Below are 115,343 nucleotides of genomic sequence, written 5' to 3' on the forward strand. Positions count from 1 at the left end.
TTTAGAAATTAATTTATAGCACTAAATAACTTATGGGTTATCAGGGTAGCTTCTATCTTTTTAAACGATAGCGTTTGTCACTCAGGCTTAGCAAACTCCCCAAAGCCATGACAATTGCACCAATCCACAGCCAACTTATCATTGGTTTAACATATATACGCACTGCCCAGTTACTGTTTGGATCGTTATCATTAATCGGTTCTCCTAGTGCCACATAGAGATCACGAAAGAAGGTTGTATTAATACCCGCTTCTGTCATTGGCATTTGACTAACCACATAATTACGCTTTTGTGGATACAAAGTCGTCACTAGTGTATCGTTTTTAGTTACTTTTATTTCAGCCTGAACAGCGTCATAATTTTGCCCCCGCACCTCATCAAATGCTGACAAGGTAAATTCGTAACCACCAACTGTTTTAGTATCACCCACATTCATTGCCACATCAGTCTCAATGCTCATAGTACTGGTAACACCAATTCCTAACGCAACAATTAGAACACCCAAATGCGCCACTTGCATGCCCCAATAGCTTGGTTTGAGGCGTCTCAATCCCATGCGTAAATTTGGCACATTGCGGGTTTTATCTTTTACATCAAAAGTCATCCAAGCCAACACCCATAAGCACAAGAAACCAGTGATAATGATTTGGACTTCCGCGCTTTTTGTAACCAAATAGGTAATGATCCCAGCCAACAATAGGCAACTCACAAACAGCCCAGTTGCAATACCCAAAAAAGGGCGCTTATCTCGTTTCCAACGTATATTAGAACCCATCCCCATGACCAACAATAACAACCATGTCAAAGGGACAAATAAAGCATTGAAATATGGAGGACCTACGGACACCTGACCTAAATTAAAAGAGTCAGCAATAATAGGGTAAAGCGTACCTAACAATACTACGAGTGTGGCGACTAAAATCACGATGTTATTAATTATCAAAAGGGTTTCTCGTGATTTAAGTTCATAGTGGCTCTCAACAGTCAGACGCCACCCTCTTAGAGCAAAGGCAATTAATCCCGTACCGATTACTATACCTAAAATAGCAAGAATGGCTAAGCCTCGGGTCGGATCCGCAGCGAATGAATGAACGGAGGTTATTACGCCAGAACGAACCAAAAAAGTACCTAGCAAACTCAGTGCAAAGGCAAATATTGCGAGCATTATCGTCCATGCTTTAAAAACACCCCGTTTTTCGGTCACTGCCATAGAGTGAATCAAAGCCGTACAGGCCAACCAAGGCATCAGTGAAGCGTTTTCAACAGGATCCCAAAACCACCAGCCGCCCCAACCTAATTCGTAATATGCCCACCATGAGCCTAATGCAATACCTAACGTTAAAAACGCCCAAGCAGCGAGAGCCCAAGGGCGTGACCATCTGGTCCAAACGGCATCTAAACGCCCCGCCCATAGTGCCGCCATACAAAAAGCAAAAGGTACTGCCATACCAACATAACCCATATATAGCATAGGCGGATGGAAAATCAATCCAGGGTCTTGCAATAATGGATTTAAATCAGCGCCATCGACTGGCATATTAGGTAAGGTGCGGTCAAACGGCGACGAGGTAAAAATAAGCATGGTCAGCATCATAAACTGAATGGCGCCTAAGACCACTAAAACACGCGCTCGCATATCTAATGGCAATCCACGGCTAAACCAAGCGACTAAAGCTGACCAGCCTGCCAAGATAGTAACCCATAGTAATAGCGACCCTTCGTGACCGCCCCATGTTGCAGAGAGTTTATAGTACCAAGGCAATAAAGAGTTTGAATGTTTAGCAACATAAATAAGACTAAAATCGTTGAAATAAAAGCCTGCCATCAACGCAATAAATGAGAAGAGTAAAGCTATAAAATATGCCCATGAAAGACTTGGCGCTAGACGCTGTAGATGAATTTCATTTTTATTTATGCCAACCGTTGGTAGAACGATTTGCAATAAGGCCAATACCAACGCTGCAATTAATGCAAAATATCCTAGCTCAGTGATAACCATACTTGCTTGCCCTTTAGCTACTTCTAGCCACTTTGCTTAAATTGTTATTAATATCGAAACAAACTGATTCATATAAGTGTTGAACAATTATTCAATTCAGTTAAGGATAAAATACGATAATTAAGTGCAACCAACCCGCTAGAAAGCCAGTTACCCCCCCTAGAATGATCAGGGTGGTTTCATCCTCTTGAAAAGCGGGTCGTAATAAATTTTGAAACTCTCGTGATGATAAGGCTTTGATTCGATCTCTAAATAAGACAAAAACTTTGCTGGCTCGGCTTTCATTTAATTGAGGGTCGCGAATTGGAATCATGGTCGCGTCTATAGATTTATCAATAATAGTATTTCTGAGCTGTCCGAACTCTCGACGACCAAGCCCTACCCTAAGCGTCGTCTTGACCAATGGCGACTCCAGCACGTCATACAAATGCTGCTTCATTAAATCCCTAGTTTGAGCTGCCTTAGGGCCGTACATCATTTCATGCATGATGTTTTCAAGCGTTACCAAGTCTTTAACCACAATCTCAGCAAAGACTTCTGATACTTCAGGTTGGCGCTTCATAAAGCCACCTTGCCATTGATACGTATCTATTCTAGGTAGCACAGGTACTATATATGGGAAACTTTGAAGACGCTTAAAAATTTTAAGATACTTTACGGGCTTTGGATCTACTGGATTAAATACCATCCAGATAGCAATCCAATTGGTCAAAAAACCCCAAATCGCTGCAAAGAAAGGAACCGTCCAATGTTGCGGTACGATTAAGTATATAAACATCTGAATAATGCCAAAAATAAATCCGATAAGCGCACTAATATGCCAAATGTAATCAATCTCTTTTTGACCAACTTTTAAAAACATATTAACCATCAGTCGACGGTCGCTCTCCATCGTACGCACAATCATCTGGCGCATATCAACCAAACTTTCAACATTGTTGGTTAACTCAATGACCAATGACTTCATGATACTTGGCATCTCTTCATGCGCATGGGCATAGATACGACGTTTTACCGCATAAGGTAAGTTGGTCCATAATACAGCAGAACGCTCATTCATTATTTCATCAATCAATAACTCAAGATTGGAGTCAACAGTCTTTGTAATGAAGTCTGCCATTTCTTCAGGTTCCATCGCCTGAAAAAACTCGTCAAGTGAACCAAGCTTTGATAAGGTTTGATCAACAATAACACCTGATATCTTACCTGCTTTAGCAGGTACAATTCCTTGCCAACCTAAGCCTTGGATATTAAAAGGCAAGCTAGGAATTCTTATACCCCAAAAGGATATAGGATAAAATAACATCTTTAAGGCCATCCACACATGGGCCCACGTGACAAATGCGGTAACAAATGGAATTGTCAGCATTGCCAGAAACTCAGGGTGATCGCTAAGGACTTGCCATAAATTGGACAGCATTATTATTATATCGCCTATAAATCACTTACGCATTTATACATTTATGATAGGCACATACGCCTATATTATAATAGGCACATATGCTTGATCCGTATGTATACCTGTGTGGCTACTTTCTATGTACATTTGAAAGCAGGATTTTACCACATTCATGGATATTTTACTTAGTGATGTATTATTAATGAGTCATATGACTAACTACCATATCTAGTTAAAAAGAAGCGGTTATTTAGTGACATTAAGCCAATAGTAAATATAATTTCTTGTTATATATCCCTCTTCTTATATAAAGCTGTTATATAAAATTGATATGATATAATTCTACAATTAGTGATGGAAAATTAAAGATGGCTAAAGTTGTACTAGATAAGAAGTAAAGCACTACATCTATTACTAAATAACCAGCTACCTCATTAGTTCTAACTATCTTATTAAAGGATCAGATACCTCACTAAAGAAAATGCGGTTTGTTATGCCATTTTCGCCTTTTTTGCCATAGTGACTTAAACATCTGTCTCTTTATTGCAGTAACCCTTTCTTTTGCCTGCTAAGTAATTTTTAATGAAACAACCTATTTCTAAAGACATCCGCCAGGAAAACAGGATATTTGGCAATCGAATCTTATTTGCTGCCATATTTATTTTTTTAGGTCTAGGGGTGTTACTTGCCCGATACTGGTTTTTGCAAGTGTACTCGCATGATCAATATACCATGCAGTCTGATAACAATCGTATCAAGCTCATCTCTGACCCACCTTCGCGCGGTTATATTTATGACCGTAACGGGTATTTATTGGCAGATAATAAATCTGTCTTTACCGCTATGTTGAGCCCAGATGATGTCAAAGATCCTGAACGTACTCTAAAGCTACTCGCGCCTATTTTTAAGTTAACAAATGAGGAGATTACTGATATTTTGGCGCGTATCGATAAAAACAAAAATGATCCTGTTACCATAAAAATTGATTTGGATGAGGAGCAGGTAGCACAATTTAGTGAGCGTAAACCCTTTTTTAAAGGCGTCAGTATCCAGAGTAAATTTACCCGTTTTTACCCTTATGATGAACTTTTTGCCCATGCTATTGGCTACGTTGGACGGATTAACGATAAAGAATCTAAACAGATTAATAAAGATTTATATGCGGGTACAGATATCATTGGAAAAATTGGCATCGAGAAGCAGTATGAAAATATATTGTTGGGTAAGCCAGGTTATAAGGCGGTTGAAACCAATGTGCATGGCGATGTTTTAAGAGAGCTTGAAAGTTCTCCACCAATTCCTGGTAATGATATCTATTTAAGCTTAGATTACGGATTGCAAAAAGTAGCTCAGGAGCAATTAGATGGTCGCCGTGGTGCTATCATTGCCATAGATCCTCAAAATGGCGATGTATTAGCTTTTGTCAGCAATCCAAGTTTTGATCCAAACCCATTTATCTCTGGTATATCCTTCAAAGATTATGGCAACTTAAGAGATGATCCAGATCAACCGCTCTATAACCGTGCATTGCAAGGTATGTATCCTCCCGCGTCTACTATCAAACCCTTCGAAGGTCTAGCTGGTATTCATTATGGCGTCATGAATTGGAACGATACCATCTATGATCCTGGTTACTTTACCTTACCAGGAGACAATCACCGCTTCAGAGATTGGAAACGCGGTGGACACGGCACAGTGAACCTGACCAAATCTATAGTAATGTCTGTAGATACCTACTACTATAAATTGTCTTATCAATTGGGTATTCAGCGCCTGCATGATTGGATGGTACGGTTTGGTTTTGGCAGCAAGACAGGTATTGACTTACCCAGTGAGAAAACTGGCGTCATGCCCTCACCCCAATGGAAAAAAGAAACGTATGATAAAAACTGGCTACCAGGAGATACTATTTCAGTCAGCATTGGTCAAGGATACTTTTTAGCAACACCATTACAAGTCGCTAATGCCACGGCCATAACGGCCAGTCTCGGTCAAAAAATAACCCCACACCTGCTTAAAAGCTCTGAAGGGGCAGCCTTTGTGCAACCAATAGATAAACCAACTGGTCACATTGAATTTAATGGTGATCGTTCTGATTGGTTGAAGATGACAAGTGCAATGGAACAAACTGTGAAACGAGGAACCGCCCGAGGCATTTATACCCCAACTTATCGAATTGCAGGCAAAACTGGTACAGCACAGGTTAAGTCTATTGCTCAGGGCAAAAGCTACAATAAAAGCCAACTCGATAAACGCCACTGGGATCATGCTTGGTTTACAGGGTTTGCACCAGTTGACAACCCACAGATTGCACTGGCCATATTGGTTGAGAATGGCGGTGGCGGCAGTAAAACAGCAGCGCCAATTGGTCGTGCTTTATTTGATTATTGGGTACTACGCCGCCCTAAAAACCCTTTATTACCCCCTACCCCTGAAGAACTTGAAGCAATCAGAGCAGAGAAGGCCGCTCAAAAGGCCGCATTAGATACTTTAGAGGAAGCGGATATAGATACAGAACAGTCGCTTAATTGAAGAACAAAAATTCAAAACAAACACTTAAACTATAAGCATAATTGATGATAGGGTCTTATGAGTCGCCATAGCCAGTACTTAACAACCAAAAAAACTTCTGGTAACAGCTCTGCACGCTTAAAAAAAGAGCCCTCTCTCAGCCGTGTACGCATTATTGGTGGACGCTATAAACGCCAGCTTGTGCCTTTTATAGATGCTGATGGACTTCGCCCCACACCTGACAGACTTAGAGAGACGCTATTTAACTGGATACAATTCGAACTTTTTGACGCTAATGTCTTAGATCTTTGTGCGGGTAGCGGTGTTTTAGGACTTGAAGCATTATCTCGCGGTGCGGCTCATGCCACCTTTATTGAATTACAACCAAGTCAAGCCGCTTTAATTAGCCAGACAGCAGAAAAGTTTAAGCTAAATAAACATCAAGCCACTGTTTATAATGCTAACGCCATGAATATCATACCTACTTTAACAGGGAGGTTAAGCACTAGCTTGACAACTAAAAAAGTAGATCCAAATGATAACGTTTGTAGCAATCAAAACATTGAGCAGAAAAACCCTGAACCTCTCCACTATCATATTGTATTTGTCGATCCGCCTTACGACCTAAATCTCTGGGTACCAATGATTGAGGGGTTAATCAGCGAGCAAATAGTGAATGAAAAGACTTTTTTTTATATAGAAGACAAACGACCCATTACTCAAACTTTGCAGCAACTATCATACTCATACAGTGTGATTAAACAGTGCAAAATAGGGCAAGTATTTGCAACTTTACTAAAAATTGATTTAAGCAAAAAAGCCCAAAGCTAAATAGATTTAACCTAGGGTAAAGCGCCAATAAATATCTGCTTCTATTTATAATAGCCTATTGCTTTTTTCGTCAGGAATGCATACAATGTGCGTCTGTTTTTTGAGAGCCCCGTTTCCCCTAACACTCTCAACAAAAGTGAAACAGACGTGATCAGTATCTTTCATAATATCAATGACGGCTGTTTCACTCGATAACTTAAGGTTTAATCATGAAAACACAAAGTGCAAAGCCCGCTGAGGTTACTCACGACTGGTATATCGTAGATGCTGAAGGTAAAACTTTAGGTCGTCTTGCCACTCAAATTGCTTCTCGCCTCCGTGGTAAGCATAAGCCTTCTTTTACTCCTCATGTTGATACAGGCGATTATATCGTAGTTATCAATGCTGATAAGGTTACTGTAACCGGTAAAAAAGCGCAGGATAAAAAATACTATCGTCATAGTGGTTATCCTGGCGGTATTAAAGAGACTAACTTTACTAAGTTAATTGCTCATAAGCCAGAAGAAGTTCTTTTAAAAGCTGTCAAAGGGATGTTACCTAAAGGCCCTCTTGGTTATGCTACTATCAAGAAATTGAAGCTATACGCTGGTACAGAGCATCCACACGCCGCCCAGCAGCCTCAAGAACTAGACATCTAATCGCATAATCAGGAGTAAGTTATGGAACGCAATTACGGAACTGGTCGTCGTAAAACATCTACTGCCCGAGTATTTTTATCAAAAGGTACAGGCAATATCGTTGTAAACGGCAAGCCCCTTGAAGAGTACTTTGGTCGCGAAACATCACGTATGGTTGTTCGTCAACCATTTGAGCTTCTAGAAGCTGGCGAGAGCTATGATGTGTACGCTACTGTTAAAGGTGGTGGTATTAATGGTCAAGCGGGTGCTATCCGTCACGGTATTACTCGTGCTCTAATTGAGTCTGACGAAACTTTAAAGCCTGCTCTTAAAGAAGCTGGTTTTGTTACTCGTGACTCACGACAAGTTGAACGTAAGAAATTGGGTCTACGCAAAGCACGTAAGCGTCCTCAGTTCTCTAAACGTTAATAATTTTGTACGACTAGCATAGTCGTGACTATCAGATACAAAAAAAAACCCTTGTTTACGCAGGGGTTTTTTGTTTTTTGCATATTTGAATTTATTTTATAGCTAAAATAGCTTAGAATAGACACAATTAGAAATAAATAGGCAAAGCCAATGTAACCTAATAAGCTTGGTAAAGAGGTTTTAATGTCTCTTAAGTTTAATTGGGTAATACATACCAGTTTGAAACGACACTAGTTATTTCTTGACTAGTGGTAGTTGTTTCATGACTATTATCTGGAGGAAGTTTTTAATGAGCCATGCCGAAGGCGTCAACATAAAACGTCGTAGAGTACTGATTGCTACATCTGCTGCAATAGGTGCAGTTGGGGTTGCTGCAGTCGCAACACCGTTTGTCCGCTCTTGGTATCCAAGTGCGAAAGCTGAAGCTGCTGGTGCTGCCGTTACACAAGACATTAGTGCTATCGAAGATGGCCAAATGATTGTGGTTAAATATCGTGGTAAACCCATATTTGTTGTTAAACGTACCGACGAAATGGTAGCCCTGTTAGAAGATGTCACACCAATGCTTAGTGATCCTGAATCAGAAGCATCCATTCAACCTGAATATGCCAAAAACCAAACCCGCTCACGTGATCCGAGTATTTTAGTCGTTGAAGGGGTTTGTACTCATTTAGGTTGTGCGCCTAACTACCGTCCAGATGTTGGCGCGGCTGATTTAGGTGGTGATAACTGGTATGGTGGCTTCTTCTGTCCATGTCACGGTTCACTATATGATTTATCTGGGCGTGTATATAAGGGCGTTCCTGCCCCACTTAATTTACCCATTCCTGAGTACAGTGTAGATGGGCCTATCTTAACTGTCGGGGAGGTTTCATTATGAGTATTGGTAAAAATTTGATGAACTGGGTTGACGCTCGATTCCCCGCAACTGAGACATATGAATACCATATGTCAAAGTATTATGCCCCAAAAAACTTTAACTTTTGGTACTTCTTCGGCGTACTATCAATGATTGTATTAGTCAACCAGCTTGTTACTGGTATATGGTTGACGATGATGTTTAACCCTAGTGCTGAAGGTGCTTTTGCATCTGTCGAATACATCATGCGTGATGTTAAAGGTGGCTGGTTAATTCGTTACATGCACTCAACTGGTGCATCAGCATTCTTTGTTGTCGTTTATCTGCATATGTTTAGGGGTATGCTATATGGTTCATACAAAAAACCTCGTGAGCTTATTTGGCTCATCGGTATGGGTATTTATCTGTGCTTAATGGCTGAAGGCTTCTTTGGCTACTTGCTACCTTGGGGTAATATGTCATTCTGGGGTGCTCAAGTTATTCTTAATCTACCTGCGGCTATTCCAGTCATTGGAGATGGTCTTGCAGAGTGGGTACGTGGAGACTATTTAATATCGGGCATTACCCTTAACCGTTTCTTCGCCTTGCACGTGGTTGCCATTCCTTTAGTGCTTGTTGGATTAGTGTTTATTCATTTGGTTGCCTTACACCATGTGGGTTCTAATAACCCTGATGGCGTTGACATCAAGAAGCTTAAAGACAAAAACGGTATTCCGTTAGATGGCGTTCCATTCCATCCCTACTATACCGTGCATGACATGGTCGGTATCGTGGTATTCTTTATTGTATTTTTTGCAGTAGTATTTTTCTTCCCTGAAGGTGGCGGTTTCTTCTTAGAAAAGCCAAATTTTGAAGTCGCTAACTCGCTTAAAACACCTGAACATATCGCACCAGTTTGGTATTACACTCCATTTTATGCCATTCTACGTGCTGTTCCTGATAAGCTTGGCGGGGTTATCGCAATGGGCGGTGCTATTGCTATGTTATTCTTGTTACCATGGTTAGATCGTTCACCTGTTAAATCAATACGTTATAAAGGTATACTATCGAAGATTGCCCTTACTATCTTTGTCATTAGTTTTGTTTTCTTAGGCTATTTGGGTGTTGCTCCCTCTACCCCACTCAACACTATCTTAGGTCGTATATTTACAGTATTGTACTTCTTATTCTTTTTCTTGATGCCAATATACACGTCAATTGAAAAATGTAAGCAGCCACCCGAACGCGTTACTGGAGGTCACTAATGAGTGCGATTAAAAAATCATTTGCTGGCTTCGGATTTGGTGTTGCCATTGCCTTAGCTGCTAGCACTGCCCAAGCATCTGGCGGTGGTGGATGTGGTACCTTTACCAATGCTGAAGGTCATGAAGAAAGCTTAACCTGTAGTACAGCCCCTATTGATTTCAATAATAAGGGCTCGCTACAACGTGGGGCTACCATGTTCATGAACTATTGCGCAGGGTGTCACTCTGCGAAATATGTTCGCCACTCACGTATTGCTCAAGATTTGGATATCCCACCTGAATTGGTTGAAAAATACCTTCTAGTGACTGCTGATGGTATTGGTGATCATATTGATGCCCAGATTGATCCAGAAGTACAAGCATCATGGTTTGGTGCTGCCCCTCCAGATTTATCTCTAGAGAGCAGACTGCGTGGAGATGACTGGGTATACACCTATCTATTAAGTTTTTATGAAGATCCCAGTCGCCCTTGGGGAGCTAATAACCTAGTACTCAAAAACGCAGCGATGCCTCATGTTTTACTTAATCTTCAAAATGAATTAGGTGAGCAAGAGTATCGTGATCGTGTGGGTGATTTAGTTAACTTTATGGCATGGATGGCTGAACCTGTTCGTGAAGACCGCCAACGCTATGGGTTCTATGTACTTTTATTTTTACTGGTATTATTAATACCGGTCTATCTACTTAATAAAGAGTTCTGGAAAGATATTAAATAAACGACTCTTCATTTAAAAAAGACGATATTAATTATCGTCTTTTTTTATTCTAAAGCTAGTCCAGAATATTCAAATAACACAATTAATATTGTTTAAATTGATATAATTCATGAACGGTAAGTAAACTGATATATCTTCTAAACAGAAAAGTGAGGTTTGTGAAAATTAATGCTGCTCTATAAATCATATGGTTAAATCTTTATTAAGTTTTGGAAATAGGTTTATACTATTCTATTGATAAACTTAAATAGTTTAGTTACGATGCTAGTCAACTTATTGGCACCCTGAGTATATGATAAACCCAAATGACATACCTGATAGCCAGCTAATTTTATATGCCGATGATGGTTATGATAGTCATGTTGTAAAATTCATTCTGGCTGAGAAAAAATTAAAGTACTATCTGTCGTTACTAGATAGTGAACGTCCTGAAGATTTACGCCAATTAAACCCTTACAATAGTCTACCTGTTCTCATGCATCGTGACTTTAGCTTATATGAATTAAATGTTATCTTTGAGTATTTAGAAGATCGGTATCATGGCAATAAGCTGCTACCAGATACACCAAAAATGAAAGCGATTCAACGTCAATTGGCGTGGCGTATTCAGAATGACTGGTTAAAACTTGGCAGAGTTTTACTGACTCATAAAGACAGCTTTAATGCAAAACAAGCGGATTTAGCTCGGCGTAAACTTTCAGATGCCCTAGTGACTTTGTCGCCCATTTTTGGACAGTCCGCATATTTCATGTCAGATGACTTTGGTTGGTGTGATATTTTATTAGGGGTAATGCTATACCGTTTAGATGATATGCAAATAGAGCTACCAACCCATTTATGTCGTCCTCTTTTTGAATATCAAAAACGTATTTTTGAAAGAGAAAGCTTTACAAATACACTGACAAAATAGAGTTAATGTCACTATTGAATTCCTATATTTATTGAATCAATATAAATGATATATATACTTTATTTTAAGCGTTTAAGAGGTTGATATGTCCGTGCAAGATTTAAATTTAACCCCTAGCCGCCCTTATATGGTTCGAGCAATGTATGAGTGGCTAGAAGATAATATGTTAACGCCCTATCTCTTAATAGATGCGACTCAAGATAACTTGATTATTCCAACTGAATACGTTCAGGACGGTCAAATTGTTTTAAATATCGCCAGTCAGGCTACAGGTAGTTTGACTATTGACAATGATTTTATTAGCTTTAGCGCTCGTTTTGGCGGTGTTTCACGTGATTTGTGGGTGCCTATGCATGCGGTAATGGGCATTTACTCTAAAGAAAATTCCCAAGGTATGTTTTTTGATCCAAGTGAGTATGAAAATTATACACCAAATGAAAACAACAAATCGACAACTGAAACAGGTTCTAAATCTAATAAGCCAAAGCGTGAAAACAAAGCAGGACTTAAAGTCTTGAAGTAACCCGTTTAATAACGTTTACTAGATGTCAGGTAAGTAGCTGTTGTAAAATGGCTGTTATATGCGACCTTGTAATGACTTTAATACAATATCGTGTATTATTGTTTGGTTTAGATAACTTAGATAACAATGAAAAACGTAGAATCAGCCTTAAAATCAACAGTGAAGGTAGGATATATATCTACTTTAAGATACATTCCTAAGTAGCTATATCGAGAAGCGTTACCAATTTAGAAGATTAAGCTTAGAAGATAAAGCAATTTTAGGGAAAGGTCTCTTGATTCAAGAGGCCTTTTCATTTGTGTATACACATTCAAACTTAAGTCAAGCAAGACAAACAATACTAAGTTAAAAAGTTATCCCTCATTAATTTAACAACAGTGCACATATATGCCAGAACATTTGATAAGTCCAGAGAATTTAATTTATATCTTTGACATGATTGGTGTCATAGCTTGTGCTATTGCTGGCACCTTGTTGGCACAGCATAAAGGATTCGACATTACTGGATGTATTTTAGTCTCTATGGTCAATGCGATTGGCGGCGGTACTATTCGTGATTTATTACTTGATCGCCACCCTTTGTTTTGGATGATAGATTTAAGCTATGTCATTGTGATTAGCCTGACCTCTTTGATATTACAGGTTTTTTTTCATCTATATCACAAGATTGATAATGCTTTAAAGTTATTTGACGCAGTGGGTCTTGCTGCATTTAGTGTGATTGGGTTGAAAGTTGCCCTAACCCATGATACCTCGCCAATAATTGCAATTCTAATGGCTGTGTGTACGGCTATTGTAGGGGGAATGATTCGCGACGTCATATGCAATGAGATACCTTTGGTATTGCAAAGAGAGATCTATATTACGGCAAGCTTGATTGGCTCGTGTGTTTACTTATCATTGGAGTATTTAGGAGTGCATACAGGTTTAAATGACTTTATTATGCTTGGCGTCATATTTGTAGTGCGCCTTTTGGCTTTAAAGTTTGACTGGCATCTGCCTTCAATCAGGCTGGTACATTAATTTCAACTCAGTATATAGGTAAAATAGTGGATACAACCTTTGACCCTACCTCCCTTATTTTTGCCTTTGATATGATAGGAATTATTGCCTGTAGCATATCCGGAACAATATTGGCCAAGCACAAACAGTTTGATGTTTTTGGCTGTCTATTAGTGTCGATTGTTACTGCAATTGGCGGCGGTACCGTACGAGATGTCATATTAGATCGACACCCCCTTTTTTGGATGGTCGATATGAGTTACTTAACCGTCATTACAGTAACCTCACTCGCCTTCCAAGTTTTTTTCCATCCTAACTCACGACATGTCGACAAACTGCTAAAACTTTTCGACACTATTGGCCTATCTGCTTTTACCCTTATTGGTATCAAGGTTGCCGTAAGCATGGGAGCAAATATTGCCGTTTCATTATTGTTTGGTGTTATCACTATCATTGTAGGTGGTATTATTCGAGATATGATTTGTAATGAAATCCCACTGGTGCTACAGCATGAAATATACATAACTCCAGCATTACTAGGGGGTAGCCTATATTTCATACTACCAACGTTTGGTATTAGTCAATGGATAGTTGAAATAACGACCATGCTGACAATTTTCATCATTCGCTCACTTGCTATCCGATACGAATGGAAATTTCCAGATATTGAACTTTACAGCAAATAGACTTAAATTTCGGTGAATCAGCAACTTATTAGACCTACAACTTTTAGAATAAGCTATGATGGTTTAATCAATGACAAATCTTTAATCATCAACTGGATATTTTGATTGCCATTCCACTCATTGATATCTAACTCAAACAATACATGTACTTGCTCAGCCTTGTAATCCCAAACTTGGGGGTCAAAATTAAACCAAATTGCATCAATTGGGTACTGAACCCCTGGATATTTAAGCGATAGTTTTAAATGCTTATCTTTTAAAACCTTAAATTGAACAACCTCAAATATCCCATCAAACTGTGGTGGCACAAACCCGTGACCCCAAATATTTGTATTATTAAGAGCCTCTACAAATTGCAAGCTAAAATCATTAGCTAAAAGCTGACCATCCGTGAAGCTCTCCTCTTCAAATACTGTCTCATCGATTGTATCCATTAAATGGCAAAACGCTTGCATAAAGGGTTTGTAGTTACCTTTTTTTAGGGTTAATCCAGCTGCCATAGCATGCCCACCAAAGTGACTAATTAACTCAGGCTTATTTTCAGCAATCGCTTCAATCGCATCACGAATGTGAATGCCAGGTATAGACCGTGCAGAGCCTTTAATTAAATCCTCATCACCTAGCTTATTGCTGTCCGCTGGCGCAAACACAATAGAAGGCCGGTAGTAAGTTTCTTTCAACCGACCTGCGACAATACCTATCACGCCTTGATGCCAGTCATCCTGATATAGCACAATGCCACGAGAGCTGACCTTATCTTGCTCTATTTTAGGAAAAACACCGCTATCTTGGACCTCACTATCCATCACCGTGTCTGTCAGTTGTAACTGATTCAGTATGTCATCTGCTTGCTCACGCATCGTACTTTCTACACGGCGACGCTCTTTATTTAGATGGTCTAATTCATAAGCTAAGCGTTGAGCATCCGCCCAATCCTCAGCCATTAAACACTCGATACCGATACGCATATTATCCATGCGACCCGCAGCATTAATACGTGGACCAATTACAAAGCCGAAGTCTTGCACTGTCATTTTCTTATGATCACGGCCTGCTAACTCTAATATGGCTAAAATACCTAATGAGCATTGCCCAGACCTAATCGCTTTTAGGCCATGGTGTACTAAAGTACGGTTGTTATGATCAAGCACACCAACATCAGCAATCGTACCAAGTGCCACTAAGTCTAAGTATTGGCTCACTTGCACTGATAATTTATCATTATCACGGCGATGTTTTGACAAGCGTCCAAGCAGATAAAAAGCTACACCAACACCTACTAAAGCCTTACTATCAAAGTTACAAGTTAATTGATTTGGATTAACGACAGCATCAGCTTCTGGTGTTGGTTTAGTGGTTAAATGATGGTCTGTAATGATAACCGTTATGCCATTTTCTTTGGCTTTGTTAACCCCTTCATGACTAGAAATGCCATTATCGACGGTAACGATGACGTCTGGTTGATAGGTATCAATACCAAGCTGGACAATTTCAGGTGTCAATCCGTAGCCATACTTAAATCTATCTGGCACAATATACTGCACATTTGCTCCCGTGTCGCCCAACACTTTCATCATCAAGGCTGTGCTAGTTGCCCCATCGCAATCAAAGTCGCCAACTATTAATATGCGCTTATTGGTATCAATGGCCTCATCGAGTAATAACATGGCCTTGTCAATATCATATAGGTCACTGGCAGATAGCAATGTAGACAATGAATAATTAAGCTCGTTGGCTGTGCGGATACCACGGGCAATAAACAGCCGAGTCAATGTTGCTGACTGCTCATATAGAGGTAATAAGGTAGGGGGTAGGTCTTCAGGCAATTTACCTGTGAATCGGGGGGTTAAATTTAGCATCATACTATTGTACTTAGCTTAAGTGGAATTTGAAAGTTTTGAATACTATAAACTGAGGCAAGGCTATATTTGTAGGACTGAGTGTTGTCTTTCATTATGATAAAACTAATATCAGTTACCAGACTACTATTACCAGACTAATAGATGAACAGATCTTAGGTTAAAATACTTTAGAGATAAAAAGGTTAGCTTAGAATCCATTCAATAAATACGTTTTTGCAAAGATAACCTTATTCACTAATCATCTTTCTCTCCGAAATTGTATATCTTTAACTCATAAACTCATGCAAAAAAATAACCTATGCGTATTTTAGAATAAATTAAAATGGATAATCTTGAATATCTTAGCACTTGTGTAATTTGTTTAAGCCTTTTGTTTAATCATAATGTTAATATATATGCCTTTAATACGTTTTTTGGTCAAAATTAATACAAACCACCTATTGAGCATTATTCCCCTAGTATTAAAATAGAGCTATATAACATAAATTAAGCAAGTTAATTAATGAGTATCTTATTAATTTAATTAATAATACCAATTGTATGTAGTTAAGCTTATGATTTAAAAATTTGAGTTATGAGTTAACATTGTTGAGCAAGTTACTCAATTAAATAGACGTAGTTAATGATTGCACTTATGTAATGATTGCACTTATGTAATGATTGCACTTAAGTATAGCCACTCTACTATAATAAGTAATAAGTCAGTTAAACCCCTATAAACCTACCCTATAAGGATATGTATGAAAACAACTCCAGATATACAAAAACTACCTGAAACTATTGATCCAGATCTGAACCTTGAGAAAATTAAAAAAGAGTGTGAGGCACTTGTAAAAAAACGTGCAAAGTTGTCCGCTGGTGTGGCCATTGTCCCTGTTCCTTTTTTTGATGTTGCAGTTGATGCAGGCATGTTAACTCAACTTTTACCTCAGATTAGTGAGCGTTTTGGATTGATTTCTGAACGAAATACTGCCATTGATTTAGAGTCAAAAGATGTTCATTGGAGTGAAGTTAAAGATCGGGCTATTGATTTTGCAGGATTAATGGCAACTCGTGGTGTAGTCAAAAAGACCGTACAAAACTTCGGTGGTCGTATAGTGGCAAAACAAGTGACTAAGTTTATCCCCTTAGGCGGTCAGATGGTTGCGGCAACCATGGGCTATATGATATTCAAAAAAATAGCCACAGATCACATTAACGAGTGTTATCGATTGGCTAAAAAGATTCAGCAAAACCAGCATGGTCGCAATGTGTAAAACTTACATTTTGGATGCCTCTTAGGTATTTTAGACAAAAATCCCGCATTTTCATGCGGGATTTTTTTTAACTGAATATTTTATGCTTAGCTTCTTAAACCAAACACTTTATACTTAAAAGACTTGGATCAAAATTAGATAACTTATCATAGACATTGCTGCTGCCGCTGGTAGCGTAATAATCCATGCGAGCCCAATTGGCTTCATCAGTGCCCAGTTTGTATCTTTATTGACAATACCAATGCCTAATACCGCACCCACTAACACATGAGTGCTTGATACCGGAAGACCAAGCATAGACGCTCCCATAACCACAGCAGCTGCAGATAGTTCTGCCGAAAACCCAGAAGCGGGATGCATCTTAGCGAGGTTTGTACCAACCGTTTGAATGACCTCTTTACCAATAAACCATAAACCGACGATCAACGCCACGCCGAAGGTAATCATAACGGCACTAGGAACAGCAGCTTCACTTGAGATAGTATTGGTACGGATAACATCCATAATAGCGGCAAATGGACCTACAGCATTCGCAATATCGTTAGCACCATGGCTAAATGCAAACCCTGCTGCAGTGAAAACTTGCATCCAACTAAATAGTACAAAAGTTGCGCGGGTTAAGTCTTGTTTTTGTTTACCTTTAATACTCTTGGCATAAATGAAAATGGTTAACCAAATTAATGCGCCAACCATAATAATAATCAAAAAGCTATGCAATGTTGATAAAGACATATCGACATTCTTGAGCCCTTTGAAGACTACCATTGCAGTCATAACCATGCCACCAAGTGCGGCAACTAAAGGCACCCAGTTACGCAGAGCTTTCAGCATATCCAGTTCTTTGCGTTCATTTTCAATAATAAAAAGATCTTGGTAGTAGTCAGTTTCTAAATCTTCTTTTTCTGTATCTTCATCTTTATAAATCTCTTGATCACGAACCATAGCAGATGTATATGAAAGCTGTAGAGATTCAGACAACTGACTGACAAACTCCTTATGACGCTTCTTAAGAGCTTTCTTGGCGGTTTTAAGCTCTTTTAATCGCTGTTCTGCACGATCGTTGTAAGCCAAAATATTTAATTTTATTTGACCATACAATACATAGGCTAATAGCCCACCAAGTACAGGAGATAACACCCATGATATGGCTATATGCCCCACTGCTTCCCATTGAACCGTTGACAGTGCCACTTCCGTGCCACCAATTTGAATCCCCATAATGATTGAACTACCGACAACACCGCCAATAATAGAATGGGTAGTAGAAACAGGTAGACCTTTTTTTGAGGCAAATAATAGCCAGAATGCAGCTGCTATCAATGCTGATAACATGACATAAATAAATTGGTTTGCGGAAACAGGAAGACCATCAAGATTTACAATGCCTTTACGGATAGTATCCGTGACTTCGCCGCCGGCAATGATAGCCCCAGATACCTCAAATATTGCAGCAACAGCCAAGGCTTGTGGGATAGTTAATGTACCTGCTCCGACGGAGGTGCCAAATGAGTTGGCAACATCATTTCCGCCTATATTAAACGCCATGAATATACCAAAGAGGGTGGCCACCAGAAAAAGGGTTGTTTGATGATGGTTGGTATAGGTTACACCCCACTTTAGAAAATAAGCAGTTACGGCTATGAGTAATAAACCAAAAAACCAATTGGCTCTTACTGAACCTTTAAAACTGGGCGCTTTTGGGTTAGATGACTTTGGAAGCATAATAGTCTGTTAGCCAAATCAGTGTGAATAAAATAAAACCCCGTACTTTATATAAGCCACGGGGTTCCAGCAAACTTGGGAAATTCCTTTTAGTTTGGTCAATAAGCGAATCAACAGCTTTATTCTTCTTTTTAGAATATTATATATGGCTGCGATTTACATTTTGACTAAGAGTGACATCCTTTGTCATAGTTATGTCATAATTATACTACCCTCTGATATAACTTGAAACAATATTTTTAGATTTATGTATTAACCACCCTCTCTAACTGCTTTATGGCATGATCTAGCACGGCCAAACGGGCAGTACGTTTGTCATTGGTCGCCACGACATGCCAAGGCGCATATTTGGTGTTGGTCAATGCCAACATATCCGCTGCGGCTTGTACGTAATCATGCCATTTATCGCGATTTCGCCAATCATCATCAGTGAGCTTGAACTGTTTATGTGGTGTCTCTTTTCTTTCTTCAAAGCGCTCGAGTTGCTCTTGTTTATCTATAGCTAACCAATATTTGATAATAATGGTGCCTTTATCGGCAAGGTCTCGCTCCATACGGTTAATTTCTTCATAAGCCCTTTGCCATGCAGCTTCACTGGCAAAACCTTCAATCCGCTCTACAAGTACTCTACCGTACCAAGTTCTATCAAATATCGCCACGCGACTTAAACGCTCCTCTTTCATGGATGGTTGAAACTGAGGTAATCTATTCCAAAACCGCCATAAAAAAGGATATTGCAGTTCAATTTGTGTCGGTGCTGAAATGTTATAAATTTGATATTCTCGTGGATCTAGTGGTGATACTAAACGTTTAATAGACCCACCTTTACCTGCAGCATCCATGCCTTCGAAAGCAAAAATAACGTGATGATTATTACCCGTATTTTTACAACTTTTACCTTCCTTATTATTTTGTGAATTGCGGGCACGCAACAGCTCAGCAATACGCGCTTGTTTCTTTGCAAGCGCTTGATGATAGTCCGATTTATCCATATCAGGATCATCTATATCTGTTAGTTTGTCTGGTACATCTTTCCATGAAAAAGCGGCGTTAATATTTCTCACAACCCCTTGCCCTAATGCATGGAGGCTATCTTTTTGCTGGCTACTCACTAACGCTGCTTGTGTCGCATGTAGCACTTCATGACAAAACTGAACGCTCGCTTCATGGTTATGTGCCTTATGGTGCTTTTTGTTTTTAGATTTTTCATCACTTCGGTCATTACTACCGTCAATAATTAGCCAATCGGACTGTTGACTGAGTATAATCTTGGCAATATCATTAAAACGCTTTACCATCTTTTTATCTTGCCAATCCATATGGTAAAGCCAAGTTGGGTCTTTTAAGTTATCTTTCAGTCGTTGTTGCAAGGTTTCTTCATCAATATGAAACCAACATTTTAAAATCTTTGTATGATTGGCTTTTAAGTCTGCTTCAAACTCCGCCAGTACTTGTAACTGTTCTTTTAAAAAGTATTCCCAGCTCTCTTCGCCGTTTTCTGTTTTATTTTTATCATGTTTCATGCATGTCAAAGCACCTGTTATCAAATCCGCATACCAATTGCCAAAGTATGCGGTAATGTTCCCATGTCTTGGTAACTTAGAAACATGGGCCTGCCAAACTGGCTCATACAATGCAGGTTTTAAGCCAATCGTTGCCTCCACATTAAACAATCTTGGATCAACCCATTGTCTAAGCTGAGTAACCGCTGCGCCTTTCCCAGAAAGCTCCATACCGTTTATTAGTACTAATAAACCTGTCGCTTGGCCAACTTGTCTTGTTTCTCGGAGCGCATACTGGGCTTTAACAAGCTCAAACCTTAGCTCATCTTCACTCATGTGAAACTGACTTAACGGATCAGCATCTATCTCAATTGACTTATGCTCTTCCTGATTTGTTTTAGACATCCTATTTTCCTTTTTTAGGTTTTATTATTATTTTAAGTGATTAGACTATAGAAGATATTCATAAGATTAGCGTTCTTAACATCATATCGGAAATTACGCTTCGAGACCGCTTAATCTACCGCTGAAACTAAATGTCAGCATATAAGATAGATTGGACATGTCATTTAATGTATTGTGCAAATAGTAGACATGCTTATTTTTAGCAATACCAGTGTTTAAATAATTCGTAAAGTATTATTAAAGCGTCAAATAGCCTGTCTTACCTCAATGTTTATGCAAATCATCATGCCATAAAAAGATAACAAACAAATCATTTATACATGAATAAAAATCAAATTTACACAAATAAAACGACAGAGGTGTTATGTCTGCTTTATCTAATTTAAGTACTTATATAGAAGAATACAAACAATTGCCCCATCATAGCAACCCTGAACTTGCTATAAAACTTGAACAGGTTCAATCATGGCAAAAAGATCGCATCCGTAAAACCCATGCTAAGCTTTTTTCAGAGCGAAAGAATCAACCGATGGCAGATTACTTTTTAGAGCATCTATATGGCGGTGATACGCTGAAAGAGCTAACTGAGCAACTTGAGCGCATTGTGCCCAAAGCGCAAAAACTTGAAAAGTATGCACCATCATCAGCACTTGAAACGGGTGTTTTGGGAATTAGAACGGCAATAACGTCAACTAAGCTTGACCTGAATATTGCTAAATGGCTTTTAGACAACAATCTTGAAGTCAATGAACAGAACATGCTGACAGCATATCAAACAGTTGACGAACCACAAGCAAGACGTGAACAAATCCGAGACTTAAAAGATGTCTGCTATCGCACAGATAAATACCTCAGTTCATTTGTACTGCAACAAGCCTTTAAACTGACCAAAAAGAAAGCCTATCAATATAATTTGCATAGCCTATATGATTTTATTGCAGCAGGATTTGCAGCGATGAAACCGCTCAAAAGTGTGGGGCATTTTATTGAACCATTTTGTGAGCGTGAACTTGAGATAATAGATGAGGTTCATTAAACTAGCACTACTAAGCGCAAACTTTAAAATAGATTGCCAAAAAAGGGCCCTTCTATATTTAATGCCCATGATCGTTTGACACTATACAATCTTTTGACACTATACAAATAGTCGCTTTTTTTAATTATTTGTTAGAATGTTGTTATTCATTACCCATTAATACAATAACACCAAATCAATCGATTTGGTGTATCATAGTATCTATCATAAAAGCCAACAACATAAGCCAAGTGATACCGTCTCGCTTTCGCTAAGATCATTAAAAATCTAAACAAACTTAGCAACATCCTCATTTAGACTTTGAGAGTAAAATCTGAGGGTGGAAAAGATAAATGATCGTCAAACTCTCATGATTTCGCAGAAAATAGTGGCATATTAGCTAGAAATCAGATACCGGTTGGCAGAGATTTAGTCATTTTCAACTCATAAAATGTAAAAGCTGTCAGACCTTAAACTAAACAAGTTATCTACAATAAAACGTTGCAGCTTCAAACCATGTCGTTAAAATATTATTAATGCAAGATCATTAAATAATCAATACATTAAACAAGTAATAGCCTTTAACTTTTGAACTTAAACTTATATTCAACAAATTATCTCTGGATTGGCAATGAGTCAAATTGATAAGCAGGTCTCTACCCCCTCGCACGACAAGGGCATAAACACACAAATTGAAAATCAACATCAAAGTTCATATCAAAGGACAGATGAATCCTCAGCTTCACTGAATATTTTGGTCGAGGATTCTATTGCACATACAAATATTTTAAATGCTAAAGTTATGCAGGTACTGCAACAAAGCTCAAGTTCACTGCCTCCTGATGTGAACACCAGTGACTCAGCCGAAACCAGCGCCCAAAAAAATGTTAGCCAGTCTATTCAAGTAAGTCCATCTATTCAAGAAAATCATTCCCTTTCAGACAGTCACTCTACTCAAAAAACAGAAAGCCACTATATGACAGATAATCATACAAAAAATAAATCAGCTATACTAAACGATGAATTTAGTGATGTTGCCGACTTACCTGAAGGCAAACCTCAAGGGCAACAAGCAACTCGCCCCTTTTCAACTACCCATTCACAATCAGCTCGTGGTAACTCTATGACAACAGATGGTTTAAGCGCAGACACCGGACAACATAACATTCCTAAATTCAACCCAAAAGATGACATAAACAACCCTCATACGCCTGATAAAGATGGGCTTGAAGAAACACATTTCGGCTATAAAAAAGTCAAAAAAGCTGAGAAACAAGCCAAGGTTGCTGATGTATTTACCTCTGTTGCTAAAAAATATGACATCATGAATGATTTGATGTCTTTTGGTATTCATCGCCTATGGAAACGATATGCCATCAGCTTATCTGGGGTACGTGCTGGTCAACAAGTTTTAGATATTGCAGGCGGCACTGGCGACTTAGCAAAAGCGTTCAGCAAAGAAGTTGGACGCACTGGTAGGGTCGTGTTATCAGATATTAATGCAGCTATGTTAGACGTTGGCCGTGAACGCCTAATTAACGCAGGTTGTAATAATGTTGATTTTATACTGGCAAATGCCGAAACATTAGCACCCTTTGAAGATGAAAGCTTCGATTTATTAACCATTAGCTTTGGCTTACGCAACGTGACAGATAAAGATGCGGCACTGCGCTCAATGTATCGGGTACTTAAGCCGGGCGGACGTCTGCTAATCTTAGAGTTTTCAAAGCCTATTTTTGAACCGCTTTCAAAAGCTTATGATATTTATTCGTTTACTGCCCTGCCGCTTATGGGCAAAATTGTGGCAAATGATTCAGAAAGCTATCGATACTTAGCGGAGTCAATACGTATGCATCCCGATCAAACCACATTAAAAAACATGATGGAAAATGCTGGATTTGTAAATTGTGACTATCATAATTTAACCGCTGGTATTGTTGCTGTGCATCGCGGCTTCAAAAAATAATTATTTTTACACTAAACAACCTCAAGACTCAACTCTAGGCATTTTTATGATAACCGTATTAATTTTAGCAGGTGTCGAAAAGCTTATTAACCTTGCCATACGTAGTGATCACATTACACAATCGGGCTTAAACCCTTTGTCTGGCAAAGTTCTGCGTTTAGATATCCATACTCCAAAGTTTAGCCTTGATGTGTTGTTTAATGACGATCACATAAGACTTGAGCCTGTGAGTACCGTTAAAAAAAGTGTGTTTGAACCCCAAGGTTCTGCCCCATACAGCCCGCCTCAGAATAATGAGCGTGCTGAAGCATGGCACAATCAAGCAGATGTGGGACACATTCAACCTGACTGCACTATTAAAGTCGCTAATGTTGCTGAGCTTTTAAATTTGATACGTGGCCCAGAGGGAAATTTGCCTATCGAAGGCGACTACAAAATATTAATGCATGTAAAACAGTTAATATCAGGGTTTGATCCTGATATTGCCAGTCAACTTGAACCAATTATAGGGATTTCGTTAGCAAGTCAAATTGGTTTGTTAATTCATCATTTAAAAGGTAATGTCGCTCAAACTGCTAAGCACACGCTCAATGACGTGGCAGATTGGGCTAATGATGTAGCTGGAAATACCAGTGCAGACCCTGAAATGCAAGCTGAAGCAAATGATTTAAAGCAACAAATTTTACAACTTCGTGCCGATGTAGAACGTGAAGAAGCCCGACTTGCCTTAATAAAAGCTGAGCAGGCAAAATTCAATAATAACCGTCAATAAATCAGGTGCTATCCTAATCATATGTTTGAAGTAGCCACCTCTAAATCGAGGTGGCTTTTTATTTTATTATCCCATTTTAGGTGGCACAAACTGGCTGTGACGTTAAGCAGTCGTCTTAACCCATTCTTAAATCCGTATACCCGTGCTATCATATTTCTTTTTATATTGGTAATGACTCACATAGGGCGTTTGACCAAACCCAAACATAACATTAGCGTTGTTAACGCCTATCAGCTTACTGGCTAAGTTGTTATCTTAAGTTACAATACCGCCTTGTAATGTTCAGTTTTTCTTGGTTACTTGATTACATTGCTATTGGGTATGGTATTAAATAAGGCTATTTCAAATGCTGAAACAACGACCTTCTATATTCCATTAGTCAGATAATTTATTCGTTACTCCAATACGGGCCACTTCGACATGCTTTTATCTCATCAAAAACGCCTTCGGGAACTATGGCGCATTGCTGCTAAACATCGCCTTGATACTCATTTACCTGTCGAGGACAACCCACAACTACAATCGGTGGTTAATCTCATTAAGACACACCCATCGGCGTGGGGTAAAAAACACCATCCCAACGGCGTTAAGCTTGCGCTTGAAGAAATGGGTACCTTATTTTTAAAGTTAGGACAGCTGCTTTCTACACGGCGCGATTTGGTACCACCTGCTATCATTGCTCAGCTTGTGCAACTACAAGACCGTGTAAAACCATTTGATGTTGAAATTGCTATTGCCCAGATTGAAGACCCCAAATACGGCCTTGGTCAGCGCATAGACACTCTATTTTCACGCTTTGATGTTAAGCCTTTGGCAGCGGCATCAATCGCCCAAGTGCACACGGCTGCAATGCACGATGGTCGTGAAGTGATAGTAAAGGTAGTACGTCCAACAATACGTGAGCAAATTATTGCAGACTTTGAATTGCTTCGCGAACTGGCACAGTGGGCATCTGCTCGTATTGAAGCGGCTCGGGCAGTAAGGATTATAGATATTGTCGAAGATTATCGACAGATAATGCTTAACGAGCTGGATTTAACCTTTGAGGCATCCAATACGACCAAAATGCGCAATAATTTTTTGGGTTCAAGCATGATGTACGTACCAGAGGTTTATGACGACTCTAAAAATGTAATGATAATGGAACGCATCGTTGGAGTCCCTATCTCTCAGACCCATGTATTCGATGAGTTAAAATACGACCGAGCCGCCTTAGCTGAAAAAGGGCTTACCATATTTTTTACTCAGGTTTTTAGAGATAATTTTTTCCACGCTGATATGCATCCTGGTAATGTTTTTGTAGAAACCTTGCCAGCCGATACACATGAACCTTATTGTTATCATCCTCGTTATATTGGTCTAGACTGTGCCATTATGGGAGAACTATCGCCAGACGATCAAATGATTGTGGCTCGAATGTTGCTTGCCGTAATGAACAATAACTTCTCTACCCTAGTTGATATTGTTAGCCGCGCAGGATGGATTCCTCCTAACACTGACAAATACGCTCTGACACGCGACATGCGCCGGACTGTCGGCCCTATGGTTTTAAAACCCATCAATGAGATTGATTTTGCAGGTGTATTGATGCAAATTCTTGACATTGCACGTCGGCACCATATGAGCATACCACCGCAGCTGATGCTACTACTCAAAACTCTTGTACATGTTGAAGGGCTTGGCCGAGATTTGTACCCAGATTTGGACATTTGGTCACTTGCAAAGCCTATTTTGACCAGTTGGGTTAAAGAACAACTCGACCCTGCCCGTAAAATGCAAGAATTCCGACAGCAACTACCTGAGCTTCTGCTATCAACAACCCAGCTACCCAAACTTATTGATCAAAGTTTGCAAAGCATGGCGGCCTCAGGCTCACGTCAAGATGCGCAGCTGCGTGAAATCCAGCAGATCCGAGCGGATATGTTAAATGATAGACGTCGGGATTGGTTCGCTCTGGCGGGGTTTATTATAAATACGGCTATTGCGACGCAGGTCGTAGGCTGGTTATCACCACTGTTTTATATTATTGCCGTAATGTTTGTCGTTTGGCGCATGGTGGGATAAAGGTTTTACCTTGGCCTTCAAGTTATTTTATTTCATTCCATCTAAGTGAACCACGTTTTGAGATGTCTTTTAGTGAGTGTTTTCCATGCGTAGAGCTACCATAGATATTAATCAGTCCGCACTTACTCATAACTTACAGCAAGTCAAACACAGGGCGCCACAATCAAAGATATTGGCAATGGTTAAGGCCAATGCCTACGGTCATGGTATTGAAAATATTTTGCCCGCGCTTGATAAAGCCGATGCGCTTGGGGTCGCCTGTTTTGAAGAGGCCAGACAACTACGCCGTTTAGGATGCCGAAAGTCATTAGTTATTATTGAAGGCGTATTTAGTGAAGCTGAATGGCATGACTCATTAAATAATGACTGCCAAAATCTAATTCATCATTTGCCACAAGTTAGCTGGGCGATTGACCACTTGCCGCACATAAACTCACCTAGCCGTACCTTATGGTTAAAGCTGAATTCCGGTATGAATCGATTAGGTTTTGAGCCACATACCATAATTGCTGTGGCAAAAAGACTGCATGATGCCGGCTATAGACTGATATTAACATCGCACTTCGCCAATGCCGATGATGCCAACCACCCGTTAAATGCTGAGCAAATCGGCACGTTTAATAGTGTTTTAAAGCAACTACATCGTGACGTGTCGCCTAGTATAAAAGCCTCATTATGCAATTCGGCAGCTATTTTTAATTTCCCCGAATGCCATTATGATTGGGTACGTCCGGGAATTATGCTATATGGTAGCTCGCCTCTTAAAAACAAAACTGCAAAACACTTAAACTTAAAAGCAGTCATGCGCCTTAGGGCAACATTGATGGCTATTCATCACATTCCCGCTGGCACTAGCATCGGCTATGGTAGCCTTTATGTTACCGATAAACCAACTAGGAAAGGCATTGTGTCCGTTGGTTATGGCGATGGTTATCCCCGCGTCGTTAATGAAAGTGCATGGGTCAGTGTTGAGCTAGACACAAAAAAAGTCAAATGCCCAATTATAGGGCGTGTGGCTATGGATATGATAGCGATTGATCTTAGTCAGGTACCTGAAGCTCAAATAAATAGCCGTATTACTTTATGGGGAGAGATTGAGGATAGTGAGCCAGCTGTCGATGAGATTGCAGCATCCGCAAATACCATTGGTTATGAGCTAATGTGTAGAATGACGCCTCGTGCGTTACGACAGATCAGCTGACTTTTAACATTTAGCCCGTCATATATTAGGGCACGTGCTGTTTTGCAGTAATTCACATTTCATGGATTAAAATGGTTATATTTCTAACACGCTTTCTCTGATATCTAACTGAGAACCTGTATTTACAACCTATAGTCAGCGAACTACTAAACGGTTACGGCGTTAACCTCGTTAAGCCTACTACAGTAGTACTTGCACTCGGTTGCCATGTAACCATTTTAGACTTCTTTGACTATATCATTGGCTATTTTCGTCTAAAACAAGCCACTACTTCGTTAAAATTAGGATTAAATATAATGATGACTATTCAACCCAATTTTGCCTTGCCTTGTATTGTCTCATTTTTATCCTCACAATTTAAATCAGGACATGCCCTAGGGTAAAATTTACACCTACCCTTTTTACATAGCCAAAAAGTTCGCTATACTGTAAGTTTAGATGTTTAAATAGTTTAAATAACAACTTTTAATGAAACGAGACCATCATGAGTGTGCGTCATTTTTTAACTTTACTTGATTTAACCCCTGCCGAGCTTGAGGGCATTATCAAACGTGCTTGCGAGCTGCGTAAAATGCAGCACGCTGGGGAGATTTATCAGCCCTTTGTTGGACGCACTCTGGGTATGATTTTTGAAAAATCATCAACCCGTACTCGTATTTCATTTGAGACTGGTATAGGCCAGTTCGGTGGTCAGGCTATTTTTCTCTCGCCTAAAGATACACAACTTGGCCGTGGCGAGCCTATCGAAGATTCTGCCCGTGTGATATCAAGTATGGTGGATATTATTATGATTCGCACCTTTGGTCATGATATCGTCGAGAAATTTGCTGAATACTCCTCAGTGCCTATAATTAATGCGTTAACAGATGACTTCCATCCCTGCCAACTTTTAGCAGATATGCAGACGTTCTATGAGCATCGTGGTAGCATCAAAGATAAAACCGTTACTTGGGTAGGTGATGGGAACAACATGTGCTCATCCTTTATCACCGCCGCACATCAGTTTGGTTTTGAGCTGCGAGTTGCGGCACCCTATGGTTTTGAGCCTAATCAAGCGCTCCTTGATAAGTTTAAGCACTGTGTCACGCTTGTTGAAGATGTACAGGATGCAGCAAAGGATGCTCACTTGATAGTAACCGACGTCTGGGCAAGTATGGGACAGGAAAATGAACAAAGCACCCGTGCACGTCGCTTTGCGCCTTATCAAGTAACACCCTCGTTAATGGACAAAGCAGATCCTGACGTTTTATTTATGCACTGCTTACCAGCACATCGCGGTGAAGAGATATCACATGATATGCTTGACGATCCCCGTTCAGTGGTTTGGGATGAAGCCGAAAACAGATTGCATGCGCAAAAAGCGCTCATGGAGTTTTTATTACAAGATAAAATCAAACTTAGCGAATCAGAACGGAGCGATAAAAGCCTTTATTATACGACAAACAGCGCCGAGTGAAAGCTAAGCTATCAGTCAGTTTCTCTATAGTCTATTGATTAACGTAACGACATGGAGAGCCAAATTCAGTATGCTGCGCCCCCCATAGGCGGTAACCTTGGGTGTCAAGATGGATAGAACCAGTCGCATACATACCCAAACCTAAATTGTAGGACTCGCCTTGAGTTGCCCAAAATTGACAAAGCCTGTCTTTCATAGGGTTTATGTACCAAGGCTCATCATTATACTCTGGTACCCAAACATCAATCGCACCATTGGTCATATGCTTGCTTGAACCCGCTCCCCCTGCACAAGCATTTAGACCTGGCGAACGATACACAGACCGTATCTCAGTACTTGCTGGCAATATGCCTTGAGACTTAAGCTCATTAAACACTCTAAGAGTCAAAACTATATTGGTCCAAAGCTCGCGCGGGGGTACTTGATAAGGTTCATACCCACAGTCTGCCCAACTGCGTGCCGTAGATAAAAGTTGCTCCATTGGAGGAACATTTCTGCTCCCGACAAACCCGCTTAAAAAGTTTTTGTATTCTTTGACTTGATTTGCTCGGTAAGAAGAGGCATTTAACCACTGAGAAAAATCTAAACGGTCTATAATTTGATTCTGTTTACCATCATATTGCTGAGAATTATTAAAGGGTTTGATCCGGGTACGTTGTTCAATGTTAAGGGATTTATCATAACGTGTTGCTTCAGCCTTTCTGATAAGCTGACCAATACTATCTTCGTTACTGTCAAAATCCTTGCCACTAACACGGTCATACCCACTATCGATATTCATTAATCTGACTGGATTACTGCTGTTTGCTACGGCAGGATTATTTGAAGTCGCATATACGGGTGTTATTTGTCTACTTTCTTCGATATTAGCTTTTGGCAGCTGTGAATAAGTGATCTCTGCCGTCGCTTCCTGAACACTGCATATAGCAGTAACTAAGCCAACTAATGTTATTGATGCATATTTGACCTGCTGGGAATGACAACTGCTTTGTATTTTTTCAAAATTTGACTCTATAAGTGAAATCAATGTCATAAGTTTGGTTTTCCAATTTCAATGTTGTACGCTGTTTACTAAATTGACCACTTTGGCGACATATCTCAACAACAAATATGTCCAGCCATCTAATTAAAAATTTCTCAATATGTCTTACTAATATCTCTTAATGATATCTTAGAATTAAGTGTATACAATAGGCACATCCATCAGATTAACTAATACCCCTCTTAACTACTTGATACTATCAAATTTACTAAAGTCACGTTAAACTATATCGTTCAACTTATTACTAAAACATTGCTGGTGTTTAGTCAAATTGAAGCCAAATAGTGAGTAGTTTTAGTTCCACTTTTTATTGCTAGGTCTAAATCAACCTATGTCAAAGCAACAACAATACCGTTTTTCTCGACAAACCCACCATTTTGGCAGAGATGATACCCCTAGCATATGGGAACGAATTCATATAGATCCATGGTTAATGCTAATTTTACTAACTATATGCTTTATCGGATTGGCCATTTTATATAGTGCTTCTACACAAAACACCAGCATGGTAACTAGGCAAATGGTCAGTTACGGTATTGCTATTATCGTTATGATTACTATGGCCCAGATACCCCCTGCTGTCTATCGAAACTTTACCCCAGTCTTTTACATTGCAGGTATGTTTCTACTGATACTGGTAGAGGTCATAGGCGAAGTACGCATGGGTGCCCAACGTTGGATTCGGATTCCTGGTTTCGGCAGCGTGCAGCCCTCAGAGTTTATGAAGCTTGGCATGCCAATGATGTGCGCTTGGTATCTATCTAGACGTGAGCTACCTCCCAATATTATATCAGTGATGGGTACGTTAGCGCTGATACTGCTACCCGTCATTCTAATAGCTAAAGAACCCGATTTGGGTACCTCGTTACTCGTAGCTGCCAGTGGCATATTTGTCTTGTTTTTGGCAGGGTTGCCTTGGTGGATGATAGGTTCTGCTATTGGTATGATGATTCCATTGGTATGGATTGGCTGGAGCTTTTTGATGCACGACTATCAAAAGCAAAGGGTGTTAACGTTAATCAACCCCGATGTTGATAAGCTTGGTGCGGGATGGAATATCACACAATCTAAAACAGCCATTGGTTCAGGGGGGTTAACAGGTAAAGGGTATTTGGAAGGTACCCAGTCTCACCTACATTTTTTACCTGAAGGCCATACTGACTTTATCATCGCCGCTTTTTCTGAAGAGTTCGGTCTTGCCGGCGTTAGTGTGCTCATGTTTCTTTATGCCTGTTTATTAGCAAGATCTTTATTTATCGCTTATGTGCACATAAATACTTACGGCAGATTGCTTGCGGGAGCAATTGCTTTGTCATTCTTTGTATATGTTTTTGTTAATGTGGGTATGGTTGGTGGCATTTTGCCTGTGGTGGGTGTCCCTCTTCCACTTATAAGTTATGGTGGGACAGCAGTTATCACACTCATGGCAGGCTTTGGACTTTTAATGTCCATTTATACCCACAATACAAAGTAGTCTTATATCAAATACATCACATTTAAACCATTAGCTTAGAACATTAGACAAAACACATCAGCAGTAAAAATTTTAACGACACTAGTTGTCGTTTATTACTGAACATCTTATCTTTAACACTCATTTTTTATCTTTTTTTTGCTATGATAAATTTAATAAAACAGTTTATTATAGGCGAATATGACTTCAGTCAATTATGACAGACTTCAAGGTAAACTTAATATCTTAGCAGATGCAGCCAAATATGATGTATCTTGTTCCTCTTCGGGTGGAAATCGAAAAAATCAAGGGGGTGGACTAGGTGATGCCTCTAAAACTGGCATATGCCACAGCTATACCGAAGATGGACGCTGCGTTAGTTTACTTAAAATACTGTTAACCAATCATTGCATTTATGACTGTGCTTACTGTACCTCTCGCAAAAGTAATGACACTCCGCGAGCGGCTTTTACTGTTGAAGAAGTCGTCGAGTTAACCATGCAGTTTTATCGCCGAAATTATATCGAAGGTTTATTTTTAAGCTCAGGTATTTTCAAAAATGGCGACTATACTATGGAGCGCTTGGTCGAGGTTGCCAAGCTATTAAGAACACGTGAACGCTTCAATGGGTATATTCATTTAAAAACCATCCCTGGTGCAAGTAAAGAATTGTTGTATCAAGCCGGTCTATATGCTGATCGCTTAAGTGCTAATATTGAAATCCCCACAAAGTCTGGTCTTGCCTTATTAGCGCCTGAAAAGAGTCATGCGGCCCTCCAAGCACCCCTACAAACTGTGAAAGATGAAATTATTACCATCAAAGAAAGTCGAAAAAAGCATAAAAAAACACCTAAGTTTGTGTCAGCAGGGCAAACAAGCCAAATGATTGTAGGGGCTAGTAACGAAACCGACTTACAAGTGATTCAACTCTCTGACCACTTTTATAAAAAGTATGAACTCAAGCGTGTTTATTATTCAGGCTATGTACCGATGTTATCTGATAGTCGTTTACCCGCAATAGGTACACCTGTGCCTATGGTTCGAGAAAACCGTCTATATCAAGCCGACTGGTTAATGCGTTTCTATGGTTTTGCTGCTCATGAAATTCTTGAACCTGATGAGCCATTCTTAGATTTAGAATGCGATCCTAAGCTAGCCTGGGCTATCCGCCATCGTGAACACTTCCCTGTAAACGTACAAACTGCCTCTTATGAAGCCATTGTTCGAATACCTGGCATTGGCATTAAGACGGCTAAGAAAATCATCAAAGCACGCAAATTTAATCAAATTACCTTAGAGCATTTAAAAAAAATGGGTGCTGCTGTTAATCGTGCTAAATACTTTATAGCAACAACAGGTAAAAATGAGCATCTTGCCCACTTAACTCGCGATAACTTTCGTCAATATGTGCTAGCACAAACTCAAACAAAGTTTAAAGATGAGCGTAGTGGCCAACTGGCTCTATTTTGACCCTATACGGATTTATGATGCTGAATAGCTAAAGCGTATTCTCATTTTTATTACCATAATATAAATAATTACTTATCCATTAAATCAGCTGCTATATATTAACCAATATAAGCATACGCTTTAAATTAACCCAAATGATGACGCTTCATACTGTGACGAATTACTTAATAAATAATAATGAGCAATCACCCTCTCAGGATAACTCTGTACTTGTCGTTTACGAATCAAGCTTTGAGGGGTGGTTAAGTGCTGTATTTTACGTCTATGAGCATAGTTTACAACATATCCCTGTATTAAGACTTGTTGATCATAGGTGTTATAAGCCTTCGTTGATTGACGACGCCTTTACGGTGCCAGTTGATGTGATAAAAGCGCAGCGAGTATTCGTCAAACTAGAAGCTCTGCTTGGTCGCAGTGGCATGCGACAATTATTATGGGGATTTTTAGCCGAAAAAGACAATATAGGCACTACCCTGTTTCACATCGTCAAATACGCTATCGACTACCCCAATCGAAATATTTTGCAAGACTTGGGAAACATGGACGTTCTAGAGCTTTCCCAAACCGTAAAATCTGTGGGGCGTGAAAAGCATCGTATGGAAGCTTTTGTTCGGTTTGAACATACAAAAGACGATATCTATTTCGCGCGTGTTGAGCCTGATTTCAATGTACTTCCGTTAATTGGTGAACACTTCCGCCAGCGTTATCAGGATCAAAACTGGGCTATCTATGATATCAATAGACACTACGGTATCTATTTTGATATGAGTGAATCGATGCCTAACCGTCCTGCCCCTCTTCAGACCATTAGTGATATTGACGATAGCGTACTACGTAACCCATCAAGCATTCATAGTGAAGATGAAATGCGGTATCAGCGATTTTGGCAGGGCTATTTTGCTAATGTTAACATTAAAGAACGTAAAAACCCCCGCTTACACAAGCAATACTTACCCCAACGCTATTGGAAGTACTTAAGCGAAAAGCAAGTACTGCCAACGGCTACCCATCTTCAAAAAAAACGTAATATCTGATAGCTTCTTCTCATAAACAAATATAAACGCCAACCCACTGCTCTGCTAGAGTAATTAAGCTTTTTAAACGGTAGAGCTATGATTGACTCAGTTAATAACTGAAGCTATTTTATTATCTCTGCTTTGATGGCATATATGCCCGCTTGTTTTTTGCTCTATTTTATCTGACAATGGGCGTGATTAATTATCCTACATATTCCACCGTATTTGTATAAGCAAAATACCTTATGAAAGTTATGCGTTTATTATCTTCTTTAAAGCACGATGAATCCGAGCGTGGTATTTATCATCTTGGTCGTGCTCTAGTGAAGCAGAAACATACTTCAATTATTATAGCGTCCGCTGATGAGGATGAAGAGTTAGTTAAGCGTCTTAAACGTGACGGAAACATCTACCACAAACTTGAAATTACTAAAAAGTCATGGGTATCATTGCGTCAGGTTATTCCCCTTCGCGCTCTCATTGAAAAATATAATCCTGACATTATACATGTACATTCACGAACCCCAGCTTGGGTTTTATACTGGGCTTTAAAAAGTATCCGGCTAAAAAATAAACCTAAGCTCATCTCAACGATGTATGGGTTTTATCCCTTTAATAACTATGGCAAAGCCATATTTAAAGTTGACCGTATTATCACAGTTTCAGACAGTGTGACAGAATATTTGGTTAAAAGTCTGGCTGAGGTTCAAGCACCACCTAAAAAAATAACCCGCATATATCGCGGTGTTGACACCCGTAGTTACCCCTATAGACATAATCCCTCGGTCTACTGGTTGATGCGCACATTTAGTGAATATCCAGAGCTTGAAAACAAGAAGTGGCTTTTGTTTCCAACTATTGTTGGTCACGAGTATGGTCAAGAGTGGCTTGTAGATATTATAGGAAACTTAGGTGAACAGTATCCTAACCTTCATATTATCGTTATGGATGATGATGACGCGCGTCATAGTGTGGTTTTTGAGGAGTTTCACCAAAGAATATGGGCGCTCGAGCTAATGGATAAATTTACATTCATAGGGTCTAAACGTAATGATTTACGAGAATGGCTAGCGGCATCAAATATTGTTTTGGCACTGGCCAATCAGCCCGAATCAATAGGTATGAATGTACTTAAAGCGATTCATCTTGGCACCCCAGTCGTTGGCTGGGATAAAGGGGCTTTTAGTGAGATTTTAGAGCCACTCTATCCACAAGGTTTGGTTAGAGATTACAATGCAAATACCCTATGTAAAGTAATTAAAGGACATCTTGAAAATGTCATAAGACCATCTATAACTGATAAATTTACTATGCGGCAAATGATCAGTGAAACCATGCAGGTTTACGACGAATTGTATAAAGAAAAGTTAGCAGAAGAAGCCTTCTAATTAGAAATTATATAATAGAGTATATTGTACAATATATATAGCCGCATAAAAGAAAACCCAAGCCTAGGGCAAAGACTTGGGTTTTGTGCGGTACTTGTAGTTATTATGCTTTTCCGTTTTTACTCATCCTGAGTAAGTATATTACAAACATCAAAGTAAAGACTCATATTCCACAGGGCAATGGCATATATCTTTGATGAAAACTAGATATAGGGCAGTACTAGTTTATTGCAATATAATCAACACCTTCATCCTTGTCATCCTTGTGTTGATGAGCTTATTTTAAGCCGATTACTCATCGTTGCCTAGCGGTTAAAAACCCAAATTAATGTAAGCATTTGCTTACAACGTCTCTGCTAGATTTGCATTTGATTTATTCTCTCTTGATATAGCCCTTCCTTCCTCAAGTCCTTCTTCAATTTTCTCTTTTGTTTCTTCTTCGTCCACCTCCAGCGCAACTGGCGCATTACCCGCTTGTTCCTCTTTAACACTTGGCTCATATTGTAACGTGGTTAATACAGGGAAATGATCCGAGCCAATTGATGGCAAACGTTTAATGTCAACTAGAGTAAAGCATGGACTATGAAAAATATGGTCTAATGCCCAACGTAAGAAAGGGTAATTGACGTGAAATGTGTTAATAAAAAAACGGCCTATGCGAGGGTCCAATAACTGAGAGACACGTTGGAACATTCTTGTCGTTTTTGACCACGCCACATCATTTAAATCACCTGCTAAAATTGCCATTTGATTATTTTCTTTGATATGCTTACCTACCATTAATAATTCTGCATCTCTAGTAGTAGATTTATCCGCTTCTGTAGGGCTCGGTGGCATAGGATGTAAGCAATACAACCAAACTATCTTACCATTGCTAAGCCTAATACGAGTATGAATGGAAGGAATATCATTAATAACAAGGTATTTAACTTCAGGATTAATGAGCTCACATTTTGAATATAAATGCATGCCATATAGGTTATCTAATGGTACTTTTACACTATAAGGATAATCTTTTTCGATAACGCTTAGCGCATCTTGCCACTTTTGATCTGATTCCAAAGTAATCAGTACGTCTGGGTTATAGGTAAGAACTAGATTTATTAAAGCTTGAGTATTGTTGTTGGGCGTCAATACATTTGATACCATGATTTTTAGTTGGGTGGCATTCGCTATAGACTTTGCCATTCTGACTTCTTTTTTCCAAATACGTGTATACGGTAGAACCCTTCGAAGCTGATATAATATTGCCAGCAATAAACTAACATACATTATCCAATCTAAGCGCTGCCAACTGCCATAATAAAAGCTCATCCCTATTAAACTAACTACGCCTAAAACTAAAAATTGAATTCGAGGAAAATCTGTAGCTCTGACCCACCAATGGTCTAAAGGTAACAACCCCCATGCTGTCAAAAATATAACGAGTCCAGCCAGTATTTGAAAAAACAGATGCATAATGTCAACCATAATAAGCCCATATGGTTATCATGACAGGTTTGTATATCAGCATAATATTCCGCTCTAATTTTTTATATATTCATTACAAAGAAATACTCAAATTACACCAAACTCTGAGTCTAGACAATAGGGAAAGCAAGATTAACGCTTCAACTATTAGAATTATCTAATTGAATGACGTTGATATCTTAGAAAAGATATAAGTACACTTTTATATTTTATTGCGCAATAAAAATGTGAGTGATTTAATAGTATTGCCTTTTAGAGTTTATAGAACCATTACTATGTGAAATATAGGTGTAATGGACAATATTCATGCTATTTGAGAGACTTTGACGTTCGAAAGTCTTTAATAAACCGTAACTTACGTCTCTCATTTAGTCCATGATGACTGTGTAATTTCCATTTAAGCTCACTAAACAAACCTTCAAGAGTATTGGTTGTATTTGCTATATCTAAATGCTCATATTCTTGATAAGTAAATAACCAATCACTATTAACTCGTAGGCTACGATAAGCACTTCTAAGACGCTTATGAGTGTACCAAGTTTTACCCGTATCTTCATTCACACTACGCGCATTTAATTAGGTTTCATGAGTCAAATACCAGTCATCCAAGGCAGTGACAAACGACTTACTATCGAGCTTTGTAAGCTTTAGAGCAAGCTGTCTGAGCTCAATACTCGCTATATTTTTAGGTCGACGAGTCAGGTAGCGAGTCACTATTTGTATTTGATGAAACTGGCATATTTGACAAGGTATATCATTAAATAACGCTCTTAATCCTCGTCTTCCATCACAGGTAATGCTTTGTATCTCAACGCCTGAGGCTTTTAAATGGTCTATGGCTTGTTTGTAGTCTTGGTTGGTTTCATGACCAACTATGCCGTAATGTAAAACAGCTTGGGTGGTATTGTCCATAAAAACCATAAGACCAAACTTGCGTCCAAAGTACGTGGTATCCATAATGATATTAGCTTGATTTGGTCGCTTGATACAATAATTAATATCGACTTTGTCTAAATGTCTTTGAATGGTTTTTATGCTACAGCCATATTTGTTTGCTAATTGTTTATAGGTTTGCTTACCTTGGGTATATTCTGTCCATAACGTTTGATTATTGAGTCGTCTGCCCTCTAAAAACTGCCTGCCACAGCTTAAACATTGGTACTGTTGTTTACCTTTTTGTGACCGTTCTTTTTGACGTGTTTTTCATGACAAAAAGGGCAGTTTTTTGATTCATAATTTTCCATCCTTGCAAATACAGGTAGTATATAGCTTTAGATAGGGTGTCAGCATGAATTTTGTCCATTACACCATAAAATTTTACTATTTGTCATTTAAACTAAACCAATCTAATATGAAGAGATGAACAACTATAACAATAATTAATACTGATAATTTAATTGTAATAAGCCCACATTAATCCCGGTTTCAATCGTTATTTTTGAATCACTTTATCCAAAATAATCTTTGAATTAATACTCATAATCCCACTAACTTTGTTTAGTTTATTGATGACAAAATTTGAAAACGATTTTAAATCTTCTGTCATGATATATAAAATATAGTTAGATTCGCCGGTAACAATATAAGCATTAATCACTTCTTCAAACATCTTAATTTGCTCAAGCATATGTAGATGATCAGTTTCAGTGAGTTGCGACAGTTTAATTTCTACAATAGCAAAAAAATTCATTCCTAATTTTTCGTAGTTAATCTTAGCCTGATACCCTTCAATCACCCCACTCTTTTCCAAAATCTTGACCCGCCGATGGCAAGCTGAAGAGGATAAATTCACTAGCTCCGCCAACTCTTGATTACTTAATCGTGCATTTTTCTTTAAATGCTTCAAAATCTTATGGTCTATCACATCGATGGTCATTATTGAATATCATCCTAATCTATAAAATATATTTAGAATACTATCCTAATTTTAATGAATTTAATACAGGATAATAGGAAGATTGACGAATTATTTAATGCTAGTATTAATTTATACACTTTTTTATCAACAGGAGTTAAGAAATATGATTACTCAGGAACAATGCCGTGAATGGGATAAAGAAGACCCTCTTGCGAAATTTAAAGACGAATTTGTATTGCCTTCTGGTGTCATCTATCTAGATGGTAATTCATTGGGGGCAAAGCCTAAAACCGCCCTTGCAAAAGCCGAGCAAGTCATTTCTAAAGAATGGGGAATAGATCTTATCAATAGCTGGAATAAAGCGGACTGGTGGGGTTTAGCGACTCGGCTTGGAGATAAGATTGCTCAGTTAATGGGTGCCAACCCCAACGAGACGGTGGTTTCAGATTCAACCAGTGTCAATTTATTTAAGGTATTGGCAGCGGCTATTAAAAACCAAGCCGAAGTCGCTCCTGATCATAAAGCTATTATTGTTGAAAGAGATGTATTTCCAACCGATCTTTATATTGTTCAAGGGTTTATCGACTATTTTAATCAAGGTTATGAGATAGTACTGCTTGAGGATCCTGACGATTTGGATAAGGTATTGACTAACCATAAAGTAGCAGTGACGGTGTTGTCGCAAGTAAATTACCGCAACGGTTATCTATACGATATGGAACAATGCAATCAGCTCATCCATAAGCATGGGTCAATGGTAATTTGGGATTTATCTCATTCGATTGGGGCGGTGCCAATAGACTTGAATAAGACAAATAGCGACTTTGCTATTGGCTGTACTTATAAATATCTAAATGGTGGTCCTGGCTCCCCTGCCTTTGCATGGGTAAATGCAAAGCATCAAAATAAATTTTGGCAACCGCTTTCTGGTTGGTGGAGTCATAAGCAACCCTTTGCGATGGAAGATAGTTATGAGCCCGCAGAAGGGATACGGCGCTTTTTATGTGGCACTCAAAGTATTGTGTCTATGAGCTTGATTGAATGCGGCTTGGATATTTTCTTGGCTACCAATATGCAGGAGCTGCGTAAAAAGTCGCTTAAATTAACCGATTTATTTATGGATTTAGTCGCGCAAGAATGTGGCGAATTTGACTTAGAATTGATTACCCCTAAAGACCACCATTTCCGTGGTAGTCATGTTAGTTTTGCGCATAAAGAGGGCTATGCCATTATTCAAGCACTGATTGCCCGTGGTGTCATTGGGGATTATCGTGAACCTGAAGTCCTAAGATTCGGTATTACTCCTTTATACCTAAGTTACGAAGATATTTGGACGGCGGTACAAGAACTTAAGCAGGTCATGCAAAACGAAGAATGGAGAAATGAGAAATTTAAGGTTCGTGCTGCGGTGACTTAATGCAATATTGTCGTCAGTAGCCAATAGCTATTTGCTTGCTCTATTTAGCGGATTTATTATAAAAATCGGCGTCTTTAAAGAACATATAAAGATCGAAGGTTTTGACTAAAGTGAGGTTTATACATTGGTAATTGCCTGACATTAAATTGTGGGTGAAATATAAACCAGTGATAGCACACAGCCTACAGAATTTGGTATTGCTAGTTTCACTGCTTATTACAGGAAGTTTTTATTTTTAAGGAATAAATTATGTCAACCGTTGTATCTAGCCGTTTACCTGATGGTCCTAATTCAAAAAAAATCGTTACTGCGGCCGTAATCGGCAGTGCTTTAGAGTTTTATGATTTTGTACTCTATGCGTTTTTTGCGGTTTATATTGGTAAAGCTTTTTTCCCCTCTGACGATCCCTTTATTAGCTTATTGCTGTCTTTGGCAGTATTTGGTATTGGATTCGTCACTCGTCCACTTGGTAGCATTGTCTTAGGTATCGTGGCTGACCGCAAAGGTCGTAAAATTGCCCTGTTGCTTACCATTCTTTTTATCACTGTAGGTACTATAGGATTGGCTTTGACACCTACATATGCCAGTATTGGTGTTGCTGCTCCAATTATTGTTTTAACGTGTCGTTTGTTACAAGGGTTTGGGTTAGGGGGTGAAGTAGGCCCCTCCTCGGCCTTTTTAATCGAAAGCGCACCCTCGCATAAACGTGGGTTGTATGGAAGCTGGCAACTGGCTTGTCAGGGTTTTGCAGCCATTATGGCAGGTGGTTTTGGGATAATAATGATATTATCTTTGAGTACTGAAGATATGTTTGCTTGGGGTTGGCGAGTACCTTTTTTCTTGACACTTTTACTGATTCCGATTGCCTTATATTTACGTAATAATATGGCTGAGACTTTGCATGAAAATGATGTAAATACCATGCCTTCGCCTACTAATACCCTCAATTCGTCTACCAATGTTCATACGTCTACTCATAAAACTGACTCAATAAAGATCAAAAAATCCTACGTTCCTTCGGTTGTTAAAACGAGTGAATTTTGGCGTAAGATTTTTATAGCGTTTTGGGCAATTGCTGGTATCACAGTGCCCCTGTATGTCTCTATCTATATGAATACTTATGCGACAACCACCTTAAAGCTTAGTCCTGCCATTTCTATGTCAGCCACACTGGTTTCTGGTATCGCCATTTTAATGTTTGCAGTATTAGGAGGTTGGCTTAGCGATAAATTTGGCAGAAAAAATCTAATGTTTTGGCCACGGGTTGTATTAGTCCTTATATCCTTGCCCCTTTTTAATTACTTGGTGAATAATATTGGATTGTCATCCCTAATGATAACCACCTTTGTTCTGACTGGATTCACGGCATTAAGTGGCGGCGCTTGTTTGGTAGCGGTTCCTGAATTATTTGATAGAAAAATTCGTGCCACAGGGCTTTCAGTCGCCTATGCAGGAGTGGCTATTTTATTTGGTAGCACTACCCAGCCCGCTATAGCTTGGCTTATTGAATCGACAGGCAACCCTGTTGCGCCAGCGTGGTATATGATGTTTATCGTTTTATTATCTATCATTGCGGTTTGGTTTATGGAAGAAACTGGTGATAAGGCTTTGAAATAAGTAACTTTTGAAATAAGTAACTTTTGAAATAAGTAACTTTTGAAATAAGTAACTATTTAAAAGTATTAGATTAAAATTATTAGACCATAGAATAGCTCAGCCTTAATAAGTCCTAAGCCATGAAATCTTTAAGCTATAAATAAACGAAGCTTTTAAACAGGCACTATATATTAAATGGAGAGTCCATATGAATCAGCACCCCTTACTAGTAGAATTAGAACAAACGGCAGATAAGTTTGTCAAAATCCGTCATGACATTCACCAACACCCTGAACTCGGCTATGAAGAATTTCGTACCAGTGATTTAGTGGCAAAGAATCTTGAAGATTGGGGTTATACGGTTACTCGAGGACTAGGCGGTACAGGTGTGGTCGGTCAAATTAAAAAAGGCAATGGTAGCCGAAGCTTAGGGTTGCGAGCCGATATGGATGCCCTACCCTTAACTGAGCTTACTGATTTACCCTACGCTAGCAAACTTGAAGGAAAAATGCATGCTTGCGGTCATGATGGACATACCGCCATGCTATTGGCAGCAGCCGAGTATTTAGCATTAAACGCAGACTTTAATGGCACACTTAATTTAATATTCCAGCCTGCTGAAGAAGGACTTGCAGGGGCAAGGCGCATGATAGATGAAGGGTTGTTTGAAAAGTTTCCCTGCGATGCAATATTTGGCATACATAATATGCCAGGCTATAAGCCAGGACAGCTTTGTTTTAATGAACAGGCATTGATGGCATCCGGAGACCGTATAGATGTTACGTTGCATGGCAAAGGTGGCCATGGTGCAATGCCTCATTTGGCAAGTGATCCTGTGGTGGCAGGCGCGGCAATTATTATGGGACTACAGACTATTGTTTCTCGTAATATTGACCCGTTAAAAACGGGAGTGATTACGGTCGGGGAATTTAAGTCAGGTCATACCGATAATGTCATCCCCGATACTGCCGTATTAAAACTAAATGTTCGAAGTTTAGACCCTGACTCTCATGCCACTTTAATACGCCGTATTCAAGAGTTGGTAAACCATCAAGCAGCCGCTTATGGTGTGACCGCTAGTTTTGATTTTATCACTCATTACCCTGTGTTAATGAATGACGCTGAACAGACCCAATTTGCTTATAAAGTAGCCCAGGAGTTGATTGGGGAAGATAACACACTTACTGATATAAAACCTTTGACTACCAGCGAAGACTTTGCCTTTTTCTTACAAGAAGTACCAGGGTGTTATTTATTTATTGGCAATGGTACGGAAGCTACAGGGGGACCTGGTGCTTGCTCAATCCATAACCCAAATTATGACTTTGATGACACTAACATCCCTATCGGCGCTGCTTATTGGGTTTTATTAACCCAAAGGTTTTTAGTATAATTTTCCTCTTTTGTTAACGACACCATATTCTATTTGTATCGCTGTAGCATTTTAGTTGCTATGATTTTAGTTGCTTTAAATCTCTATGACTTGGGGCAAGACGGATTCGTTATCCTCAGCACTGGCTGTGATGTCAACAACCTGAATAATATCGATGATAGAGAGCCTTTAAAACAAGGGATGGCAACCTGAACCTTTAGATGCCTGCCTACTGAATCAACGCTTATTAATTGAGAGGGTGTATGATGAGCTGCTTATTGGTTTCCATATAAACCTACTTTAAAGAACGTGTCAGATTATGGATAGGTCGCTACACCTTAAGGTTTTTTAGGGACTTATCCCAAATTTTGGTTAGGTACAAAAGTTTCAGCCTCAAGTAGAATTACTTGAGGTTTTTTTGTACCTGCTTGTTTTTGTAATCTATATTTAAGTGCTTGATTTATAACGATTCCATTAATTTAACGTAATATATAAACAATAATATTGATCTAACGCATGGAACTTAAGTATAACGTTAAAATAGTTTAAAACAATTTAGATATAATTCATACTAATCTATTGAGCAGGTTAAACAATAGATATTATTGGATTTGTTAAGATAACTTAATCTAAGAATTTACAAAGTAGATCATTTAAAGATTCGTATCTAAACTATCGTCTATGTTTTTACTTTATTTTTAAGAGTTTTTCATTTTTTTAAAGAATAAGCGCCATTTTATGCTTGCATTTTTTATCATATCAAGGCAAGGTAATTGGTTGCGCATTAACTGCTTGATGAACATATATCAAACATATAAGGTATTGTAAGCAAAATTATACCCTATATAAATAAGATATGTTCGTACCGGTAAAGTGCAAAATATATTAAGACCAATTCATAAGGTATAGTTCTATGAGTCAATTAACAGTAGGTTTGGTGGGATGGCGTGGCATGGTTGGGTCTGTGCTTATGCAACGTATGGTTGAAGAAGGCGACTTTTCTGGTATAACCCCAATTTTCTTTTCAACCAGTAATGCTGGCGGTGATGCGCCTATATTTGAGGGTATTAAACATACGGATGCCACTAAAACTCTAAAAGACGCTCATAATATTGATGCCTTAAAACAGTGTGATGTCATTATTACCTGTCAAGGCGGGGACTACACAAGCGCTATACATGAGCCTTTACGTGGTTCTGGCTGGACAGGTTATTGGGTAGATGCTGCCAGTAGCCTGAGAATGGCAGAGTCCAGCGTTATAATTTTAGATCCCGTCAACCGCTCGGTTATTGATGATGCTTTGCAAAAAGGTACTAAAGATTTCATTGGCGGTAACTGCACCGTGTCATTAATGTTAATGGCTATTGGCGAGTTATTTAATCGAGACTGGGTTGAGTGGGTTTCTGCCATGACCTATCAAGCGGCAAGCGGATCGGGCGCAAATAATATGCGTGAGCTAATTAATGGTATGGGAATGCTCCATAATGTGGTGGCTGATGAGCTTGCTGATCCTGCAAGCGCAATACTAGCCATTGATAAAAAAATTGCTGATGCTCAGCGTAGCGAGGATTTCCCTATTCAGCATTTTGGTGTGCCCTTGGCTGGTAGCTTGATTCCATATATTGATAGTCAGCTAGACAATAAGCAGTCTCGTGAAGAATGGAAAGGCGGTGTAGAAACCAATAAGATTCTTGGTAACCAAGGCGACAATACTATTCCCATTGATGGCCTGTGCGTTCGTGTCGGTTCTATGCGTTGTCATGCTCAAGGACTTACGATAAAACTAAAAAAAGATATTCCTCTTGATGAAATCGAAACTGTACTTAAAAATAGTGGAAATGAATGGCTTGACTTAGTAGAAGACGAAAAGGAAGCGACCATGCAGCGTTTAACACCTGTGGCGGTTACAGGTAGCCTAACCGTCGCTCTTGGACGCTTACGCAAGCTAAATATGGGCCCAGAGTATCTTGCAGCATTTACAGTAGGTGACCAACTTCTATGGGGCGCTGCTGAACCCTTACGTCGTATGCTACGTATTATTCGTACATCAAGCTAGTAATTATCGTGTTATTTAATTTAAGTTTTAAAAACCCCAACTGTTGATAGTTGGGGTTTTCATTCATGCCGCTATTTTATAGCCACATCACATGTCGAAATTTGCCACCATCTTAGAAGGTTTTATTTTAGCATAATAAAAAACCCAAGCGATATTAGTACATTTCACTAACATCGCCTGGGTCTTTTGGTTATGCGAGAACCGATAACCTGCGGGCTACCCCATTAAAGAAGTAATAAAAACAATAGTCACGCCAATTGGTGCAACAAACTTTGTAATAATTTGCCATAGTCTCCATGCACCATCTGATAAGCCTAACTCAGCTTTTATCTTATCTTGATTCATGATCCATCCAGCAAATACAATGGCTGCTAGACCAGTCAATGGTAGCATGAACTTACTTGTCAACTTATCTAAGAAGTCGAAGATACCATTACCCATAATCATAACATCAGACCATAAGTTGAATGATAGTAAGGCAGCAATACCTAATAACCATATCAACACACTCGCAGCAACTGTAGAAGTCGTACGGCTCATTGATGTCCGCTCCTCTAAGAATTCAACTGAAGGTTCCAATAAAGAGATTGAAGAGGTAAATGCTGCAAAGGCAATGAGTAAAAAGAATAATGTACCTAGGATAGTGCCCGCTGTCATACTACCAAAAGCAATAGGTAAACTAACAAAAATCAACCCTGGCCCTGCAGCAGGATCCATTCCATTCACAAAAATAATTGGGAAAATCGCTAAGCCGGCTACTAAAGCGATAACCGTGTCTAAAATGACAACGGTACGAGCCATACTTAAAAGACTGACATTATTGCCCAAGTATGAACCATAGGCGACCATAATACCCATACCTAATGATAGCGTAAAAAATGCATGACCAAGAGCTGATAAAATAATACTACCACTTTCAGGGCCTAACAGCTTTGATACATCTGGCGAAAATAAGTAAGCTAGAGCATCGCCAAAACCACCACTGACAACGTTATAAGCCACGATAATTAAAAGCAAAACACCTAATAAAGGCGTCAAGATTTTAGCTGCTTTTTCGATACCACTGGAAACCCCCATAGCGACGATAATAGCGGTTATTATCATGAATACTGTGTGCCATATGGTCAACGTGCCTGGAGAGGCTAACATGGCATTAAATGTCTCGCCTACTGCATCTCCGTCTAGCCCTACAAAACTACCTGATGCCAACTTAGTAATATAATTTAGAGCCCAACCGCCAATCACACTGTAGAAAGATAAGATTAAAAATCCACCTAAGATACCTACTAGGCCAACGATACCCCAAATCTTGTTTGCACCTTCTTTTTTAGCAACATCGGTAAAAGCGTCCATTGGATTTTTTTGAGCACGTCGTCCAATCATCCATTCTGCGACTAAAATGGGAAAGCCGATAAGGGCAATACAAATAAGGTAAGCCAGGACAAAAGCAGAACCCCCGCTCTCACCAACCATATATGGAAACTTCCAAATATTGCCTAGTCCAACTGCTGATCCGACTGCAGCTAATACAAATCCTAAGCTTGACCCCCACTGGGCATGGTTTTGTTTGTTTGACATTTTATTTCCTCTGACCATCTATGGCATTTTGCAACTATACTGGCTTATAAAAGACTGGCTTATAAAAGACTGGCTTATAAAAAGATTACTTATTAGGCCTAATGCTCATTTAAATAATGAAAATTAAATGAGCACACGTGCTCATGCAGTGTTACAAACATTATACTTTAATAAACTTATTAGCAATACGTATTTACATTGTTTAGAAAACAAGTTTCTTTCAAACGAGTTTAAAAGTCAAGCCACTAAACATAAAAAAGCCATAACTGAGAGTTATGGCTTGTTTATACACAAAATAATCAGTCTATTAACGTACTATTCCACGCTTACTGTTTTTTAGAGAATCTATAAGCATTTTAACTTTAGGCTCTCTAGGTAAATACTCATTGGTTAAAATGTCAATTGCTTGATTAGTGGTTTTTCCAGACTTAAAAATAATCTTATAAGCTTTACGCAGTATGTTTATGGTTTCTTTAGACCAGCCTTTTCGGCGCATACCTTCTATATTGAGCCCGTGAGACCCCGAAGGGTTACCAGACACCAAAGTCATAGCAGCAACGTCTTTTAAAATGAGACTGCCGCCACCGATTAAACTGTGATCATCGATACGACAAAACTGGTGAATGCCAGCATTACCGCCAATAATAGCATTATTGCCAATATGAACGTGTCCTGCGACACCTACGTTGTTGGCTAAGACGTTATGATCCCCTACGACACAATCATGAGCAATGTGAGTATTTACCATAAATAGATTATTGCTGCCAATTTTAGTCAGAGAATTATCTTGTATTGTGCCTCTATGAAAGGTACACAACTCTCTAATATTATTATTATCACCAATCTCTAACCATGTTTCCTCGCCCGCATATTTTAAATCCTGACAGTCCTCTCCAATACTTGCGAACTGATATATCGTATTACTTTTACCAATACGTGTATTTTTACTGATTACTACATGCCGTAATAGCTTAGTACCAGCATCAATACTCACATTATCACCCACGATACAATAAGGTCCAATAGTGACAGTTTCATGTATTTGTGCGGTATCAGATATTATTGCTGTGGGATGTATACGCATCTTAGAACGAACCTATTAGATTGGTAAAATAATTGATTTATATGAGCATTCAATTCGATGCTCTATATTGCTGAACGTGTCTATCAGATAGCGCTTTTACTAGAAGGCATCGCTTGACGAGCAATCATAACTTGAGCTGAAGCAGCGAGTTTATCATCAACATAAGCCCGGCAGTTAAACTTATAAATATCCTGCTTCTCCATGGTCAACTCAGACGTTAAGATAAGCTGGTCGCCTGGCACTACTTGCTTCTTAAAGCGGACTTTATCTACGCCAGCAAATAAATATAAGTATCCGTCTTCTGATGTTTTTCCTTTACTGATAAAACCAAGTACGCCTGAAAGCTGAGCCAACGCCTCTACAATTAACACACCTGGCATAATCGGAACATCAGGAAAATGACCTTGGAAAAATGGCTCGTTAAAAGTGACGTTTTTATAACCCGTTATTGAGAGACCAGGACGACATGATATGACTCTATCAAGCAACATAAATGGATAGCGATGTGGTAAGTAATGCTTTAACTGACTATAACCCATGGGTAATGAAACACCAGCTTTCTCAAGTGCCAAGTTATCATCAGATGTCATGATATCTTTATCTAGAACATTTGCTGAGTTACTACTTTCTTTTGCCTTAAGGGTATCTTTACTCATTATTCTTCCTTGAAAATCATCATCATTATTTGTCTATAATTCTGTATCTACTTCTTGCATACATCTAGTATTAGCATGCTCATAACTAAGGCTGTGATTTTAACATTAACCTTAGGCTTGAGACCACAAAAAGTGAGTTTTAATTTATAGTGCACCTGTCAGTGTAATCTAGTTATTCTTCTTGCCCATGGTTCTAAAGTTAACCACAGCTCTACGCCAGTCCATTGAAGGCATAGCCACCGTTCCTGAAGAATAAGAGCCTGACTTTTTAATAGACTTAGTAACCATTGTCATGCTCGTTAAAGTCACGTCATCGGTAATCTCAATATGCCCCACTATACCCACACCACCAGCAATGATACAGCGTTTTCCGATGGTGGTACTGCCCGCTATCCCAGCTTTTGCTGCAATGGCAGTGCCGTCACCAATACGAACATTATGTGCAATCTGTACTAAGTTATCGATAATCACATGATTACCAATAATAGTATCCTCAATAGCGCCGCGATCTATACACGTGTGGCTACCAATGCGCACATGGTTACCAATGATAACTTTGCCGAGCTGAGCAATACGCTCCCATCCTTCTACTGCTGGGTTTGCTGTCGGTGCAAAGCCAAAGCCTTCAGAACCTATGCTAGCATGAGCATGAATACGAACATGGTGACCTAGCTGACAATCGTGAGCAATACTGACATGAGATTTAATAACACAGTTATTGCCAACTAAAACATCGTCGCCCAGATAAACATGGCTTTGAATGACTGTACCAGCTCCGATACGCACATTATCACCAATAACGCTATACGCCCCTACTGAAACATTTTTACCTATTACCGCCTTCGATGCTACTTGTGCAGTAGGATGAATAAGGGGAGGTGATTGCTGCTCACCCAACTGCTGATGTGATCGATCAAATAACTGAGTCGCACTGGCATAAGCCAAGTAAGGCGAGGATACAATAACCCCAATAGTTTCTTGCGGAACTTTATCTAGCATATCAGTAGTAATAAAGACTGCAGCTGCCTTTGTATGAGGTAGTTCTTCTATATATGCCGCATTTGAGACAAAGCTCAATTGCTGAGAATTAGCTTTGACTAAACTACCCACACCCGTCAGTTTTTTCCCCTCCGCTACGCCAGAGATATCGCCAATATTCAAAACTGGCTGTCGCACCATCACAGCTTCAAGAATAGTGCTTAATAGAACTTCAGCATTTTGCGTAGCGTCCTTTTGCGTACACATTGCTAGAACGTACTACCAATCTGGAATTGCACTTGCTCTGTTTTATCCGTTTCTTTATCGTTAAACGGCACGGCATAGCTTAGTGAAATTGGACCAATTGGTGTGTACCATGTAATACCTGCACCCGCACTAAAGCGCATTTCATTGTCTTGAGTCAATAGCGGCGCACCCTCATCTGATTCAACGAATTTAGTAGTATTCTTATCATACTTAACCTTTTTATCTTCTTTATCAGAGGTATCAAAGACTTGACCGCCCTCGACGAATAATACAGGACGTACCTGATCTGCCCAGTCGCCTTTAAAGGGCATAGGTAGTATTAATTCTGCGCCAATGTTGGCTAACGCATTACCACCTACCCTTTCCACATAAGCTGTTTTACCATCAATAGCATTATCTAAGCTGCTAAAAATGACAGAGCGCGGCCCTAAGCTTGACGCTTCAAAACCACGCACTGAGCCATACCCACCTGCATAGAAGTTTTCATAAAACGGCAGATCATTACCATAACCAAGTTTTGCATAACCACGTGCAACAAAGTCTTTATAAACGGGGTAATAAACGTTACCTTTATAAACCACCTTTTGATAATTCTCGTCACCAAATCCTAACGTTGCATTAACAGAATGGTTCATACCTTTTGTAGGAAACACGGGTCTGTCTAGTGAACTATAATCCCAACCTAGGAGCAGGCTAAAGGTATCATAATCATTGTTGAAAGAAGTTCTATCTACATCTGCATAGTTGGTTACCTCAGCGCCATCTTCAATCATCTCATAGACATTAGAGATACCCATGTTTTGGCCACCTCGCACTTCGGTATTATCGTAGTTTACACCCGCACTAAGTCGCTTTGTTTCATCAATAGGATAGCTGTAATTTAGTGTGCCACCATACGAGTCAGTCACATAATTACTAACGTTCTTGTCGTCATATTTAGTTTTTCGATAGTAAGCACTAACACCTTGTGAAACGCCGTTTTCAGTGAAGTAAGGATCTGTATACCCTAGACTATATGAATCACGAGTCTCCGAACGAGACAACGCAGCGTTGACACGATTGCCTGTTCCTAAGAAGTTTCGCTGGCTAAAATCTAACTGAAAGGTAACACCGCCACTTTGTGAGTAACCGGCAGCAATTGTTGAGCTACCTGATGGTTGCTCTTCAACCGAGAAGTTAACATCTATTTGGTCTGGTGTATTTGGCACAGGCTTAACATCAACATTGACTGTTTTGAAAAAGCCCGTTCGCATCAACCGTACACGAGAAGCATTAATTTTTTCATTAGAAGCCAGCGCTCCTTCTAGCTGCCTCATCTCACGACGTAGCACCTCATCCTCAGTTTTGGTATTACCATTAAAATTGATTCTTCGAACATATACTGGTCGAGCTGGGTCTATAAAATAATCGATATCAACAGTTCTTTCCGCATTATTGATACGCGGAACAGGGCGTACTTGAGCAAAATAATAACCATCGTTACCATAAAAGGTTTGTAGCGCACTTGTAGTCGCCTCTAACTTAGCTTGGGAATACTGTTCGCCTGCTTTAAAATCAACATATTCATTTAAGCTTTGAACATCATAATTAGGATTACCAAGAAAATTAACATTACCAAACTTGTACTGGTCGCCTTCTGAAATACTGATCTCAATAAATACGCTATCTTTGGCATCATTTATATTTAAGACAGCATTGTCGACACTAAAGTTAACAAAGCCCTCGTTCATATACATAGACTTTAGATTCTCTAAACTAGCGGCTAGTTTTTCTTTGGCATATCTATCAGATTTAGAAAGCAACCTTGTCCAAGACTTTTCTTTTACCGCAAAGACATCTTTAATATCTTCATCGCTGAAATACTCATTGCCAATAACATTGATATCCACTACTTTTGCGGCTTTACCCTCTATAAACTTGATATCAAGTTTAACTCGGTTGCCATCTAGCAACGTTTGGCTGACATCTATATTGCTGTTGTAATATCCTTGACTGATGTACTGCTGTTGCAACTCATTTGCCACATTCTGTAATGTCGCCTGTTTTAAAACATCACCCACTGATACTCCAGCATACTTAAGACCTTCCTCTAGGCCCTCTTTAGGTATCAGTTTATTACCTTCAAAATTTACCTCAGCAATAATAGGACGCTCTACAACATGATAAGTAATACGTCCACCATCTACTGTGGCTTGAATATTAGCAAAATCATCAGTGGCGTATAGGGCTTTGATACTCTGCGCAAGATCCTCATCAGTCATTACCTCGCCTATCGCAGAAGGCAATAAGGGATATAAGCTCTCTGGCGTCAGCCTCTGAAGACCTATAAAGTTAATATCGGTAACCACAGTGTCCGCAGCCTGAGCCGATACAGCAATTACTGCGGTTAATAATGGTGTTGCGGCTAATAGAGCCATTCTAGATAAAGACGTTTGCATACATACAATCCGTGATTCAAATTACTTACTAAATTTAAGACAATTTACTATGATTTAATCAGTCTATCTTAGTCTATTCTTTTAACGCAACAACGCATTCTTTACTTGAAGCGTTGCTTTGCTAAAACTGCCAGATTAGAAATAACGACTGAAATCATTTGTAATTGCCAATATCATAAAACCAATTAAAAATAAGAAACCCACATTAAACCCAATAATCTGCATTCGTTCCGAAACGGGTTTGCCCCGCACTAACTCAATGAGGTAGTACAGTAAATGCCCTCCATCTAATACAGGGATAGGCAGCAGATTAAGCACCGCCAAACTCAAACTAATGATGGCAGCAGTAGACAAAACTTGCTCCCAACTGATATCGAAGCTCTGTTTACTGATGACTGCAATCGTAATAGGACCAGAAAGGTTATCAATACCTACTTTACCTGTCAGCATTTTCCCCATTGAGCTTAAGGTCATGCTGGCGAGTTGCCCAGTTTTAGCAAATGCTTTACCAACCGCACTTACAGGATCATAGGCAATTAGAGATTTATAGTCGTCGGGTACCTTAACTTCTATTGGGCTAATGCCTGCGCCAATCTTACCTATTATCTGACCTGTGCTGCTCTTCTGCCCTTGAGGCATAATTTTCAAATCGACTTCTTGACCATCACGCAACACTTTAAAATCAAGAAGTTTTTCTGGATTCTGTTGAATAATATGGGTTGCAGCGAACCAATTATTCACTGGTATAGCATCAATCATTAAAATCTTATCGCCAACCTTCATACCTTGTCGAACAGCGGCACCTTCAGGCGATAGCTGTCCAATAATAGGCTCAATGTGTGGGCGCCAAGGCAATACACCGATACTAGTTAATGTGTCTTTTCCTACCTGACTCCCCTGCATAAACTCTACAATTGGCGCCTCATAGGTGGTTGTATCATAGGTGTTTACATTGTTATGATTACTGCGATCAGTTTGGCGATTAGCAGGCTGGAGTGAGTTGTCATTAACCTCATCAACCTTAGCCACTGAGATGGCCACTTTGCCCGTCTCGCCCATACGATCGGCCAGTCGGTAATTAATCTCTTCCCACGTCTGTACCTCATGACCATCAATAGCAATAATTTTATCGCCTATTGGCAGGTTGACTGTTGCTGCTGGCGACTCAGGCAGTACGGAACCGATACGCGTATTAAGCTGTTCCGTTGGTACTAAAAACAATATCCAAAATAATGTGATGGCAATAATAAAATTCATTATTGGACCAGCAGCAACGATAGCAATCTTTTTTAGGGGGTGTTGATTATTAAATGCTAAATGTTTTTCACTATCATCAACACTGCCTTCTCGCTCATCAAGCATTTTGACATATCCACCAAGTGGTAAGGCAGAAATACGATAGTTAATACCCGATTTTTTGCTGGTCCAACTGGCAAGTTTAGGTCCAAAACCTAACGAGTAGGTTAAAACTTTTACCCCGCAAAGACGTGCGACAATATAATGTCCCCACTCATGCAGTGCTACGAGAGGACCAAGTACTGCAATAAAAGCCAGCACAAACACCATAAATATCATCAAGTCCGACATGCAGCTACCTCTTGCTTAGCATGGGCTCTTGCCAACCCATCAATATGCATAATTTCATCCAGACTTGTCAGTTTTTGAGAAGTGTTATTAATATCAGTAGCCATTTTGTCCAAAACTCTTGCATTTATCAGTGCAATATCCGTTAACAAAACTTGCTGGTTTAAAAATGCCGCCACTCCTACCTCATTCGCTGCGTTTAACTGGATGCTAGCCACTTGACCAGATTGCATAGCATTACGAGCTAACTTTAGACACGAAAACTTTTCTAAATCTGGCTCGATAAAATCAAGTGACGTTAATTTATATAAATCTAAAGACTCAATCCCTGTTGCTATTCTTTCGGGATAAGCCAGTGCATGCGCAATGGGCGTTTTCATATCTGGGCTACCCATTTGTGCCAAAAAACTACCATCGTCGTATTCTACTAAAGAGTGAATGATACTTTGCGGATGAATGACCACATTAATTTTTGATTCTGGCAGATCAAATAAAAAACAGGCTTCAATAAGTTCAAGCCCTTTATTCATCATAGTCGCTGAATCTACTGATATTTTTTGTCCCATAGACCAATTGGGATGATTAACTGCCTCACTAACGCTTGCCGCTCGCATATCCTCAAAAGATTTATTTAAAAAAGGCCCGCCAGATGCCGTTAACCAAAGTTTTTTTACCCCATATCTCAAATCATGGATTCGAGTATTTTTTTGCTGTATTTGTTGTGGCAAGCACTGAAATATAGCGTTATGTTCTGAATCTAGCGGTAACAACGTTGCACCATTGTCATGCACCGCTTGCATTAATAATGTCCCTGCCATGACCAGTGCTTCTTTATTGGCTAACAAAATACGTTTACCAGCTTTAGCCGCAGTTAATGTAGAGGCTAAGCCTGCTGCACCAACAATAGCTGCTACTACTGTATCCACCTGTTTATCACGACAAATATCATTAAGACCAGCCTGGCCACCAACCACATCACAGCTTAAGTTTGCAAGTTGAAGCCGCTTTGAAAATTCATCTACCTTATTTTCGGGGACACAAACACGGCTAGGTTTTAATTGCTGACACAGCTTAAATAGTTTATCTAAACGGCTATACCCCGATAAAGCATAAACGTCGTAGCGTTCAGAGTAAGTCGTCAAAAGTGCAAGTGTGCTGTCACCAATCGAGCCTGTTGCACCGAGTACGGCTATGCGTTCGGTCATAGATTACCTGTTAATAATTTGATAATTAAACACCTTCTTAAATGTAAAAAGATAAATAAGATAAATATAAAGTTACATAGAATAGCCAAAAAAACTATTCTGAGTTGTTTTTGCTACGCTCAAACATTTAATCGATTAAACAACAGCATACCTACCTCTAAACTAAAATATCTGCCTGTCTTAAAAGCCAAAAACCAAAAGCAAATATGGGCGTGGCTGACAATAATGAGTCAATTCGATCAAGTATACCGCCATGACCTGGCAGTATCGTACCCGAGTCTTTTACATTAGCGCGACGTTTTAGCATCGATTCGAATAAATCGCCCAATACAGAAGACAAAATGGTTATCCCCGACAGTACAACAAAGGCTAATAAAACTAACCCAGATAGATTTAGCTTAAATAAGCTAATAGCTATAACAACGGTGAGCCCTGTTAATAAACCGCCGACAAGACCTTCCACACTTTTATTAGGAGATACATTGGGTGCCATTTTTCGACGCCCAAATTTTCGGCCCACGAAATAAGCACCGCTATCTGCACACCAGACCAACATAAACACATACATAAGCCACCAAGGTGACTGCTGCCATAAATAAAACATAGCGGTAATAGCGCCAGTCAAAATAACGACACCCATTAAAGAAAGACGTTTACCATACCACCCCGTTGATACGGGGTATTTAGTAACCCAAGAAAATGCCATCAGCCATATTACTACCGAAGCTAACCACCACATAGGCCAAATTTGTGGTGCTAATAGCGTTAACATAGTTAGGATTAAAACAAGCAACACAAATACCCAAGCTTTATCCCATCTTGGCATCAGCTTTGTCCATTCATGGGCGGCTATCGTAACACCTACTGCTAGTAGAGGCACAAACAAATATGGCGATTCGCTTGCAAAAAGAGCAATACCAACAATAATAATGAGAATTACTGCTGTCTTGATGCGTATCCACATAATTGTTTACCTTAGATGATAATATAGCAATATCGTTATTGCTAAATTTTGACTTACTAGCTTCTAGAATCTAGTGTAATGACAGAAATAGAATAAAGAAATTAAGTGCCCTTAAGACTAGGGTGTTAAAAGCGCAACCTTTAATCTATATTTTCTATTATTCTATAGTGCCCTCAACTTGTTCACTGGTTTTGCCAAATCGGCGCTGACGCCCTGAAAACTCATCAATCATTCTACCAAGCTCGTTAGCGTTGAAGTTTGGCCATAATGTATCCGTAAAAAACAATTCTGCATAAGCGGACTGCCAAAGTAAGAAGTTAGAGATTCTATATTCGCCACCTGTACGAATTAGCATATCTACAGGTGGTTCATCGGCAAGTTGCATATTTGCATTCATCAACTCAATATTGATGTCATCTGCAGACAATACACCTTGTTCGACTTGTTTAGCCAACGTTTTAGCAGCATTGGCAATATCCCACTGCCCACCATAGCTAATGGCAATAACCACTGTCATAGCATCGAAATGCTCAGTTTCCACTTCGGCATCGGCCATCAACTTTTGCAAATCAGCATCTAACTGACTTCTATCTCCAATGAATCGTATGCGAGTACGGTATTTGTTCATTCTAGGCATTTGTTCGTGTATGGTGGCTTCCAATAAACGCATCAAAAGCGCAACCTCACTAGGCGGACGCTGCCAATTCTCACTTGAAAAAGCAAATACGGTTAGTACCTTAACGCCAACTTCCAAACAATACTCAACTAAGGGATCTAATGCATCCTTTCCAGCGACATGCCCTTGACCTTTAGGCATACCACGCGCTTTCGCATAACGATTATTGCCATCCATAATAATGGCAATGTGCTGTGGTACTTCAACGGGATGAATAGCCCCTTTATCTGGCTGCTGTGCTGACGTTTGCGATTGTTTCATAGCAACCTTTTTACTGACCATTGAAATAACATATTGTTTTAAAAAAACGTTTTAACCTAGTTTAAAATATAATTAGACTTCCATTAGCTCTTTTTCTTTGACTTCAAGCTTACTATCGATTATGCCAATATACTTATCCGTTAACTTTTGAATATCATCACTTGCACGACGTTCATCGTCTTCACTGATTTCCTTCTCTTTTGCTAATTCTTTAATGTCATTGAGCATATCACGGCGTACATTACGGATAGAGACGCGGCTATTTTCTGCATCACTTCGTGCCAGTTTTTGCATATCACGGCGTGTTTCTTCCGTTAGTGCTGGCATGGGTACACGAATGACATCGGCACTACTTGGGTTTAACCCTAAGTCTGCTTCGCGAATGGCCTTATCAACAGCCTCTACCATTGAACGCTCAAATGGCTGAACTAAAAGTGTCCGTGAATCTTCAACATTTATACTGGCCACTTGGTTTAAGGGCGTATCTGATCCGTAATAGTTAACCATCACACTAGATAACATACCCGGGTGTGCACGGCCTGTGCGTACCTTACTAAAGGCATTCTCAAGAGCTTCGATGCTCTTTTTCATACGGTCTTCACCGTCTTTTTTAATATCATTAATCATTTTGATTCCTTATTTTGATTCTATACAGTATGAAATAATTTCTGAGTTTAACCTGTTTCACAACTAGGGTTTAACTATTTAACCCCGAAAACTGCTACTTAACACTGCTAAATCATCAGTGAGTAAACAATGAGTTAATAAAAAATGCGTGGGTAAAAATGGCGAGTCTTCAAGCCTTTACAAACTACCACCTTATTACCACCAAAAAATCTATCGCATTCAGCGTGTCATCACAATTTTGTGATTTGCAAGATGGTGCTTGCAAGTATGTCATCAATCATACATATACATGCCCTTATTGAAGCCATAGACTAGTGAAATACTTTAGTGCCTTCTATTTCGCCCATAATGACATTCAATAGTGCGTTTGGTTTGTTCATATCAAATACTTGCAGCGGTACATTATGCTCACGACACAACGCAATTGCCGTTAAATCCATAACCCCAAGCTTTTGCTCAAGGACTTCATCAAAGGTTAAACCGTCGTACTTTTTAGCATCATTATGAATACTAGGGTCTTTATCATAAACACCATCAACCTTTGTGGCCTTTAAAATAACGCCTGCTTCAATTTCAATACCTCGTAAGCATGCTGCAGTATCTGTGGTAAAAAACGGATTACCCGTACCTGCTACAAAAATACAGACATCCCCATTTTTAAGATAACGGATTGCATTGCGGCTACTATAGCTTTCAGTCACTTCGCCAATTGGCAAAGCCGACATTAAGCGTGTGTTGATATTGCGGCGCTCTAGTGCATCACGCATGGCAAGACCGTTCATTACCGTAGCGAGCATACCCATTTGGTCACCGGTTACTCGTCCCACTAACCCTTCCTTTTGCAGCTGACTACCTCGGTACAAGTTTCCACCGCCAACCACAATACCAACCTGAACCCCTAACCCGCACAAATGGGCAATTGCTAGACTCATTTTATCTAAAACGGCAGTATCAATGCCCATACCTTTGCCACCAGCTAATGCTTCACCTGATAGCTTAAGCAAAATACGTGAATATTGAGGATTTTTATCAGACATAGGACACCTTTTTAGTATATTTTAGTAAGCGATTAAAGGGATGCAAAACTTGAAGGGCTCAGCGTTGTTGGGCGCTAGCTTATTCACGTTTAATCATTCTTATTGAAATGGTACACCGTCGTTTATTCTGTTATCAATTTAGATTAAAAATGGCGCTATAAAGTAATTGTGGCTCTGAGCATTAAAATGATTCTAACTTGAACAAAGACTGAGTGTATCAAAATAAGCTGAATAAGGACGTTATACTCAGCTAATCTTATCGTGAGGGCTTATTATGACCACTTTCAGATCTGCTAAAAACTCTTACTGGCTTGCTATTAACTAAATAGCTTAAAACCAAATGTAACTAATTTTATCAAAAAACTGAGTTTGCATATAGCAATATTTAGCCGTTAACACTTTTAACTGGTAAATATAAGTATTAAACCTTGCACAACACTTATTAAAGGTTTGAATTTTACCTGTAGTTAAGCCTATAATTAAGAGGTTAGCGCTTATAAATCAAAATACCTTACTTAAAGGTTACAATGCATCAGAATCACTTCTAATTAATAAGACATACAGTACAGTTAAGAACATACAACACCTTTAATACCAATCGTCTCAGATTAACCCGCTATTACTATTATAAGAAGCAAACAAGTCATACTCACTGGCTTCATCTATGGTTACCATCAACATATCGCCTGCTTTTACCTGTATCACTCCCGCAACAACAATGCCGTCGACATAGACATGACCATCAATCTCAGGCGCATCCGCGTAACTTCGGCAAATAGCAATATTATCTTGCGTATCAATATCATCTACCAACACAGTCATCGTTTTGCCGACTTTCTCTTGTAATTTTTGTTCGGAAATTTGTTGCTGTACCGACATAAACCTATCATAACGCTGCTGTTTGATCGCTTCAGGTACTGGGTTTGGCAGATCATTCGCCACCGCACCTTCAACCTCAGAATAAGTAAAACAGCCTACCCTATCTAATCTCGCTTGTTTTAACCAATCAAGCAAGTATACAAAATCTTCTTCCGTTTCACCTGGAAAACCCACCACAAAAGTAGAACGAATAACAATATCAGGATTAATGTCACGCCATTTTTGGATGCGTGCCAAGGTGTTTTCGCTGTGAGCTGGCCGTTTCATAGCCTTCAAGATAGCTGGGCTGGCATGCTGTAAAGGAATATCTAAATAAGGCAATAAACCGCCTTTATCAGTAGGCTTTGCCATTAGTTCGACAACCTTATCAACGTGAGGATAAGGATAAACGTAATGTAGGCGCACCCAAATGCCTAATTTCGCTAACGCCTGGCACATATCATAAAATTTCGATTTAAGCGGCATCCCATTCCAAAAAGCAGTTCTGTATTTTAAGTCCAGCCCATATGCTGAGGTATCTTGGGAAATAATTAATAGCTCTTTAACCCCTGATTTTTTTAGGGCTACAGCTTCATTCATGACGTTATCGATAGTCCGCGATACCAGATCACCACGTAGGCTTGGAATAATGCAGAAAGTACAGCGGTGGTTACACCCTTCTGATATTTTTAGATACGCATAATGACTTGGTGTCAACTTTACACCTGCATCATTAATCAAATCAATCTTAGGGTCATACTGGTTTTTATCTCTAAGCTGGGTTGGCATAGGGGCATGCTTTGCCACTGCGGTAACTACCTCTTGATAAGCATGCGCCCCTGTCACTGCCAATACCGAAGGATGCATATCCCGTATTTTGTCAGCATCCTTGCCCAAACAGCCTGTAACAATGACTTTACCATTGCTGTTTATTGCCTCTCCGATAGCGTCCAATGATTCTTTAACAGCGGATTCGATAAAGCCACAAGTATTCACTACCACTAAGTCAGCACCAGCATAATCCGAAGCAACCTGATAGCCATCACGAGTTAACTCTGTAATAATGCGCTCACTATCAACAAGTGCCTTGGGGCAGCCGAGTGACACAAAGCCAACTTTAGGGGTTCTTAAAGTTGGCTCGATTGGATCGTTGTTCATCATAAGCTTGTGACCAGATTGCTCAATACTGCGATTCTGATTGTGATTGGCTTTATGGTGGTAGGCAGCATTTTGTGCCGATTGGGGCTGAGTTGAACTATTTAAATCTGTTTGAGAAGACTCAAGTAAATTATTTGGTATAAAAATAGAAACCGAATCTGTGTGGCGTTGGCTTGGCATAAATAAATACTTATCAATAAAAAATGAGGTTAAATAAGGTGTGCATTTTAAACACCATTAACTGTTGCGCATTGTACGAACTTTTGCATCTCTATACCAGTATATAAAGATTATTCATACATTTACATAACAGGTTATTATGTAAAGCAGTAAACTCCGTCTGCTAAATGATGTCTTAGCCTGTTAATACGTGCAGAAAAGATATGATTATCCTATGTTAAAACATTGAGTTCAGACGTCAATTATTAACTTTGCTCGCTCCTGAATTCAAATATAGTTTAAATACTGTTATAGTCGAGTCAATTCGACGTTTAGCAACAAAAGTAAGTAGGAGTCGAATGCTGCTTCATACGAGGTTATTTCAACAGCAATTTTAAATTGAATCCAATACAATGACCTAAATGAGAAAACGCAAGTAAAACCCTTAATTCATATAAAACCGACACAACGTAACCTACAACACAATTACAAACTAATAGCTGAATGATAGTTAAATGATACCTACCTCATACGATATGCCTGATACCTCCTCCATACTCCAACATCTATATACTGGCGTTATATGGGTAGATGACTCATTTATTATACGCTGGGTAAACACACAAATTGAGCAACTGTTTTCTGCCAGTCAAGCCCGCCTAATTGGGTTAAATGTGTTAGATATTTTATTGCCTATCAATGCGCATAATGAAGATGTTACGGATATGCGCTCAAGGATACCTCCCCACTCTCCCTCTCCCTCTCCCTCTCAAACTAAAATAACCACAAATTATAGTGGCAGCAACTTAAACATCAAGTTTATTAATGCAAAAAGCTTCCAACAACCTTTTATAGAATATAATAGACAAGTCAAAGGAGTCATCGCCCCTGTTTGTGTAGACTACAGCGTGACACCCGTTGAGCAAAATGGTAAAACGGGATTCTTGATTGAAGTATGGGAGAAGAACCGACAAAGTCGCATCAATAAAGAGCATCAATTACAACAACAGCACGAAATAGCTAGAGAAATGCTGCGCGCCGTTGCCCATGAGGTCAAAAATCCCTTGGCTGGCATTCGCGGGGCCGCACAGCTACTTATTAAACAGACTCGAAAGCAACCTCAACTACTAAAAGATCTTTTACAAGGCTTAAAATCCAACCCATCAATTAGCGCTATTACCCATTATGGTAACATGAGTGAAAACATGACAATGGTTGATGCTACAAAGCTAAGCACCTACGCAAATATAGTGATTAACGAGACAGATAGGCTTACAGACCTTATTGGACAACTACTGGGTTCCAATAAACTGCCAAATTGGCATTCGGTTAATATTCATCAACCCATTGAGCATGTATTATTACTCACACACACACAGCACCCTGATGTGCAAATTGTGCGAGATTACGATTTATCGCTACCCGATCTGGTTGCAGATAAAGACCAACTCATTCAAATCTTTTTAAATTTAGTCAATAACGCCTATGCAGCCATGCTAGAACACACCTATGCTATTGACAGTCGTACCGTTGGTAAAGATCATAAGCCAACATTGACCATAAGTACTCGGGTTGAACACCAATATACAATTGATGGCATTACCCACCGTCAGGTTATTAAAATCGGTGTGCATGATAATGGTGCAGGCATAGACCCACAAATGATGGATCGAATATTTTTTCCAATGGTTAGCGGGCGTGCTAACGGTACAGGACTTGGCTTGGCTTTGGTTCAAGAAATGATTCATCAGCATCAAGGGACTATCGAAGTAAATTCAGAACCTGGTAATACCAGCTTTTGGATTTATCTGCCATTTAAACAGCAAAAATAAACCTGTATTAAATGAGGTTTTTGATGTTTAAATTTTGATGTTTAATAAGTTAAATAACGGGTTTAATTAAACCGTATTAAATGAAAGTGGATACTAAGAAAGCTATATATGGACAAAAAATGACAGAAAAAAATACGCTATGGTTGATAGATGATGACCCCGCACTTAGATTGATTCTAGAAGACACATTTAACGATGCTGGCTTAAACGTTATCGTATTTGCAAACGCTAAAGGGGCTTGGGCTAAACTCAATGATGCCCTGCAAAAACCAAATGATAGCGCTGCATTACCTGACGTTATCTTAACCGATATTCGTATGCCAATGATGGATGGCTTATCATTTAGCGAATGGGTAAATACTCATTTTCCTAATGTCCCAATTGTGATAATGACAGCACACTCTGATTTGACCTCTGCTGTTGATAGTTACCAAACCGGTGCATTTGAGTATTTACCCAAGCCTTTTGACTTAGATGAGGCAGTCACAGTTATAAAAAAAGCCATCAACACAGTGAGTACTGATATTGATTCAAATTCAGATATAAACCTTGATCCAAGCACTTACCTAACTGAAGATAAACACAGTAACACAACTACTATTATAAACAAGAATGCAGGAGCAGCTATTGAACAAACAGTACCTACTCCTAAAAATACAAGTCAAAGTATTCCAAACTCATCTAAGTTAAAACGAGCGCCTAACAAGCCTCAAAAAAATAAAGTTACCACAAACAACATCCGTATCATCGGACAATCTTTGCCAATGCAGGCCGTATTTAGAGCAATAGGCAGGTTATCTAAATCGCCAATTTCGGTGCTCATTACTGGTGAGTCTGGGACCGGTAAAGAGTTGGTCGCCAGTGCCTTGCATCAACACTCTCCAAGATCTAAACAACCGTTTATTGCCCTTAATATGGCAGCCATTCCACATGACTTAATTGAATCAGAGCTTTTTGGTCACGAAAAAGGCGCGTTTACTGGTGCTACCACACTACGCCAAGGTCGGTTTGAACAAGCAGATGGTGGTACCTTATTTTTAGATGAGATCGGCGACATGCCTTTTAGCACTCAAACCCGTCTTTTGCGGGTGTTGGCAAATGGCGAGTTTTTTCGTGTAGGGGGGCAACAACCTATTAAAGTAGATGTACGCATAATCGCCGCTACTCACCAAAATCTCGAGCAATTAGTCAAAGAAGGGAAGTTCCGTGAAGACTTATTTTATCGGCTAAACGTCATACGCCTACCTTTGCCACCGCTTCGAGCCCGCCGCGATGATGTACCAGAGCTGGTAGATTTCTTTATGCATCGTGCCGCAATTGAAATGGATACCGAACAAAAGCAATTATCCGAACAGGCAATGTATCTTATGCAAGCTTTTGATTGGCCCGGTAACGTACGACAACTTGAAAATGCCTGCCGCTGGATCACAGTGATGGCCATCGGTAATGTGGTCAAAACTGAAGATTTACCGCCCGAGCTGACCGAATTTGAACAACAGTCCATGACTGACCTTGTTGCCACTCAATTTGACCAAGAAAGCATATATCGTCATTTAGCCTCCGATGCAACCGGTACACACACTCAACCTCAGAAAGACATTATAAATAGCAGCTCAAACAGTCGTTTCTTATCTAATGCACATTTACCTACTACACAGCTGCCTGCTACACAATTAGCTGCGCCAAGTTGGCAACAGTTACTAACCGCATGGGCTGAACAAGCATTAGATTCCGGTAAAACTGATATCTTACAGACAGCTGCCCCTGAATTTGAGCGTGTCTTATTACAGGCTGCTTTAAAATATACGAAGGGCCGTAGAGGCGAAGCTGCTGAATTATTAGGATGGGGCCGCAATACCTTAACCCGTAAAATAAAACTGCTGGGATTAGATGATTTATAACTAAATAGGTTGTCCAATTTAGTGGTCTGATTAAGTAGTAAAGCTTGTCTTCCCATGCAGGAATGCACATTTTATTTTCTAATAGCTTGGCGGTTTGTTTATTATTCTATGAGACATATCAGCATTTTAATATCTATATATGTTTTCTAAGTGTTGAAAGACCGTCTAACAAAAACAACCTTAAGGCACATTGAAGATCTGAAAGTGTATTGCTTGTATGTTTTTATCCCTCTCTTTTTATCATTTAAGTTAAGGACTGACCTAAAATGCCTAATTTTGATGCCCAAGATATCTCTTTATTGCTGATGGCTATCCAGCGCTATAGAAATATTCAAGAAAGCAAACTTAAGGACTATGAATATCCAGAGGCTGACATTATTAAACGCAATGAAAGAATAAATCAACTTGACAGCTTAGAGGAGAAATTATTTGATTGGCTCAACCAGCTAGAAGATAAATAAGTCACTAAAAATAAAAAAATGCTAAAAATTCACAAAAATAGCTTGCCAAGCTCAATAAAATCTATATAATACCCAACCACTGAGAAGCACTAACCCATTAAGCATCTTCAAGATGCAAAATGTATAAAATGGGGCTGTGGCGGAATTGGTAGACGCACCAGATTTAGGTTCTGGCGCCGAAAGGTGTGAGAGTTCGAGTCTCTCCAGCCCCACCATTTATAACATTAATTTTGTTAGTATTTCTCAAACCTAACTTGAAACCCGCTCTCTGTAGCGGGTTTTTTATTGCTTTTTCGTTTTTGTTAAATTTTCTATATCATTCAAAATAGACGACTGTTATTACATTATAATAAGAGTTTATAAGTTCTAAGTTAGCATTTTAAAAATATTGAGTGAGTGGCTATGACCAATAATAAACAAATTAAAACAGAGCAAACTGATACGGATATAAAACGGCGCATCATACAAACTCATTTGCAAAAACTGCTTAAAACAGAGCCGACTTTGTATTATGCGTCAACCTCAGAAATTGCCCGAAACTTACACATGACCATTAAAGAGCACATGAATCGTATGCCTGTTGAAGAGCACAGGTTGTTTAAAAACCTAACGATTGAAGACGTGGAAATGATGTTAAGCTTTCACTAATTAGGGCTCTGCTCCACTTGATCAGTTATGACAGAAAAGGTTTATTATGAGTAACTTAAATATACATCGCTCACATGATTTAGGCATTGAAAAAACCAGAAGTTTGATCGATAAATTAGTGCCAATTGTTGAAAAAGACTATGGAATGACCTGTCATTTAAACAGACAAAATGACAGAGACATAGTGATTATTAAACGCTCCGGTTTTGATGGCACCTTGGTTGCCACTGCTAATCATATTGAAATCAATGGTAAGGTTGGTTTTTTGCTCAGTGCCTTACTCCCTAAAATTAAAAGCACCATCGAAACAAACTTAGATGAGCTGATTGAAGCTTAGTACTCAACTTATTCTTAATAGCTTAATTTAATCATAGAGTATGAAAAAATAACGTGATAAATCTCAGCTCAATCACGGTATAAAAACAACTCACAAACCATTAAATAGAAGCTATTCTAGATTCTAAAGGCTGGAAATCTATCGTTAATCACTCTTTCCGCTTCAATCAAATTCATAATTTCATCGGCAATATTTTCAGAGAGCTCTAAATGGGTTGTAAAACCCACACATGACGCATTGATCTCACCGAGTACATATTTATCTTTACCATTCATTTTATCAGTATCTAGAATGAAATCAGCAGTCCAAATCAAGGGCAATGCATAACCGCCTAAGCGAGCTTGCAACATTGGAAGATTACTTTCCACATCATCCACCAGTTCCTGCCACTGTTCCGGTTTATCATAACGGTAGGTTGCACCTGAAAACAAAGTAGCCGAGAATGCATCGGCAGATTCATCGGGTTTTTTGTGCACAACTGACACTGCTTTGTCGCGCAGCATTAACACGCGAATCTCGCCTTCTTTAATGCGGGGTAAGAAAGGCATATCTAATACTAAGCCATTATCACCTTCAAGGTACTGATAACAGAACTCAATGAATTCGCCTAAGCTTTTATATTCAACATGGTTGTCACGTGCCTCAGTTAACTTTACCTCAGCATCTATTGGTATCTCGTCTACTCCTTCATACTCATTAGGATCGACGAGTTGGACACGCCAAATACCTTCACCCGTTGAACCACGGTTTTGCTTTAAAACACGCTCACCTTTTGCCAAAGATTTAGGAAAACTGGATTTCAATTCATCATAGTCGTAATAACAAAACACATCCTCTGGCACTAATGCCGTACCTTTTAAGCGTTCAACCGAATCTTTTGCACCATAATTAAGCATGGCATCGGGATGTGGCAGACCTTTAACCCCTTGGTGTACTAATTCTCGTAACATTTGGAAGTAGCCTGTCTCATCTTTAAGGTTACCTGGATTAATGCGGCTAACATAGGCATCTGCTTTATCTATCGTATATCGATATATCTCCCCACGATTTTCATCAGTGTAAAATATGACCTCTGCAGTCCAGCCACGTGCCTGCAAGGATTTAATAATTGGATATGTATCACGGCGATAACCGTACTTACTTTTATCAGAGCCACCACGTGCTTCAAAGATAACCACATGTTTTTTCATGCTTAAACTCCTTATTTATATAGTTTAACCGCTTATAATTATTCGTTTTTCAAATGCTTAATCTAGCGTTTTATAATACAAATCCACTCTTAATCTAATCAGCACTGATGTTTTGTACTCATATAAATAATATTTAACGCAACCCTCTAAACAGAGATTTGGCAGATACTATAAAATTAGCACAGGTTTATGACACTGTTATGTGATATAGGTTATGTGATATAAGCTATGGGATATAAGCTATGGGATATAGACTAGGCGATATGGGACAAAAATGTAATAAGGGTAAGATATCATTCACAAAAAGAAAAGGAGTGAAACTGACTTCAAGTTGCACCTCCCTATTCTATTAAAATATATTAAAACCATATTGTTACACTAGAAAAGTCAAAGCTGCAAACAGCCAAACAATCAGCATTTAAACAACCAGTCCATTTTCTTCTAGATTTTTAAATACCTTGTATTCAACTTCTGTCGCATCGCCCTCATTATCAAAATGATAGGTGGCAGGCTGTTCTTTACTAATGAAATAAACAAAAATTGTTGCGTTCTGCCTTGATATTCTGCTGATATCTTGCAAGTTAATCGTATCATTTTTAATTACTAGAAACATAGTAAGCCTTTTGATGAATATACTTTTTATTAATTATTTGATTTTTTCTATACCTTTTTATTATAACTCACTTGACTAACAAGTGGGTCAAATGCCATTAAAAATTGAGACATTTGTTGAAATCTATATGCTGTATTCTTTGCTAAAACTTTATCTATAATAGGCTGAAATATTTGCCATTCATCTATCAATAAAGGGATTGCTTCTTGGCAATGCGCCATTGCCCACGCTCTAGATCTATCCTCTATTCTGTCCCTACTTTTAGAACCAATCGAGAAAGGTCTTTTTCCCATAAATATCTCAAATACCGTGACACCAAACGCATATATATCACTTTGGATGCTGATTTTATTATCTCGCCAACACTCTGGTGCTAGGTAAGCTGGTGTACCACGTAAACCCTCATGTTTGACCATACCAATACTATTGATTGGTAGTGCACAGCCAAAATCATTTAAGCAAACAGAAAAAGCAAACTCAGATTCAGCGCCAGAGTCAGATTCATGGCTTAAATATTGAATCAAAAAGTTGCTAGGTTTAATATCTCCATGCACCCAACCAGCCTCATGTAATTTTGATAGCACTTTTGCTAAAGCCATAATAAGTGATAACTTTTGAGTATGAGTTAAAGTGTTATTGGTTAGATAGTCTTTCAAGCTACCTAATTTATAATACGGCATGACACAGATTGTCAGCTGCCACTTTTGCTGATTAAAGAGGATATTTTTTTGTGATCGGGATAGGATTGGTATGATGGCAAGGTCAGTATCCGTTTGATTATTAACTTTTGACAACTGCTCTAGATTTTTAAGCTCATTGAACAATCGGCAATCTGCCATACTGGATTTGTGTACTAGTGACCACTTAATCATAACATACTGATGCTCAATACAGGCACTGCTCAGCCCCTCATAACTACTTGAAATCATCTCATTCAGATCAAAATTTGCGGTCTCAATGCTTAAACGACCATGCACTATATCCCAAAAACCATCGTTAGTAAGCTCAGCAGTTACCGCCTCTAATACCTGCTGAATCAATTTGTTGTGTGTCGCGTACGATGACTGCTTAGTAATTTTTTGACTGATTGTCATCGGCAATTATTCGCTCATTATTGGTGTTTTGCACAGTGTTTCTATCCTATGGATTTCTCATATGATTTTTGCTTATCATATGAGTTGTATAGACATTATCCGCTATAAGTATTTGCTTAAAAATTACAATTTTATTGCGTATTAATAATTGCGTATTAATAATTGATCATTATGGACCCTTTTTGATACCAACTTTAAATCAACTTGAATTGATAACTTATTACTGGCACTATTTTTTAAAAGCTTTTTTATATAAAAGTATTTTATAATTAAAACAATATCTATCATAAAAAAAAACGACAAACTTTCATTATTTACTAGATTGAACAACTATGCAAAACACAGAAAATACTATTCCTGTTAACGATCAACTCGTTTCGCTATTAGTGCAATACCTTCAGCAAAATATAACCCCTGAAGCACATATTGACCCGAATCAATTGGCTTACCGCTGGGTGGGCGGAACAAAAGGCTCTCTTGAGCCAATTAATGTCAATTCATCACTAAGCTTGAATGACTTACTTGGCATTGACACTCAAAAAGCTAAAATCACTCAAAATACTAAGCAGTTTTTGGCAGGCTATCCTGCTAATCATGTATTAATGACAGGTACTCGCGGTGCTGGTAAATCCTCACTTATTCGTGCGTTATTAAATGAGTTTAAAGACCAAGGGCTGCGCATGATCGAGGTCGCACGAGATGACCTACAAATGCTAGATAAAATCCGTCGAGCGATTAGCGAGTTACCAGAAAACTCTACTTGCCGCTATATTGTGTACTGTGATGATTTGGCATTTAATGGGCAAGATGAAAACTATCGCACTCTAAAAAGTGTACTCGATGGCGCCCTTGATTCTGAACAGGATAAACTCTTGGTTTACGCTACCAGTAACCGTCGCCATTTACTGCCTCAATTAATGAAAGACAACGTTAACATCTATGACGGTCAAACCGATGAGGTCAACCCGTACGAAACGATTGATGAGACCGTATCACTGTCTGATCGTTTTGGGTTATGGCTATCGTTCTACCCTATGAACCAAGAGACTTACTTGAAGATTACCGCTCATTATCTACAAGCGGAAGGCATTAAATGGACGGATGACATACGTGCCGAGGCACTGAAGTGGTCATCAAGCCGTGGTGGCCGCTCGGGCCGAGTCGCCTATCAATTTTCCAGATATTGGGTGGGTCAACATTTATTAGCTAAAAACGATGCGTCCTTATAAAACCTCTTAGTACGATAAGAACTCTAAGCACGTTTACACATTAGATAACGCTCTAATATAACGTTGTACCGCTTGATAGCTTGCTCTTCAATTACGTTGAACCCTTGTTTTAAGAAAAAAGCATAGGCAAGCTTAGAGGCATGAACCCAAATATTTTTAACGCCGATACCCAGTCTATTGTCCACCCCCTTATCATACAATGCTTGAGCAACACCTCTTCTTTGATAATCTGGATGTACAAATAGCCCCTCGATATAACCACTCAATGGGTCATACTCTCCAAGCTGATTTTTATAAGTCAGATATTCAATGAAACCAAGTACATCGCCTAACTCGTTCACCGCAACCAAGGGTTGGGTGCGGGTAAAACGCTCACACCAAAACGTTTCGGGTAGAGCTAAGCTTGTCTCAACGTTTGCCCACGCTCTTTTTTGAGCCTTAGAATAAACCAACTCATCAATCGCTAAGATCGACTGTTCAAATATTTCGATTAATTTAGGTAAATCCGTCTGTTTTCTATATCGAATCGTCATTGTCATAGGTTGCTCAGCCTCCGCCAGTCATATTTTGACCGTATTTATTATAGGTTTAATAACTCGGCAATAGCTCAACACCATCTACATTAACTTCATACTGAGCAAAGTCTTGCGCCAGCCATAGATTTCCATTATAAAATTGCTCTACTTCCAAACGAATGTCCGCCATATTAGCCGTTTTGGAATCTGGATTATCAAAAGGTTGATAACGGGCGCTAAAATGCGTCAAAATTAAATTTGGTAAGTTCGCAGACTCTGCAAAGCTTGCAATACGTTTGGCCGTTGTATGCATAGGGTCAAAAGCATCCGTTCGTGACATGATCTTATCAGCAACTTGCTGGGTATAAGTGGCTTCGTGCACTAAAAGACTGGCATCTTGAACTGTATCTAAAAGTAGTTCTGGGTTGTCATTATCGCCTGCTACAACTATTTTTATTCGCTGAGTCATGCGATTGGTGTAATCAGCTGATTTTAACTGCTTCCCATTGTCTAAAATAACGTCCTGTCCTGCCTGTAACCTACCCCATGTAGCACTAGGTTCGATACCCTCATTTTTAAGCTTGTCAGTATCTAGTTTAATAGTTTGCACCGTTTGAATAATGTTGTAGGCATAGGAGGGTACTCGATGCGAAAGTTGAGTTACGTCGATATCAATCCGATGAGTCGCTGATAATTGTATGGTTACTAGTGAAGGAGCGCTTAATCTTTTGAGTTCACATAGACTTTCTGTACTTATAAATTCAATAGCAAAAGGCAGATGCAAGTCTGTAGCATGCTTAACGGCGTCAAGAAAATCTTCAATCGATTTAGGCGCAATGAGAGTCAAAGGCTTTGTTCGTCCTGACATTGCCATACTCGCCAGTAATCCTGGTAGACCGTAACAGTGATCTCCATGCACGTGGGTAATACAAATGACTGCTAGCTGATGACTACTAATATTGGTTTTAAGCAACTGATGTTGGGTGGTTTCCCCGCAATCAACCAATACCCAAGGCTTATTTGAGTTATTTGATTGCCCGCTCCTTGAGGTAAAGGAGTTTATACATTCAACCGCCAATGCCGTGACATTGCGCTGCTTGGTAGGGACGCCTGCTGAAGTACCTAAAAAAGTTAGATGTAACATGGTTATGACTCGTCTTTATGACGGCTAAAAGCCACCATTGTACAAGTTAAGCGTTGTGCATACTCGTTATCTTGATTGATTGTATCTACTTTTATGACCACTACCCCGCGATTAGGTTTAGAGCGCGACGACTTAATACTGATTACTTCTGCTTTAACCTGTATAGTCAGCGAACTACTAAACGGTTACGGCGTTAACCTCGTTAAGCCTACTCCAGTAGTACTTGCACTCGGTTGCCTTGTAACCATTTTAGACTTCTTTGACTATAGCGTGTCATTTGTACGTGTGGGTATCGGCTAGCTAATCTCTCCACTTGCGCCAATCAATCCAGTCGCAATGGGAATGCTTTCTACCATATGACGCATGGTAATACTTGCGGTATGCCAACCACTGGCTGCAAGACCCTTAAAAAAGTATCTTTCGCTGCTTCGTCATCTAAATGAAAAGGCTGCGGGTCATATCATACTGAATGGCATATGTTTTCATATCTTCACGAGTCACAGTATATATTTTACTGGGCTATTTAGCACCTACGTTTATATCCTCCAAATACAATTCTGGCATACTTGATCCTTCGCTATTATCACTTTGATGTTTACGATAGACCATCATATAGCAAAAAACCTTATGCAGCTTTTAAATCGCATAAGGCTTTGAAAACAAATAAAGTATTAAAAATCGAATCGGTTTAGTAGGACGATTTTCGACTTAGTCTAATCGTTTAATCGTCAAGTCGGCTAGTGCGGCAGCTTCCCGCATTACACTCACGTAAACGATCGTTTAAAAAGTTTACTCGGCTTGTGGTCATCCTAGTAGCGCAGTCCATATTTACTAAAAAGCTGTCATCTAAATAGCGGCTACAGCTGTCGTTACGATCGCGCATCCAGCTAAGCTGCCCTCGCTTTAATATTGCTCTCTGACTGCTATTCAACTGCTTTATTAATGCTCTATAACTGATATTAAGCTCCTTATCCGCTTCTTGGTATACTTTTGATAAGCAATATAGACCATCAAAATCGTTATTTGGGTTATCACAGTTTTGGTCTGCTAATGCAGATGTGGGTAATAAAATAGCGGATGATAATAGAGCAAAAGAGGCGCTTAATAAGACTTTCTTAAGGGTAATTAATGACATTGTTAAGCCTATATTTTTTAGTGAAGACAGTTATTAGTAGAGTAAATAGGTTCTAATTCTACTCAGCTATTGAGAAGTATACGAATATGGTAGATTTTATCATATTAACTTAACAGTTATAGTTTGAGTATCTGGCTATAGAATATCATAGTCGTAGGCAAATTAAAGGTAATAGAGTTTATAGCCACTAAAGCTAAGAGACATGAAGCTAATAATCCCCCAAATTTAAGGATAATAAAATTAACAGACAACAAAAAGCCCTATATCATTGTTCATAATACAGGACTTAGCATAATTAGGTTTTAAACAAAAAACGTAAATATTTTATATTAGCCATCGTAAGGATCACGTAATACGATAGTTTCATCACGATCTGGACCCGTTGAAATAATATCTACAGGGCAATCAATTAATTGCTCAATACGTTTAATATACGCTTTAGCTTCTTCTGGTAGATCATCATATTTAGTAACACCTACTGTTGACCCTTTCCAGCCTGGAAGCGTTTCATATCTCGGTGTTACTGACTCATAAAACTCACCATCATGCGCCCCAGCACATTCAGTTTCTGGTAAGTCATAGCCTACGCCAATACGAATTTCATCCAATCCATCAAGAACATCAAGCTTCGTTAAGCAGATTCCAGATAGTGAATTTAACACTACAGCACGGCGAAGGGCTTCAGCATCAAACCAACCACAACGACGAGCGCGGCCGGTCGTTGCGCCAAATTCATGACCTACTTTAGCCAAGTGCGCACCAACATCATCGAATAGCTCAGTTGGGAACGGACCACTGCCCACACGAGTGGTATATGCTTTAGTAATACCAAGCACATAGTCTAAATATAATGGTCCGATACCAGTACCTGTCGAGACACCACCAGCTGTCACACTGGAGCTAGTTACAAAGGGATAAGTACCGTGGTCAATGTCAAGTAGCGTACCTTGAGCTCCTTCAAACATTAAGTTTTTACCTGCTAAACGTAGCTGATTAAGCTCTTCTGTCACATCACAGATTAGATCTTTAAGCTCAGCTTTCCACTCTAGGCATAGCGCTAAAGTGTCATCAAAGTCAATGGCATCCACTTTATAGTACTGAGTTAACTGGAAGTTATGATAGTCAATTAAGTTACGTAATTTTTCATCTAAATCATTACGAAACAGATCAGCAAGCTTAATGGCACGGCGGGCTACTTTGTCCTCATAGGCTGGACCGATACCGCGGCCTGTCGTACCAATTTTACCAGTACCACGCTTAGCTTCACGGGCTTGGTCTAGCGCAATATGGTAAGGTAGAATTAGAGGACAATTTGGCGAGATTCTGAGACGTTCACGTACTGGCACGTTATTGGCTTCGAGCTCTTTCATCTCAATGAGCAGTGCCTCTGGCGACAATACCACCCCATTACCGATAAAGCAGGTCACGCCTTCACGCAAAACACCTGATGGAATAAGATGCAGAACTGTTTTCTTACCGTCTACTACTAAAGTATGACCAGCGTTGTGACCACCTTGGAAACGCGCTACAGCAGACGCTTTTTCGGTAAGCAAATCCACAATCTTGCCTTTACCTTCATCGCCCCATTGGCTACCAAGTACTACAACATTCTTTCCCATAACAAATCCTTACCCACTTATATTGAACTATAAAAATAATCAGTATATTTAATCATTGTCATTAAGACATACTGCTCAGCCGTATGACTTAAAATGGCGTTCATCACTAAACTGCTTTTAAAACCCACTCGCCTGCATCTAAAATCAACTGGTCTGTTACATTATGTGGGACATCTTTTTCACTTAATGGACGCACCACTCTGTGACCCAAATCACGTAATTCACTAATTTTAGCGTCTAATTCTGTGCTTAGTTTGGTATTATTTTCAGCAAATATTTGTTGCATATCTTTAAAGCTTACCAACACCAACTTAGTTTCGTTAATACTGATATAACGTTGTAAGCGAGTGACTTCTAAACTAAAGCCAGTTGCACTACGCGATGGGAGAGCTTCTGCAATAGCGGTTGGTGTATAACCAGCAGAATGAACATGCTCACCATTAAAACGACCACCTCTTGCCACTGCTTGTGATTCATTTTCAAAATAAGCATTAAATACGATGCCGGTATGATAGTGATAGCCAAGGCCAGTGATATCAACACTGACGTTACCCTGATAGGTTTTCTGTATATGGGCAACCATAACCTGTACATCTTTGACAGCACTTTTGATCATTGCGTCATTGACAGCGGTATCTGAGAGCGCTGTTTTTAATGCGGACATATTATGACCATAGACAGCCAATTGATAAAAATCATTGCCCATAGTCAAGCCTGCACACACTTGTTTTAGCTCTGGTAATGCTTTGTTGGCATACAAATCTATTATGACCGAGGCGTCTTGATCAGATAAACCTGCCAACTCTTTTAAACGTGCAAAAATAGCCACATGACCAATATCAATATGCAAGTGCTGCTTTAGATTTAAACTGTCGATTAAACAGTACAGCACATCAATGAGCTCTATATCTGCATCTAAACTGTCACTACCAAATATCTCTGCACCCAATTGCAATGGTGTGCGTGAACCAAAAAGCCCATTGGGTAAGGTTCTAATAACATGACCTGCATAACAATAACGTGCAATCTCATCGGCTTTATTAAGTTTGTTTAAATGAGCGTCAATACGTAGAATTTGCGGGGTTATATCAGCACGTACACCCATGAGCCGGCCAGACAGCTGGTCAATAATTTTAAATGTTTGACGTTTTAAATCTTCAGATGCATTTCCTAATAAAGATTCGGTAAACTCAATCATTGGCGGGCAAATAAGCTCATAGCCTCGGCTAACTAATAATCGGGTAAGATTATAACGTAGCCACTCTTGCTTTTGTGCTTCCTCAGATAATAGATCGCTAACACCATCAGGCAATAACCAAATATTATCAATATCTGCTACATGGGACAGTTTATCGGAAGACTGAATTTGCGCTTTACTAGAAGAAATAGAACTATCAGACACAAGTAATCCTTGTTTGGGGGCGACAATCACTGTACCAATAGAACCTGTACAAGCGAACACGCCATGACCAAATCTTTAGTTAAATTTAGTTAAAGTGTATTTGTACTCGTTAAAACGAAAAATATTGCGTTCACTATCACAATAATTAGCCAGTTTACCCTTTGCCAGTTTAACGCTTATAGCTAAATTTCAATAGTCTAAAAAATGCTTTTTTTTGCGGCGGCTGCACGGTAACCCAGCTAACTTGACTACAACACTATTAGATAGAGTTAACTTTCAAGAGCTTTATAGCATTTACATCATGCATCATATAGGTACTGCTGAATTATATACAGTCCCTAAACAAGCCAGTGGTCTATTGTAATTAAGTCTAGCATAGCCCATAGCTTTCGACTAGAGAAACCCACAACTAATCTGAAATTTGATAACCATAACCAGGCTTTAAAAGCATAAGTTGTAAAACGTAAACTTATAGTCAAAGAAGTCTAAAATGGTTACAAGGCAACCGAGTGCAAGTACTACTGGAGTAGGCTTAACGAGGTTAACGCCGTAACCGTTTAGTAGTTCGCTGACTATACATACAGCTTTCCTATCATTTAATGATATAGCTAAGATAATCTAAAATAGTGATAAGGCAACCAAGTGCAGATAGTACCATATGCTGCCAGCAAGGTTATTATAGTAACCTTTTACAGTTACTTTGACAGTAAATGATAGTTTTGAATAATTATGAGCAATATCGTCTTAATATCAACGCATGTGTTAATATTTTGACGTTAAATACTGCCAAAAGTTTAACAACCTTTACACCAGAATTGAGAGAATAGCTTATGTCATTAAATCATCTTGACCTCGAGTCAAATCAAAGGAATGTTTTAGGCACTGCCCTAGCCAGCTGTTGTTTTAGCCCAGTTACTGGTTATTATCGTAACGGATTTTGTCATACGGGACCGCAAGATATTGGTCAACATACGGTATGTGCAAAAATGACTAGTGAGTTTTTGAATTTTTCAGCCAAAACTGGCAATGACCTCATTACCCCCATCCCCGAATTTGGCTTCAATGGATTGCAACCTGGTGATTACTGGTGCATTTGCGCATTACGCTGGCTGGATGCACTAGACCATAATATGGCACCACAAATTAAACTAGAGGCTTGTCATGAGAGCCTACTAGAATTGGTAGATATAGAGACTTTAAAACAGTATGCCCTATAAAAATAACGCCACATCGTATTATTAAAATCGTATTATTAAAATATAAGGTTAAGTGTCATCAACCGTGGGTATATATTTTAGTGTCACGCTTTTTAGTGTTCAAAGGTCTCATAATTTAGTTTTGCCTTGTTCATTTGAGAGTTAATTGAGAGTAAATTATGCCAGAGCAAAAATCCTCCATACTCAGCCCCACTAGCATAAATAAACCTAAGGATTCAGCTAATGATCAAAAAATGTTATTAGGTAATGAACAAGGGGTCCGCAAGTTCATGTCGTCTACGATGCGCATATATGATCCCGATGCCGAACGGGTGGAAGATTTTGAACGCTCAGGTGTTAACGAAATAGTAAACTGCTGTGTCTATTCACGTAAAACAGGTGAGTTTATTGAGAAAATTGAGTTAGAGGATGTTAGTAAAAATTTAGCCGACAACAGTAACTTTGTATGGCTTGGACTTTATGACCCCAATATCGCGACCATTAAAACAGTTCAGCAGGCATTTGATATTCACGAATTGGCGCTGGAAGATGCCTTTAATGAAAGCCAACGCGCAAAAATTGAGAACTATGGAAATGATACGGTGTTCGTGGTGGTGCGTACAGCACTTTTAGCTGACAACCATATCCATTATGGTACAACTTCAATGCTTATGGGTACTAACTACATCATCACTATTCGTACTGGGGCTTCACAATCTTTTGCACCCGTTAGAGCTTACTGCCACAAACGACCAGAAAAAATGCAGATGGGTCCAGTGTTCGTCATGCACGCAGTCCTAGATTATGTGGTGGACAGCTACCTCCCTATTACTGATAGTTTAGGCGAATATCTGCTTGAGCAAGAACGTAATATTTTCTCTTATGAATTTAGTAAAGAGACGCTTAAAAGCTTATATATGTTAAAGTCGCAACTGGTCCATATGCGAGCAGTCATGATGCCAGTACAAGAGATTTGCAACTTTTTTATCAATCATAAAAAGAATGAACTTGTTTCCACTTTTCCTAGTACGGCAAAGCCTTATTTTCGCGATGTTAATGACCACCTGTTACGCGCAATTGATGCGGTTAATGGGCTTAATGAGATGTTAAGTGTGGCTATGGATACCTATATGGCCATGGTAAACATGGGGCAAAATGAGGTAGTACGTAAGCTAGCTGCTTGGGCAGGTATTTTAGCAGTACCCACTGCGGTAGCAGGAATATATGGTATGAACTTTGATGTTATGCCTGAGCTACATTATGAGTACTCATATTTTATCGTCATTACCATTATTATTTCGACCTGTTTGATATTGTATCGTCAGTTCCGAAAATCTGGTTGGTTATAAAACCTTATCTTAGCATTTACCCTTATTTAGATGATGCCGATACACCCTGACTCTTGCTCTCGTAACGGCCTATTCGTTGCGTTTACTTAGGGCACCTTTATGAACATTATCCTCTGGACGACCAAACTGATACGCTGTCCAGCTCAGAAGAACAACGGCCAAACTCAATACAAAAATTGCAAGGGTAATGGTCATTAGCAACCATAAATGGAAAGTATCTGACACAGCCTGCACATCTACAACTAAATGTCGCGATAAGGCGGTAATGGCAATATATATCAAAAACTGCACTGGCAGACGGTGAGTTTTGAAATAGATACCTATCATAGCAAGCAGTTCTAAATAAATAAACAGCATTAAAATGTCTTTAAGCTCTGCTTTACCGTTATGTAGAATACCAATAAACTCAGCGCCTGCCGCCCATATTACCACCACACCAATCAACAACAGGGCTAGATAATGACCGATATCTACCAATGTTACGCCTAATGCTTGTATTCGGTTATGCCACGCACTGTTATTATCCACGCACATCATCTCCTTCAGATCTGTATTGAATGAAGCCATGCTATAAAAACTTGCTTAGCTTTCTTCGTCCTCTTAGATGAGAAAAATAGATAAGCATAACCTATAAGCAAGAAAGATAAGCGATAGTAGCTTTGCTAATATAATTAACTCTGTATCATTATTAATTGCGCCATCGCTTATCTCTTCATTTAGCTTAGCGAGTAAAACATCTTACCTGCTTATCCTACCTGTCGTAATTAACTTTTTAATTACTGATTGGTCGCTTTCTCAGCCGCTTCTATGGTTTGGCGTATTAAAGTATTAATTGTCATTGGACCAACACCGCCTGGTACTGGGGTATAAGCTGAAGCGATTGACTCAATACCGGTTAGCTCAATATCGCCAACACCACCGTTGTCAGTAGGGTGGAAACCTGCATCTACCACAATAGCATCCGGTTTGATCCATTCTTTTTTAATAAGCTCTGGTACGCCTACAGCCCCAACAATAATATCAGCACGGCCGACATGCTCTGCTAAATTCTGAGTCTTTGAATGACAGATGGTTACTGTGCAGTTAGCGTTTAATAGCATTTGCGCCATTGGCTTACCTAAAATAGCACTGCGCCCCACCACGACCGCATTTTTACCTGAAAAATCAACACCATAGTGCTTAAGTAGATACATAATCCCCTGAGGTGTACAAGAACCATAAGCGGGCTCGCCCATGCTCATACGCCCAAAGCCCAATGACGTTACCCCATCTACATCTTTAGCTAAATCGATAGCATCAAAGCAAGCACGTTCATCAATTTGTTCTGGAACGGGATGTTGCAGTAAAATACCATGCACATCAGGGTTATTATTAAGCGCCTCAATTTTAGCCAATAACGCTTCAGTTGAAGTACTCTCTGGCATTTCAACTCGCATTGACTCCATACCGACTCGCTTACACGCATTACCTTTCATACGCACATAAGTGGCAGACGCTGGATCATCACCCACTAAAATAGTTGCTAAAATAGGTGTGCGGTTTGTTTTTTTCTTTAAGGCTGCCACGCGCACACTTAAGTCTTGTTCGATTTGTTGCGCTAAGGCTTTGCCATTTAGCACTGTGGCCGTATTTACATCGGTCATGTAGAGCTCCAGATTTTAAATATTATTAATGGAAAATATTTCAATAAGCGTGTTCATTTAGCTGGATTCTAATTAAGTCTTTAAGTTTGAATCAACTCAGTATATTGTAACTGATGACAAGCAAATAATCAGAATGTGATACGTTTTGATAGTAAATTATCTGTATAAATAAATTGTCATTGAATTTTTTAATCACAAACTATGACTTCTTTTTTTATTTTTTAAATATAACTTGTATTTTAGTTTTTATTTGATATTATAGTTCACCTCAAATGGCTGGGTGGCAGAGTGGTTATGCAGCGGATTGCAAATCCGTGGACGCCGGTTCGATTCCGACCCCAGCCTCCAAATTATGTGTTGACGAATATTCGATTTATGATAATATACGCGCACTTGATGAGTTGTTAGAAACATTAAACAGCTTGTGATAAAAGTTTTGCCCGGGTGGTGAAATTGGTAGACACAAGGGATTTAAAATCCCTCGCTCTAACGAGCGTGCCGGTTCAAGTCCGGCTCCGGGTACCATATTCAAGAACAAAAGGCTTCCAAGCAATTTGAAGCCTTTTTTCTGTTTGGGGGTTTTGCGATATTCAAAAAAAGCCTAAAAGATTGATTTTTAGGCCAGTATAGAGTGTTTAATAAGTCCATGCTAAACTTGATATGCCAACTCATTGGCAACCATTAACAGCAAGTTAAAAGCCGCACATTTTGACCTCTATGCTCAAGTCAACATTTATAATTTTATCTAGGATCTGTTGAACATAATATCATAGGTTAAAATATCCCCTTCATCACCAAAAGGATCAGCCATTTCTGCAGTGCCGCCAAGTATGTCACCTTTTTTATCAATCTCATAGCAAGCTTTGCCGGATTCATCATAGTCAAATGATATGGCGTCTGACTCAATTGACTCACACAACCATGCCGTCGTATCACTGGCTTTAGTCAATGACCAATGAAACACATTGCGACTCACACGTTCAGCTCTTGTCTCATCTTTATAGACGATCTCATCGGCGTAAACACCTTGGCTATCTAAAGTAGCGTATTTAGGTAAATCAGTATTTTTGACCACTTCAGATATAGCCCTATCGGCAGTTTTAGCCCCCTTATAACGATATGGCGCAGTATCATAATAAATCGTTGCTGGCATGACAAATAAGGGCTCATTATCTAACAAAAACACCATTTTATAATCTTTATAACGTACAGATTCATTATTAAAAGTTGTTTGTCCTATTTCATCGCCAATCATTGAAATCTGTAGAGTTGTCCCATCTGTCTCAGCCTTGAATGCTATATCAAGCTCCGTCGCAACTTTCTGCAATACTGCTTCAACCGGATAGGTTTCTGCCCCGAGCATACGTTCTGGGTATTGATGAGTGCTGGACGTATCAGGCGTTGTGCTTGCACAGGCACTTAAAGTCAGAGCGGCAATAAGACAGAGACTAAGATTTTTCATAAAAGTTCCTTTTATATAAGATGTAAGTAGTATAAATAGGTCAGTTTAATATAAATTAAATATTGTAACTAATAATCGGTTATATCATTAATATGGTTCTAGCTTTAGGTACCATAGATATAGGCAAGATCAATATAGATAAGAATACTATAGGCAAAATCAGCAATAGACAAATAAGTAATATGAAAAATAAACGCTAAAGCCGCTCTAGATAAATTGCTTTAAACAGGAGCAGAACAATTGACCGACTTTCAAGCAAAAGCATTTTAAACATCAGAGTCTCAAACATAAAACGCTCTGACATTTCAATGATGAATCAGCGCCACAACCCTTCTGTATTAATCAGACTTTTTTCAATAACTGGATAACCACTAAATTTAAGCGCCAGCCCTTTATCATCAGGGTTTAAAGTACACATAGCCCCTATTGGAAAACTCTGCTTACGAGCCACATGCCCAAACGGCAATCCAGTATAAACAGGTAAACCTGTCATACGGCGTAACTGTTCTATCACTATACTCATGTCATACCGTGCATCGTAGGTATCCTTACCTATATTACTAAAAGCGCCTAACACAATAGCCTGCTGTTTTTTAAAAGTACCTGCCAAGAATAAACCATAAAGCATGCGCTCAATATGGTATGTCTGCTCTCCCACATCCTCTAAAAATACAATGCCGCCCTCAGGTTGAGGTAAATACTTACTGCCTGCCAGTGCAGAAACCACACTTAAGTTACCCCCCCACAGCATTCCTGAGATAGGTTTTGAGCCAAATTCAATATTTTTTTGCAGCGGTAACTCAAGAATAAGATTAGGCGCTGTAAGAGCATCCACAAAACCTTGACAACTGATTTTATCAGGCTCAGTTTTGCCAAACTCGCTATATAACATCGGCGCTGATAAGCTACTCATCCCACCTTGAGCTAACAAAGCACATTGTATGGCAGTGACATCGCTAAATCCTGCTAGTATACTGCCCCGATCCTGCATTATTCTGCCTAAGGTTTGCCAGTCGATATGCTCGAGCAATCGTATTGCACCGTAGCCGCCGCGTACTCCCAAGAGAAGCTTCGGGGCCTCGATGGCACCAGTCGCAATATTCTGAAGATCACTCCTGCGTTGGCTATCAGTACCTGCAAAACGTAAATATTGACGGCCAGTAATCTCAGGATTTTGTACTTTAAACCCTGCACACGCCAGCCGCTGCAAACTACGCTTATTGCGTAACGCATCAGCACCAGTATTTGAGCTTGCAAACAACCGTGTGGTTATAGTTGGTGCAAAGCAGTCTAAAGTTTCTGGCATTAAGGTTGAAGCAATCGCTCTATGAGCTCCTGTTCCCAATACGCCCATACTAGCAATACCTATAGAGGTTAGACCTAAAAAATACCTACGGTTAAGGGTCTTTGCTTGATTTTTTTCATTGGCAATAGCTATTTGGGGTTTTTCGTTAACATCTATTTGTTTCTGTTCATCATCTAAGCTATCGTTAAACGATGTCATTATCGGTGAATGTGAAAACAGCCCATTATTTTTTTTATTCATATCTGAGTGCCTTAAACCTTTAATAAATAACCTAGAATAAACAACCTAGACGTCGATAATATACGAGGCATCTATTCTTTTTTTACAGCATACAGCTGGTTAATTTTAGATAGCTCTCATTATATCGCCTTAGTTAAAAATAAGTTATAAACTTGTATCATTTCTCGCATCCAAAACACACCCACTGCTGCGCTATACTATAATTACCATGTGGGTAGGTAGTCCATGCCACCCAATAGATAAAATAAGCAGTACGGCTACCAAAATCCTTATCATACTTTTATATGTTTTTTATTAATTAGGACTAATCATGAGTTATACCTTTAATCGTACCTTCCCTCACACTCGCTTACGCCGCCTACGGGTTAATGATAACGTTCGAGCTATGATTCGTGAAGTTGAGTTACACCCCAAGCATTTTATTGCACCTGTTTTTGTATTGAACGGTGAGAATCAGCGTGAAGCTGTGGCCAGTATGCCGGGTGTTGAACGTCTGTCCATCGATTTGTTGATTGAGCATGCCAAAGCCCTACTTAATGAGGGCGTAACTACCGTAGACATCTTTCCGGTTATTGATGCGAGTTTAAAAACAGAAGACGGTAGAGCTGCCTATGATCCAGATGGCTTAGCGTGCCGTGCGGTACGTGCTCTAAAAAAAGAAGTACCCGATATGGTGGTCATGACAGATGTGGCGTTAGATCCCTACACCACTCATGGTCAGGATGGATTGATAGATGAAAGTGGTTATGTGGTTAATGATGCTACTGTCGAGGTCTTAGTTGAACAAGCCTTAGCTCATGCCCGTGCAGGCGCTGACATTATATCGCCAAGTGATATGATGGATGGGAGAATACTAGCGATACGTGAAGCCTTTGAAGAAGAAGGGTTTGTCAATACCAGCATTATGGCTTACTCCGCCAAGTATGCGTCTGCTTATTATGGTCCTTTCCGTGATGCGGTAGGCAGTGCCGGAAATTTAAAAGGCGGTCATAAAAAACAATACCAAATGGATTTTGGTAACCGTGCCGAAGCCTTGCATGAGGTGGCTATGGATATTAATGAAGGGGCTGATATGGTCATGATTAAACCCGGCCAACCTTACCTAGACTTAATTCGTGAAGTCAAAAATACCTTTGGGGTACCTACCTTCGCCTATCAAGTATCTGGCGAGTACGCTATGCATATGGCGGCTATACAAAAAGGCTGGTTATCTGATGCAGTTATACTGGAATCCCTCATCGGCTTCCGCCGTGCTGGTGCTGATGGTATTCTTACTTATTTTGCTTTAGAGGCCGCTAAGCAGTTAAATAAGCTATAACCTAACCTGTAACCTTATACTCTTCAACGAGCGGATTTGCGCAATCGCTGCTTTAATAGCCAAATACTTTCAAATCAGTGACAGTGTTAACCTTGTTAAGCATGCTCGTATAGTACGTACACTCGGTTGCGGTGCCCTTTACTTGTATAAAAGGGTTTCAGCTATTAGTTTTAGCCATAAAAAAATCCCCGTAATTGTACGGGGATTTTTAACGAAACCAGTTCTGAATGGACTGAGCTTTTAATAAAATTAATCGTCAATATCCATTACTTTCCCAAACGTTTTTGAATTAGAAACGTTTGACGTAAGAGATGCCATATACCCAAGGATTAATCTCTACTGTACCAATATCAGCACCATTCAACTCTACGTCTGGCTCAAGGTCAATATAGCGAGCATCTAAACGAACGGAGTCAGTTGGATTGATTTTGAAGTCAACACCCACATGACCTGCCACGCCCCAGCTATCATCAATATCTAAGTCATTACCATTATCTAAATAGATACGTTCTTTAAAGAACGTTGTATAGTTTGCACCTACCCCAACAAAAGGCTTAACTGAAGAGTTTAGACCATCAAAATGATACTGTAACGATAACGTTGGTGGAAGATGTTGTGTCTGAGCTTTAATGATATTACCATCTGCATCTTTCAAATCGATATCGTGATGAAATGGCAAAGCTGCTAATAGCTCAACACCAATATTATCTGCAACAAAGTATTCGCCAGTGATTGTAGGACGCACATCAGAATCAACGTCCACAGCCAATGTTCCATTAGCCAATGAGCCGTTACCACTTTCTGGGTCGACATATCCAGCACCCACGCCCACCGTCCAAGTGCCTGCTGTTTCTGCCATTGCAGGTGTTATGCTTAAACCTGCAGCCAGTGCAGCTAATATCAATGCTTGACGTTTAATCATAGTTTCCTCAACTTATTTAAATGATAGATAAAGTGCTAAAATAACTGAAATAAGATTAGGCTTAAAAGTTAATAACCAACAGTTAGTTTATTTCTACTTTCTAACTGTCTAGTTTGATTATATTAAATATCCTTAAACTTTGTAAGGTGTTTTAACCAAAAAGATACGACTTGCTAGTCGGCTATTTTGGTTGGCTTTTTTAATTTTTCAAATCCTATTATTGCTTTCTAATGCCTCAAAATTTTTATGACATCAGATACTATAAAGGTTATATGTTTATCTGTATAACTACCCGTCATTATGATCTCAAACACTATGATTTCAACATTAGTACTTTTCAATTAATGCATTCTAGGTAACAAGTCTCCTAGCTTTTACCTTACTGTTCATTAGCACTGGTAATGGTGATCACTCATAGATAGTCTTATATAAAGCAGTTGTGATTTCATCTTTACCACCTATAATAACCACTCTGTAACTTATGACCTTTATTTAATAGGCAAAGTTTTACGACTTACTGCAAAGAGCATAGTTTTACCACTCGCTACAATATGAATAGTATAAATAATCAAGAAACCCTATTTCATCTAGTCAAAAATCAAATTAAAGGTACACCATGAGCAAGCTCAATCCCAAACAACAAGAGGCCATGACCTATGTGTCCGGTCCCCTCCTCGTTCTAGCGGGTGCAGGCTCAGGTAAAACGTCAGTTATCACGCGAAAAATCGCTTATCTTATCGAACAATGTAATGTTCCTGCTGAACGTATTACGGCAGTAACTTTTACCAATAAAGCCGCACGCGAAATGAAAGCCCGTGTTTCCTCTTTAATGCCCAAAGATAAAATACGCGGTCTAACAGTCTCAACCTTCCATCAATTTGGATTACAGTTTTTACGCTATGAGCTGCTGCACACCCCTTTAAAAGGCAATTTCTCTATTATGGATGCCGACGATAGTAAGCGGCTACTTATGGAGCTTATGATGCGTGACAATTTATCTGGCGCAGAAAGTAGAGAGCTTGTCGGAAAAGCCATCAAGTTTATCTCTGATTGGAAAAACGACTTAATCGAACCTGAAAAAGCGATGGAAACGCTTGATGACCCTGAAGACATGATATTTGCCACGCTTTATGCCTTATATGAGCGCAACTTGCGGGCTTACAACGCCGTAGATTTCGATGATTTAATTGTTTTACCTGCTAAAATATTGCGTGAAAATGCACAGCTAAGAGATAAATGGCAAAACCGTATTCGCTATCTACTCGTTGATGAATATCAAGATACCAACACTGCCCAGTACGAGCTGATTAAGCTTATTGTAGGCCCTTTGGGTAAGTTTACGGTGGTCGGCGACGATGACCAATCTATCTACGCATGGCGTGGCGCACGTCCAGAGAATATGGCGCTGCTCAAAGAGGATTTCCCCAAGCTAAAAGTGATTAAACTTGAGCAAAACTACCGTTCTACCAATCGTATTTTAAGTGCGGCTAACCAAGTCATCATGAATAATGAGCATTTATTTGATAAAGCGCTGTGGTCAGAAAAAGGTCAAGGCGAGAAGATTCGTATCATTAATTGCCGTAATGATGATGATGAATCTGAGCGAGTCGCTAAAGAGATTGTGACTCATAAACTGCGCTTTGGTAACGAATGGGAGCAATATGCCGTTTTATATCGCAGTAACTTCCAAGCGCGTATGTTAGAAGCACAGCTGCGACAACTACAAGTACCTTATAAACTCTCAGGGGGTCAATCATTTTTTGCACGTAGTGAGATTAAAGATGTGATGGGCTACTTACGCTTGATACTAAACCCTGAGGATGACAGCGCATTTTTACGTATTGTGAATACCCCAAAGCGAGGACTAGGACCGGCTACTTTAGAAAAGTTGGGCTTATTTGCTCAAGAGCATAGCATCTCACTATTGGCGTCCTGTACTCATGGCGGGCTTGGTCATGTATTACCAATAAAGGCGTATAGTACTCTTAAAGAATTTGGCGAATTTATTGAGCACTATACGCGCGAGCTTGATCAACACCCCGATCCTGTACCGCTAGTGCGCCAGTTGATCGATGAAACGGGCTATATCGATTTTGTGCGTTCGGATTCCAAAACCCCGCAGCAAGAAAAAAACCGGATTGACAATATTGAGGTGTTGTACACCAGCATCCAAGCGCTTATTAACCGTGCAGAAGACGATGATGACAAAACTATTGATGCGGTTATTCGCAAACTGGTATTGCTTGATATGCTTGAACAACAGCAAGAGGAAGAAAATACCAACAAGGTAAACTTGATGACATTGCATGCCGCCAAGGGTCTAGAGTTCGATTTTGTCTACATAATGGGCTTAGAGGAGGAGCTACTTCCCCATCGAAACTCTATTATCGGAGAGACTATTGAAGAAGAACGCCGTTTGATGTACGTAGGGATTACCCGCGCTCGCCGTGAGTTAACCCTAACCTTGGCAGCCCAGCGCCGCGGTGGTGGCCAAATGCGTACAACGACACAAAGCCGCTTTTTAGAGGAGCTGCCTGAAGAGCACTTAGATTGGCCAGCCAATGCCAAAAAGAAAAAAGCCGAACGCGACCCCCAAGTTGTTGCTGCTGAATACATGGCAAATATTAAAGCGCTTTTAAAAAAGAAATAAAGGCTTGGTAAAGGCTAAAACTTAACCAAATATTAATCATGCAAGTCCATAAAAATATTGTAAAATAACCTCAAAATGGCAGGAGTCACTCCTGTCATTTTTGTTTTTAACTTATTTTTTATTCTATCAACTGATTAGGGGCGCGTATGTCAAGCAATACTGAACAAGCATTCAAGCAAGATATTCCCCCCGAAAGTTATGACCGTGCTGAAGATAAACTTATTTATCTACAAAGCCTAGTTGCTGATAACGATTTGCCATTGATAGCAGACTTTTTAAATGAGCAGTCTGAATATGAGATTGCTAACCTGCTTGAATCCTTCCCAAGTGACGATCGCAAGATAATTTGGTCACAAGTTCCAGTAGAGATTAAAGGTGAGGTGCTTGCTGAGGTTGAAGGTGATATTCGTCCATCCTTGATGGAAAATATGCTCGCAGGCGAAATTGAAATCCTTGCTGAAGATCTCGACGCTCAGGATATTGCTGAGATTTTAGATACTGTCGATGATACAGTTCGTACAGAGGTCATGTCTAATCTGGATGATGATATTCGCCTACAAGTTAGCCAATTAAATACTTATGAAGAGTATGAAGTTGGTGATTACATGGATCCAGACACCATCCAGATTAAAGGCAATATTACGTTAGAACAAGTCCAAGAATTCTTGCGCGAAGATGAAGATTTATTAGATGACCAAACCCAAGAGCTAATTGTAGTAGACACAAGTAATCAGTTGCTCGGACTACTGAGCTTAGTTGATTTAATTAAATACCCACAACAGTCTATGGTTGAGCAGTGGATTGATCCTGCGATTACTATTAATGATCGCATGGATATTCAAGATGCGGCAGCCGTCTTTCGTTCATCAGACATTCGTTACGCTCCGGTGGTAAATAGCTTTGGCGAATTGGTCGGCCAGCTTAATGCTGAAGACATCATGGAAATTATTCGTGATGATGTTGATAGCACCATGAAGCACTTAGCCGGTGTCAGTGATGATGAAGAACTATTTGCGCCTATTTTACGCAGTGCCAAAAGCCGAAGTGTGTGGTTGGGTATTAACTTATTAACCGCATTATTGGCGGCTGCGGTAATCGGCCAATTTGAAGCAGTATTGGCTCAAGTCGTCGCTTTGGCCGTCCTAATGCCAGTCGTTGCTAGTATGGGTGGCATCTCTGGTAGCCAGACGCTAACCGTTGTTATACGCGGTTTGGCAATGGGGCAAATTGGGGGGTCTAACCGAGTTTGGTTAATGAATAAAGAGCTATGGGTTGGGGCGATTAATGGGATTATTTGGGCGCTTATTATGGCGGGCATTGCTCAGCTTTGGTTCCATGATCCAAGGATTAGCTTGGTCATAGGCTGTGCGATCGCCATCAATATGACCGCAGCAAATGTTGCTGGCATTAGTATTCCTTTACTATTGAAGCGTATGGATATTGACCCAGCCCTTTCAGCATCGGTCATTTTGACCACAGTAACCGATATTGTTGGCTTTATGTCATTCTTAGGACTTGCCAGCATTCTAATATTATAGCTTATTACCGATTACCGAATACCGAATACCGATTTTAAAGTATGACGTCTATTTTAAGAAAATAAGCCTGTCAGTTTTATTTAAGTAACGATTTTTAAAATTTCGCTAATCCATATCCAGATTAAAGCCTTAACCAAAATATTTTTTATCAGATGAGAGGTAAGATATGAACTCCGTACAAGTTAAGATCTTAAATTCTAAAATTGGCAACGACCCCGCTTTCCCCATGCCAACTCGGGCAACAGATGGCTCAGCCGGTATTGACTTACGTGCTTGTATTGATGAGCCTATGACTATTAAAGCCGGCGAAACAAAGCTCATTGGTACTGGTATGGCAATTTATATTGCTGATCCTAATTATGCCGGTATTATCCTGCCCCGCTCTGGACTTGGTCATAAACATGGTATTGTACTGGGTAACTTGGTGGGGCTTATTGATGCCGATTATCAAGGCGAGTTGATGGTCAGTGTCTGGAACCGAAGTGACAGGGATTTCATACTTAATCCTGCTGAACGTATGGCACAATATATGGTAGTGCCAGTCGTACGCCCTAAGTTTGAGATTGTTGACAATTTCAATGAACTAAGTGCGCGCGGTGCAGGTGGCTTTGGACATTCTGGTAGAAAATAGCCATCGAATATTCTCCAAAACCAAATTAAAAACACATGTAATTGCTAAGAGAAAACACATGTAATTACTAAAAGTAAGTAGATTTAACGATTTTGAACATGCTTTTTTGCGTTTGCGCAATGTATTGGACAACATACTTTATTCAAAACAACAATAAAAAAATTGTCCTGTAACTTCAAACACTTACCCCGTTTAAAACGACCCATTTAATCAATAGGTCGTTTTTTTGTTATAGTTAAAGAAGACTAAAATGGTTACAAGGCAACCGAGTGCAAGTACTACTGGAGTAGGCTTAACGAGGTTAACGCCGTAACCATTTAGTAGTACGCTGACTATAGTAAATCAGCATTCATTACCTCCTGTCCTGTATATCAGACAGATTAACCAATCATAACGCTTTATACTTTATTAAGTAACACTTTAAAGTTATGATTGAAACTATTCGTTACATTTAATGTAGTGTGGGAGAACATTTTGTCGTCGCATTCCTATTCGGCTCAACGTGCTTTATTTAAAGCCTATGATATTCGCGGTAAACATACCTTGTTTACCGATGCTTTTGTCTGGGATTTAAGCCGCGTATTTGCTAATGACTTACTTCTAAAAACTAAGCAAATAAACACTCAGCACCTTACTACTGAAAGCTCAAATACCAAGAGACCCACTGTTGTTATCGGCTATGACACACGCCAAGGTAGTCTAGCAATTGCACAAAAATTTGCATATACCTTTAGCCAATCTGGGATAAATGTGGTCTGGATTGGACTGGTTACCACCCCTATAATGGCGTTTTGGGCAAATCAGTATGAAGGGCATGGTTTTATTGCAACGGCAAGTCACTCAGCGAGACATATTAATGGATTAAAATGGCTACTCTTTGGCGAATCACCGAGCAGCTCATACATCGAGCAGCTGTATACTCAATTAGCAGATTTGCAAACTGCAACCATAAATAAGAATGCCCCTGCTGATAAAGCGACTGATTTTGAGGCCTTTGAGTATAACTTGCCACACTTAACGGTTCTAACAAAGTCAAAAGTCACTGATGACTATATCAACATGACCGTACGTGCCATTGAACAAGTCCATATCCAATCAGATTCAAATATAACCCCTTCTGACCCGCTTAAAATTGTCATCGACTGTTTAAACGGAGCGACTGGACCTTATGCTCATGCTTTTTTTACCAAGCATCCAAGCTTATGCTCAGAGGTCATTGTGCTTAATGACAACCCAGATGGTAATTTCCCTAAAGGAAATCCTGATCCAACAGAATCTGGACGCCTAAACGAATTGAGTTTGGCAGTTTTAACTCATCAAGCCGATATTGGCTTAGCGTTTGATGGGGATGGAGACCGCTTAATGGTCGTGGACAATCAAGGCAAAGTAATTGCGCCAGATCATCTTTTATACTTATTAGCTCTAGTTGCCCTTGACGGTGTGGAGAGGTCTAATAATCCTCATCACGAAACAGTCATTTTTGATGTTAAGTGTTCACACCACTTGCCCAAGCTCATTGAGAAAATAGGGGCAACGCCCCAAATGACTAAAACAGGCAGCAGCCTAATGCGTAGAGCACTGCAAACGGCAGATAAAACCACTGATAATCAAGCCCTATTTGCAGGCGAGCTATCTGGTCATTTTTTATTTAATGATGGTTATTTTACTTTGCATGATGATGCCATGTATGCCGCATTGCGTTTAATAAACTGGTTAAACTGTAAGCCTAAACACCAATCACATCAGCAATTCATAGCTCAGTCTTTACATGAGGCACATGATACGAAGCTGCATTCACAAACTCAACCTGTAGCTCAACAGTTACCAAACTGCTTATCCTGCATCATTGAACAACTACCAAATATGGTAAGTACCTCCGATGTGTATTTGCCACTAACCTTTTATAGAGTCACAAATCGTGTTAATTCATCTGATGAAAACGTCCTTTTATCTAGACTTTCAAACTTGTGTCAAACACTAGAAAAGAATTGTTTACCCAGTCAATCTCATCATAGTTTTACTGAGCACTGTCAAACAGCTTTAATTAATAAAGCTAGCAAATTTGGACTGCCCAAAAACACCCTCTTAACAACGATTGATGGCATTCGCTTGGATTTCCCAAACGGCTTTGGCGTGATACGTAAATCAAATACCAGCAACTGCTTGACGGTTCGTTTTGCTGGTAACTCCTTATCTGATTTAAAAGACATCCAACACTATTTTGTTATGTTATGTGAATCATTAGACAGTAATTTAGCCAATCATATAGCCAATATTCCCGCAACAGCGTAAAATAGTTTTATTACTTTAAAATACCCCCAAATCATAACCAGTGATAGTCAGACTTACTTAACTACAAAGTTGACTAATAACCAATCACAACCTTTACACATAAGCGCTGTTAAACCTCATAGCCTTTGAATATAAGCCCCTAAATATTAAAGTCTATTAACAGCATACCTTTTACTGAAAGATTTTGATTGAAAAGGTCTTGTTTAATACAGTCTGTAACTCATAAACTCTATAGCTCTTAACTTATATCTCATATAATAAACCGACAATTCTTCAAGATAACAAACAGAGTCTAATATGTCATTAAACCTTGCCGAAGCAAAAACCACTGCCCAAGTTCTTACCACTGCCTTACCGTATATTCAACGCTTTGAAGATAAAATCATTGTCGTTAAATATGGCGGAAACGCTATGACTGACCCCGAACTCGAAAGCTCTTTTGCGCGTGACATTGTGCTGTTAAAAACGGTAGGCCTGCACCCTGTTGTAGTCCATGGTGGCGGACCTCAAGTGGATAACCTATTAAAAGAATTGGGTCGTCAATCAAATCGTATTGATGGCATGAGAGTAACGGACAAACCTACTATGGATGTTGTTGAGATGGTCCTAGGGGGTAGTGTTAATAAGTCTATTGTCAGCCTTATTAATAAACACGGAGGCCGTGCGATTGGACTTACCGGCAAAGATGCGAATCTTATTCGAGCAAGAAAGCTATTGATGAATAAAACTGACAGTGAGGGTCTCTCTACTGAAGTTGACTTAGGTTTTGTGGGTGAAGTGGTCAGCGTTAATAAAGATGTCATTCAAATGTTGATTGCTTCAAACTTTATTCCCGTTATTGCACCAATCGGTGTAGATAATGACGGCAATAGTTACAATATCAATGCCGACTTAGTGGCTGGCAAAGTAGCTGAGTTTTTGCAGGCTGAAAAGCTTATGCTGTTGACTAATATCAAGGGTGTATTGGATAAAAGCGGACAAGTGGTTACAGGTCTAACCCCTAAAAAAGTAGATGCGCTAATCGAAGATGGTACTATATCTGGTGGGATGATACCCAAAATTCAATGCGCGTTAGATGCGGTACGAAGTGGGGTCAAAAGTGCGGTTATTGTGGATGGCCGAGTTCCAAACGCTACCTTACTTGAAGTCTTTACCAATGAAGGTGTGGGGACATTAATTAGCCGTGACCTAAATTCAGAGCTCGTATAGGTTTTACTATAGTTAAAGGCGGTAAGTTTATAAAAAGGGTTGAGGAATGTCTCTCTCTGTTTGGTCACTGATATTTATACTACATAGTCTATTTAGTTGGTGGATAATCGGCTTTGGTGGTGCGAAGTGGGTGGAAGGATTGAAGGCATTTTTTTTAATTGATTGGTTTACGTTAGATTGGAATAGCGAACAAATCAGGTTCTATGTTTTAATTCTTTGGATAGTCAGTATAGTTTGGTTTATTGTTGGCGTTTTTAGACCTGAGCTAAGAGCATTTTAACCCAGGGCTTTTCAATTACTTTCTAAATAATTACTTTCTAAATAATTACTCCGTTTTGGGCAAGTCTAAGAGGCAAATGTTGACTCAAAATCCTCTTCTTTAAACCCACAAAGCAAAATAGGTTTACCTTTATAGTCTCCTTCGACAATTGGTCGTTTAATCATACTTGTATTAGCAACCAATAAGTCAATGGCATCATCCGCATTGGTATCAGCTGCTTGTTTTTGTTTCTCAGAAAGCTTCCGCCATGTCGTACCACGTCTATTGAGTACTTTGTCGATGCCGAGCTCATCTACCCAGCGCTGTACACTGGCTTTGTCGATACCTTGCTTTTTGTAATCATAAAACGCATAAGGCATATTTAGCTCATCCAATTTATTAAATGCTTTTTTCATGGTGCTACAGGCTTTAATGCCATAAATTGTGATGTTCATTACCGCTCCTTTATATTAAAACTCATAACATAATGATATTACTGACATGTTTTAAAAAAATTGAATCCTTCACCTTTACCAAAAAAGTAATAATGATACAAACCAATCTCTCATTATAATTGGCTCATAACATCGCAATTTTAGTCAATTTACGCTATCCTATCGTATCAAATTCTACCTATTATTTTTAACTAAAATAGTATTAATAAAATCGTCAATTCCTCTTTCACACTATAATTTATAACTTTGAGCCAATTTCATTATGACTAACACGCGTAATACAGTAACAGAAGACCAATTAGACCATATGAATCCAAGCAGTATGTACCCAAACAGTAATACCAATGCCAATACCAATACCAATCCGAACCATTACTACCCTCAAGCTATTGAGGCAGAACAACAAGCTAAATGGGCAGCTGACAAGCGTTTTGAAGTCAGTAATAATATCAAACATACTAACACCCGTTATATGCTGTCCATGTTCCCATATCCAAGCGGCAAGCTACACATGGGGCACGTTAGAAACTACACCATTAGTGATGTGTTAAGCCGTTATTACCGTTTAAAAGGCGATACTGTATTACAGCCAATGGGCTGGGACGCCTTTGGGATGCCTGCCGAAAATGCTGCCATTGCCAACCAAGTTGCCCCTGCTAAATGGACGTTTGCTAACATTGATAACATGCGTGGTCAGCTTAAAACACTCGGCTTATCTATCGATTGGTCACGTGAATTTGCTACCTGTACACCTGAATATTACCGATGGGAACAGTGGTTTTTCTTGCAGCTTTATAAAAAAGGCTTAGTCTATAAAAAACTGGCTACTGTTAACTGGGATCCAGTGGATAACACGGTGCTCGCAAACGAGCAAGTTATTGATGGAAAAGGCTGGCGAAGTGGTGCACCAGTTGAAAAACGCGATATACCTATGTATTACTTTAAGATTACTGACTATGCTGATGAGCTGCTTGATGATTTAGATAAGCTCGAAGGACAATGGCCAAGCGATGTCATTACAATGCAACGCAATTGGATTGGCCGTAGTCAAGGGATGGAAGTGCACTTTCCTTATAAAAACCGTGACGATATCAGTACCTTAGACGTGTTTACCACCCGTCCAGATACGTTAATGGGTGTCACTTATGTGGCAGTTGCTGCAGAACACCGTTTAGCCAAGCTGGCTGCTGAACAGAATCCAGAAATTGCGGCATTCTGCGAAGAATGTAGAAAAGGCTCGGTTGCTGAAGCAGACATAGCACAAGCTGAAAAAGTTGGTATGGATACAGGACTGACGGTTACTCACCCACTAACTGGCAAAGAAGTGCCTGTCTGGGTGGCAAACTATGTGCTTATGAGCTATGGCTCAGGGGCGGTCATGGCTGTGCCAGCACACGATGAACGTGATTATGAATTTGCCACCAAATACAACCTACCAATTAAGAGGGTTATTAAAACTCCCGAAGACCATGAAGGACCTTATACGGAGCGTGGCATTTTAGTTAACTCAGGCGAATTTGATGGCCTTGATTTTGAGGGATCATTTGAGGCCATGCTTGCAAAGCTTGAACCGAAGGACCTAGCCAATCGCAAAATCCAATATCGCTTAAGAGATTGGGGTGTATCACGTCAACGTTATTGGGGCTGCCCAATCCCAATGGTTAATTGTGAATATTGTGGTAACGTGCCGGTTGAAGAGTCTGACCTGCCAATTAAGTTACCGACTGATGTCGTTCCCGATGGCCGTGGTAATCCTCTAAAAAACATACCCGAGTTTGTTAATACCACCTGTCCAAAATGTGGGGGTCCGGCTGAACGTGAAACCGATACCTTTGATACGTTTATGGAATCTAGCTGGTATTATGCTCGTTTCGCCAGTCCAAATGATGACACTCAAATGGTCGATAAATCAGCAGCAGATACTTGGTTACCTGTAGATCAGTACGTAGGCGGTGTTGAGCATGCAGTTATGCACTTATTATATGCCCGTTTTTATCACAAATTAATGCGAGATGAAGGCTTAGTGTCTGGCGATGAGCCCTTTAAGAATCTACTGACCCAAGGTATGGTATTGGCTGGTACTCTTTATCGTGACAATGAAGATGGCAGTAAGACCTACTATTTTGCAGAGGATGTTGACATCAATTATGATGATCGTGGTCAGCCAATTAATGCTACTTTGAAAGCAGATGGGTTGCCTGTCACTATTGGTAAGATTGAGAAAATGTCAAAATCTAAGAACAATGGGGTTGATCCACAAACCACTATTGATGAATACGGTGCCGATACTGTTCGCCTCTACACACTATTTGCCGCACCTGCAGATCAAACCCTTGAGTGGTCAGATGATTCATTAAAAGGACCATACAACTTTTTGAAAAAAGTATGGCGTAGCGTAACCGACCATTTACAAGTATTAGACAATCACACCCTGTCTGGCGCAGACCTACCCGCTGTTTCAAGTTTACATAATAGTTTTGATAAAGCGTCAAAAGATCTGCGACGCAAGACACATGAAACTATTGCTAAAATTGATAATGACCTAGGTCAGCGTTTGTCTTTAAATACCCCCGTCTCTAGCTTAATGGAACTTGCCAATGAGTTAAGTGCTTATAAAGCTGACACAAGCCAAGCGGTAGAAACAACGCTTGCCGTGCAACACGAAGCCATTGTTGCCTTGCTAACTATGTTGTCTGCCTATGCCCCACATATTGCTGAACATTTACTTGAAAAGTTAGGCGTTGATACCACTAAACTTGTGTACCCTTCGCTTGATGAATCTGCCTTAGTACAAGATACTATTACCATGGTAGTGCAAGTCAATGGCAAAGTACGAGGCAAGATGGAAGTTGCGCCAGACAGTGATGCAGAATCACTAAAAGCACAAGCTAAAGCCATTGATAGCGTTTCTAAGTATCTAACGGGCGAGATTAAGAAAGAAATTGTCGTACCTAATAAATTAGTGAACATTGTGGTGGTCGGATAAATGAAAATATTAAAGGCAGTAGTCGACACTAAAGCGTTAAAAGCAAGAGATGACAAGCTGTGTTCCTTCTTTAAAGCCAGTTGCCTATCAGCCTTAATATTTGCCCCAACATTGCTAGCAGGTTGCGGCTTTCACCTGCGTGGTCTCGAAACGCCTATGAGCTACGTGGTAAGTAGTACCGCATTACACCTACCAGATGACAGTAGCAGTTTTTATTTAAAACAGCCGCTTAAGCAGAGCCTCAATGCGGTTGGTGTTAATGTTGTAGATGATATTGGTCGTCAAATTAATGATTCAAACCAACAGTATACCGCAGCCATTACTGTCGATAATATCCGCTTTAAAAAATATGAGCTCGTGGGGGTGTTAACCGAAGTGCGTCTGGTATTATCCGCTGATGTAACTTACCAAACCCTAAGTAATATTGAAGGTCAAATTGGTAAGCCAATAACGGTTAAAAACCCTATTCAGGTAGAGCGCAGTTATCAGTTTAACGAGGCAACCGTGAGTGTCGAAGATCAACAGGGGGAGCAAATTCGTGATTGGCTCTATGACAGTCTTGCAAAACGCATAGCAGACCAATACGTAGCACTAAACTTGCCTAGAGTTGCGCCTCACACTATATCCACGGCACCGACTGCTGAGTCTGTTAAAAAAACCAATTCAACGCCATCATCCACACAGATGAACTGATTAAGTTATGCAAGATACCTTTCTTAATATTTATCCAAAAATCGCTAATGATCAGACCAGCGAACGTTATAACCTTTCAGGTTTGTGGTTAGCGCATGGTGATGAGCCTTTGCTACATCAGTGGTTAATAGATGCCATGCGTAGCACATGGCGAACACAAAGCTTAATGACTAAACGTGTTGATCTGTTATCGCCTAAATCATGGCAAGATGTACTCAGTGAGCTTAACAGCTTATCTTTATTTGATGATGCTACCGCAGTTGTCGTAACTGGTAACCATAAGCCAGACAAATATACACAGGATGAGCTTGAGGCCTTTGCTTTAGAGTCTCAGGGTGGCAATAACGACAACTGCCTAGTGTGGCTGACTGCAAAAATAGACAAGCGTGCCCAATCCAGCAAATGGTTTGTGCCATTTGCTAAATTGGGTAACGTTGTTGACTGTAATCTTTACAATGAAAATCAGCGGCAGCAGCTGTTGTCAATTCACGCCAATAGATTCGGATTGAACTTAACCTCCGATGCTTGGCAGTTTCTAATGCTACAAACTGAGCATCATTTATTAAGTGCCTACCAAGCATTGTGGCGCTTATCCTATTTATTTGCCGACAAAATAAGTCAAATTACCCCTGACACGCCTACAAATCTCGTGGATGTAGACGTTGAAGCATTGCAGAATGCGCTGGTTAGCGATGCCCAATACAGTGTTTTTGATTTATCAGATGCGATGCTCGCTGGTAATACAGCACAGGTTATTAAAATAGTAGAACAGTTACGTGCAACCGACGAACCAACGCCTTTGGTGCTATGGGCCATTAATAAAGATATGCGCTTAATAATGCAGCTTATGGATGGTCAAGACCCTCAGAGTATTGGTATATGGCGCAATAAACAATCGCTATTTCAAAACGCCTGTCGTAGGCACTCTCCCCACTCTACTGCCGATTGGTCAGATATTTTGTACCAATGTGATAAAGCCGTTAAAGGGGTTATTCATCAGCCTGCTTGGGAGCTTATCTTACAAGCAGCCCTACGAGTTACTGGAGTACAGTTATTTGCTTAACTTTTCCCAGTTTTTTTCTTCAAGACATCTGGCAAATTTTACTTAAAAAACGTATTACGATCGATATCTACTACTGCAATTATATTCCCGCTACTTTTTACGTGAATGGAAGCTTAATATCTCATCAATATCGGTAACGGTTAGACTCTTTAGAAGCTTTTGCTCTTCGATACTCATGTCATCAGCACGCTCTCTAATAATGTCAACTAATCGATGGGCAACCTCATCCGTTGAGGCATAGTATAGCTGTGGTTCGGATCGGACCAACTCAAATAAATACTCATGAACTGCCTGATGTCTTTTGTCATCTGTTAATTTTAATTGTTTAGCGTCTTGGTGTTCCATAGTCAACTCATTGTTGGTGGTTTTTGTCATTCTTCAATGAGAACTTTATCACTTTTAGCTTTTATCACTTTTCTAAGCAGATGATATAAAATTATTTTACACTATTCTCAATGTTAAGATACAGTAACTCCTTTAATGTATTGCAGCAATATAAACAACTGATAAATGTAGATAAAGATAATCATCTTTGAATATAATTAGAGTATATTAAATCAACTCTATACATCCGCACCCATCTTCTTTTGTTCCTGTAGTAACTTTTCTTAAACTTTAAACCATAGTGTTTTTTAGTCAATAAAGTATCATGTTTATATTAAAAATCTAATACTAGGTTGTAGCATGGCGTTTACTTCTATTTTTAAAAATCGCAAAACTATTTTAAAGTGGCTCATTGTTGGGCTCGTTGTTCTTGCTCTGGCACTGCTGGCTTATAATCGTTTTAAGCCCAAAGAAGACACACCAAGTTATATTACTGCCGTTGCTGAAAAAGGCGATATTGAAAATAATGTTATGGCATCAGGCAAAGTAAAAGCGCTCAATACAGTCGATGTCGGTGCTCAAGTATCGGGCGAGGTAACCAAGCTTTATGTGAATGTGGGTGATAAAGTCAAAAAAGGCGACCTAATCGCTCAAATTGACCAAGTAACACAGCGAAATACCCTCTCTAACCAGCAAGCATCTCTAGAGCAGAGCCGCGCAGGGTTACAAAGTGCAAAAGCTGAATATCTGAGTCGTCAAGCCGATTTAGAAAGTGCCTACGCTAATCTTGCCAGTCGTGAAGCGGAGCTAAAACAAGCCCGATCAGATTATCAAAGGTTACAACCTCTCCTAGCGATTAAGGCGATTAGTGAACAAGAGCTAGATAATGCCCAAACCAGCGTTGAAACAGCGAAAGCACAAGTTGCTAATGCACAAGCAGCCATAAAAACATCTAAAGCCGCTCTTATTACTGCACAATCAAACATTGCCAGTAACCAAGCTGATCTGCAAAAAGCGCAAACCAATTTGGATACCGCTACGACGGATTTAGGCTATACCACCATACGTGCACCTATGGATGGCACTGTGGTCGCTGTCGTAACCGAACAAGGTAGCACCGTTAACGCCAATCAGTCTGCCCCGACTATTGTTACACTTGCCGACTTATCCACAGTTCGTATCAATGCGCAAATCTCTGAGGCAGATGTCATAAATGTCAAAGCTGGTATGCCAGTATATTTTAATACTATTGGTAACCCTGATAAAAAGTACGATGCCGTATTAACTGCCATTGAGCCAGCACCTGAGCAAATAAGTGACACGAGCTCAACAAACTCAGCTATTTACTACGTTGGTTATATCGAAGTACCTAATCCAGATCGTCGCTTTCGTATTGATATGACGGCTCAAGTATACATCGTTGTTGATAGCGCTAAAAATACGTTATTGGTTCCTTCTGCCGCAATTAAGAAGGGTGTGCCTTCTAATAACACAAATAATTCGGCTTCAGGACATACAAGTCAAACTGCCCCAGCACGAGTCGCTAACAACAATGCTAATACAAGCATACCAGCCAAATCCAGTACGGGGATGGGGTATTATGTACGTGTATTAAACAAGGATGGTAGCGTAGAGGAAAGACCGGTAAAAGTAGGTATCGATAATCGCGTCAATGCTCAGATTGTAAGTGGTTTACAACGAGGTGAGGCGGTCATTATTGCTGAAAGTAGTAGTAACCCGGATAGTGAACAACGCAAAGGCCGACCTCGAATGTAACGATTAAAGGCACAGGCCGAATACACATCGGCTCACATCAAACCGCCAACTATCATTATATTACTTCTAACAATATTAGTGCTAAAAATCAAACTAGGTTATGACATCCTGAACTGAAGAATTTTCTATGACATCCTCTAAGCCGCCATATGTACGAAAAGAAGATAGCCTTGATACCCGCGATACCCTCGATAATGGTAATAATAAAAGCACAGGTGTGACAGTATTACAGGTACAGAACTCGAAGACTGCACATGTTACTGCTCCTATTATGCAGCTGTCTAATATCGTCCGAGAGTTCCCAGCAGGCGAGCAAACCATTCGTGTTTTACATGGCATCGATTTAACTATATATCAGGGCGAAATGGTTGCTATTATTGGTCAATCAGGCTCTGGTAAATCTACTCTGATGAATATCATAGGTTGTCTGGATAAAGCCAATGAAGGCGAGTATCTTATCTTTGGCAAATCTGTTGAGCAGCTTGAGGCTGATGAGCTGGCTAAGCTGCGCCGAGAACACTTTGGCTTTATTTTTCAGCGCTACCATTTACTGGGAGATATTAGCGCACGCGACAATGTCGCTGTCCCTGCTGTATACGCTGGTAAGAATAGTGATGCTCGAATGACACGTGCCGACCAGCTATTGACTGACTTAGGGCTTGGCGACAAGCTATATAACCGTCCTAATCAGTTATCGGGTGGACAACAACAACGTGTATCTGTGGCACGTGCACTGATGAACGGCGGAGATATTATTTTAGCCGATGAACCTACTGGTGCACTTGACAGCAAGTCGGGCGAAGATGTACTGAACATTCTAAAAGACTTAAATAGTCAAGGTCATACCATTATTATGGTAACGCATGACCCTTCTATCGCCGATCAAGCTGAGCGAGTCATTGAGCTTAAAGATGGTCGTATCATAGCGGATTATCATAACGAGCACGATAGCGCACCCACACCCTCCAAAACCATCACTACTGATCAAGATACTAGCTTGACCAATCAACACACTGAAAAGACACTGTTTTCCAAAAATAATACCGTAGTAAAAAACAGTAACTTTTCAAAAAAAAGCGCTATTGGCTCTTTTTTTGACCGTCTAGCCGAAGCTTTTAAAATGTCACTTTTGGCGATGCGTGCCCATAAAATGCGTACTCTTTTGACCATGTTGGGTATTATTATTGGTATTGCTTCTGTAGTCTCTATCGTAGGCTTAGGGCAAGGTTCACAGCAGCAGATTTTAGCGAGCATTAGTGCCCTTGGCACCAACACCATCACAGTAATAGATGGCTATCCTTATGGCGACCCTAGACGCAGTTATAACGATGATAGCTTAACACCAGAAGATGCTCAGGCAGTAGCTGAACAACCTTACATCGTTAGTGTTAGTCCACAACTTGATGCTAACGCCAATGTGCGTTATCGCAATATTGAAGAAGCCTCTACTATTAGCGGCGTGGGTAAAGACTACTTACAAGTTACCGGCGAAACCTTGGCATTTGGTCAAGGTTTTGATCAACAGAGTATTGACCGCCGAGTGCAAGACATCATCATAAACAGCGAGGCTAAAGATACTTTTTTTGCTAACAATGATGATCCTATTGGCGAAGTTATGCTGATTGGCAGCGTACCTAGCCGAGTGATTGGTGTTCTTGCAAGAAATGACAATGACTTTGGTCCAGCAAGCGACACTCCTATCCTATATATGCCTTATACCACGATGATGTCACGTATTCAGGGTAGCTCCCATATTGAGCGTTTTGTTGCACTCATAAATGATAATATTTCCTCAAGTGCTGCAGAAACCGCCATATCCGAGCTAATGATTAGCCGCCACGGTACCGATGACTTTCGTATCCAAAATTTAGACTCAATTCGCGAAACTATTGAATCTACCACTACAGCCCTGACCCTACTTATATCTTCTATCGCTATTATATCTTTGGTAGTAGGGGGGATCGGGGTAATGAATATCATGCTAGTATCGGTCTCAGAACGTACCAATGAGATTGGCGTTCGTATGGCGGTAGGTGCACGCCAAAGTGACATCATGCAGCAATTTTTAATTGAAGCGGTATTAGTCTGCGTGTTTGGCGGTAGCCTAGGGGTACTCATGGCCTTTATGATTGGTGAAGGAATTAATAGTATTGGTTCTGATAACTTTAAGGTTATATACTCTCCTACCTCTATTATTGCTGCTTTTGTTTGCTCCACACTAGTAGGGATTGTTTTTGGTTTTCTGCCTGCTCGTAATGCAGCCAAGCTTAATCCTGTCGAAGCCCTTTCTCGTGATTAACTGACAGCTCAGTATTGTTTAGCAAGATACTTGAACGTTTATAAAGATGCTTAAAAGTTTAGAGATATGATTAGGGTCTGTTGAACATTCAAATATTAGGACTGCTGATAGCTGAAATTGTTTCAAACTAGGCGTAAACCGACGATAATGTCTAGACCTTAGCTAAGTTTATAACAACGTTTGGGGCAATTTTAGCATCAGCCCTGCGGGGCGGAGCTATTTTTTGTCAATATATTGCAAAATTTTCTAACTTAGAATGACTAAGCGTCAAAAATTTCCCTGCATATTGCCTAAAAAATAGCCTCCGCCAGTTCCACATTTGAATGTTCAACAGACCCTAATAGTATTGAGTTATAAAGGATGTACTATAAAAATATGGATAAATTTAATATTTAGACTTGCATTCTCATTTTTGAGGCGTATAATGTGCTCTCACGTTAAGCGGATACACAGTATTGGTAACCTGATATAACTGTATGGTTTATCAATACCCTTATTTTGTTACACCCCTTTGAAGTTTTCTTTTAGGAAATTTCACTAGCGAAGATAAAAAAGCAATGCTTTTTTAGACACCTTTGAGGTATTAAGTTTAAGGCAATTCTGTTCAAAGGATTCTCTCTTAATTTTTAATGTCGCTCAGGGCCGATAGCTCAGTTGGTAGAGCAGTTGACTTTTAATCAATTGGTCCCGCGTTCGAGTCGCGGTCGGCCCACCATATACCTTAAACCCCGATTAAGCCATGCGCTTAATCGGGGTTTTTCTTTAGTTAAAGAATGAATGGTAAAAGAATTTTGGCTTAATTTACTTTAGCCCTTGCAATCTTATTGTTGATAAGTATAATGTGCTTCCACGTTAAGCAGTTATCAAATCGCTTATTTGTGATTTAACCTTATGTTTTAAGACATTGATGTCTTTAACCATTTTAGTTAAATATTTAGAATTCTTTCTTCACAGAAAATTCTCTTGTACTGTTAACATTGTATACATTGTTTTAACGCATTCATAAACTTCAAATTAAGGAAGTTTAACTTGCGAAGCTAGAAAAGCAATGCTTTTTTTATACGTGTCTCAGGGCCGATAGCTCAGTTGGTAGAGCAGTTGACTTTTAATCAATTGGTCCCGCGTTCGAGTCGCGGTCGGCCCACCATATACCTTAAACCCCGATTAAGCCATGCGCTTAATCGGGGTTTTTCTTTAGTTAACTTAAAAAAGTGTCTTTCAAATAAAGGCGATCTTTAATTCAGTATAGGCATCCTATATCCAATAAGAAAAAGCCGTTTTTTAACCCTAGATATTATTAATAATACTACCTATATTAGGCGATTAGGCGGTAACTCATTTAACAGTGCTTCTAGGATATTTGCGTAACACCGCATCAATATCATGCTGTATGACCTCAACACTGGGTAGACGCTCAGCATGGAACCTCAAAATCGGAATACCTGCACTTGCCAGCGCCTTATCTTTTTTCTCATCGGCTTTTAATCTTGACTGACTTTCATGCGTCCAGTCGTCTAGCTCGATAGCAAGTAACGTGGTTTGCGCGTCGGTATCTACTAACACATAATCCACACTCTGACGACATATTCTATTAAACCAAAAGCTTCTATCACTGCCTGCCTCTTCACTTGGTTCGATGATACGTGAGAGCTGAACTTGGCTAAAGATAAAATAGTCTGGCATTGCTTTTTGTAGTTTAGCGAAAAATAGTACTTCACTATCTGTCATGATTGGCATGGGTGTAAACGGCCAGATAGGTAAATCATCACCACGAACTGGTTTGCTCTTACGATTATTATGACAACGCTGAAACACTATACTGATTAAAAAAATCATGGCAGCGACAACCATAAAACCTAATACCACTATATCCACACAACATCTCTCTTAAAAAACAACACTTGAAGTAGCCCAATGTACCCAATATTTACCTAACACATAGCCTCTTTAATACATTGACTACTATAGTTAAAGAAGTCTAAAATGGTTACAAGGCAACCGAGTGCAAGTACTACTGGAGTAGGTTTAACGAGGTTAACGCCGTAACCGTTTAGTAGTTCGCTGACTACTATATTGACACTGAGTAACCATTCACTCATTTTGAACGGTAATTATGGTGTATTAATAACCATATAACCATCCTCATATAAAAAAACACGACAACTTGTGTCGTGTTTAATAAGCATAACTAAGTGGTAATGACCTTATCTGCAAAGAAGTTATTCAGGAGTCTATTTCAATCCTAAACACAGACAAATTTAAAGCACATCAAATAGTCCTAGCGCCAATATAACACCCATGCATTATTAACATCTGTACGAGAGTCCGCATTAATTTTATCTTTAAGAGCCAAAGCAGCTTCTTTACCTTTTTCAGGGCCAACAATAACTCTAACCCCGCGATCCGTCTTACTGGTAGAGGCGGAGTACCCCGCAGCTCGCATTTTTTTAACGATAGCATCTGCTTTTTCTTGATTATCAGCCAGCGCAACTTGGACACCAAATGTACCTTTAGCCTCACCCTGTGCCGCTTTGCGACGGGCTTCAGCTAAACGCATTTGTGCTTCGCGCTTAGTCTCAGATGCTTTTTGCTTTTGTTCCGCTTCACGTTGCAGCCTTGCAACCTGACGGCGTGATGGAATTGTCAGCGTTTGACCCACTCGTAACGAGCTCTTTACACTCATATTGTTAGCTTCTGCAAGGGCTTCAACGGGCACATTATATTGGCGTGCCAGTTTGATCAGACCATCCCCCCGCTTCACTTTATAGCCAAGCTGACGAGTGGGCGCTGAGGTTGCTTTAGGTTCAGGTTCTGCTTTAGCCCTGGTATCCTTTGCTTTGTTACTATTAGAGGTAACCGTACTTTTAGCATTATCATTTTGAATCAAACGTTCTACTTGACTAGCAGAAGGGACTATCAGCTTTTGACCAGTTCTCAAAGTGGCGTTGGCTGATAAGTTATTAGCTTGCGATAAGGCTTCTACTGGCACATTATAACGATTGGCGATTTTAATCAGACCATCGCCCCTTTGTACCGTATATTCCTTAGAGCTCCTAGGTGCTTTACCCCTTGTTTCTGAGGGTTGCTGTTTGGTTGTGGTATTTACAGCCTTATTGGCTTGAGCACTCTCATTAGCGTCTGTCGTCTGCCTAGGCTTAACTGATGCCTGAACCGGCTTATTTTGTGCAGAGCTAGAAGCTACTTGAGCACTTGTAAGCTGCTCATTAGTTTGAGGTTCAGCCTTTCTGGCTTGGACGACAGGTTTGACAACTGAACTTGTTTGGTTTTCCAATACTGGCTCATCCATCACAGGTTCAATAGCATTGGTACGGTACTTTTCATTTTCGAGGCGGGCCTTTTCCATGGCTAAAGCTTCAGCGCGCTCTTGTTCCGTCAAAAACTCCTTAGTACGCTTATCTAATTCAGCTACCTTAGATTCACGCTCCAAGCGTTTTTGTGCCAAAATACGTTCTTCCGTTTGCACATCAGCTGTTAGCGTTTGCAATGGCTTACCCTTACTCACAGTGTCAGCACTGTTGGCACTGCTCTCAGTAGACGTATCAATGATTGGATTATTGGCAGAGCCGCCACCCTGTTGTAGCATTGCAAAGAGCAATATACCGCCCCCTAAGAATACCCCTGTACCTAGCAAAAGTTGTCTTGACGAATTCATACTTATATCCTGGAATTTAACTTATAAAAATCATATTAAAATATAGTAGTTTTAGATTATAGAGGATTCACTTTGAGAAGTCTGTTATGAATTTTTTGTTTAAAGGGTTAATATTCTCAATATTTGTTGGGTTTTATATAAAAGCAATGAATTAAAACCACAACAGATTTGCTATAATACTGACCTTATATATCTTAGTTCATTTTCTGTAGAAAAACACGACTTATGGCAAAGACCAAGAAGTAATTCGTCTATCATGTATTGCTGCAATCATTCGCAGTCTCGTGTCATAAAACCTTGTGTCATTAAAACGTCTACTAAAAATATGATAGGACTCTACAGACTAACAACCCCTTCTCTACTTTTATCTTACTCATTTAAAGTGATATCTATATGACGACAACCGTTTAGTCGTTTATCTGCAAAGGATGTTTATGCGTTTACTGACCGTATTAGACCAATTATTTTTGTTGCTTGAAAATCGCAAGCAACCTATGCATGTTGGTGGTCTATTTTTATTTGAACTACCTAAAAACGCAGATGTTGCTTTCGTGCGTTCACTTGTACGCCAAATGCAAACCTCTGATGTCCCTCCAACATTTCCTTTTAACCAAGTACTACATAACTTAGCGTTTTGGAAAACCGATTCAGATTTTGATGTAGAGCATCATTTTAGGCACATTGCTTTACCAAAACCTGCGCAGGTACGTGAGTTACTCTCTTATATCTCAAAAGAGCACGGGCGACTACTTGATAGAGCTCGTCCACTATGGGAGTGTCATATTATTGAAGGCATTGAGCCTGAGGTTAAAGGGCGCCCTGAACGATTCGCATTGTATCTCAAAATCCACCACTCCCTTGTAGATGGTATTGCAGCTATGCGACTCGTGCAAAAGTCATTATCACAATCGCCCAATGAAGTCATGTCATTGCCCCTATGGTCACTTATGATGCGCCATCGACACCAAGTTGATGCCCTAATTCCAGCTGAGCGCTCTGCACGCAAAATTATTAAAGAACAATTGCGCACTGCATTGCCAGTTGCCAAAGAACTCAAACGTAGTTTCGTTGAGCGTAATAAACCCAGCTATGTGACAACCTCTCAAGCACCAATGTCTATCCTCAATCAGCGTATATCAAGCTCGAGACGCTTTGTGGCTCAGTCTTATGAAATATCTAGATTCAAACACGTTGCTACTCATTTGGATGTCAGTTTAAACGATGTCGTACTGGCCGTTTGTTCTGGTGCATTACGCAAATATTTGCTGACTTTAAAAGAGCTACCGCTAGAACCATTAATTGCATTTGTGCCAATCTCTTTGCGAAAAGATAGCAGTGCATCAGGAAATCAGCTGTCCTTTTTACTGTGTAATTTGGGAACGCATTTAACCAACCCATTACAACGCGTAAAGACCATCAGTGACAGCATGAACAATGGTAAACAACGTTTTGGACGTATGAACCAACCCCAAGTAATAAACTACAGCATCATTGCTTATGCTTTAGAGTTTATGAAGCTAATCACTGGTGCCATGCCAAATAATCCCGGATTCAACCTTATTATCTCTAATGTACCCGGCTCTAAGAAGCCATTGTACTGGAATGGCGCTAAGCTTCAAGCTTTATACCCTGCCTCTGTTTTATTTGACGGTCAAGCGCTGAATATAACGTTAGCAAGTTATTTAGATCGCATAGAGTTTGGCATTACTGCTTGCAGTCAGGCTTTACCAAAAGTACAACATATTTTACAGTTTTTAGAAGATGAATTAGCCGTGTTGGAAAAAATATGCGGCGAACGTGAACTAGGTATCCGTGAATAATGTCTTGTTCATGAGTGAGCGGCTAATAACCCACCTCAGTCTAGCAACCTAATTTTTAGCGCTATAGTCAAAGAAGTCTAAAATGGTTACAAGGCAACCGAGTGCAAGTACTACTAGAGTAGGCTTAACGAGGTTAACACTGTAACCGTTTAGTAGTTCGCTGACTATATAAAATCATAAAACTCTGAACCATACAGCCATAATAAAAAAAAGGTAAGCCGACGTTGGGCTTACCTTTTTTATTATTATGGCTATCTTACTGATTGTTTATAGTAGACAAAGAATACTTGTCAAAGTATAGCGTTAAAAAAGCTTAACCGGCTACCCTCTCCACCTTAAATCCAAGATCTACGACGATACTTTCTTTATCATAAGGTGCCAAAACTGCTTTGGAAGATGGCTTGTCTTTAAGATAGGTCACAGCGACTCTTTTTAAGTCTTCAATGGTTACTGCCAATATATTACTACGCATTGCTTGTTGCCATGCTTTTCCACGTTGATGTAAATCAGCAAAACAGGATTTAACGGCCTCACCTGCTGGAGAACCGGGTTTATCCATACTAGATATAATGCCTAAAATGGCTTCCTCTAATTGCTCAGAGGTTTGCGGGGTATTAAGTAGCCACTCAATACTCTGTATAAAATGATCGAAGGTTTCGGCACAATGTGGGTCACGATAGCTAAAAAACTTAAATGCGCTCGCATTTGCATCATAGCCTGCACCGCCCCCATAAGCGCCCCCACGCTCACGTATTGCACTGTGCAAATACCCATTACGTAAATAGGGGGCAAGTACCATTAAAGCAGCACAGTCTGGATGATCCGCAGTTACTGCTGGATAGACAGACGCGTTATGATAGACGTTCGTTGCAACCAGCCATGCGACATCATCAGCTTGACGATTTAGCTCTGTCTGTAATGCCGTTAAACCCCCGCTATCAGACTCTTCCTTATCTAAATGTGCTTCACTAGCTCGTGTCAACTCTAGCTGTGTGTATTCAGAGGGTATATTGCCTTCAATGGCGGTTTTACTTTGCTCATTTACCATAAATGAGGAAGTCTGCCAGCTTTGCTCAATCAACCCTTTTAAGCGTTCAGTCTGCTCTTTTTCGCACACAATTAAGGCGTGTTTAGGTAATGCAGCTAAACGTTGATGCAAGGCCATAAGTGCTGAGGCTAATTCATCCCATTTACTACTATCTTCTTTCGCATGTGACAAAAACTCTTTGAGCGCGTTTAGGGCAGGTAAGCCACTTCTCACATACTCAAGCTCAGCTTGACGACTCATACGGCGACTGGCTGTTTGCATAGCATAGGCATGCCCTGCACTAGCCAATCGAGACTGCCATCCTGATTGCTTTTGTTGCAACAACTCTTTAATACGATCATGCTCACTAAAGACACTGTGTTCAAGCACTTGTTTAACCAAGTCAATGGCTTCAGGCTTACGATTTAAGGCTCGAGTTGCCACAACAAAGTAGCTGGTCAATGTATCAACATCATGCGTAGAGGTTCGTTGACTAATACGCGCAGTTACCCCTGAGGAGTGGGCCGCTTGTACCGCTTGAAACTCACGAGCTGATAAAGTATCTGTCCCAAGATCCGACAACAAACCTAAGTAGATAGGCAGTAGGGGGTGATTGACGATATCGTCTTGATCTTGCAAAGACATGATAACTTGATAGTAATACAGGCCATTAGTGCCTGCTTCGTATTGATACAATACACTCTCAGTGCCGGCCAAGGTAGTTGCAACCTGCTTACCATAGGTAAAGCTTACTGATGCTGGGACATCTTCAATCCCTACTTTTGGCAGTACACTCAAGTCATCTTCTGCCGCTTGGCGTTCGGCCAAATCTATCGCTTGCTGTTTAAGCTTAACCTTATCCTCTGCCATAAGAGTTGCTTCAATGGCATCAAGACGTGCCTGCTCTGCTGCAGCCAGATCCCCTGATTTCGTTTCATCGGGTACTAAGGTCACGCGAACACGATGTGGGTTGTCAATCAAATGTTTTTTTAATAGCTGGGGTAGCCAGTTTGGATCTTTTACCTGCTCACGGAGCCAAAGTAAGTGTTCATCAACTTCCCAAATATCAATTGGATTACCATCATGAATAGCCGTGCTAAAACCTTCTAGCATAAGATTTAGACCATAAGGGATGCTATCGCCCCCAATATGTCGTTGATCAATCTCTATTTGATGCAAGATGGTTTCAATAGCCTCGGCATCAATTTCACTACTGGCAATTTGTGTCAGTAAATTTAAAATACCTTGCTCAACTGCTTCCGCATGTTCAGGTTCTGAGCCACGTACACCCGCATAAAAAACCATTTCAAAATGACTGTCGTCTAACCCTAATAGTGGACTTGGCCCTGTAGCAAGTGGATGACTATCCAAATACTCACGCAAGGGAGAACCGGCATGTTCAATCAACACACCTTCAAGCAAGCGCAATGCAAGACGCTGCTGTGGATCAGTGATGGTCGGTAAAAGCCATGCCGTTACATGATGCGTTTGTGCCTCTCGCAACTCATCAACTGTATATGTTTCAATTGCTGTTATTGGCGCTTTTAACCGTTGCTCCAAGCGTGAGTCATGTTTCTTACCACTTTCAAACTGGCTTAGTGCGTCTTGGTGTAATTTTTTTTGCGTTTCAGCGACTGGAATATTCCCAAAGCTCATTAGTACACTGTTAGAGGGATGATAATGGCTGTGATGAAATTCAACCAGCTCAGCATGTGTTAAATCTGGAATATCTGCTGGGTCACCGCCAGAGTTATAATGATAAGTAGTTGTCGGGAATAAATGATGAGCTACAGCATGATACAGCTGATCAATCTCGCCACTCATTGCCCCTTTCATCTCGTTGAATACGATACCCTTAAATTGCGGCTTATCGTTTTCATCAAGCTCTATACGAATGCCTTCTTGTGCAAAATCAAGCGGATGAATATTTGGAAAAAATGACGCATCTAGGTATACAGACAATAAATTAAAATAATCATTTTTATTTTGCGTCGCAAAAGGATACGCTGTCCAATCCGCTGCAGTCATCGCATTCATAAATGTGTTTAAGGAGCGCTTTATCATAGAGAAAAAAGGGTCACGCACCGGATATTTAGCCGAGCCACATAGTGCTGTGTGCTCTAAAATATGTGCCTCGCCTTTTGAGTCCATTGGCTGCGTACGGAAACCAACCAAAAATGCATTTTCATTACTTGGATGCGCAAGATGATAATGCATAGCGCCAGTTTGGGTATGCTTACTAATCAACACGTCAATCTGCAATGACTCAATCCTACGGTGCTCAACCAGCTCAAAACTTGGATGTAAGGTTAAATCAGGCATAGCGTGGATAACACTGATGTCATTAGTGGACTCAGTGTTGATAGTACTGCTTGTGGTATTGTTCACGGTGTTGTTCAGGATAGTGTTAGTAATATTGATCATATAATCTCGACTATTATTTTGATAAATTTTGACGACCTGTTCTAAATAACGTCTACACCACCTCTAATAAACAAGCTATAAATTAACTGTATCAACTGTATTAAAGATGAGCTAACTCGCGCTATAAAAAAGAAGGAAGGTTATGAATAAACAATAAATAGCTATTTTAAAATAATTGGCTTAAAAATATTAACTGCCTAGATTAACGCATCTTGTATATAAAGGCTATTTAAACTGCTCAATAATAGCGTTATATTTTTATAAACCCTGCATACTACTATTAAGTTGGCTTTAACTAAGAGCGTAAAAGTAGTCGCGTTTTAAGGTAGCTTCTCAGGTATAGTTTGACCACTATCGAACTATTGTCTGAAACTTTGTGTATATACACTGACTTTTGGACGACCCTCCACTCATCACTGTGATTATTGAGTCAAAAATACAATGCATAATCACATTAAAAGGCTAAATAGCTAAACGGTTTACTTTATGAAAACAACGATACTTGGCACATTACTTCCTACAAGCTTTCAACCGCTGCCCTACTTTATAGAGCACGTAGCAGCAGGATTCCCTTCTCCAGCTGCGGGTTATGTAGAAGCTAGTATTGATTTAAATGAGCTGTGCGTTGAGCATCCAAATGCCACTTTTTTAGTGAGAGTGGGTGGCGACTCTATGATTGACTCCGGCATTTATCCTGACGACCTACTAATTGTAGATCGTAGTATTGAGGTCATGAGTGGGGATATAGTGGTGTGCATGTTAAATGGCGATTTCACGGTTAAAGAGTTACGTCTTGAGCCGTCGCCATGTCTCATCGCGCACAACACCGATTACCCCGATATCCCAATTGGTACTGAGGCGGACTTTGAGGTGTTTGGTGTAGTTATTAACATTATCAGGTCTATCAAACGTGGGCGTGGTGGGCAAAATCGCAGTAAATTTTAGTGTGAATAAAACTATAATCTATCCCATCCTTACAGCTTGGCAGAAAGGTCGCTATTATCGCCATCACACGTACGTACCTTCGTAATCGCTGGAGGTAAACACTCAAGCAAATCATTACCTGCAAGGGTTAAACAAAATACTTCACAGTTTTTGGCACGGATAGACAATTCAAATTGACGAAATTTCCGCATATCCAAGTTGCTTTCATGCGGCTGGCCCAATATCTGCCAAACCAGCATACTTATCCATAACCCATGCGTATATACCACATGATTGCCCGCAGGCAAGCTTTTGAAATGCGCTAAGACACTTGCAACGCGATTATAGAAATTTCGATAGCTTTCTGCATCTGCACCATGCAGGTCATCAGGCGCCTTATGAGCCCAAAAGGCATCCGCTTCCTCCAATCTTTTTGCAAAAGCCACCCCATCTAATGCGGCAAAGCTTAGATAATCAAACTCTTCAAGTCCGTCTATAACATTTGGCTGCACGCCTGTTTTGTCTATTAAAGGTTGCGCGGTTTGCTTTGTGCGTATGAATTTTGAGATGTTAATTGAGTCAACGTTACTGCCCAGTGTTTGAATTATCCAATCTGCCACTTCTTCCGCTTGACGCTTTCCTAACTCAGTGATCTGTATTTGCGGGTTGGGTTGCAAAGCACCGCCAGCATTCGTGATACTCTGCCCATGTCGTACCAAATAAATCTTTTTCATTATATGACCCTTTTCTACTTAGGTTATCTTTGTACTTGAGTTGTCTATCTGCTAATGTTAGTTATCTTAATATTCGATATGCATGCTTTTTTATGGACATTTGAAACTAACTAATATCGATCCCTGTAGTTTGTTGACTAGAGCCTATCTACAATCAACCTCGACAGATTGATACAAAAAATCTTATATAAACAGCTCCAGTAAAGAGAGTACACATTTGACGTGAAACGTAAGTGACACGTTACAATCTCCTTTTTTATAGTCTTACAGTCTCTTTACTTGTCCCAATATTGATTTTTTTAACGCTTCTAATATACAGACACGTCATTATATGTCGTTTAACTCTGAATCAGACTATTCAATCTTACCCAATATTTGTTAGCCTGTTAGCCTATATTGTGTTTTTCTCTATAAAGCTTTCGAGTATCCCAGTAGAGTCTTTAAGCTTTATATAACCATCTTTGTAGTCTGTAAGCTATCAGTCAAAACACTACCTTCTACAAAACGAATGCAAGTGATGCAAGCACTATATTTAATAAATTTCATGGCTTTTAGTTGTACTTTATAACAATCTTTTTTTAATGGCTTAAACGGGGGTTTTATGTATGCTCTAATAGACTGTAATAGCTTTTATGCCAACTGTGAAAAGCTATTTCGGCCTGATCTAAAACATAAACCTGTTATTGTTCTTTCCAATAATGATGGCTGCGTGGTTGCAAGATCTACCGAAGCAAAAGCGCTTGGGTTGAAAATGGCTGTTCCCTACTTCCAAGTTAAGGACTTTTGCATAGCCAATAACGTTACTGTGTTTAGTTCTAACTACACCCTTTATGCCGACATGTCACAACGTGTGATGGCGACGTTAGAGCAGCTTTGTCCTACTGTTGAAATTTACTCTATTGATGAAGCATTTTTATATTTAGCAGACTACCCTACTGCTATGCAGGATTTATCGGCCTACGCAAAACTTCTTAAAAATACAGTGGAAAAACATACAGGTATTCCGGTTAGCGTAGGGATTGGTATGACTAAGACCTTAGCCAAGCTTGCCAATCATGCGGCTAAAAAATATCCTAAAACTGGTGGGATATGCGTGTTAACTCAATCAAATTGGATCAATAGGTTGATGCAAATTACGGATGTGAGTGACATATGGGGCGTCGGGAAACGCTATGCCAAACGGCTAAACGCTATAGGAATTTTTAATGTTCAACAACTGGCAACCTGCGAAACCGGAAAAATACGTCAGCAATTTGGGGTGGTGTTAGAACGGACCTGCCGTGAACTTAATGGACAATCTTGTCTAGAAATAGAGTCTATTGTTGCAAAAAAGCAAATTGTATCCTCCCGCTCATTTTCGCAGCGCATATCCAATAAACCCGCATTAACCGAAGC

At 39.7% G+C, this 115,343-nt stretch carries 89 protein-coding genes, 5 tRNA genes and 1 pseudogene (1 of these 95 running past the window's edge); 55 read left to right on the forward strand and 40 right to left on the reverse strand.

Annotation, left to right across the window (positions count from 1 at the left end):
* Positions 1-52: 52 nt before the first annotated feature.
* Both AC2SLL_RS02400 and AC2SLL_RS02405 read right to left on the reverse strand, forming a co-directional pair.
* The gene (locus tag AC2SLL_RS02400; RefSeq protein WP_486530074.1) at positions 53-1,999 is read right to left on the reverse strand and encodes a heme lyase CcmF/NrfE family subunit; all 1,947 of its coding nucleotides are present in this window, start codon (positions 1,997-1,999) and stop codon (positions 53-55) included.
* Positions 2,000-2,099: 100 nt separating this feature from the next.
* Entirely contained in the window at positions 2,100-3,419 is a 1,320-nt protein-coding gene (locus tag AC2SLL_RS02405; protein ID WP_486530075.1) for a hypothetical protein, read from the reverse strand.
* Between the two features lie 561 nt (positions 3,420-3,980).
* Between AC2SLL_RS02405 and mrdA the strand changes: the two genes are divergently transcribed.
* The 11 genes from mrdA (at position 3,981) to AC2SLL_RS02460 (ending at position 13,726) form a co-directional block, all read left to right on the forward strand.
* Positions 3,981-5,930: a penicillin-binding protein 2 gene (mrdA, locus tag AC2SLL_RS02410; RefSeq protein ID WP_486530076.1), complete on the forward strand. Its 1,950-nt coding sequence runs from the start codon at positions 3,981-3,983 to the stop codon at positions 5,928-5,930.
* A 57-nt stretch (positions 5,931-5,987) separates the two neighbouring features.
* Positions 5,988-6,740, forward strand: a complete 753-nt coding sequence (locus AC2SLL_RS02415) for an RsmD family RNA methyltransferase (RefSeq protein ID WP_486530077.1) — start codon at positions 5,988-5,990, stop codon at positions 6,738-6,740.
* 209 nt (positions 6,741-6,949) lie between these two features.
* Positions 6,950-7,378 carry a 50S ribosomal protein L13 gene (gene rplM / locus AC2SLL_RS02420; protein ID WP_486530078.1) on the forward strand — a complete coding sequence of 143 codons (429 nt, stop codon included), beginning with the start codon at positions 6,950-6,952 and terminating at the stop codon, positions 7,376-7,378.
* A gap of 21 nt (positions 7,379-7,399) precedes the next feature.
* Positions 7,400-7,786, forward strand: coding sequence for a 30S ribosomal protein S9 (gene rpsI / locus AC2SLL_RS02425; protein WP_486530079.1), 387 nt, complete (start codon positions 7,400-7,402; stop codon positions 7,784-7,786).
* Positions 7,787-8,075: 289 nt separating this feature from the next.
* On the forward strand, positions 8,076-8,666 hold the full coding sequence (gene petA / locus AC2SLL_RS02430) for a ubiquinol-cytochrome c reductase iron-sulfur subunit (RefSeq protein WP_486530080.1): 591 nt from the start codon (positions 8,076-8,078) through the stop codon (positions 8,664-8,666).
* A gap of 17 nt (positions 8,667-8,683) precedes the next feature.
* Positions 8,684-9,889: a cytochrome b gene (locus tag AC2SLL_RS02435; RefSeq protein ID WP_486530185.1), complete on the forward strand. Its 1,206-nt coding sequence runs from the start codon at positions 8,684-8,686 to the stop codon at positions 9,887-9,889.
* Positions 9,889-10,605: a cytochrome c1 gene (locus tag AC2SLL_RS02440; RefSeq protein WP_486530081.1), complete on the forward strand. Its 717-nt coding sequence runs from the start codon at positions 9,889-9,891 to the stop codon at positions 10,603-10,605. The genes AC2SLL_RS02435 and AC2SLL_RS02440 overlap by 1 nt, the downstream gene beginning before the upstream one ends.
* A gap of 292 nt (positions 10,606-10,897) precedes the next feature.
* Positions 10,898-11,515 (forward strand): glutathione S-transferase N-terminal domain-containing protein, encoded by a 618-nt coding sequence (locus tag AC2SLL_RS02445; RefSeq protein ID WP_486530082.1) that lies wholly within the window; start codon positions 10,898-10,900, stop codon positions 11,513-11,515.
* Positions 11,516-11,600: 85 nt separating this feature from the next.
* Positions 11,601-12,038, forward strand: coding sequence for a ClpXP protease specificity-enhancing factor (locus AC2SLL_RS02450; RefSeq protein ID WP_486530083.1), 438 nt, complete (start codon positions 11,601-11,603; stop codon positions 12,036-12,038).
* A gap of 387 nt (positions 12,039-12,425) precedes the next feature.
* Positions 12,426-13,061, forward strand: a complete 636-nt coding sequence (locus AC2SLL_RS02455; protein WP_486530084.1) for a trimeric intracellular cation channel family protein — start codon at positions 12,426-12,428, stop codon at positions 13,059-13,061.
* Between the two features lie 71 nt (positions 13,062-13,132).
* On the forward strand, positions 13,133-13,726 hold the full coding sequence (locus AC2SLL_RS02460; RefSeq protein ID WP_486530186.1) for a trimeric intracellular cation channel family protein: 594 nt from the start codon (positions 13,133-13,135) through the stop codon (positions 13,724-13,726).
* 53 nt (positions 13,727-13,779) lie between these two features.
* On the opposite strand, the gene recJ is transcribed toward AC2SLL_RS02460, so the two are convergent.
* Entirely contained in the window at positions 13,780-15,585 is a 1,806-nt protein-coding gene (recJ, locus tag AC2SLL_RS02465) for a single-stranded-DNA-specific exonuclease RecJ (protein ID WP_486530187.1), read from the reverse strand.
* Positions 15,586-16,328: 743 nt separating this feature from the next.
* Between recJ and AC2SLL_RS02470 the strand changes: the two genes are divergently transcribed.
* Positions 16,329-16,844 carry a hypothetical protein gene (locus AC2SLL_RS02470; protein ID WP_486530085.1) on the forward strand — a complete coding sequence of 172 codons (516 nt, stop codon included), beginning with the start codon at positions 16,329-16,331 and terminating at the stop codon, positions 16,842-16,844.
* Between the two features lie 114 nt (positions 16,845-16,958).
* On the opposite strand, the gene AC2SLL_RS02475 is transcribed toward AC2SLL_RS02470, so the two are convergent.
* A complete protein-coding gene (locus AC2SLL_RS02475; protein WP_486530086.1) occupies positions 16,959-18,566 on the reverse strand; it encodes an inorganic phosphate transporter in 1,608 nt (535 codons plus the stop codon).
* 245 nt (positions 18,567-18,811) lie between these two features.
* Positions 18,812-20,473: an ATPase gene (locus AC2SLL_RS02480; RefSeq protein ID WP_486530087.1), complete on the reverse strand. Its 1,662-nt coding sequence runs from the start codon at positions 20,471-20,473 to the stop codon at positions 18,812-18,814.
* Between the two features lie 364 nt (positions 20,474-20,837).
* Between AC2SLL_RS02480 and AC2SLL_RS02485 the strand changes: the two genes are divergently transcribed.
* The 6 genes from AC2SLL_RS02485 to argF all read left to right on the forward strand — a co-directional run bounded on the left by AC2SLL_RS02485 (position 20,838) and on the right by argF (position 28,947).
* Entirely contained in the window at positions 20,838-21,509 is a 672-nt protein-coding gene (locus tag AC2SLL_RS02485) for an FFLEELY motif protein (RefSeq protein WP_486530088.1), read from the forward strand.
* A 955-nt stretch (positions 21,510-22,464) separates the two neighbouring features.
* Positions 22,465-23,454 (forward strand): bifunctional demethylmenaquinone methyltransferase/2-methoxy-6-polyprenyl-1,4-benzoquinol methylase UbiE, encoded by a 990-nt coding sequence (ubiE, locus tag AC2SLL_RS02490; protein WP_486530188.1) that lies wholly within the window; start codon positions 22,465-22,467, stop codon positions 23,452-23,454.
* Positions 23,455-23,500: 46 nt separating this feature from the next.
* Positions 23,501-24,226 (forward strand): ubiquinone biosynthesis accessory factor UbiJ, encoded by a 726-nt coding sequence (locus AC2SLL_RS02495; RefSeq protein ID WP_486530089.1) that lies wholly within the window; start codon positions 23,501-23,503, stop codon positions 24,224-24,226.
* A 420-nt stretch (positions 24,227-24,646) separates the two neighbouring features.
* Positions 24,647-26,290, forward strand: coding sequence for an ABC1 kinase family protein (locus tag AC2SLL_RS02500; RefSeq protein WP_486530090.1), 1,644 nt, complete (start codon positions 24,647-24,649; stop codon positions 26,288-26,290).
* Positions 26,291-26,375: 85 nt separating this feature from the next.
* Positions 26,376-27,491 carry an alanine racemase gene (gene alr / locus AC2SLL_RS02505; protein WP_486530091.1) on the forward strand — a complete coding sequence of 372 codons (1,116 nt, stop codon included), beginning with the start codon at positions 26,376-26,378 and terminating at the stop codon, positions 27,489-27,491.
* A gap of 484 nt (positions 27,492-27,975) precedes the next feature.
* Complete coding sequence (gene argF, locus AC2SLL_RS02510) at positions 27,976-28,947, forward strand: ornithine carbamoyltransferase (RefSeq protein WP_486530092.1); 972 nt, start codon at positions 27,976-27,978, stop codon at positions 28,945-28,947.
* A 31-nt stretch (positions 28,948-28,978) separates the two neighbouring features.
* Here the strand turns inward: argF and AC2SLL_RS02515 are convergent, their stop codons facing one another.
* The gene (locus AC2SLL_RS02515; RefSeq protein WP_486530093.1) at positions 28,979-29,980 is read right to left on the reverse strand and encodes a D-Ala-D-Ala carboxypeptidase family metallohydrolase; all 1,002 of its coding nucleotides are present in this window, start codon (positions 29,978-29,980) and stop codon (positions 28,979-28,981) included.
* Between the two features lie 340 nt (positions 29,981-30,320).
* Here AC2SLL_RS02515 and rodA point away from each other — a divergent pair, with 340 nt between their 5' ends.
* The 4 genes from rodA (at position 30,321) to AC2SLL_RS02535 (ending at position 35,316) form a co-directional block, all read left to right on the forward strand.
* Positions 30,321-31,463, forward strand: a complete 1,143-nt coding sequence (gene rodA / locus AC2SLL_RS02520; RefSeq protein ID WP_486530094.1) for a rod shape-determining protein RodA — start codon at positions 30,321-30,323, stop codon at positions 31,461-31,463.
* Positions 31,464-31,643: 180 nt separating this feature from the next.
* Positions 31,644-32,912 (forward strand): putative DNA modification/repair radical SAM protein, encoded by a 1,269-nt coding sequence (locus AC2SLL_RS02525; RefSeq protein ID WP_486530095.1) that lies wholly within the window; start codon positions 31,644-31,646, stop codon positions 32,910-32,912.
* A gap of 152 nt (positions 32,913-33,064) precedes the next feature.
* Positions 33,065-33,946, forward strand: coding sequence for a TIGR03915 family putative DNA repair protein (locus AC2SLL_RS02530; RefSeq protein ID WP_486530096.1), 882 nt, complete (start codon positions 33,065-33,067; stop codon positions 33,944-33,946).
* 227 nt (positions 33,947-34,173) lie between these two features.
* A complete protein-coding gene (locus tag AC2SLL_RS02535) occupies positions 34,174-35,316 on the forward strand; it encodes a glycosyltransferase (RefSeq protein WP_486530097.1) in 1,143 nt (380 codons plus the stop codon).
* Positions 35,317-35,658: 342 nt separating this feature from the next.
* Here the strand turns inward: AC2SLL_RS02535 and AC2SLL_RS02540 are convergent, their stop codons facing one another.
* The 3 genes and pseudogenes from AC2SLL_RS02540 to gigD form a co-directional block, all read right to left on the reverse strand.
* Positions 35,659-36,786: an endonuclease/exonuclease/phosphatase family protein gene (locus AC2SLL_RS02540; RefSeq protein WP_486530098.1), complete on the reverse strand. Its 1,128-nt coding sequence runs from the start codon at positions 36,784-36,786 to the stop codon at positions 35,659-35,661.
* Positions 36,787-37,095: 309 nt separating this feature from the next.
* A pseudogene (locus tag AC2SLL_RS02545) lies at positions 37,096-38,030 on the reverse strand (IS256 family transposase, variant Zn-binding type).
* A 188-nt stretch (positions 38,031-38,218) separates the two neighbouring features.
* Positions 38,219-38,662 (reverse strand): Lrp/AsnC family transcriptional regulator GigD, encoded by a 444-nt coding sequence (gene gigD / locus AC2SLL_RS02550; RefSeq protein ID WP_486530099.1) that lies wholly within the window; start codon positions 38,660-38,662, stop codon positions 38,219-38,221.
* Positions 38,663-38,807: 145 nt separating this feature from the next.
* On the opposite strand from gigD, the gene kynU reads away from it, so the two are divergent.
* From kynU to asd, 4 genes are all read left to right on the forward strand, one after another.
* Positions 38,808-40,061, forward strand: coding sequence for a kynureninase (gene kynU / locus AC2SLL_RS02555; RefSeq protein ID WP_486530100.1), 1,254 nt, complete (start codon positions 38,808-38,810; stop codon positions 40,059-40,061).
* A 249-nt stretch (positions 40,062-40,310) separates the two neighbouring features.
* Positions 40,311-41,678 carry an MFS transporter gene (locus tag AC2SLL_RS02560; protein WP_486530101.1) on the forward strand — a complete coding sequence of 456 codons (1,368 nt, stop codon included), beginning with the start codon at positions 40,311-40,313 and terminating at the stop codon, positions 41,676-41,678.
* A 187-nt stretch (positions 41,679-41,865) separates the two neighbouring features.
* Positions 41,866-43,050, forward strand: a complete 1,185-nt coding sequence (locus AC2SLL_RS02565) for a M20 aminoacylase family protein (protein ID WP_486530102.1) — start codon at positions 41,866-41,868, stop codon at positions 43,048-43,050.
* A gap of 892 nt (positions 43,051-43,942) precedes the next feature.
* Positions 43,943-45,085, forward strand: a complete 1,143-nt coding sequence (gene asd / locus AC2SLL_RS02570) for an aspartate-semialdehyde dehydrogenase (RefSeq protein WP_486530103.1) — start codon at positions 43,943-43,945, stop codon at positions 45,083-45,085.
* A 216-nt stretch (positions 45,086-45,301) separates the two neighbouring features.
* Here the strand turns inward: asd and AC2SLL_RS02575 are convergent, their stop codons facing one another.
* The 12 genes from AC2SLL_RS02575 to rimO all read right to left on the reverse strand — a co-directional run bounded on the left by AC2SLL_RS02575 (position 45,302) and on the right by rimO (position 60,636).
* Entirely contained in the window at positions 45,302-46,663 is a 1,362-nt protein-coding gene (locus tag AC2SLL_RS02575) for a sodium-dependent transporter (RefSeq protein WP_486530104.1), read from the reverse strand.
* Between the two features lie 307 nt (positions 46,664-46,970).
* Entirely contained in the window at positions 46,971-47,747 is a 777-nt protein-coding gene (gene lpxA, locus AC2SLL_RS02580) for an acyl-ACP--UDP-N-acetylglucosamine O-acyltransferase (RefSeq protein ID WP_486530105.1), read from the reverse strand.
* An 83-nt stretch (positions 47,748-47,830) separates the two neighbouring features.
* Positions 47,831-48,403, reverse strand: coding sequence for a 3-hydroxyacyl-ACP dehydratase FabZ (gene fabZ / locus AC2SLL_RS02585; RefSeq protein WP_486530106.1), 573 nt, complete (start codon positions 48,401-48,403; stop codon positions 47,831-47,833).
* A 168-nt stretch (positions 48,404-48,571) separates the two neighbouring features.
* The gene (gene lpxD, locus AC2SLL_RS02590; protein WP_486530107.1) at positions 48,572-49,648 is read right to left on the reverse strand and encodes a UDP-3-O-(3-hydroxymyristoyl)glucosamine N-acyltransferase; all 1,077 of its coding nucleotides are present in this window, start codon (positions 49,646-49,648) and stop codon (positions 48,572-48,574) included.
* Positions 49,649-49,650: 2 nt separating this feature from the next.
* Positions 49,651-52,086, reverse strand: coding sequence for an outer membrane protein assembly factor BamA (gene bamA, locus AC2SLL_RS02595; protein WP_486530108.1), 2,436 nt, complete (start codon positions 52,084-52,086; stop codon positions 49,651-49,653).
* A gap of 135 nt (positions 52,087-52,221) precedes the next feature.
* Positions 52,222-53,661 (reverse strand): RIP metalloprotease RseP, encoded by a 1,440-nt coding sequence (gene rseP / locus AC2SLL_RS02600; RefSeq protein ID WP_486530189.1) that lies wholly within the window; start codon positions 53,659-53,661, stop codon positions 52,222-52,224.
* Positions 53,661-54,875 (reverse strand): 1-deoxy-D-xylulose-5-phosphate reductoisomerase, encoded by a 1,215-nt coding sequence (gene dxr / locus AC2SLL_RS02605; protein ID WP_486530109.1) that lies wholly within the window; start codon positions 54,873-54,875, stop codon positions 53,661-53,663. The genes rseP and dxr overlap by 1 nt, the downstream gene beginning before the upstream one ends.
* 157 nt (positions 54,876-55,032) lie before the next feature.
* Positions 55,033-55,839, reverse strand: a complete 807-nt coding sequence (locus AC2SLL_RS02610) for a phosphatidate cytidylyltransferase (RefSeq protein WP_486530110.1) — start codon at positions 55,837-55,839, stop codon at positions 55,033-55,035.
* A 157-nt stretch (positions 55,840-55,996) separates the two neighbouring features.
* Positions 55,997-56,776 carry a polyprenyl diphosphate synthase gene (gene uppS / locus AC2SLL_RS02615; RefSeq protein WP_486530111.1) on the reverse strand — a complete coding sequence of 260 codons (780 nt, stop codon included), beginning with the start codon at positions 56,774-56,776 and terminating at the stop codon, positions 55,997-55,999.
* Between the two features lie 72 nt (positions 56,777-56,848).
* The gene (frr, locus tag AC2SLL_RS02620) at positions 56,849-57,403 is read right to left on the reverse strand and encodes a ribosome recycling factor (protein WP_486530112.1); all 555 of its coding nucleotides are present in this window, start codon (positions 57,401-57,403) and stop codon (positions 56,849-56,851) included.
* Between the two features lie 311 nt (positions 57,404-57,714).
* On the reverse strand, positions 57,715-58,440 hold the full coding sequence (pyrH, locus tag AC2SLL_RS02625; protein ID WP_486530113.1) for a UMP kinase: 726 nt from the start codon (positions 58,438-58,440) through the stop codon (positions 57,715-57,717).
* A 603-nt stretch (positions 58,441-59,043) separates the two neighbouring features.
* Positions 59,044-60,636 carry a 30S ribosomal protein S12 methylthiotransferase RimO gene (gene rimO, locus AC2SLL_RS02630; RefSeq protein WP_486530114.1) on the reverse strand — a complete coding sequence of 531 codons (1,593 nt, stop codon included), beginning with the start codon at positions 60,634-60,636 and terminating at the stop codon, positions 59,044-59,046.
* Positions 60,637-61,130: 494 nt separating this feature from the next.
* Here rimO and AC2SLL_RS02635 point away from each other — a divergent pair, with 494 nt between their 5' ends.
* The 6 genes from AC2SLL_RS02635 to AC2SLL_RS02660 all read left to right on the forward strand — a co-directional run bounded on the left by AC2SLL_RS02635 (position 61,131) and on the right by AC2SLL_RS02660 (position 65,794).
* Positions 61,131-62,447, forward strand: coding sequence for a two-component system sensor histidine kinase NtrB (locus tag AC2SLL_RS02635; RefSeq protein ID WP_486530115.1), 1,317 nt, complete (start codon positions 61,131-61,133; stop codon positions 62,445-62,447).
* Positions 62,448-62,566: 119 nt separating this feature from the next.
* On the forward strand, positions 62,567-64,348 hold the full coding sequence (locus AC2SLL_RS02640; RefSeq protein WP_486530116.1) for a sigma 54-interacting transcriptional regulator: 1,782 nt from the start codon (positions 62,567-62,569) through the stop codon (positions 64,346-64,348).
* Positions 64,349-64,614: 266 nt separating this feature from the next.
* Positions 64,615-64,809, forward strand: coding sequence for a hypothetical protein (locus AC2SLL_RS02645; protein WP_486530117.1), 195 nt, complete (start codon positions 64,615-64,617; stop codon positions 64,807-64,809).
* A gap of 130 nt (positions 64,810-64,939) precedes the next feature.
* A tRNA-Leu gene (locus tag AC2SLL_RS02650) sits at positions 64,940-65,024 on the forward strand.
* A 187-nt stretch (positions 65,025-65,211) separates the two neighbouring features.
* A complete protein-coding gene (locus AC2SLL_RS02655) occupies positions 65,212-65,457 on the forward strand; it encodes a hypothetical protein (protein WP_486530118.1) in 246 nt (81 codons plus the stop codon).
* Between the two features lie 46 nt (positions 65,458-65,503).
* Entirely contained in the window at positions 65,504-65,794 is a 291-nt protein-coding gene (locus tag AC2SLL_RS02660; RefSeq protein WP_486530119.1) for a polyhydroxyalkanoic acid system family protein, read from the forward strand.
* Positions 65,795-65,910: 116 nt separating this feature from the next.
* Here the strand turns inward: AC2SLL_RS02660 and AC2SLL_RS02665 are convergent, their stop codons facing one another.
* From AC2SLL_RS02665 to AC2SLL_RS02675, 3 genes are all read right to left on the reverse strand, one after another.
* Positions 65,911-66,984: a Cj0069 family protein gene (locus tag AC2SLL_RS02665; RefSeq protein WP_486530120.1), complete on the reverse strand. Its 1,074-nt coding sequence runs from the start codon at positions 66,982-66,984 to the stop codon at positions 65,911-65,913.
* Positions 66,985-67,402: 418 nt separating this feature from the next.
* On the reverse strand, positions 67,403-67,597 hold the full coding sequence (locus tag AC2SLL_RS02670) for a hypothetical protein (protein WP_486530121.1): 195 nt from the start codon (positions 67,595-67,597) through the stop codon (positions 67,403-67,405).
* Between the two features lie 47 nt (positions 67,598-67,644).
* Positions 67,645-68,691, reverse strand: a complete 1,047-nt coding sequence (locus tag AC2SLL_RS02675) for a protein kinase domain-containing protein (RefSeq protein ID WP_486530190.1) — start codon at positions 68,689-68,691, stop codon at positions 67,645-67,647.
* Positions 68,692-69,023: 332 nt separating this feature from the next.
* Here AC2SLL_RS02675 and AC2SLL_RS02680 point away from each other — a divergent pair, with 332 nt between their 5' ends.
* Complete coding sequence (locus tag AC2SLL_RS02680; RefSeq protein ID WP_486530122.1) at positions 69,024-69,920, forward strand: ATP-binding protein; 897 nt, start codon at positions 69,024-69,026, stop codon at positions 69,918-69,920.
* Positions 69,921-69,943: 23 nt separating this feature from the next.
* Here the strand turns inward: AC2SLL_RS02680 and AC2SLL_RS02685 are convergent, their stop codons facing one another.
* Positions 69,944-70,459, reverse strand: a complete 516-nt coding sequence (locus AC2SLL_RS02685; protein WP_486530123.1) for a GNAT family N-acetyltransferase — start codon at positions 70,457-70,459, stop codon at positions 69,944-69,946.
* 49 nt (positions 70,460-70,508) lie between these two features.
* A complete protein-coding gene (locus tag AC2SLL_RS02690) occupies positions 70,509-71,579 on the reverse strand; it encodes a ribonuclease Z (RefSeq protein ID WP_486530124.1) in 1,071 nt (356 codons plus the stop codon).
* Between the two features lie 93 nt (positions 71,580-71,672).
* On the opposite strand from AC2SLL_RS02690, the gene AC2SLL_RS02695 reads away from it, so the two are divergent.
* Positions 71,673-71,879, forward strand: a complete 207-nt coding sequence (locus AC2SLL_RS02695) for a hypothetical protein (RefSeq protein WP_486530125.1) — start codon at positions 71,673-71,675, stop codon at positions 71,877-71,879.
* Positions 71,880-72,300: 421 nt separating this feature from the next.
* Here AC2SLL_RS02695 and AC2SLL_RS02700 read toward each other — a convergent pair whose 3' ends face one another.
* From AC2SLL_RS02700 to AC2SLL_RS02710, 3 genes are all read right to left on the reverse strand, one after another.
* Positions 72,301-72,714, reverse strand: coding sequence for a lysozyme inhibitor LprI family protein (locus AC2SLL_RS02700; RefSeq protein ID WP_486530126.1), 414 nt, complete (start codon positions 72,712-72,714; stop codon positions 72,301-72,303).
* A gap of 329 nt (positions 72,715-73,043) precedes the next feature.
* Complete coding sequence (locus AC2SLL_RS02705; protein ID WP_486530127.1) at positions 73,044-74,333, reverse strand: adenylosuccinate synthase; 1,290 nt, start codon at positions 74,331-74,333, stop codon at positions 73,044-73,046.
* 106 nt (positions 74,334-74,439) lie between these two features.
* Positions 74,440-75,720: an ATP phosphoribosyltransferase regulatory subunit gene (locus AC2SLL_RS02710; RefSeq protein ID WP_486530191.1), complete on the reverse strand. Its 1,281-nt coding sequence runs from the start codon at positions 75,718-75,720 to the stop codon at positions 74,440-74,442.
* Positions 75,721-76,565: 845 nt separating this feature from the next.
* On the opposite strand from AC2SLL_RS02710, the gene AC2SLL_RS02715 reads away from it, so the two are divergent.
* Positions 76,566-76,952, forward strand: coding sequence for a DUF2237 family protein (locus tag AC2SLL_RS02715; RefSeq protein WP_486530128.1), 387 nt, complete (start codon positions 76,566-76,568; stop codon positions 76,950-76,952).
* Positions 76,953-77,185: 233 nt separating this feature from the next.
* On the forward strand, positions 77,186-78,280 hold the full coding sequence (gene corA, locus AC2SLL_RS02720) for a magnesium/cobalt transporter CorA (RefSeq protein ID WP_486530192.1): 1,095 nt from the start codon (positions 77,186-77,188) through the stop codon (positions 78,278-78,280).
* A 69-nt stretch (positions 78,281-78,349) separates the two neighbouring features.
* On the opposite strand, the gene AC2SLL_RS02725 is transcribed toward corA, so the two are convergent.
* The gene (locus AC2SLL_RS02725) at positions 78,350-78,808 is read right to left on the reverse strand and encodes a phosphate-starvation-inducible protein PsiE (RefSeq protein ID WP_486530129.1); all 459 of its coding nucleotides are present in this window, start codon (positions 78,806-78,808) and stop codon (positions 78,350-78,352) included.
* Positions 78,809-79,056: 248 nt separating this feature from the next.
* The gene (folD, locus tag AC2SLL_RS02730) at positions 79,057-79,923 is read right to left on the reverse strand and encodes a bifunctional methylenetetrahydrofolate dehydrogenase/methenyltetrahydrofolate cyclohydrolase FolD (RefSeq protein WP_486530130.1); all 867 of its coding nucleotides are present in this window, start codon (positions 79,921-79,923) and stop codon (positions 79,057-79,059) included.
* Between the two features lie 274 nt (positions 79,924-80,197).
* Between folD and AC2SLL_RS02735 the strand changes: the two genes are divergently transcribed.
* Both AC2SLL_RS02735 and AC2SLL_RS02740 read left to right on the forward strand, forming a co-directional pair.
* A tRNA-Cys gene (locus AC2SLL_RS02735) sits at positions 80,198-80,271 on the forward strand.
* Positions 80,272-80,361: 90 nt separating this feature from the next.
* A tRNA-Leu gene (locus tag AC2SLL_RS02740) sits at positions 80,362-80,448 on the forward strand.
* Between the two features lie 220 nt (positions 80,449-80,668).
* Here the strand turns inward: AC2SLL_RS02740 and AC2SLL_RS02745 are convergent.
* Both AC2SLL_RS02745 and AC2SLL_RS02750 read right to left on the reverse strand, forming a co-directional pair.
* Positions 80,669-81,385, reverse strand: coding sequence for a hypothetical protein (locus AC2SLL_RS02745; protein ID WP_486530131.1), 717 nt, complete (start codon positions 81,383-81,385; stop codon positions 80,669-80,671).
* 316 nt (positions 81,386-81,701) lie between these two features.
* Positions 81,702-82,931 (reverse strand): LD-carboxypeptidase, encoded by a 1,230-nt coding sequence (locus AC2SLL_RS02750; protein WP_486530132.1) that lies wholly within the window; start codon positions 82,929-82,931, stop codon positions 81,702-81,704.
* 310 nt (positions 82,932-83,241) lie between these two features.
* Here AC2SLL_RS02750 and hemB point away from each other — a divergent pair, with 310 nt between their 5' ends.
* Positions 83,242-84,249: a porphobilinogen synthase gene (gene hemB, locus AC2SLL_RS02755; protein WP_486530133.1), complete on the forward strand. Its 1,008-nt coding sequence runs from the start codon at positions 83,242-83,244 to the stop codon at positions 84,247-84,249.
* A 289-nt stretch (positions 84,250-84,538) separates the two neighbouring features.
* On the opposite strand, the gene AC2SLL_RS02760 is transcribed toward hemB, so the two are convergent.
* Positions 84,539-85,171 carry an OmpW/AlkL family protein gene (locus AC2SLL_RS02760; RefSeq protein WP_486530134.1) on the reverse strand — a complete coding sequence of 211 codons (633 nt, stop codon included), beginning with the start codon at positions 85,169-85,171 and terminating at the stop codon, positions 84,539-84,541.
* Between the two features lie 616 nt (positions 85,172-85,787).
* Here AC2SLL_RS02760 and AC2SLL_RS02765 point away from each other — a divergent pair.
* The 6 genes from AC2SLL_RS02765 to AC2SLL_RS02790 all read left to right on the forward strand — a co-directional run bounded on the left by AC2SLL_RS02765 (position 85,788) and on the right by AC2SLL_RS02790 (position 93,771).
* Entirely contained in the window at positions 85,788-87,821 is a 2,034-nt protein-coding gene (locus AC2SLL_RS02765) for a UvrD-helicase domain-containing protein (RefSeq protein ID WP_486530135.1), read from the forward strand.
* A gap of 146 nt (positions 87,822-87,967) precedes the next feature.
* Complete coding sequence (locus AC2SLL_RS02770; protein WP_486530136.1) at positions 87,968-89,359, forward strand: magnesium transporter; 1,392 nt, start codon at positions 87,968-87,970, stop codon at positions 89,357-89,359.
* Between the two features lie 166 nt (positions 89,360-89,525).
* Entirely contained in the window at positions 89,526-89,990 is a 465-nt protein-coding gene (gene dut, locus AC2SLL_RS02775) for a dUTP diphosphatase (protein ID WP_486530137.1), read from the forward strand.
* Between the two features lie 474 nt (positions 89,991-90,464).
* The gene (locus AC2SLL_RS02780) at positions 90,465-92,282 is read left to right on the forward strand and encodes a phosphohexomutase domain-containing protein (RefSeq protein ID WP_486530138.1); all 1,818 of its coding nucleotides are present in this window, start codon (positions 90,465-90,467) and stop codon (positions 92,280-92,282) included.
* Positions 92,283-92,579: 297 nt separating this feature from the next.
* Positions 92,580-93,491: an acetylglutamate kinase gene (gene argB, locus AC2SLL_RS02785; protein ID WP_486530139.1), complete on the forward strand. Its 912-nt coding sequence runs from the start codon at positions 92,580-92,582 to the stop codon at positions 93,489-93,491.
* A 46-nt stretch (positions 93,492-93,537) separates the two neighbouring features.
* Entirely contained in the window at positions 93,538-93,771 is a 234-nt protein-coding gene (locus AC2SLL_RS02790; RefSeq protein ID WP_486530140.1) for a hypothetical protein, read from the forward strand.
* A gap of 65 nt (positions 93,772-93,836) precedes the next feature.
* Here the strand turns inward: AC2SLL_RS02790 and AC2SLL_RS02795 are convergent, their stop codons facing one another.
* Positions 93,837-94,205 (reverse strand): Spx/MgsR family RNA polymerase-binding regulatory protein, encoded by a 369-nt coding sequence (locus AC2SLL_RS02795; protein ID WP_486530141.1) that lies wholly within the window; start codon positions 94,203-94,205, stop codon positions 93,837-93,839.
* A 322-nt stretch (positions 94,206-94,527) separates the two neighbouring features.
* Between AC2SLL_RS02795 and leuS the strand changes: the two genes are divergently transcribed.
* From leuS to holA, 3 genes are read left to right on the forward strand one after another with little or no spacing between them, the layout of a single operon-like run.
* A complete protein-coding gene (gene leuS, locus AC2SLL_RS02800) occupies positions 94,528-97,191 on the forward strand; it encodes a leucine--tRNA ligase (protein WP_486530193.1) in 2,664 nt (887 codons plus the stop codon).
* Positions 97,192-97,884: an LPS-assembly lipoprotein LptE gene (locus AC2SLL_RS02805; RefSeq protein WP_486530142.1), complete on the forward strand. Its 693-nt coding sequence runs from the start codon at positions 97,192-97,194 to the stop codon at positions 97,882-97,884. It abuts the gene before it with no gap.
* Positions 97,885-97,891: 7 nt separating this feature from the next.
* On the forward strand, positions 97,892-98,947 hold the full coding sequence (gene holA / locus AC2SLL_RS02810; protein ID WP_486530143.1) for a DNA polymerase III subunit delta: 1,056 nt from the start codon (positions 97,892-97,894) through the stop codon (positions 98,945-98,947).
* Positions 98,948-99,037: 90 nt separating this feature from the next.
* Here holA and AC2SLL_RS02815 read toward each other — a convergent pair whose 3' ends face one another.
* Positions 99,038-99,292 carry a hypothetical protein gene (locus AC2SLL_RS02815; RefSeq protein ID WP_486530144.1) on the reverse strand — a complete coding sequence of 85 codons (255 nt, stop codon included), beginning with the start codon at positions 99,290-99,292 and terminating at the stop codon, positions 99,038-99,040.
* 339 nt (positions 99,293-99,631) lie between these two features.
* Here AC2SLL_RS02815 and AC2SLL_RS02820 point away from each other — a divergent pair, with 339 nt between their 5' ends.
* The 4 genes from AC2SLL_RS02820 (at position 99,632) to AC2SLL_RS02835 (ending at position 104,493) form a co-directional block, all read left to right on the forward strand.
* A complete protein-coding gene (locus AC2SLL_RS02820; protein WP_486530145.1) occupies positions 99,632-101,047 on the forward strand; it encodes a permuted SH3 domain-containing protein in 1,416 nt (471 codons plus the stop codon).
* A 271-nt stretch (positions 101,048-101,318) separates the two neighbouring features.
* Entirely contained in the window at positions 101,319-103,346 is a 2,028-nt protein-coding gene (locus AC2SLL_RS02825; protein ID WP_486530194.1) for a MacB family efflux pump subunit, read from the forward strand.
* A 639-nt stretch (positions 103,347-103,985) separates the two neighbouring features.
* Positions 103,986-104,061, forward strand: a tRNA-Lys gene (locus tag AC2SLL_RS02830).
* 356 nt (positions 104,062-104,417) lie between these two features.
* Positions 104,418-104,493, forward strand: a tRNA-Lys gene (locus AC2SLL_RS02835).
* Between the two features lie 188 nt (positions 104,494-104,681).
* Here the strand turns inward: AC2SLL_RS02835 and AC2SLL_RS02840 are convergent.
* Both AC2SLL_RS02840 and AC2SLL_RS02845 read right to left on the reverse strand, forming a co-directional pair.
* Entirely contained in the window at positions 104,682-105,221 is a 540-nt protein-coding gene (locus AC2SLL_RS02840) for a DUF2726 domain-containing protein (RefSeq protein WP_486530146.1), read from the reverse strand.
* A 403-nt stretch (positions 105,222-105,624) separates the two neighbouring features.
* The gene (locus AC2SLL_RS02845; RefSeq protein WP_486530147.1) at positions 105,625-107,019 is read right to left on the reverse strand and encodes a LysM peptidoglycan-binding domain-containing protein; all 1,395 of its coding nucleotides are present in this window, start codon (positions 107,017-107,019) and stop codon (positions 105,625-105,627) included.
* Positions 107,020-107,453: 434 nt separating this feature from the next.
* Here AC2SLL_RS02845 and AC2SLL_RS02850 point away from each other — a divergent pair, with 434 nt between their 5' ends.
* Complete coding sequence (locus AC2SLL_RS02850; protein WP_486530148.1) at positions 107,454-108,839, forward strand: WS/DGAT/MGAT family O-acyltransferase; 1,386 nt, start codon at positions 107,454-107,456, stop codon at positions 108,837-108,839.
* A gap of 313 nt (positions 108,840-109,152) precedes the next feature.
* Here the strand turns inward: AC2SLL_RS02850 and AC2SLL_RS02855 are convergent, their stop codons facing one another.
* Positions 109,153-112,188, reverse strand: a complete 3,036-nt coding sequence (locus AC2SLL_RS02855; RefSeq protein WP_486530195.1) for an insulinase family protein — start codon at positions 112,186-112,188, stop codon at positions 109,153-109,155.
* Positions 112,189-112,776: 588 nt separating this feature from the next.
* Between AC2SLL_RS02855 and umuD the strand changes: the two genes are divergently transcribed.
* Positions 112,777-113,235 carry a translesion error-prone DNA polymerase V autoproteolytic subunit gene (umuD, locus tag AC2SLL_RS02860; RefSeq protein ID WP_486530149.1) on the forward strand — a complete coding sequence of 153 codons (459 nt, stop codon included), beginning with the start codon at positions 112,777-112,779 and terminating at the stop codon, positions 113,233-113,235.
* A 29-nt stretch (positions 113,236-113,264) separates the two neighbouring features.
* Here umuD and AC2SLL_RS02865 read toward each other — a convergent pair whose 3' ends face one another.
* The gene (locus tag AC2SLL_RS02865; protein WP_486530150.1) at positions 113,265-113,948 is read right to left on the reverse strand and encodes a histidine phosphatase family protein; all 684 of its coding nucleotides are present in this window, start codon (positions 113,946-113,948) and stop codon (positions 113,265-113,267) included.
* Positions 113,949-114,549: 601 nt separating this feature from the next.
* Here AC2SLL_RS02865 and AC2SLL_RS02870 point away from each other — a divergent pair.
* A protein-coding gene (locus tag AC2SLL_RS02870; protein ID WP_486530151.1) for a Y-family DNA polymerase crosses the window boundary here: on the forward strand, positions 114,550-115,343 show its 5' portion. Its footprint extends 496 nt past the window's final position; only the first 794 of its 1,290 coding nucleotides appear in the window; it begins with the start codon at positions 114,550-114,552; its stop codon lies off the right edge, out of view.

Source organism: Psychrobacter sp. CX97 (assembly GCF_057396285.1).

Coding starts and splice junctions, on each gene's coding strand:
- AC2SLL_RS02400 (WP_486530074.1), bottom strand. CDS start 1,999: ATGGTTATCACTGAGCTAGGATATTTTGCATTAATTGCAGCGTTGGTA.
- AC2SLL_RS02405 (WP_486530075.1), bottom strand. CDS start 3,419: ATGCTGTCCAATTTATGGCAAGTCCTTAGCGATCACCCTGAGTTTCTG.
- mrdA (WP_486530076.1), top strand. CDS start 3,981: ATGAAACAACCTATTTCTAAAGACATCCGCCAGGAAAACAGGATATTT.
- AC2SLL_RS02415 (WP_486530077.1), top strand. CDS start 5,988: ATGAGTCGCCATAGCCAGTACTTAACAACCAAAAAAACTTCTGGTAAC.
- rplM (WP_486530078.1), top strand. CDS start 6,950: ATGAAAACACAAAGTGCAAAGCCCGCTGAGGTTACTCACGACTGGTAT.
- rpsI (WP_486530079.1), top strand. CDS start 7,400: ATGGAACGCAATTACGGAACTGGTCGTCGTAAAACATCTACTGCCCGA.
- petA (WP_486530080.1), top strand. CDS start 8,076: ATGAGCCATGCCGAAGGCGTCAACATAAAACGTCGTAGAGTACTGATT.
- AC2SLL_RS02435 (WP_486530185.1), top strand. CDS start 8,684: ATGAACTGGGTTGACGCTCGATTCCCCGCAACTGAGACATATGAATAC.
- AC2SLL_RS02440 (WP_486530081.1), top strand. CDS start 9,889: ATGAGTGCGATTAAAAAATCATTTGCTGGCTTCGGATTTGGTGTTGCC.
- AC2SLL_RS02445 (WP_486530082.1), top strand. CDS start 10,898: ATGATAAACCCAAATGACATACCTGATAGCCAGCTAATTTTATATGCC.
- AC2SLL_RS02450 (WP_486530083.1), top strand. CDS start 11,601: ATGTCCGTGCAAGATTTAAATTTAACCCCTAGCCGCCCTTATATGGTT.
- AC2SLL_RS02455 (WP_486530084.1), top strand. CDS start 12,426: ATGCCAGAACATTTGATAAGTCCAGAGAATTTAATTTATATCTTTGAC.
- AC2SLL_RS02460 (WP_486530186.1), top strand. CDS start 13,133: ATGATAGGAATTATTGCCTGTAGCATATCCGGAACAATATTGGCCAAG.
- recJ (WP_486530187.1), bottom strand. CDS start 15,585: ATGCTAAATTTAACCCCCCGATTCACAGGTAAATTGCCTGAAGACCTA.
- AC2SLL_RS02470 (WP_486530085.1), top strand. CDS start 16,329: ATGAAAACAACTCCAGATATACAAAAACTACCTGAAACTATTGATCCA.
- AC2SLL_RS02475 (WP_486530086.1), bottom strand. CDS start 18,566: ATGCTTCCAAAGTCATCTAACCCAAAAGCGCCCAGTTTTAAAGGTTCA.
- AC2SLL_RS02480 (WP_486530087.1), bottom strand. CDS start 20,473: ATGTCTAAAACAAATCAGGAAGAGCATAAGTCAATTGAGATAGATGCT.
- AC2SLL_RS02485 (WP_486530088.1), top strand. CDS start 20,838: ATGTCTGCTTTATCTAATTTAAGTACTTATATAGAAGAATACAAACAA.
- ubiE (WP_486530188.1), top strand. CDS start 22,465: ATGACAGATAATCATACAAAAAATAAATCAGCTATACTAAACGATGAA.
- AC2SLL_RS02495 (WP_486530089.1), top strand. CDS start 23,501: ATGATAACCGTATTAATTTTAGCAGGTGTCGAAAAGCTTATTAACCTT.
- AC2SLL_RS02500 (WP_486530090.1), top strand. CDS start 24,647: ATGCTTTTATCTCATCAAAAACGCCTTCGGGAACTATGGCGCATTGCT.
- alr (WP_486530091.1), top strand. CDS start 26,376: ATGCGTAGAGCTACCATAGATATTAATCAGTCCGCACTTACTCATAAC.
- argF (WP_486530092.1), top strand. CDS start 27,976: ATGAGTGTGCGTCATTTTTTAACTTTACTTGATTTAACCCCTGCCGAG.
- AC2SLL_RS02515 (WP_486530093.1), bottom strand. CDS start 29,980: ATGACATTGATTTCACTTATAGAGTCAAATTTTGAAAAAATACAAAGC.
- rodA (WP_486530094.1), top strand. CDS start 30,321: ATGTCAAAGCAACAACAATACCGTTTTTCTCGACAAACCCACCATTTT.
- AC2SLL_RS02525 (WP_486530095.1), top strand. CDS start 31,644: ATGACTTCAGTCAATTATGACAGACTTCAAGGTAAACTTAATATCTTA.
- AC2SLL_RS02535 (WP_486530097.1), top strand. CDS start 34,174: ATGAAAGTTATGCGTTTATTATCTTCTTTAAAGCACGATGAATCCGAG.
- AC2SLL_RS02540 (WP_486530098.1), bottom strand. CDS start 36,786: ATGGTTGACATTATGCATCTGTTTTTTCAAATACTGGCTGGACTCGTT.
- gigD (WP_486530099.1), bottom strand. CDS start 38,662: ATGACCATCGATGTGATAGACCATAAGATTTTGAAGCATTTAAAGAAA.
- kynU (WP_486530100.1), top strand. CDS start 38,808: ATGATTACTCAGGAACAATGCCGTGAATGGGATAAAGAAGACCCTCTT.
- AC2SLL_RS02560 (WP_486530101.1), top strand. CDS start 40,311: ATGTCAACCGTTGTATCTAGCCGTTTACCTGATGGTCCTAATTCAAAA.
- AC2SLL_RS02565 (WP_486530102.1), top strand. CDS start 41,866: ATGAATCAGCACCCCTTACTAGTAGAATTAGAACAAACGGCAGATAAG.
- asd (WP_486530103.1), top strand. CDS start 43,943: ATGAGTCAATTAACAGTAGGTTTGGTGGGATGGCGTGGCATGGTTGGG.
- AC2SLL_RS02575 (WP_486530104.1), bottom strand. CDS start 46,663: ATGTCAAACAAACAAAACCATGCCCAGTGGGGGTCAAGCTTAGGATTT.
- lpxA (WP_486530105.1), bottom strand. CDS start 47,747: ATGCGTATACATCCCACAGCAATAATATCTGATACCGCACAAATACAT.
- fabZ (WP_486530106.1), bottom strand. CDS start 48,403: ATGAGTAAAGATACCCTTAAGGCAAAAGAAAGTAGTAACTCAGCAAAT.
- lpxD (WP_486530107.1), bottom strand. CDS start 49,648: ATGTGTACGCAAAAGGACGCTACGCAAAATGCTGAAGTTCTATTAAGC.
- bamA (WP_486530108.1), bottom strand. CDS start 52,086: ATGCAAACGTCTTTATCTAGAATGGCTCTATTAGCCGCAACACCATTA.
- rseP (WP_486530189.1), bottom strand. CDS start 53,661: ATGATATTTATGGTGTTTGTGCTGGCTTTTATTGCAGTACTTGGTCCT.
- dxr (WP_486530109.1), bottom strand. CDS start 54,875: ATGACCGAACGCATAGCCGTACTCGGTGCAACAGGCTCGATTGGTGAC.
- AC2SLL_RS02610 (WP_486530110.1), bottom strand. CDS start 55,839: ATGTGGATACGCATCAAGACAGCAGTAATTCTCATTATTATTGTTGGT.
- uppS (WP_486530111.1), bottom strand. CDS start 56,776: ATGAAACAATCGCAAACGTCAGCACAGCAGCCAGATAAAGGGGCTATT.
- frr (WP_486530112.1), bottom strand. CDS start 57,403: ATGATTAATGATATTAAAAAAGACGGTGAAGACCGTATGAAAAAGAGC.
- pyrH (WP_486530113.1), bottom strand. CDS start 58,440: ATGTCTGATAAAAATCCTCAATATTCACGTATTTTGCTTAAGCTATCA.
- rimO (WP_486530114.1), bottom strand. CDS start 60,636: ATGCCAAGCCAACGCCACACAGATTCGGTTTCTATTTTTATACCAAAT.
- AC2SLL_RS02635 (WP_486530115.1), top strand. CDS start 61,131: ATGATACCTACCTCATACGATATGCCTGATACCTCCTCCATACTCCAA.
- AC2SLL_RS02640 (WP_486530116.1), top strand. CDS start 62,567: ATGACAGAAAAAAATACGCTATGGTTGATAGATGATGACCCCGCACTT.
- AC2SLL_RS02645 (WP_486530117.1), top strand. CDS start 64,615: ATGCCTAATTTTGATGCCCAAGATATCTCTTTATTGCTGATGGCTATC.
- AC2SLL_RS02655 (WP_486530118.1), top strand. CDS start 65,212: ATGACCAATAATAAACAAATTAAAACAGAGCAAACTGATACGGATATA.
- AC2SLL_RS02660 (WP_486530119.1), top strand. CDS start 65,504: ATGAGTAACTTAAATATACATCGCTCACATGATTTAGGCATTGAAAAA.
- AC2SLL_RS02665 (WP_486530120.1), bottom strand. CDS start 66,984: ATGAAAAAACATGTGGTTATCTTTGAAGCACGTGGTGGCTCTGATAAA.
- AC2SLL_RS02670 (WP_486530121.1), bottom strand. CDS start 67,597: ATGTTTCTAGTAATTAAAAATGATACGATTAACTTGCAAGATATCAGC.
- AC2SLL_RS02675 (WP_486530190.1), bottom strand. CDS start 68,691: ATGACAATCAGTCAAAAAATTACTAAGCAGTCATCGTACGCGACACAC.
- AC2SLL_RS02680 (WP_486530122.1), top strand. CDS start 69,024: ATGCAAAACACAGAAAATACTATTCCTGTTAACGATCAACTCGTTTCG.
- AC2SLL_RS02685 (WP_486530123.1), bottom strand. CDS start 70,459: ATGACAATGACGATTCGATATAGAAAACAGACGGATTTACCTAAATTA.
- AC2SLL_RS02690 (WP_486530124.1), bottom strand. CDS start 71,579: ATGTTACATCTAACTTTTTTAGGTACTTCAGCAGGCGTCCCTACCAAG.
- AC2SLL_RS02695 (WP_486530125.1), top strand. CDS start 71,673: ATGACCACTACCCCGCGATTAGGTTTAGAGCGCGACGACTTAATACTG.
- AC2SLL_RS02700 (WP_486530126.1), bottom strand. CDS start 72,714: ATGTCATTAATTACCCTTAAGAAAGTCTTATTAAGCGCCTCTTTTGCT.
- AC2SLL_RS02705 (WP_486530127.1), bottom strand. CDS start 74,333: ATGGGAAAGAATGTTGTAGTACTTGGTAGCCAATGGGGCGATGAAGGT.
- AC2SLL_RS02715 (WP_486530128.1), top strand. CDS start 76,566: ATGTCATTAAATCATCTTGACCTCGAGTCAAATCAAAGGAATGTTTTA.
- corA (WP_486530192.1), top strand. CDS start 77,186: ATGTTATTAGGTAATGAACAAGGGGTCCGCAAGTTCATGTCGTCTACG.
- folD (WP_486530130.1), bottom strand. CDS start 79,923: ATGACCGATGTAAATACGGCCACAGTGCTAAATGGCAAAGCCTTAGCG.
- AC2SLL_RS02745 (WP_486530131.1), bottom strand. CDS start 81,385: ATGAAAAATCTTAGTCTCTGTCTTATTGCCGCTCTGACTTTAAGTGCC.
- AC2SLL_RS02750 (WP_486530132.1), bottom strand. CDS start 82,931: ATGAATAAAAAAAATAATGGGCTGTTTTCACATTCACCGATAATGACA.
- hemB (WP_486530133.1), top strand. CDS start 83,242: ATGAGTTATACCTTTAATCGTACCTTCCCTCACACTCGCTTACGCCGC.
- AC2SLL_RS02760 (WP_486530134.1), bottom strand. CDS start 85,171: ATGATTAAACGTCAAGCATTGATATTAGCTGCACTGGCTGCAGGTTTA.
- AC2SLL_RS02765 (WP_486530135.1), top strand. CDS start 85,788: ATGAGCAAGCTCAATCCCAAACAACAAGAGGCCATGACCTATGTGTCC.
- AC2SLL_RS02770 (WP_486530136.1), top strand. CDS start 87,968: ATGTCAAGCAATACTGAACAAGCATTCAAGCAAGATATTCCCCCCGAA.
- dut (WP_486530137.1), top strand. CDS start 89,526: ATGAACTCCGTACAAGTTAAGATCTTAAATTCTAAAATTGGCAACGAC.
- argB (WP_486530139.1), top strand. CDS start 92,580: ATGTCATTAAACCTTGCCGAAGCAAAAACCACTGCCCAAGTTCTTACC.
- AC2SLL_RS02790 (WP_486530140.1), top strand. CDS start 93,538: ATGTCTCTCTCTGTTTGGTCACTGATATTTATACTACATAGTCTATTT.
- AC2SLL_RS02795 (WP_486530141.1), bottom strand. CDS start 94,205: ATGAACATCACAATTTATGGCATTAAAGCCTGTAGCACCATGAAAAAA.
- leuS (WP_486530193.1), top strand. CDS start 94,528: ATGTACCCAAACAGTAATACCAATGCCAATACCAATACCAATCCGAAC.
- AC2SLL_RS02805 (WP_486530142.1), top strand. CDS start 97,192: ATGAAAATATTAAAGGCAGTAGTCGACACTAAAGCGTTAAAAGCAAGA.
- holA (WP_486530143.1), top strand. CDS start 97,892: ATGCAAGATACCTTTCTTAATATTTATCCAAAAATCGCTAATGATCAG.
- AC2SLL_RS02815 (WP_486530144.1), bottom strand. CDS start 99,292: ATGGAACACCAAGACGCTAAACAATTAAAATTAACAGATGACAAAAGA.
- AC2SLL_RS02820 (WP_486530145.1), top strand. CDS start 99,632: ATGGCGTTTACTTCTATTTTTAAAAATCGCAAAACTATTTTAAAGTGG.
- AC2SLL_RS02825 (WP_486530194.1), top strand. CDS start 101,319: ATGCAGCTGTCTAATATCGTCCGAGAGTTCCCAGCAGGCGAGCAAACC.
- AC2SLL_RS02845 (WP_486530147.1), bottom strand. CDS start 107,019: ATGAATTCGTCAAGACAACTTTTGCTAGGTACAGGGGTATTCTTAGGG.
- AC2SLL_RS02850 (WP_486530148.1), top strand. CDS start 107,454: ATGCGTTTACTGACCGTATTAGACCAATTATTTTTGTTGCTTGAAAAT.
- AC2SLL_RS02855 (WP_486530195.1), bottom strand. CDS start 112,188: ATGCCTGATTTAACCTTACATCCAAGTTTTGAGCTGGTTGAGCACCGT.
- umuD (WP_486530149.1), top strand. CDS start 112,777: ATGAAAACAACGATACTTGGCACATTACTTCCTACAAGCTTTCAACCG.
- AC2SLL_RS02865 (WP_486530150.1), bottom strand. CDS start 113,948: ATGAAAAAGATTTATTTGGTACGACATGGGCAGAGTATCACGAATGCT.